This window comes from Pseudoselenomonas ruminantium, from assembly GCF_900142515.1.
Taxonomy (GTDB): domain Bacteria; phylum Bacillota; class Negativicutes; order Selenomonadales; family Selenomonadaceae; genus Selenomonas_A; species Selenomonas_A ruminantium_D.
This window is the reverse complement of record NZ_FRBC01000011.1, coordinates 1-92,636: the sequence shown is the minus strand read 5'-3', so window position 1 is coordinate 92,636 and position 92,636 is coordinate 1. Positions and strand designations below refer to the sequence as shown.

Below are 92,636 nucleotides of genomic sequence, written 5' to 3'. Positions count from 1 at the left end.
TGAATACAAAGCAAAAGAACGAGGTATAGCGGTCATCCTGACGGAAGAAAGCTATACGAGCGGTACATCATTCCTGGATGAAGAAGTCCCGGCAAAGGAAAACTATGACAAGACACGCAGGATACATCGCGGACTATTCCGGGCAAACGATGGCAGGCTCATAAATGCCGATGTCAATGGAGCTTTCCAGATAATGAGAAAAGTATTCCCGAATGTTTCGGCTGACGGGATAGAGGGCGTAGTGCTGCGTCCAGTTGTGGTAGTTGCTGCGTAGACCGCTTGCTTGGTTGAGGACTCGTCCGATACTCGGCTTGTCGAGAGCGGTTAACGAACAACAAAGTTTATAAAAATATTTAACATTATTTGTTAAGCTTGTTTATAAATACAGCATGGATGCTTTGCAGGAGGAGGAGTCTATGGATTTAAAGCATATCCATCATGTGGCCATCATTGGCAGTGATTATGAGCGGAGCAGGCATTTTTATGTGGATATCCTGGGATTCGCGGTAATTCGGGAACATTACCGTGAGGAGCAGCAGGATTGGAAGATTGACCTGCGTTTAGAAGGGGCTGAACTGGAGCTCTTTATCAAAGCGGACTGTCCGGCCCGCCCCGGCTGGCCGGGAAAAGAGGCTTACGGGCTCAGGCATCTGGCCTTGCGGGTGGATTCCGTAGAGGATACGGTGCGGGAATTGAATGATAAGGGCGTGGCCACGGAACCCATCAGGAGAGATACCTTTACGGGAGAGAAGATGACGTTCTTCCACGACCCTGATGGACTGCCTATAGAAATACACGAATGAAACGGAGAAAAATACATGGAAAAAAATAGCCCTATCTACCGAGATTATGTGGAGATCCTGAAACGGGAACTTGTACCGGCCATGGGCTGCACGGAACCTATTGCCATCGCCTATTGTGCCGCCAAGGCCAGGGCAGTGCTGGGGTGTCTGCCGGATAAGGTCATAGTAGCGGCCAGCGGCAATATCATCAAGAATGTCAAGAGCGTCATCGTCCCCAACACCGGCGGGCGCAAGGGCATTGAAGCGGCGGCGGCTATTGGCATTGTCGCTGGGGACGAGGAGGCCGGCCTTGAGGTCATTGCCCGTGCCAAAGAGGAAGACAAGGCAAAGCTGGCGGACTATCTGAGCCGGACGGCCATCAATGTGGAGCTGGCCCTGACGGAGAATGTTCTCGATATCCATGTGCAGGTCAGCAATGGGGAAGATACTGCCGAAGTACATATCGTCAACGAACATACTAATATCGTTCGGATTGTCCGCAACGGCGAAATCCTGCTGGCGAAGGAAATCGTAAATGTTGTGGATGATGGCAAGCCGGATTATGAATTCCTGACAATCAAAGATATCTACGATTTTGCCATGACTTGCGACCTGAATGATGTGCGGGAAATCCTCGACCGGCAGATCGCCTATAATACCGCCATTGCTGCCGAAGGGCTCAAAAACGATTACGGCGCCAATATCGGCAAGACCCTGCTCAAAGCCTATGGCCATGACGTGCGTATCCGCGCTCGGGCAAAAGCGGCTGCTGGTTCTGATGCCCGCATGGGGGGGTGCGAACTGCCGGTGGTCATCAATTCCGGTAGTGGCAATCAGGGCATGACGGTATCTTTGCCTGTCATTGAATACGCCGGGGAAGTGGGAGCTGATCGTGAAACACTTTACCGCGCCTTGCTGCTGTCCAATCTCGTCACGCTGCATGAAAAGGAGGGCATTGGCCGTCTGTCTGCTTATTGCGGTGCCATCAGTGCTGGTGTAGGTGCGGGCGCAGGCATAGCCTTTCTCTGCGGCGGGGATTACAAGATGATCGTTCACACTATCGTCAATGCATTGGCCATCACCTCCGGTATTGTCTGTGACGGGGCCAAGGCATCTTGTGCCGCTAAGATTGCCGCCGCTGTGGATGCAGGCATACTGGGCTTTGAGATGTATCGCAATGGCCAGCAGTTCTATGATGGCGAAGGGCTGGTCAGGAAGGGCGTGGAAAACACCATTCGCAATATCAGCCGTCTGGGGCGCATTGGCATGAAGGAAACAGATAAGGAAATCATCAGCATGATGATTGGAAAATGATTCCGCGTCTGGAGACAGAGGCAGTCCATAAAAATAACCCCCCGGGGAGCTTACGCATAGAGAGAATTTTCGTTACAATGAGTCTGTGATCATAATCATTTTAACGAGGAGGTATCATCTATGCACATTCCTGAAAATTATCTCAGTCCGTCCACCTGTGCCGTGCTGGGCGCTGCCATGCTGCCGGTCTGGCTGATGGCGGTGAAGAAGGTGCGGCAGGAAGTGCCGCCGGAAAAAATGCCCCTGCTGGGCATCGGGGCAGCCCTGTCCTTCCTGAGCATGATGTTCAATATTCCCCTGCCTGGGGGGACTACGGGGCATGCCGTCGGCGGCACCCTGCTGGCGGTGCTCTTCGGTCCCTGGTCAGCCTGTCTGGCCGTGAGTCTGGCTCTCTTTGTGCAAGCGCTGTTCTTTGGGGACGGAGGCATCCTTGCCTTTGGGGCCAACTGCTTCAATATGGCCTTTGCCATGCCTTTTGCCGGTTATGCGATTTACAAAGGGGTTCTGCGGGCCTTCCCGCAGCGGCAGCTGCTGGCTGCAGGCCTGGGCTCTTATGTGGGCATAAACCTGGCGGCGTTCTTTGCTGCCATTGAGTTTGGCATCCAGCCCCTGCTCTTCATGGATGGAGCCGGCCATGCCCTCTATGCGCCTTATCCGCTCTGGGTGTCCATTCCGGCCATGATGATTGGCCATCTGACTATCTTTGGTCTGGCAGAAGTCATCTTCACGACAGCAGTGCTGGGGTATCTGCAGAAAGCTGCGCCGCAGCTGGCCCAGGGCAAGGCTGAGAAAGCCAGCCCGGCGGTCTATGGGCTGCTGGCTTTGCTGATATGCGGCACGCCACTAGGGCTGCTGGCTACGGGAACCGCCTGGGGGGAATGGGATGCTGAGGAACTGGCAGAACAGGATTACCTGGGTTCGGCATTGGGCTATGTTCCGTCTGGCATGGAAGATGGCTTTTCTTTTGCGGCCCTGTTCCCGGATTATGCCATCGAGGGCATGCCGGAAATCTTTGGCTATATTCTTTCGGCCGTTATCGGCACGGCCCTGCTGGTGCTGCTGTTCAAGCTCGTCGCCAGCTTCATCGGGCACAAGACCAATTATGATGCGCCGGCTCATGAGAGCTGATATCTTGCGTGGGCGGCGTTGTTTGTGAGGCGATAAGATTGAATCTTCCCCTTTGGGCAAGAAATGAAGAAACATATACGCCGTCACGGGACCGGGATTATTTCATCTCCCGGTCTCTTTTGCGTGTCCTGACGGTGGTTTTGGCCTTGCGCCGACAGGGCAGGAGCAGGAGCTTCCTGACCGCACCGGGGATGCTGGCCTTTCTGGCGGTATTCCTCCTGCTGACGGTAATGGCTCGTACCCTGACCTTCCTCTCCTGCCAGCTGGCTCTGGAGCTCGTCATCCTCTGCCTGTTGCCGGGTAAAAGTGTGGGCAGGATTTTGGGCAGTGCTCTGCTGGCTGCGCTGTTTTCGGCCCTGTTGGTGTCTCCGGCGCTGCTGCTGGGCAGCGGGCTGCAGGTATTCCTGCTGCCAGCCAAAAGCCTGCTGACAGTTATGGCCGTGGGCATTGTCACGGAACTTCTGCCTTGGCATGAATTGACCGGAGCCCTGCGTTTTTTCCGCCTGCCGCAGGAACTGGTGTTTATCCTGGATACGACTCTGCGCAATATCCTGTTGCTGGGGCAGATGGCAGAACATCTGCTGACGGCACTGAAACTACGCTCGGTGGGGTACAACCGGCATAAGGCCAGGGCATTATCGGGCGTGCTCGGGGTGCTTTTCCTGCATGCCCAGCATCTGTCGATGCAGATGTATGAGGCCATGGTGTGCCGAGGCTTCACGGGGGAATATCCTCCAATGCAAAAGCTCCCGTCCTGGGGCGGGAGCCTGCTCTTATTGTTCGTACTCAGTGGTTTGGGCCTGTTGTTTGCCTGTCTGGAAGGCGGCATCCTCGGGCGTGTTTAGGGAGGATTGGGATGAAACAGATAGAATGCCATGATGTCTGCTATGCCTATGATGGCGAACCGGTGCTGCGTCATGTTGACCTGGCGGTGGCACAGGGGGAGGCGGTGGCCCTGACGGGGCCCAATGGTGCCGGCAAATCCACCCTGTTGCGTCTGCTGAATGGCTTGATTTTCCCGGAACGAGGCAGTTATTTTTTTGAAGGCTGGGAGATCACGAAAAAACTGATGGCGGAGCATAAGTATTCCAAGTATTTCCATCAGCGCCTGGGCTATGTCTGGCAGAATCCCGACGTGCAGCTCTTCTGCAGCAGCGTGGCGGAAGAATTGGCCTTTGGTCCTGCACAGATGGGACTTTCGGCGGCAGAAATCGATGAGCGTGTACAGGATGCCCTGGAGCTTTTCGGCCTGACGCGGCTGCGGGATCGGGCGCCGTACACCCTGTCCGGAGGTGAAAAGAAAAAAGCCGCCCTGGCATCCATCCTTACCATGAACCCGCAGGTATGGACTTTGGATGAACCCTTGGCGGCTCTCGATGAAAAGACGCAGGACTGGCTGGTGGAGTTCCTGCAGGCCTTGAAGGCTGCAGGCAAGACACTTATCTTTTCCACGCATGAAGACCGGCTGCTGAAGCAGTTAGCGGACAGGCAGCTGGTCTTGAACAGTCAGCATGAAATAAGTCTGTATGGATCAGAATCCTAAGCTGTCGTTGACAAGGATTACCTGAATGCGTCCTTTGTGCAGGGAATAGCGGGTAATCAAAAACTGGCAGCAGATGGTGTCGGGACTTTTGCAGTCAAAGCAGGCACCTGTTTTGGCGCAGGGCGTGCTGAGCCCGAAGCGCTGGGCATTGATGGGAGCCGCCACGTTGCGGGCCCGCTTCATGGCGCCGTCCAGATCGTCGCAGACTTTGTTGAGCCCCACGATGAAGAGTACTTTTTTCGGTCCCTGGGCAATGGCGGACACCCGGTTGGCGTTGCCGTCAATATTGACTAATATGCCATCTTGCGTCATGGCATTGGTGCTGGATAGAAATACGTCAGCATCATAGGCCATCAGCATGGCCTGGCGCTTGTCTTCCACTTTGTCCCGGTCGATGAAGTTGTAGTCACCTTTGACCAGAGCATCCGTCAAACCGATTTCATGGACGCTCATGGCACCGCCCATGGTTACGGTACTGCCCTGGGGAATGAGTTCCAAAGCCAGTTTCAGGGCTTCTTCCTTGTCCTTGGCATAGAAACCTTCCATATTGCGGGACTGCAGGCCTTTGATAACCGTCTGGGCCAGCAGCTCATTGCGCTTGCGGATATTTTCGTTCATTTAGCTCTCCTCCTGTTAGTGGTTAATAAACACATACATTTTAATTTCGCCATATTTTATGGTATTTCCTGCTTTGGGAAGGAAATCTTTGGGGGTTGTTGACAGGTCAGGTTATTTGCTTTAGCATGAAAACAGTTGTTTTACAAGGGGGACTTATTTCATGCAAATGCGGGGCAATATCTTGTTGTTGATTACAGCGTTCATCTGGGGCACGGCTTTCGTGGCCCAGCAGGTGGGCATGGAGGAGCTGGGGCCTTTTACTTATGCGGCTGCCCGCTTCTTTTTGGGAACGTTGTTTTTGACAGGGCTTTGGCTGCTGGGCAGAAAGCGGCGTGCGTTCCGGAAGCAGAGAGGAATATATCATTCCGGTTGGAAGATGGGACTGGTGGCAGGGGTGATGCTCTTTGTGGCCAGCTCGCTGCAGCAATATGCCCTGCAGTTTACCACCGTGGGAAAGACTTCCTTCATCACGGCACTCTATATTGTGCTGGTGCCGTTAGGGGCAGCTCTTTTCCGCCTGGCTAAGGTGTATCTGGTCAATTGGCTGGGCGCGGTATTGGCGTTGGGCGGGCTTTATCTATTGACCATTCAGGGGACGGTTACCCTCAACCTGGGAGATATATTGGTGGCCATCAGTGCTCTGGGCTGGACGTCACAGATTCTTTACATTGACCGCTTTGCTCCCCATGTGGATGTGCTGGAGCTTTCCCTGAGTCAGACTATCTGCTGTTTTGCTGCCAGTCTTTTAATGGCGCTGGGCACGGAAACGATGGCACTAGCGCCCGTCATCCATTCCTGGGTGTCGATTGCCTACGCTGGCGTGCTTTCAACCGGCGTAGCCTTCACCCTGCAGATTGTTGGACAGAAATACGCCGCTCCCAGTGAAGCGGCGGTAATCATGAGTTTTGAAGCGGTGTTCGGCGCTTTGGCCAGTTTCGTGATCTTGGGCGAACAGATGAGCACCGCCCAAATCTGTGGCTGCCTGCTGATGTTTTCCGGGGTTATTGTCAGCCAGCTGCGCACAATCATGCAGAAGAAAAATGTCCCGGCAAAATGAGCAGGGACATTTATTTCTATTGTGAGACAGCTGATGATGCTACCTGGCGGTAGAGGTTCATGATGTCTGCGTGGTTCTGCTGGATGTAATCCATAGCCTGCTGTTGCTGGTGGGGGGTAGCATCTTCTGCCAGATAGTCTTTGACTGCCTGTTCCTGGTCCTTGGCTTTTTGGTTGAGACTGCGGCAGCCGATGGTCAGGGCGGTGGACTTGAGCGCATGGATATTGATGCGGTAATTTTTCCAGTTGGCGGCAGCCAGATCATTATCCAGCTGGGCAATCTTGTCGGTGGACTGGTCATGGAACATGGTCAGCACTTTGTCGTAGATTGCCTGCATATTGTTGCAGTAGGTCAGTCCAATCTTGTGGTCAATCAGGGGAGGGGCTGGTGGTGTGTCCGCTGTGCTGGCTGGTTCTTTTGCTTCGACAGGTGCCGGCGCAGGGGATGAGGTCAGCAATGGCTGCAGGATAAGCTCCGGTGGCAGGTAGCGGTGCAGCATGGCGGTGAGGTCGTCACCGGTCATGGGTTTGCTCAGATAATTGTCAAAGCCCTCGCTGAGAAATTTTTCCCGGGAACCGGAGATCGCCGTCGCCGTCAGGGCAATAAAGCGGGTTGAACCGACATTGGGCAGCTGCTTTGCCTTATGCAGGGTTTCCACGCCATCCATGCCGGGCATCATGTAGTCCAGCAGCACCACATGGAAGCGTTGTTTTTGCAGGGCTTCCAGGGCTTCGTCGCCACTGTGGGCGATGACCGTCTGCACCTGGGTTTCCTTGAGCAGGCTGCCTGCTACAAAGCAATTCATGTCGTTGTCATCGACGATGAGCACTTGCGCATCCGGTGCGATAAAACCGGCCTGATGGCGAAGGTTGGTGTCAAGGTCCGGCTGGGCGTTGAGACTGAAAACGCCTACGGGGTCAAAGGAGTGAATCTCCTGCGGCAGCTTGATGGTAAATACACTGCCTTCTCCGTAAGTGCTGTCCACCTTGATGCTGCCCTTCATCATATTGAGCAGACGATGGGTGATGGCCAGTCCCAGGCCGGTTCCCTCAATCTGACAGTTGCGCTTGATGTCGAGTCGTTCAAATACATGGAACAGCCGTTCTTTATCCTCTTCGCGAATACCGATGCCGGTATCGGTGACAGCAGCCTGCAGATAGAGGGTGCTGTCCTTACGCTGGCCACTGATGTCCAGTGTAATTGAGCCTGAGGGTGTGTATTTGATGGCATTATTCAACAGATTGATGAGAATCTGCCGCAGGCGTCCCGTATCACCGTACAGGCCGTTGGGCAGATAAGGGTCAACGTGGATCTTGAAGGTCAGGTTTTTGGCCTGGGCGCGTACCCCAACCAAGGCACAGACTTCACGCAGTACCTGAGTCAGCTGATAGTCCGTAGGCACGATTTCCATGTGGCCGGATTCGATTTTGGAAAAATCCAGGATTTCATTGATAATGGTCAATAATGCCGCGGTGGCGGATTTGATGTTGCTGGCGTATTGCCGGACTTCTCCGGGCAGTTCCTGCCGCAGGATCATCTCGTTCATGCCGCTGATGGCATTCAGCGGGGTGCGGATTTCGTGACTCATATTGGCGAGAAACTGGCTTTTGGCCTGATTGGCAGTATCAGCGGCCAGTCTGGCCTGGCGCAGTTCCTCAGTTTCTGCTACACTGGTCTGGGCCATGAGCAGATAGATGCTCAGGCAGGCAAAGAGGACCAGCATCAGGGTGAATAGGAAGACCACGCGCTGGTAGATGCTGATGATCTGGCCGGCCACTGCAGACCAGGGCATATAGCCAATCAGGGAGAAATCGGTCTGGGGCAGATCGGCGCCGAAGACGAAAAATTTTCCCTCAGCGCCTTCGGTATAAACAGCGGCGGCCTTGTTCCGTTCCAAACGATGATGGACTTCCTGCATACCTTTCTGAATGGTATCATCGGCCCAGAATTTGGTATCTTCCGTGGTATAGTTTTCATAGGGAACGGCCAGTGTGCCATCATGGTATTGGATGATGACATGGGTGAAGGCATCGTAGTCAGAAAGGGCAAACAACTGGGGCAGCATGCTGATGGGATAGATCTGATAAAGCACATAGCGGACGTTGTCGCCATAGATGACCGGGGTGGCCAGCAATATGCCAATGTCAGGATTGTAGTCGATGACGGTATTGCCATGGAAGGCCAGCTGCAGGCGGGGGAACGAGGTGCTGGAAACAGAACGGCCCAGGGTATGGTGCTGGAAGTCAATGAGGCCGGCCTGTCCCTGAGGATTCTGCTGGGCAAGCATCTTCAGCATGTCCTCTTTGTCCTCCTCGTGTTCGGACAGATGCTTGGAGGCAGTCTGAAGTGGCGTCAGGAAGCGGCGGAAGCGTTCGCCGGCCAGCAGGGAAAGGTCCTCGGTCTGGCGGGCGACAGAATGTTCAGCAGCTTTGTTGAGCATATCCACAATCCGCTGCTGGATGAAGATTCCGGAAAGAAAGATCAAGAATAGCATCGTCAGGATGGTCAACAGCATTTTTTTGCGGTTATTCAAGAATCTCCACCCCCTTTACCAGCCAGTCCATATGCTGGAGCAGGCGGTCATCCCGGATGGATTCATCCGGCCGGCAGCGAAGTTTTCCCTGGCGGTCATAGATTTCCCCGGCAAAGACAAAGCGACCGCCCAGCATCTTTTCCTTTATTTGGGCCAGTCGTGCTTTTTCTTCCTCCGTGACAGCAGCAGAAAAATCACATAGTTCCACGAATCCTGCTTCCATGCCTACCCATTGTTTGTCCATGTAGTTGAGTTCCCCCTTGAGATAACGGCGGATGATGTCTTCATAGTAGCGGTCCCAGTTGCAGACCACGGAGGTTAGGACATGGTCAGAGCGCCAGCCATGCTTGCCTAAGTCCTCATAGTAACCAATATAGTCAATGCCCAGTTCCTCAGCCACATCTGCGGCAGCTGGTTCGTCCTGATGATAGGTGAGGACGTCAGCACCGGCTTCTTTGATGAGACGGCGGGCTTCCCACGCTTCCTTTTCCTCATCCTGCCAGTTGCCTGTCCACATGACGACAACCCGGGCTGCGGGATTGGTTTGCTGCACGCCGAGGGTGAAGGCGTTGATGCCACGGTTGACCTCGGAGTTTTTCATAGCGGCTACATAGCCGATGACATTGCTCTTAGTGTGCATGCCGGCCAGGGCGCCGGCCAGATACCGCCCCTGATACATGCGGATGAAATAGGAGGTCATGTTGCGGGCATGGCATTCAGCTGAGTTGGTGCCGAAGGCAATGTGGGGGTATTGGCGGACAAGTTTTTGCGCTTCCTGGGAATAGGAATAACTGGCCAGGAATATCATCCCCGCACCTTCGCTGACCAGTTCATTGACGGCCTTTGTGCAGGCGCCGTCACCGATGATGCGTTCTTTGGTGAGAAGCTCGATACCCATGGAATTGCAGGCCTTATGGATACCGCGGTATTGGGGGGCGTTCCAGCCCTCCTCGTCAATGCCGCCCAACAGCACGATGCCGGCTTTGGGATGCGGCTGATCAAAGGTGCTGCTGGAGAAGATCCAACAGGCGGCGGCCAGCACGATCAGGATGAAGCTGACGATGAGCCGCGTGGCCCATTGGGACAAGCTATGTTGTTGCCAAAAGTTCATACCACTAAACCGCCTTTCTGCCAAACAGTGAAGACTTCATGACCAAACAAGGTCAGAATTGGAATTTATTCAGGGAATTCTGCAGATTCTGAGCCAGTTTCGCCAAGGACTGGCTGGCCGTGGCGATTTCATCAGCGGCCGTGGATTGTTCATCAGAAGCAGTGGCTACATTTTCCATTTCGCCGGAAACCTTGCCGCTGTTGGAGGAAATCTGCTCGGATTTCTGCTTGATATTGCTGGCTTCGGCCGACACGCCCTGCATATCCTGCGTCATATTGCGGATGCGGATGGCTACATCCCCGGAGGCAACACGGATCTGCTCAAAGGTTTCCCGCAGTTCCTCCGCATAAATTTTCCTCCAATCAGACAACGTTTCAGACAAACACAGGCATGCATTCCATGATTAGTTTTCGCCATATGGATTTATTATTCCTGCCCCATCATGACGAATATCCGAACCGTATGGCCTGATGTCAGGCTAAAGGGCAAATACAAAAAAGGCTCTGGAAAATTTCCTGCAGAGCCTTTGGAGGCATGTTTATTCTTCTCGCAGGTGGTAATGAACATCCTCATCGATCATCTGCAGCATGATGTCAGTGAAGAGGGGATCCAACTGCGTTTCGCGGGCATTGAGTATTTCCTGCCGGACCACAGCCTGGGGCAGAACGTCCCGATAACTGCGTTTGGAGGTCATGGCATCGTAGGCATCCGCCACGGCGATGATGCGGACCTTTTCGGGAATGGCAGTGCCGGCGAGTCCGTCCGGATAACCTGTACCGTCATAGCGTTCGTGATGGCTGCGGGCGGCAGTCAAAAGTTCGGGCATCTCCTTGACGTGGGCGAGGATATCGCTGCCGATATTGGTATGTTGACACATGGCAGCATATTCCTCATCCGTGAGTTTTGTGTTTTTGTTGATCAGGCTGGAAGGGATGCCAATCTTGCCGATGTCGTGAAGCTGTGCCATATAGTAGACGGCGCGCTGGTATTCTTCGGACTTACCCGCCCGACGGGCAATTTCCCGGGCGTAATCCGCTACGCGGTGGGAATGGCCGTGGGTGTATTTGTCTTTGGCATCGATGGTATCGGCAAGTGTCTCTATCATTTCCTGGAATAGACGCTGGGTGGAGGCTAGCCGTTCCTGGGCAATGGCTGTCTGCCGGTCGATTTCCTGCTGCATGTGATGTTGCAGGGCCTTGAGTTCCAAGGTCCGCTCGATGCGGCGCAGGATCAAAGTGGGGATGAAAGGCTTGTGGACAAAATCAAAGGCACCGGCCTGAATGCCCTGCACCTCGGTTTCCTGATCCAGATCACCGGTCAGCATGATGACCGGTATGGCACAGGTTTTTTCATTCTGCTGTAAAGCTGCCAGCACTTCAAAGCCATCCATTTCCGGCATATTGATGTCGAGGAGTATGAGATCGGCAGGCTGCTCTGCGAGCAGGGCGAGTGCTTCAGGGCCGTTGGACATGGCAACGAAGTCATAATCGGTGCTGAGGATGGCTTCCAGAGTCATCCGGTTGATGGAATCGTCATCCACGGCTATTATGCGGCGTCGTTTGAACGGTGGAATATTCATGATGAGGCTGCTCCTCTTTCTTTTAAAGTTAATCTGAATTTAATAAAAACTTAACTTATTTCTAATTTTATCCTAAGACTTGATTTTTAGCAATGTTTTTACAAAAGTAGCCGAAATATATCGTAAGTGGTAAAATAGATAACAGAGAAACTATTGCGAATTTTAGTCAGGTATCATTATGATATTACTTTTTGAAAGTGAGGTCCGGGAATGGAGTATCTATTGGCATTAACGCTGGTTTTTCTGCAGTTCAGTGGCGTTTGGCTTCGTTATCTTCCGTTTGCCCAAATCGCTTCAGTTGTGCAGCAGCACAAATTGCAGCAGCTGACAGTTGGCTGGGGAATCATGGCTTTCTTTATCTATGCTGCAGTTATGGCGATGTATGATGGGGAGGTACTGCGGTTCAAGCTGCTGGTGGCCTTTGGCTGGGTGCCGTTTTTCCTGATTGCTTATTACTGCATTCCCCGTGGATTCGTGCAGCATTTGTTTGTGCTGAGCATGCAAAGCCTGTTCTCCATATTGCTGCATACCATCAGCGGCTTTGTGGTCAGCGCGGTCCTGCCGGTTGATTATGGTGAACGCATGCATATGCTGATGATCATCAGCTGTTATCTCGTCCTTTTCCTGCTGCTGCTCCCCTTGGAACGGCAGATATTCAGCAATCTGATTCCGGTCCAGCGTTTCTTTCAATACCGGCATTTGGGACTCTATATCGCCCTGATGCCGCTGGTGGTATTGTTTGCCTACGCACTGCCCATGCTGGATGGCCAGCTTTACCATAGTGTGCCTGAGCGTGTCGGCCGTTTGGCACTGCCAATCGCTTTCTTTCTGATTTTCCGGCTGGTGCTCACCTCTGCCTATCATATGTCTGAACATACGGCCGAAGTCAATCGCAACAATCTCTTGGCACAACAGCTGTATTCCCTGCGGGAGTATACACGTCTGACAGAAGAACGGCGGCAGACCTTGCGTGTCCTGAATCATGATATGCGCCATTACAACCAGTTGCTCAGCACCTTGTTGGACAGTGGGCGCATCAGTGAGGCCAAACAGCTGGTGGCTAAGCAGTCAGCGGAAAGCGAACAGGCAATGATACGGGAATTCTGCACCAATGACCTTGTCAATGCAACTTTGTCGATCTATCACTATCATCTGGGCAATCTGGAAATCCCTTTGCAGCAGAAGGTAAATTTGCCCAAGGAGATGGTGGGCATGGATACAGATGTGGCTATTGTCCTGTCCAATCTGTTGGAAAATGCCCTGCATGCCAGCATGAATCAGCCTGTCATGGATCGTGCCGTCAAGGTTTCAGCACAGTGCACAGATGGGCAATTTTCCCTGTCGGTGGCCAATCGTTTTCAAGGGGCTTTAACACTGGATAGCGATGGTTTTCCCTATAGTGACGAGTCCAATCATGGCACGGGGATGATTGCTTTGCGTTCCTTTATCCGCAAGTACGGTGCCCAATGTGATTTCCGCCAGCAGGATGGCTGGGTTACGGTAGGGCTGAAGTGGCAGGGGGAGGATTAGAAATTAAGAAGGGGTGTTGCCTAAGTGAATTCTCATTTGGGCAACACCCCTTCTATTATAGTGTACCTGCATGTGTGTATCCTGAACGGTCAGGTGTTTTTCAGTGTTTCATATGTATCTGTATGCAGGAATTCTCGTTCTATTACTTGACCATCCTGTTTCCAAAGGCGGTAAACGGAAGGGTGCTGGGAACTTCCTTCTGTGATGAGTGCAATGCTTTTTCCATTAAGATCCGAACGGGTGCCTAGAACGTAAATGGTAAGAGCATTACCTGTGTTAGAGACAGTAAGATAGACTGGATGAGGAAGAGGATTGCGGAATACAAAATCTATCAGCCCGTCTGCGACAGTGGCATCGCGGCCGGCAGGTACATAGCTGGAAGCAGCGAAATGACCTGTGCGTTCGATAGGGGTGAGCCCTGCCAACAGGACTGCATTATACAAAGTTGAACTTACCTGGCAGACACCACCGCCTACATCAATCGCATGTTCACCGTAGATGATGACACCAGCATTTTTGTATCCGGCATCCCGGGTACGGGGGCCGACAATGCTGTTGAAGGACAAGGTGGAGCCGCTGCGGATCAATGCTCCCTGCAGGTGACTGGCGGCCAGACCGATGTTATCTCCGCGATCACCTGGATAAAAACGTGTGGTATAGGAACCTAGAATGCCATCCATAGCGGCCAGGTCTGCATCTTGAATGAATGGTGGCTGTTTTTCAGGTGTAAGCTCTTTTTTTACGGTGATGTTCAATGATTTGAATTCAGGAGCCAGTTCTGCGGCAATAGGATCGATATCAAGCGTCAAGCCTGTGACGGCAGCAGTTTTTTTGATGCTGCCATCTGCCTGTAAAGTGGCAACACCGTTTACAGGCGGTGTATCAATGGCATTTTTTATCTGTAGCAGCTGGTTGGTGAGGAGCTGCTCGTCATAACTGGCGTCCATGGTGATTGTCTGGCCAAAAATAGCACAGCGCATCTGGCTGATCAGATTTTGCAGGGGAGTGCCTTCTCGGCCGATACGATAGGCAGCTTCGACGGCTTCATCCACGTTGCCGTGAAGATTGATATCTGCCGGGTCAATGTGAAACGTACGTTCTTCGTAGTTCAGCACGGCTGCTTTTCGTTGTAATTTACTGTTGGCCGTGTCAGAAAAAAACTTGCGGGCCTCATTTTTGTTCATGCCGGCGATGGTCGTGCCGTAGGCTTGAACGCCCATGATGATCTTGTCTTGATTAACGACGGATACAGAAATACTGCCAGCGATTGCAATAGTAAGAACCGTGCCCAGGGCAGTAAGAGTGACAATTTTTCCTAGCGTAGTGGTAGAAATATTCATAATAAAGAGACACTCCTTACGAAAAATTCAACTGCTCTTTCATTATACTTTTTTTTAGACCACAGTGCAATTTTCTTTTTGTGAGGAAAGCCTTGAAAGAATACATGATTTTTAGTAACATGAAGAAAAGAAGTTATCTCGCTTGTAGTAGATAGGAGTTTTTTGTGACTAAGGCAGTATTTTTTGACATTGACGGTACACTGATCAATATTCATCATAAAAAAACAAGCATGTCTCCAAGTGTAAAGAAGGCAATTCGCGAATTGAGGGCTGCGGGACATCGTACTTTCATTGCATCGGGCAGGCCTTGGGCGTATCTTAGTGATGAACTGGTCCAGGAGGGACTCTTTGATGGCTTTGTTTTGCTGAACGGAGCGATAGTCGTAATCGATGGGGAGATTATTTTCCGTCAGGATATGCCGGCAGATAAGATCCAGGCCATGGTCGCTTTGGCTGAGCAGAATGGCATCGAGTACATTTTGGAGAGTTATCCGCAGGTTTACTTACGGCCTGAATTTAAAGGGCTGGAAAATGTCTATCGCAATATCAATATTCATGTAGATCGTTTTGTAAGAGATTTTTCCTTAGAGGACATCGTGGCAGGAAAAGTGGAATTACTCTGTGATACTCCTGGGGCTGGCGGTGTATTTGAAAAATTGCTGTCCTGGCCGGGCGTGACTGGGCTTATAGATCCTACGCTGCGGAAGTACATGGAACTTTACGCCGCTGATGTGTCCAAGGCTACGGGCATTGAGCGGGCACTGGCCTATCTGAACATTCCGGTGGAGTCAAGCTATGCCTTTGGTGATGGCTTGAATGATCTGGAAATGATGAGCACTGTGGGGCATGCTTTGGTAATGGGAAATGCCGGACCGGAATTGAAAGCTCTGGCTGATCATGTATTGCCTACGGTAGATGAAGATGGTGTAGCAGAGGGGATTTACCGCTATATCCTGAAACGAATTTGAGGTGATTGGAATGAAAGGAAAATGGAAATTCCTGCTCGTGATGGTTTTGTCTGTATGTCTTCTGCTGACAGGTTGTGGTGGTAAGACGACAGATCAGGCCAGTGGCGGACAAAATGGCTCCATGACAGCTGAAGCTGTAAAGAATCTGACCGTGAAGATGCTTAATGTGGGGCAGGGCGATGCGATCTTGATAGAAACCCCTGAGCAGACGGTGCTCATTGATACCAGTGATCTGGATGAGCAGGAAAAGCTGCGCAATGAGCTGAAAAAGGCTGGTGTCAAGCGCATTGACAAGTTGATCCTCACGCATCCGCATGCGGACCATATTGGTGGTGTAGAGGGTGTCGTGTTGCAGGACTACGAAGTAGGTGAGGTTTTTGACAACGGAATGCCTTCCAAGTCAAAGGTCTATACACGTTACATGAAGCTGCTCAAACAGAAAAACATTAAGCGTCATGGTTTAGTGGCTGGTGATGAACTTGATTTTGGCGGCGGTGTGAAGTTTAAGGTCTATGCACCGGATAAGGCCGCAGTGGACAAGGGCAGCAAGACGACGGAACATCATGATCCAAACAATGAATCTGTGGTAGGCAGGCTTATCTTTGGCAACTTTTCTATGATGTTTACCGGAGATGCGGAGAAGGTCGAAGAAGAACCTATTGTGAAAGCCTATGGGAATGAGTTGAAGAGTGCGGTTCTCAAGGCAGGCCATCATGGCAGCAAGACTTCTTCTTCGGCGGAGTTCCTGCGGGCGGTAAATCCCGAAGCTGTGATGATTTCCTGTGGTGCCGGCAATGATTATGGGCATCCTCATGCGCAGACCATGAAAAAGTATCACTCAATGAAGCTGAAGATTTATGAGACTGATAAAAATGGTACCATTACATTAACAACAGATGGCAAGGGTTATAATATTGTGACGGAAATGGGGGACGTACAGTGATTTCTGCTTATATTGACCGATATGAAGGCGAATTGGCGGTACTGCTCTTAGGAGAAACCATGAAAAAGGTGAATTTTCCCCGGGAGTTTCTGCCTGCTGAAGTGGGGGAAGGCGATTATATTACGCTGGACATTGCCTTGGATAAAGAGGCTAATGAGCAGGCAGAGGCAGAGGCCCTGGAGCTTCTACGCGATTGATTTAGGAGGCAAGTTTGATGAATAACGTATTCCGCTGGGTAAGTTTAGTGGGCGTTTTGGTGGCTTTTTTTGTTGGTATATGGACACCTGGTGTAGTAGAAGCAGCTCGTGATAATCATAGCCATAAATTGAATTACTTTCAGACTAGTAAGGTAAAGATAGCGGGAAGGAACGCCTTGCGGATTGAGATCGGCATGACAGGGGATGAACCGGCGTATACTGTCAAGGAACTCCCTTATTTGCGCCAGCAGCTGGTTATAACCTTACCGCAAACTAAGCGTGGCAAGGTGAAGAATTTCATTGCCATGAAAAATGGTCTGGCAAATCAGGTCAGTATTGCTGAAGTAGGCAGGGATACACAAATCACGATTGATTGCACGCAGCCTGTAATCAAGGATAATTATAAAATATCGACTCTCCCCCGGGAAAAGCGGTTGAATAAGCCGGCTCGTATCGTGATAGAACTTATGGAACCCTATAAGGAGGCACCGCCTGCTGCTGCCGGATTGAACGGCAAGACAATCGTAGTGGATGCCGGGCATGGTGGCAGTGACAGTGGGGCTGTGGGACCTAATGGTGTAATGGAAAAAAACGTTACGTTGGCGGTGGCGAAAAAGGTGCAGAATATCCTGACCCAATCGGGTGCCAATGTACTTATGACCCGTACCACAGATGTAGATGTTTTTGCGCCTAATGCTACAGCTAAGCAAGAATTGCAGGCGCGTTGTGATGTGGCAAATCGGGACAGTCGTGCGGCGCTGTTCCTGTCTATCCATTGTAATGCATTTTCCAGTCCGGCAGCACATGGGATGGAAACCTATTATAATGCAGGCTCTGCTAAAGGCCAGAGATTTGCCACGTTGCTGAATGAGGAGCTGGCGAAAGCTGGAGGGCTGTTCAATCGCGGAGTCAAGACGGCTAATTATTATGTCTTGCGTCATACCACGATGCCTGCTTCATTGATTGAGCTGGGTTTTGTGACCAATTATAATGAAGAACAGCTTTTACGTAGCGATGCCTATCAGAATAAGATAGCTGCTGCGATTGTGCAGGGCATTGCACGTTATTTTAAATGAGGTGATATCATGAAGAAAATACGCGCTATTCTGTTGGCTTTGCTGGCAGTGACCGTGCTATGCGCAGCTGGCTGCAGTGAAGATAAGAAATTATCTTCAGATACAGGAGACAGTCCGGCTGTTACTGCTGAAAAGGGAAAGTTACCAAATTCGCTGCCTGAAAATGAGAAAGACAAAAAAAGCGAGAAATTAACGGTCAAAGTTTATTATCCTGACGAACAGGGTCTGAAGCTTCAGTCTGTGACGAAGACTGTGAAAGTTGGCGGTTCAGATAAATATACAGCTGCGCTGAAGGCCTTGTTGGATGGAACGAAAGAAAAAGGACTGGCAACTATCGTACCCAAGCAGGCAAAAATCAAAAGTGTAAAGGTGCAAGGCGATACGGCTTTTGTAGATTTTGATGATAATCTGGTCAAGAAATTTATTGGCGGTTCCACAGGTGAGGAAATGCTGGTGGGATCTATTGTCAACACGCTGACGGAATTCAGTGAGATCAAGAAAGTACAGCTCTTGGTGGAAGGAAAAAAGATTGAATCGATTTCCGGACATCTGGATTTGACAAAACCTGTAGAACGGATGGAAAATTTAATAAAATAAGCAATTGATTTTTTGACTTTTTTATAGAAGAACGCGGATAAACCCTTGTGTTTATTCGCGTTCTGTGGTATTATAGCGTAAGTATGGCATGCTTGCGGTTAAATGCGCAAAATCTTGTCCATGCTTTGATTTAGACAATACAGGAGGTCGTTTCAGACAATGAAAGTTACGGTTGAAAATGGTGAAAACCAGCAGGTTACTCTGACGGTTGAGGTTGAAGCTGCGGAAGTTTCCAAAGCAGTGGAAAAGGCTGTAAAGCGTCTCAGCAACCGTGTAAATATTCCGGGTTTCCGCAAGGGCAAGGCTCCGCGCAAGATCATCGAGCGCAACGTGGGTATGGATGCCATCATGCAGGAAGCTTTCGACATCGTCGGCCCCAAGGCATTTGCTGATGCTCTCGAAGAACAGAAGATTGAGCCGGTAAGCCGTCCGCAGATCGACATCGAAACCCTCGAAGATGGCAAGGATCTCGTATTCAAGGCTACGGTTACTCCGCGTCCGGAAGTCAAGCTGGGTGACTACAAGGGCCTGAAGGTTGAGAAGAACGTGGAAGCTGTTACCGACGAAGATGTGGAAAAGCAGCTCAAGACGTTCCAGGATCGTCAGGGCAAGATGGTTGACGCTCCGGAAGGTGCTGAAGTCAAAGACGGCGACTTCACGACGCTCGATTTCGAAGGTTTCGTAGACGGCGAAGCATTCGAAGGCGGCAAGGGCCAGGATTACCCGCTGCAGATTGGTTCCGGCAGCTTCATCCCGGGTTTCGAGGATCAGCTCATCGGTGCTAAGATCGGCGAAGAGAAGGAAGTCAACGTTACTTTCCCGGAAGAATACCATGCAAAGGAACTGGCTGGCAAGGCTGCTATGTTCAAGTGCACGATCCGCAGCATCAAGCAGAAAGAACTGCCGGCTATGGACGATGAACTGGCTAAGAAAGTCAGCAAGTTCGAAACGCTTGAAGAACTCAAGGCTGATATCCGCAAGAACCTGGAAGAAAACGCTGAGCGCAAGGCTGAAAACGACCAGAAGAGCGCTGCCATCGAAATGGCAACCAACAACATCACCGTTGATATTCCGGCAGTCATGATTGACAACCGTGTGGAAGGCATGATCCGTGAAATGGCTATGCGTCTCGAACAGCAGGGCATGAGCTTTGATGCTTACCTCCAGTACGCTGGCACGGACATCAACAAGATTCGCGAAGACTATCGTGAAACGGCTGAGAAGAACGTTCGTACGGATCTCATGCTGGAAGAAGTTGCTAAAGCTGAAGACATCAAGGTTGAGGCAAAAGACCTCGACGCTGAAGTTGCTGGCATGGCTGCCGCTTATGGTGCTACGCCGCAGCAGGTTCAGAAAATCATCAAGGAACAGGGACGCGTTGGCGATCTGGCTGCAACGGTACTGCGCAAGAAGACGGCTCAGTTCATCATCGACAGCATTGCCTAATCTTTCCCTGTATATGGGGGTATTCCAATGAATTATGTACCTATGGTAGTAGAGCAGTCTAACCGTGGTGAGCGGGCATACGATATCTATTCCCGCCTGCTCAAAGACCGGATTATCTTCCTGGGCGGTCAGATTGACGATAGTGTAGCCAATGTAGTCGTGGCGCAGATGCTCTTTTTGGAATCGGAAGATCCAGACAAGGATATCTACCTCTACATCAACAGCCCCGGTGGCGTTGTCACTGCTGGCTTGGCTATCTATGATACCATGCAGTATATCAAGCCGGACGTGTCCACCATCTGTATCGGACAGGCGGCCAGCATGGGGGCTGTGCTCCTGACGGCTGGTGCCAAGGGCAAGCGCTTTGCGCTGCCCAATGCCCGGGTAATGATTCATCAGCCTCTGGGGGGTGCCCAGGGGCAGTCCACGGACATTCAGATTCAGGCCCGTGAGATTCAGCGCATCCGTGAAACCATCAATGACATTTTTGTTTCCTCTACGGGAAAGACCGCGGAAGAAATCAATAATGACACGGAACGCGATAACTTCATGACCGCAGCCGAGGCCAAGGCTTATGGCATCGTGGATGAAGTGATTACCCGTCCCAAGAAGACGAAGAAAAACGACGCTAAAGATTGAGGGGTGGTGTCATGTTGAAGTTTGGGGATGAAAAAGGTCAGCTCAAATGCTCTTTTTGCGGCAAGACGCAGGAGCAGGTAAGAAAGCTGGTTGCAGGTCCCGGCGTCTATATCTGTGATGAATGCATTGAGCTCTGCAATGAGATCATTGAAGAAGAGTTCAGTGAGGAAGCAGAGGTAGAACTGAAGGACGTCCCAAAACCGAAGGACATCCGCGCGATCTTAGACCAGTATGTAATCGGACAGGATGACGCCAAGAAGAGCCTTGCTGTGGCTGTTTACAACCACTACAAGCGCATCAATATGGGGGCCACCAAAAGCGATGATGTGGAACTGCAGAAGTCCAATATCTTGATGGTTGGTCCCACAGGCAGTGGCAAGACATTGCTGGCGCAGACTCTGGCAAAGATAATCAATGTTCCTTTTGCCATTGCTGATGCCACAGCACTTACTGAAGCCGGGTATGTGGGTGAGGATGTGGAGAATATCCTTCTTAAACTCATTCAGGCTGCTGATTATGATGTGGAGAGGGCTGAACGGGGAATTGTTTATATTGATGAAATCGACAAGATTGCCCGTAAGTCGGAGAATCCATCCATTACCCGCGATGTATCTGGCGAAGGTGTGCAGCAGGCACTGCTGAAGATCCTGGAAGGTACAGTAGCTTCTGTTCCTCCGCAGGGAGGGCGTAAGCATCCGCATCAGGAACTTATTCAGATTGATACGACTAATATCCTCTTTATTTGTGGTGGTGCTTTTGATGGCATTGAGAAAGTTATCGAAAGCCGTGTTGGCCAGAAACAAATGGGATTTGGTGCGAATATCAAGTCCAAGAAGCAACAGCGTAATGTAGGGGAAATCCTGAAGAAGCTGTTACCAGAGGATTTGTTGAAGCATGGGCTCATCCCCGAGTTTATCGGTCGCGTACCAGTGGTAGTGACATTAGACTCTCTGGATGAAGATGCTTTGGTCAGTATCCTGACTCAACCGAAGAATGCCTTGGTCAAGCAGTATGCCAAGCTTTTGGAGCTGGATGGCGTGAAGCTTTCCTTTGAAGATGAGGCCCTGCGCATGATCGCCAAAGAGGCGTTGAAGCGCAAGACCGGTGCCCGTGGCTTGCGGTCGATCATCGAAAGCATCATGTGTAACGTGATGTATGACATTCCTTCCATTGAAGGTGTCACGGCTTGCCATGTGACCAAAGAGACGGTGAATAATAAAAAAGATCCTGTTTTGACCATCGACAAGAAGGCGCAAAATAGTGAAGCATCTGCCTGACTTATGGCAGGCGTAAGGCGAGGCGTTGCTGCGGCAGCGCCTTGTTTATATATTATTATTTTAGGAAAAAGGAGGGAGTCAAATGGCTGAATTGCGTACATTGCCATTGCTGCCCTTGCGGGGCATGGTTGTATTCCCTTATATGATGATTCATATCGATGTGGGCCGGAATCGCTCCATGGCAGCTATTGAGGAGGCTATGGTGGAGAACCGGGAGGTCATGCTCACGACTCAGACCGATGCGGAAGCCGAGGAATTCACCTTCGAGGAGCTCTATCCCGTAGGTGTGGTGGCTGAAATCCGCCAGGTCATCAAACTGCCCGGTGATACAGTCCGGGTATTGGTAGAAGGCAAGCGCCGGGCCCTGATTCATGAATTCCATGAACAGGATAATTTCGATGCTGTTGCGGTGGAAGAATTCACCGATAAGATCGACACGTCCATGAATATGGAAGCGCTGAATCGCGCTGTCGTGCATCAGTTTGAAGAATGGGTGCGCCTGTCCAAGAAAATTCCGCCCGAAACCTTGGTTTCCGTGGCAATCATTGACGATGCCGGCAGATTGGCCGACCTTATCGCCAGTCATCTTAATCTCAAGGTGGAAACCCGTCAGGAGCTGCTGGCGGCCATTGATGTCAAGGAGCGTTTGGAAAAACTCTATGGTGTGCTGACCCGTGAGATGGAAATCCTGCAGATGGAGCACAAGATTGGCAAGCAGGTGCGCAAGCAGATGGACAAGATCCAGAAGGATTACTATCTGCGGGAGCAGATCAAGGCCATCCGCCAGGAATTGGGTGACAGCAACAAGAGTGAGATTGATGAGGCACGCAAGAAGCTCAGCGAGGGAAATTATCCGGAGTTTGTGCAGAAGGCTGTGGAAAAGGAATTGAACCGGTTGGAAAGCTTCAGCAATATGCACGCTGAAGCCGGTGTCATCCGCAATTACATTGACTGCCTGCTGGAACTTCCCTGGAATGAGGAATCGGAAGATACTGTGGATATTGCTGCCGCCAAAAAGGTCCTGGATGAAGACCATTATGGACTGACCAAAGTGAAAGACAGGATCCTCGATTATCTGGCGGTGCATAAGCTGGCCAAGGATAAGAGCGCACCGATTCTCTGCCTTGTCGGGCCTCCCGGCGTGGGCAAGACCTCGCTGGCAACATCGGTAGCCCGTGCCACGGGCAGGGAGTTTGTAAGAGCTTCTTTAGGTGGTGTCCGGGATGAAGCGGAGATTCGTGGTCATCGCCGCACCTATGTGGGCGCTATGCCAGGGCGCATTATCGACGGCCTGCGCAAGGTAGGCAAGAAGAATCCTGTGTTCCTGCTCGATGAAATCGACAAGCTCTCCGGTGACTACCATGGTGATCCGTCGGCAGCTCTGCTTGAGGTTCTTGACCCGGCGCAGAATTCTACGTTCAGCGATCACTTTGTAGATCTGCCGTTCGACCTTTCCAAGGTATTCTGGATTGTCACGGCCAACAATCTGGGCAATATTCCCCGTCCCCTGCGGGATAGGATGGAAATCATCCAGTTGTCCAGCTATACCGAAGTGGAAAAGCTAGAGATTGCCAAGCGTTATCTGGTGGCGCGTCAGCGCACCCAGAATGGCCTGAAGGCCAAGGACATCAGTTTCGGTACCGGAGTACTGCAGAAAATCATCAGTGATTATACCCGGGAGTCTGGTGTCCGCGAGCTGGAACGGGAAATCGGCAGCGTCTGCCGCAAAGCCGCCCGCAAGATTGTGGAAGGTGAGGAAGCACCCGTCAAGGTCACGAAGAAAAATCTCACGGACTTTTTGGGCAAGGTGAAATTCCAGGATACCAAGGCCAACAAGAAGCCGCAGGTGGGTGTCGTTACTGGCATGGCCTGGACGGAAGTCGGTGGCACCATCCTGCCGACCGAAGTCACCGTGCTCAAGGGGAAGGGCAAGCTTATCCTGACCGGTCAGATCGGTGACGTGATGCAGGAATCGGCGCAGGCCGGCCTGACTTATGTGCGCAGCCGTTCGGACAAACTGAAACTTGCGGATGATTTCTACGAAAAAGAGGATATCCATATCCATTTGCCAGAGGGCGCTATTCCCAAGGATGGCCCATCGGCAGGCATCACCATGGCTACGGCCATGATTTCAGCTCTGACCGGCAAAAAGGTCAGGAGCGATGTGGCCATGACTGGAGAAATCACCCTGCGCGGCCATGTGCTGCCCATTGGCGGCCTCAAGGAAAAAGTGCTGGCCGCCTATCGGGAAGGTATGAAGACCATCGTCCTGCCGAAGGACAACGAAAAGGATATCGACGATATTCCCGAAGTTGTGCGGGAGAAGCTGGAATTCAAGCCTGTGGAATCCATGGATGAAGTATTGAAGATTGCGTTGCTGAAGTAAAATATGTAAAGCTGCCCCCTTTAGGGGGAAGTGGTGCGGGGCACCAGGGGGGAACTCTTGATAAGCTGGATGAATGCACTTATCCCTTCTGGTTGCTGTGTGGCCATCTCCCCTTGAAGGGGGTGGCATATTTTTGCAAGGAGATGAGAACATGAAAGACAGAGTCATTATAACCCAAGGAACCTATGTGGCTTCCGCCGTGAAAAAAGACCAGTACCCTGAAGGGAATCTGCCGGAAATCGTCTTTATTGGTCGTTCCAATGTGGGCAAGTCCTCCCTGATAAACTCCCTGACAAGAGTCAATAATCTGGCAAGAGTATCCTCACAGCCCGGCAAGACGCAGACCATCAACTTCTTTGAGGTGGGCGTGAAGATTGAGGAAGCCGAGGAGCGCAAGGCCTTTTACCTCGTTGACCTGCCTGGTTACGGCTATGCCAAGACGGGCAAGGAAAAACGCAAGATCTGGTCGAAGTTTATCGAAGAATACCTCTTGCATTCCCCACGGCTTTCCTTTGTCTGCCAGCTTATCGACAGCCGTCATGAGCCGATGGCATCTGACGTGGAAATGTTCAACTGGCTCGTGGACAACGGCCTGCCCGTACTGATCATTGCCACCAAGGTGGATAAGATCGGCAAGAATGAGCGCGCGAAGAATATCGCCGCCATCAAGCGTAAGCTGGGCATCAAGGAAATTTCCGTGCTGCCGTACTCTTCCTTAAAAAATGAAGGCCGTTCAGATTTACTTGACGTTATCGGGGATAGTCTGCTAGAATAATAGTAGAAAATATGAATCGGATTCATATTGCGCAAAATCAATGGGAATTGCGAAAGAATCTCGATGACGGAATAGGGGAGAGGGATTATGATGATGGCTTTGACGGATTTCGATAAATCCTTGTTGAATTTGCTGCAGGGGAGCCTGCCTGTATGCAGCCGTCCTTTTGCCAAGCTGGCAGAAGAGCTGGGGACCGATGAGCAGACGGTGCTGACGAGGGTTCAGGAGTTGAAAAAAGAAGGCTATCTGCGGCGTATCGGCACCTTCTTTGACTCCAATAATCTGGGCTACAAGGGCACATTGGTGGCGCTCAAGGTTGAGCCCTCCAAGATGCAGACTGTAGCTGAGGCCATCAATCACTATCCAGGTGCCACCCATAACTATGAGCGGGAGGGCCGCTACAATCTGTGGTTCACCCTGCTGACGCCGAATCTGGAAACAGAGGCGAAGATTCTCAGCGAAGTCCAGTCCTTGAATGGTGTGGAAGATATGCTGAATCTCAAGGCCAACAAGAAATACAAGATCAACGTGCAGTTTAAATTGCATTAAGGGGGCAGGACAGATGGCAGCAGAAGTTTTGAAAGAAATCAGTGAATTAGACAAGCGTATTGTCCGTGCCCTGCAGGGCGATTTCCCTTTGGTGGCTGAACCCTACAAGACACTGGCTGAACAGGTGGGAATAAGCGAAGAGCTTTTCCTGGAGAGGGTGAAGGCCATGCGGGACAGCAAGAAGATCCGCAAGATGGGCGCTGTGCTGCGTCACCGGGAGGTGGGCTTTACCTCTAATGTGCTGGTGGCCTGGGAAGTTCCTGCTGACCGTCTGGACGAGATTGCCAGACAGATGGCGGCCTGTCCGTCTGTATCCCATTGCTATGACCGCAATACAGCTCAGGATTGGCCGTATAATCTTTATACGATGGTGCATGGACATAGTCGGGAAGAGTGTGAACAGGTGGTAAAAGACTTGGGAAAGGCCAGCCATGTCAATAATCATGTCATGCTCTATTCTAAGCATGAGTGGAAGAAAACGGCCATGAAATATTTTTGCGAATAAGGGATTAATTGTACCCCGCCGCCTTTCTTGCTGGTTGACAGAAAAGGGCAGGCGGGGTACAATGTTAAAGTTATATTATATGAATTTTGCAAAGGGGCGTTTAACATGGCAGATAAAAAGGTCATGCTGACCGAAGATGGTTACAATAAACTCGTAGAAAAACTCAATTATTTGAAAAGCGTACGGCGCATAGAGATTGCAGAACGTTTGAAAGCTGCAATTGCTCTGGGTGACTTGTCCGAGAACTCCGAGTATGATGATGCAAAGAATGAGCAGGCATTCCTCGAAGGTGAGATTGCTGATCTGGAAGCCAAGATCCGTAACTCCGATATCATCAAAGCTGGCAGCGGTGATGTGGTACAGATGGGTTCCAAGGTTTCAGTAGTTGACCTGGAATTTGCTGAAGATGGTCCGGAAACGTTCATGATTGTAGGTTCGACTGAAGCAGATCCGGATGAAGGGAAGATTTCCAACGAGTCCCCGCTGGGACAGGCACTGCTGGGCCAGAAGCGCGGTGCTGTCGTTGACGTACACGCTCCGGCAGGTGTGATCAAGTACGAAATCAAGGATATTTTAAAGTAAGATAATATAGATAGGAGAATTTGCGTAAATGGCAGAAAATAAGCAGAATCAGCAGGCTCCTGTGGAAGACCTGAATGAGATGATGAAGGTTCGCCGCGAAAAGCTGGCAGCCTTCCAGGAGATGGGCGTGGCTCCCTTTGGCCATCGTTTTGATGTGACGGCTTATGCAGCGGATATCAAAAAAGAATATGACCATCTGGAAGGGGATGAAGAAGGCCCTGAAGTATTCATCGCCGGCCGCCTCATGGCTATCCGCGGCCATGGCAAGGCATCTTTCTGCACGCTGAATGACCGCACGGGCAACATTCAGGTGTACTTCAAGATTGACGTATTGGGCGAAGAGAAATACAAAGGCCAGTTCCGCCGCCTTGATATCGGTGATATCATCGGCATCCGCGGTGTGGTTTTCAAGACGCATCGCGGCGAAGTCACGGTGCGCGTAGAGGATTTCGACCTGCTCTCCAAGTCCCTGCGTCCGCTGCCGGAAAAATTCCATGGTCTGCAGGACGTGGATATTCGCTACCGTCAGCGCTATCTCGACCTCATCGTGAACCAGGATGTGCGTGAGACCTTCCGCCGCCGCACGAAGACCATCAACTCCATCCGCGAATACCTCGATGAGCGCGGCTATCTGGAAGTGGAGACGCCGGTTTTGTCCACCATTGCTGGTGGTGCAGCTGCCCGTCCGTTCATCACGCATCACAATACGCTGGACATCGATCTGTACCTGCGCATCGCTACGGAACTGAACCTCAAACGCTTGATCGTAGGCGGCCTTGACCGCGTGTATGAAATCGGCCGCATCTTCCGCAACGAAGGCATGGACGTGCGCCATAACCCGGAATTCACTTCCATCGAGTTCTATCAGGCTTTCGCTGATTACACGGACATGATGGACCTGACGGAAGGCATCGTGGTCAACGCTGCGCAGAAGGTACTGGGTACCTCTGTCATCAACTATCAGGGTGTGGAAATCGACCTGTCCAAGGTCAAGCGCATCAGCATGAATGATGCCGTCAAGGAAGCTACGGGCAAGGATTTCATGGCCTGTGAAACGGTGGAAGAAGCCCGCAAACTGGCTGATGAAATCGGTGTTCCCTACGAGGAGCGTCATGGTATTGGCGGTATCCTGAATCAGGCTTTCGAAGAAAAAGTTGAAGAAACCTTGATGCAGCCGACCTTCATCACGGGGCATCCCACGGAAATCTCTCCGCTGGCTAAGCGTAACGCTGACGATCCGCGCATTACGGACCGCTTCGAGTTCTTCATCTATGGCCGTGAGCTGGCTAATGGCTTTACCGAGCTCAATGACCCTATCGACCAGAAGGGCCGCTTCGAGGATCAGCTCAAGCAGCGTGAAGCTGGTGATGATGAAGCACATGGCATGGACGAAGATTTCGTCATGGCACTTGAATACGGCTTACCGCCAACGGGGGGCGTAGGCATCGGCATCGACCGTCTGGTCATGTTCCTGACGGATGCTGCTTCTATCCGCGACGTGCTTCTGTTCCCAACCATGAAGCCGCTGGCTGAACAGAATTAATAGAGAACAAAAATCCATGAACTTTCCTGAATGGGCTGGTTCATGGATTTTTTTTACAAATTCAAGAAAAATAAATTTTAACTATGGAAAAATTTATATGAATAGGTTATAATACTGCCTGTGAGTTATTTCACAGTTTTTATTGCATAAGAAGGAACAGGTGCAAACCGGCGCACATCCGGTTGCTGAAAAGAGAAGCTGGTAGAAGCCAGCGCGGTCCCGCCACTGTAAGGGGAGTGAATCTGCATAGTTAAGTCACTGAAGGTCTTAGCCTTTGGGAAGGCGCAGAGGAACGATGAACCGAGCCAGGAGAACTGCCTGTTTGACAATCACCGTAGCAGCTATTGGGATGCTGCTGAACCTGCGAGCGATGGGAAGGGGATTTCGTCATTTGTGATGAGAGCATCTTTTTGCGCTGCGGCGGGAAAGGTGCTTTTTCTTATGCAGCAGGTTTTAGGGAGGTTTTTGTTTATGAAAAATTGGCAGAAAATGTTAGCAGCAACGATTGCCTGTGGGGCAGCTTTTTCCGCAAGCTACGTACCGGCGGAAGCGGCTTATCAGCTGAATGAAGAGGTCAAGGCTCCAACCAAGGCGCTGAAACAGGCTGCGGAAATCGGTGTGCTCAAGAATGAGAATCCGGCTATGGCAAATCAGGCTGACAAGGATGCTATCGTGGTCATGACCTTTGGTACGACTTTCAAGGATACCCGGGAAAAGACCATTGACGCTACGGTGAAGGAAATTCAGGCTAAGCATCCGAATACGAAGGTAGTTACGGCTTATACCTCCCACATCATCATCAATCGTGTGAAGAAGAATGAAGGCATCACCTATCCGACTCCGGAAGAAGCTTTGGATCAGCTGAAAAAAGAAGGCTATACCCGCGTAGCGCTGGCATCCCTGGATGTTATTCCGGGCATGGAATACAACTACGATATCGGTGTATACCATAACTACAAAGATCAGTTCAAGAAAATGACGCTGGGTACGTCCCTGATGTACTGGCAGGGCCAGGAAGAACAGGCTGATGATGTGACGGAGACCATCAAGGCACTGTCCACTCAGTTCCCGAAACAGGGCAAGGATGATGCTATCCTGATCATGGCTCATGGTACGCCGCAGGTTTCCAATGCTTATTATTCCGTGATCCAGGCCAAGATTGATGAAATGGGTTTGAAGAATGTCTATATCTATACGGTAGAAGGCTGGCCAAACCTTGAAACGGTTATGCCGAAACTCAAAAAGAACGGTATCAAGCATGTAACGCTCATGCCCATGATGATGGTTGCTGGTGATCATGCTAACAATGATATGGCCGGTAAGGAAGAAGATTCTCATAAATCCATTTTGGAAAAGGCTGGTTACAAGGTTGATGCCTATATTCATGGCATCGGCGAAAACAAGGCCATCCGTGATCTCTATGTAAAGCGGGCTGAAGATGCCTGGAATGCATTAGAAAAATAAAATTTAATCATATTCATCAACATGACACACTAAAGCCGTCTGTCCTCCCTGTCAGAAAGGGGCAGGCGGCTTCCTCAATATTTGACAGAGAATAGTCAGCATAGTATGATAAGCTAAGATAACTTTTATGGAGGTTTGGATATATGAGTGGAATATTTTATGGTATCGGTGTAGGCCCTGGAGATCCGGAACTGTTGACGGTGAAGGCAATCAAAGCCATTGAGCAGGTGGATGTGCTGATTGCACCGAAGACGGAAAAGAAGGACGGCAGCGTGGCTCTGTCTGTAGCGAAGCCTTATCTGAAAAAAGACGTGGAAATCGTCTATCAGGTGTTCCCTATGGTCAAGGGATTCGCAGAAAACAGCACGGATGCTTGGGAAGCCAATAAGCAGGAGATCCTGGGACTCCTGAATGAAGGCAAGAATGTGGCGTTCCTGACCATCGGCGATCCCATGTTCTACAGTACCTATATCTATGTGTTCCGACTGTTGGAAACTGCCGGCGTAGAAATCAGGACCATTCCGGGGATTCCTGCCTTTGCGGCTATTGGCAGCCAGTTGGGGTATCCTATCGTAGAAGGGGACGATGTGCTTTCAATCATCCCGGCCACGGCTAGTCCTGAAAAGGTAGAAAAGGCCATGCAGGCTGCTGACAATGTGGTGCTGATGAAAGTTTACAAGAACTTCGAAGAAGTTGCGAATATGCTCGATGCGAATGAAATGGCAGAACAGGCTGTACTGGTCAGCCGTGCAGGTCTCGATGACGAAAAGATCATCTATGATGTATTGGCGCATAAGAAGGATAAACTCAACTACCTCTCTACGATTTTGACCCGTAAGAACTGATTAGGGGATGATGTTATGAAGCGTCGAATAGGTTTTTTCCTGATGCTTTTTTTTACAGTGGCTTTGCTGGCGGCAGGTTGTGGAAGCAACCATGCGGTCAGCAGGTTTGATGCTCAGAAAAGTTTTGTCACGGTGACGGATGATCTGGGACGTACAGTGGAACTCAATGAGAAGCCTGCTCGTATTGTCGTGACTTCGGCATCATTCCTGGAACCTTTGGAAGCCGTAGGCGGTGCGGAACTCGTGGTGGGACGCCCGGATTCTCAAACGAAGATGCCTGATTATGCCAAGGACCTGCCGAGTGTAGGCAAGGTCTATCAGATCGATACGGAAAAAATCATGGCTTGCCAGCCCAATCTGGTTATCATCAACAAAGGCATGAATGAAAAGTTGGTGGATACGTTGGAGGCCAATGGCATCAAGACCTTAGTGCTGGATATGAAGAGCTATGAAGATGTCAAGCGGGAAGTGGAAATACTGGCGCAGATCACCGGTGATCCGGATAAAGGCCAGCAGCTGGCAGCTGCTATGGATGAAAAGATTGCTGCTGTAAAAAACAAGATCCCGGCCGATAAACGGCGGACAGCAATCATCCATAGCACGAGTCAGGGGCTGACCGTGCAGTTGGATGGCAGCATTGCTGGTTCCATTGCCAAAATGCTGGGATGGGAAAATGTGGCCAGTGGTATGGAGCCTTTGGCTAAGAATCCCGATGCAGCGCCTTATAGCTTAGAGACATTGGTGGAAAAGAATCCTGAGGTTCTCTTTATCACTAGTATGGGAAAGATGGAGTCCATTAAGTCTGGTATGGATAAAACCTTACAGAGTCCTGCCTGGCAATCAGTTGCTGCTGTACGGAATGGAAACGTTTATTATCTGCCACAGGAACTCTTTTTGCTGAGTCCTGGCATCCATTATCCGGAAGCTGTAGCGCATATGGCTGCATGTCTTTATCCTGAGGTTTTTTATGATGCAGATGGAAAGTAAATCATCGGCAAAACGGCGGACGCTGCTAATGGTAGCGTTGGCCGCTTTTGCTTGTTTTGGAATTATATCAAGCCTGGCTAAAGGTTCTGTGGATATTCCCTGGACTGAAGCGATAGAAGTGTTTGGAGGCGATGCCTCGGGGGCCTATGGGCAGATCCTCTATAATATCCGTCTTCCGCGCACGATAGTGGCTTTACTGGTGGGCATGAACCTGGCTTTATCCGGAGCCATATTACAGGCGGTAATGCGCAATCCACTGGCTGATCCACATATCATCGGGGTATCATCTGGAGCAGGGATTTGTGGCATCATGGTCATGCTGGTTTTTCCCGCCTATGCTTATCTGATTACACCTGCCGCCTTTTTGGGGGCGATGGGAGCAGCTGTTCTCATCTATATTTTGGCCTGGAAGAATGGCATCAGTCCATTGCGTATCGTATTGGCTGGGGTAGCGGTATCTGCTTTCTTTGGTGCTGGCATATCGGCCTTGTTGATATTTTATAGTGATCGGGTACATAGTGCCCTGATGTGGATGGTGGGTGGCCTTTCTGCCCGCAGCTGGCCACAGGTGGAAATACTATGGCCTTATACCTTGGCAGGCACCCTTTTGGCTTTGGGCGGTGCCCGGCATTTGAATATCTTGCAATTAGGAGATGAGTTAGCCAAGGGGTTGGGGCTCAGAGTGGGGATGACGCGTATTTTGTTGTCTGCAATTGCAGCCCTGCTGGCAGCCAGTGCTGTTTCGGTGGTGGGGCTTTTGGGCTTTGTAGGGCTTATTGTCCCCCATACTGCAAGACTGCTTATTGGCTCGGATTATCGTTGGCTGCTTCCCGCTACAGCTTTGCTGGGGGCGGGAACGGTAACACTTTGTGATACGGTAGCCAGATTGGCTTTTGCACCCGTGGAATTACCTGTGGGCATTATCATGGCCGTTATCGGTGCTCCCTTTTTTCTTTTCTTGCTGAGGAGGGAGTTATGATGTCTATTGAAACGCGTGATTTGCAGTTTGCTGTCAATGGGCGGTGTATCTTGCAGGATATAACCCTGCGCTTTCCCGTTGCCAGGCGCACAGCGATTATTGGTCCTAATGGTGCGGGGAAATCCACTTTGCTGAAATCATTGGCAGCACTCAATACGGATTTTCAGGGGCAGGTTCTGCTGGATGGTAAGGATATTCGGAAGTTCTCGCGAAAGGCGCTGGCTCGTAAGCTGGCTATTTTGCCTCAAGGAACGATGGCACCTGCAGATATCAGTGTGCAAGATCTGGTGGAATATGGCCGGTTTCCCTATCGGAGTATGTTTAGCCGCGATCAGCAGCAGGATTTGCTGGCTGTAAGACAGGCCATGGATGCAGCCTGGGTAACTGATTTTGCGCAGAGACGGGTGGCAGATCTGTCTGGCGGTGAGCGTCAGCGGGTTTTTTTAGCCATGGTGCTGGCACAGCAGCCGGAGATTTTATTGCTGGATGAGCCGACTACCTATTTGGATATTGCCAATCAATTACAGGTTATGGATATCGTGAGTGAACTTCATCATAAGAAAAAGATCACTGTGATTATGGTACTCCATGATATCAATCATGCGCTGCAATATGCGGATGAAGTTGTCATTATGCAAAACGGCAGGATTCGGGCACAAGGCGATCCGCATACAATCCTGACAGTGGAGTGCTTGCGGGAGGTATTCAACGTGCATGCGGATGTGTTTCACAATGATGCTGGACGAAAAATACTTTTTCCGTTATCCAAGTGTTGATGGAATGCGTAAGGTCTGGTTTTGCTAAGCAGGAAATTTTCTGTCAATGACGAATTAATTTCACTGAGATGAGTTATCGTAGTGACAGGAAATGAGGCGCGGTTATGAAAATATCACAGAGCCTGTATAAAATAAGAGGTGGATTCACGCCCTTGCAGTTTAATCGGGCCGCGTTTATGGTTTTGTCGGCAGAGGATGTTTTGCGGCAGTATGAAACGCCGGAAATAACTTTTCGCAATGTAGTGGATCTTTCGAATGAGGAGATTGACGAACTTTTGGCTAAAGTTATGGAGGCAGAATTACGCCGGGGATTTAAATCGGATGCATCTTTGCCTTTGCGGTTGTCAGTCTTTCATACCAGCATGAATGAATATGCAGTCATCGTTACGGCACGGCCAGAGTTATTGACACGAATGGATGTGCGTAATATTTTCCGGCAGGTGATGAAGCTGCCGCTGCAGTCTGGCAGGACTGCTTCTGTAGCTGATCCGCAAATGAAAAATGCAGCTGAGGCGATTCGCGCCTATTGGCAAAAGTTATTTCAGCACCTTCCTGCTAAGCCACGTCTGCCTTATGCTCTCCAAAGGGAAATCAACCGTAATAACAGCAGTGAAATAGCAATCTATCCCATACGCATTGGTGGCAGTATTTTGTCTGATATCAGAGAAAAGGCAAAATCCAATCGGGTCATGATGATGGCAATCCTGCAGAGTGCATGGGCATTACAGTTACAGGTGGAAAATGATTGCCGGGATACGGTACTTTGCCTGCAGACAACCAATCGTTCCGCAACGGAGGGGGTTCAGCAGAGCTTATTGCCAGTGCGTCACATCAATACAGATCAGCAGGTAGTGCAGGATATTGTGGGGAAGGCCTTCCAGCAGTTTATCATCTCTCAGCCATATGCGGCTATAGGACGGGAAAGCTTGCAGCAAATCATGGATCAGCAGGGTGAGGACTACTTTGACAATATCTTGAATTTCTGTGGTTTTTTGACTGAGGAAGAAAAAACGTATACGGCAGTGAAAGGTCGTGCTGATGGCACTTTGGTGCAGGAAAATATTTTGGACAGCAGCGGCGTCCGGCTGGGGCTGCGATTTTGTTTAGGAGAAAACCAGCTGAATGTGTCGTTTGTGTATGGTTGTGGAACTTTTGGCCTTCTGCAGGTCAGCAAGATTGCCCAGGAATATGAGCTGGTATTACAGCAGATGCTGACGGACTGGTATTCAACTTATGGGAATTTTTGCAGTCATTTATATGAGCGGTTGCAGAATCTTCGTTTGGAACAGGCCGAAACGCCTGATTCCCGCATAATTTTGCAGGATGCTTTATCGAAATTGCATTTGCTGCAGGAATGCGACAAGGGCATTATCCAATTGTTTGTTGATGATGCCAAGCTTACGACTTATTTCGAAGGCGATCGCTTGTTGGAGAAAGATTGGGAAGGGCAATTGGCTTTTGTGGTCAAGGGAAAGTTGGCGCGTAGTATCGAGCAGGGGGATGGCTGGTTCAGGCCGTTGGACATTGCCAGAGAAAATACCTGGCTTAATGAAACGATATTGTTATCAGACAAGAAGACGAATCTGTCAGCAGAAGTGCTGACAGAGCGGGCCGTGGTTATGACAATTCCCTTACTGGCTCTGAACAAGCATCTGTTGCAATCGCCTGTTTTAGTAAATAATATCATTCGCCATTGCATCCGGCAGATGGAAAAATATCAACGTCTGTGGATACAGGCATAATGAGGAGAGAATTTTTTGATGGAACAATATAAATCGGTTTGTCCCTATGATTGTCCAGATTGCTGTGGCCTATTGGTCACGGTGGATAAGGGAAAGACGATTGAGGTGGCGGGAGATCCGTCACATGCATTTACCCGGGGGACGTTGTGCCCCAAAATGGCTCATTATGAGCGTACGGTCCATTCGTCTCGGCGCTTGCTTACACCTTTGAAGCGGGTGGGAGAAAAGGGAAAGGGGGATTTTGTGCCAATCAGCTGGCAGGAGGCGATTGATGAGATAGCTGCCCATTGGCGGGAAATCATTGGCAGCTATGGTGCAGAGGCCATCTTGCCCTATTCCTATGCCGGTACCATGGGAACGATACAATACAGTGCGGGTCATGCCTTATTCTATGCGTTGGGAGCTTCGAGCCTGGATCGTACCATCTGTGCACCAGCCAAGGCTCACGGCTATCGTTCGCTGATGGGGGGCACTTTGCCAACAGCGCCGCAGGAGGCCCAGCAGAGCGATTACATTATCCTTTGGAGCATCAGCATGCTGGCGACGGATATCCATTTCAAGCATGATGTGGACATTGCCCGCAAACGGGGGGCAAGAATTGTCTGCGTGGATACTTATGCAACGAAGACCGCGCAGTATGCCGATGAATTCATCTGTGTGAAGCCAGGTTCAGACGGTGCACTGGCGCTGGGAATGCTGCATGTTCTGGCACGGGAAAACTTGGTGGATGAAGAATTCATTGCCCGCTATGTGCAGGGCTGGCAGGAACTGAAAGTGGAAGTCCTGCCTGCCTATCCGCCGGAAAAAGCAGCAGAACTTACAGGCCTGTCTGCTGGGCAGATTGAAGATTTTGCCCGGTCATTCGCTGCAGCCAGGGCACCGTTTATCCGTCTGGGCAGCGGCCAGTCCCGTTATGGCAACGGTGCGATGACATCCCGGTTGATTACCTGTCTGCCAGCAGTAGTGGGAGCTTATGCCAAAGCAGGCGGTGGCATGCTGACTTCATCTTCAGGCAGTCATGCTTTTGATAAGGATATCATCCGCCGCCCAGATATGGAAAAGAACGGCATCCGTCATATCAATATGATCAAGCTGGGGGATGTGCTGACGGATAATACCTTGCAGCCGCCCGTCAAGAGTCTGTTTGTCTATTCCTCTAATCCGGCCTGCACAGCGCCGGATCAGAACAAAGTGTTGGCAGGACTCAGACGGGAAGACTTGTTTACCGTGGTGCATGAGCGTTTTATGACGGATACGGCGCTTTATGCTGATATCGTGCTGCCGGCTACCACTTCGCTGGAGCATGAGGATATCTACTATTCCTATGGTCAGTATGTGGTCCAGCGCGGAAAGCAGATCATACCGCCCGTTGGGGAAAGTCGGTCCAATTGGCAGGTGGCACAGTTATTGGCTGAGGCTATGGGAGTGGATGACGAATTTTTCCGCCAGAGTGAGACGGAGCTGGTGGAAAAGTTCATCGCCAGCACAGATAAGGCCTGGCCGCTGCCTGTGGACAAGGAAAAATTAGCCGAAGGAGAACCGGTGGAATTGCCTATGCCTGAGGCTTACAAGCTGAACTTCAAGACGCCTTCGGGGAAGATTGAGATCTTCAATCCGGCGCTGGAACGGCAGCTGCCGGATTATCTGCCGCCTCATCTGGCAGAGGATAAGGAAGAGTTTATCTTGATAAACAGTCCCGATCCCCGGATATTGGATAGTTCCTTCAACGAACGCGAAGAATTGACCAAAGGCAATATCATGGTATTGATGATGAACCCTGCAGATGGGCAGCGGCAGCATCTTCAGGATGGCGACGCAGTCATGGCAGAAAATACGCAGGGGCGGGCGGAGTTTACCGTCAGATTGTCCGAACGGGTACAAGTGGGGACTGTGGTCAGTGAGGGCGTCTGGTGGCGGGAACATACGGCCGCTGGCAACACCAATCTGCTGACGCATCAGCGGACAACGGATAAGGCGGAAGGCAGTACGTTCTATGATGTCAGAGTAAATCTAAGAAAAAAAGTCCAATAAAAAAATACAATAAATTGCTTACAAGGGTTGCATTTAAGTAACAAGCAGGCTATAATGTTAACAAAGCAGACGAGAGCTGCTCAAGGACAAACGAATACATTGCCTTTTTAAAATGCGTACTGCGATGCGCATAAGGGGACCCTGTCATATAGCTAGTAGTATAACTATAACCTGAAGTAAAGCGGGAGCTTTCTTATGCATACGCATAGGAAGCTCCTTTTTTTGATACTGGATTATCGATATGCGGGCAAATTTTGCAAAGACAATGGATTTCTCCCCTTGAAAGTTTATGCAACTTTAATGTATAATTATTATTGTCAACCTGTTAAGGAGTGAATGACTTGGAGAAAAACAATGTATCCCTGCGGGGAAAGAATGTTTTGGGCCTGGAGGATTTCAGCCCGGAAGAGATTCGCTTGGTGCTCGAAACCGCCAAGGAAATGAAGAACATCATTCATCGGGATATCAAGAAGGTTCCCACCCTGCGCGGCAAATCCATTGTCACCCTGTTCTACGAACCCAGCACCCGTACCCGTACATCCTTTGAGCTGGCGGGCAAATACCTCGGAGCTGATGTGGTCAACATCACGGCAGGTTCCAGCAGCATCGTCAAAGGCGAAAGCCTCAGAGATACGCTCTACACCATTGAGGCGATGGGCGTGGATGCCATCGTCATGCGCCATAAGGCAGAAGGTGCGGCTGAATATGCTTCCCGCGTAGTCAGCCCCGTAATCCTCAACGCTGGTGACGGCGCTCACGCTCATCCTTCACAGGGGCTCTTGAACCTCTTCACGATTCAGGAGCATAAAGGTCATCTGGAAGGCCTGAAGGTGGCCATTATCGGCGACGTGCTCCACAGCCGTGTAGCCCGCTCCGATATCTACGGCATGCGCAAGATGGGCATGGAAGTTCATATCGCCGGCCCCAAGACGCTGCTGCCCCGCTTCCTCTACGAAGAACCGGGCATCGTGGTGCATGAACGCATCGAAGACGCCATCGCCAATGCTGATGTCATCGAAGTGCTGCGCATCCAGCTGGAGCGCATGAAGGGCGGCCTGTTCCCGACGACGAGAGAATATGCCCGCATCTTCGGCCTCAACGATACGCGGCTGAAGCTGGCCAAGGATGATGTGCTGATCCTGCATCCGGGCCCCATGAACAAGGGCTGGGAAATCTCGCCCTTCACGGCTTATGGCAAGAATTCGGCCATTCAGGAAGAAGTACAGAATGGTGTGGCCGTGCGCATGGCGCTCTTTACCTTGGTGCTGACGGGAGGAAAACAGGCATGAAAATTTTGCTCAAAGGCGGACGCGTAATCAATCCGGAAAATAAATTCGATGAAGTGGCAGATGTACTGGTGGAAGATGGCAAGGTGGTCAAGATTGCAGCAGGCATCGAGGAAACGGCTGACAAAGTGCTGGATGTCAGCGGCAAGGTGGTAACTCCTGGCCTTATCGACCTCCACGTTCATCTGCGGGAACCGGGCCAGGAAGCCAAGGAAGACTTTGCTTCCGGTACCCAGGCGGCGGCAGCAGGCGGTTTTACCACCATCTGCACCATGCCCAACACCAAGCCGGCTGTGGATTCGGCAGCACTGGTGCGCAGCCTGAAGATGCGCGCTCAGGAAGTCGGTGTCGTCAATGTGGAAATCATCGGCGCCGTTACCAAGAATCAAGAAGGCAAGGAACTGGCGGAGATGGGGGATATGCTGGAAGCCGGGGCAGTGGCCTTCTCCGATGATGGTCATTTCGACCCCAGTGCCAAGGTCATGCTCAATGCCTTTGACTACCTCCACACCTTTGATAAGGTCATCATCAACCATGAGGAGGAGCCTACGCTGATTGAAGACGGCGTGATGAACGAAGGTCATCGCAGCGCCATGCTGGGCCTCAAGGGCCGTCCTACGGTTGCCGAGGACATCGCTGTGGCCCGGGACATCATGCTGGCTGAGTACGCTGGTTCCAAAGTCCATATCGCGCATATCAGTTCCGCCCGGGCGGTGGATATCGTGCGTCAGGCCAAGAAACGGGGCGTCAAGGTAACGGCAGAGGCCACGCCTCAGCATCTGACCATGACGGAAGAATGTGTCAACCTCTTTGACACCTCCACGAAAATCAATCCGCCCCTGCGGGCACAGAAAGACTGTGACGCGATTCTGGAAGGGCTGAAGGACGGCACCATCGATGCCATCGTCACGGATCACAGCCCACATGCGCAGGAAGAGAAGGACAGGGAGTATATCTATGCACCGAGTGGTTTCCCAGGCCTAGAAACTTCCTTGGGCGTTATGCTGACGGATTTGTATCATACGCAGAAACTGGATCTGCCGATGATTGTTTCCAAGATGAGCTATGAACCGGCTCAGGTTTTCGGTCTGGATGCAGGCAAGTTGAGCGTTGGTGCACAGGCAGATATCACGGTAATCGACCCGGAACTTGAGTGGACGGTTGACGAAAAAGAATTCTACACCAAGGGCAGCCACAGTCCCTTTGTGGGCCGCAAGCTCAAAGGCAAGGCAGTGCTGACCATGGTTAAGGGTAAAGTAGTTATGCAGGAAGGCAAAATCCTGGACTAACAGATATGAGGTGTTTTCATGAAGGGTAAATTAATCCTCGAAGACGGCAGCGTTTTTACGGGGCAGTTATTGAATGACAGCCGGGCCACCGGCGAAGTGGTGTTCAACACCAGCATGACGGGGTATCAGGAAAGCCTGACGGACCCCAGCTATTGCCGCCAGATTCTGACGCTGACCTATCCCATGGTAGGCAACTACGGCATTGCGGAGATTTTCATGCAGTCCCGCAAGGCTTTCGTGGGTGGTTTCGTAATCGGTGAGCTTTGCGAGCTGGGCAGCAACTGGCATTATGAAGAGAGTCTGGCGGAGTTCCTGACCAAACAGGATATTCCCTGCCTTTATGATGTGGATACCCGGGCCGTAACGCGCAAGATCCGCAACGCCGGTACCATGAAGGGGATTATCGTACCCGAGGATGCCAGCCAGGAAGAAATCGACAAGCTCATGGCTGTGCCTATCAAGAAGGAAGTGGTTATGGAAGTGACCACACCGGAAGCTTATACTATAGAGGCAGAAAAAGAAGATGCGCCGCTGGTGGTGGCCATGGACTTCGGCGTGAAGCAGAACATCCTGACTTCCCTCCATGACATCGGCTGCAAGCTGCAGGTAGTGCCGGCAGACACGAAGGCAGAAGATATTCTGGCCATGAATCCTGATGGCATTTTCCTTTCCAACGGTCCTGGTGATCCTGCCGATGTGCCGGAAATCGTGGCGGAAATCCAGAAGCTGATCGGCAAGAAACCCATCTTCGGTATCTGCCTGGGGCATCAGCTGCTGGCCAGAGCTTTGGGGGCTAAGACCTACAAGCTGAAGTTCGGCCATCGCGGCTCCAATCAGCCCGTCAAAGACCTGCGCACGGGCAAGGTGCAGATTTCTTCCCAGAACCACGGCTATGCGGTGGAGGAGGAGTCCTTGAAGGATCTGCCGCTGGAAGTCACGCATATCAATGTCAACGATGGCACGGTAGAGGGCATGCGTCACACGGAACTGCCCCTGTTCTCCGTGCAGTATCATCCGGAAGCCTCCCCGGGCCCGGACGACAACCTTTATTTATTCGATGAATTTTGGACCATGTTGAAGGGAGAATAAGATGCCAAAAAAGGAAAATCTCAAAAAAGTAATGGTAATTGGCTCGGGACCCATCATCATCGGTCAGGCAGCGGAATTTGACTACGCTGGTTCCCAGGCTTGCCGGGCACTCAAAGAAGAAGGTTTGGAAGTTGTTCTTGTAAACTCCAATCCGGCAACTATTATGACCGATACGCATATTGCCGACCGGGTGTATATTGAGCCGCTGACGCCGGAATTCTTGGAAGAAATCATTGCGAAGGAAAAACCGGATGGTCTGCTCGCAACTCTCGGTGGTCAGGCTGGTTTGAACCTGGCCGTACAGCTGGCTGAGCGCGGTGTGCTCGAAAAGTACGGTGTAGAGCTTTTGGGAACGCCACTGTCTGCTATCAAGCAGGCTGAGGATCGTGAACTCTTCAAGGAAACCATGGAAAAGCTCGGAGAACCCATTCCGGAAAGTACCATTGTGGAAGATGTGCCCAGTGCCGTGGCATTTGCTACGGAAATCGGCTATCCGGTGATCGTGCGTCCGGCTTACACTATGGGGGGGACCGGCGGCGGTATTGCCGAGAACGAAGAGGAACTCATCGACATCGTCATCAAGGGCCTCAACTACTCCCTGATTGGCCAGGTGCTCATCGAGCGCAGTGTGGCCGGCTGGAAGGAAATCGAGTACGAAGTCATGCGGGACGGCAATGACAACTGCATCACCGTCTGCAACATGGAAAACTTCGATCCGGTGGGCGTGCATACTGGTGATTCCATTGTCGTGGCACCATCCCAGACGCTCACGGATCATGAATATCAGATGCTCCGCAGCGCATCCTTGCGTATTATCCGCGAGCTGGGCATCGAGGGCGGCTGCAACGCCCAGTATGCGCTGGATCCCAACAGCAACCGCTATTATGTAATCGAAGTAAATCCCCGTGTGAGCCGCTCTTCGGCCTTGGCTTCCAAGGCTACGGGTTATCCTATTGCCAAGGTTTCCGCCAAGATTGCCATCGGTTACACGCTGGATGAAATCACCAACGCCGTTACCCAGAAGACCAAGGCCTGCTTCGAGCCTTCTCTGGACTACTGCGTGGTAAAATTCCCCCGCTGGCCCTTTGACAAGTTCGTCTATGCGGACAAGACGCTGGGAACCCAGATGAAGGCCACTGGCGAGGTCATGAGCATTGACCGCCACTTCGAAGGCGCCATCCTCAAGGCTGTGCGCTCACTGGAAATCGGCGTGCACCGTCTCTCCATGCCCAAGATGGCAGAGTGGGATGATGCCCGGGTGAAGAAGAATCTGTCCCGGGTCAATGACGAGCGCATCTTCGTGATTGCCGAAGCCCTGCGCCGGGGCATTGCCACGGTGGATGAAATCCACAACATTACCAAGGTGGATAAGTGGTTCATCAACAAACTCAACAATATCGCTCAGGTGGAAAACCAGCTGGCAAGTGATGCCTTGACGCCGAGCCTGATGCTGGCGGCCAAGAATGTGGGCCTGGCAGATGTATCCATTGCGGAAATCACTGGCAAGACGGCGGATGAAATCCGTACCACCCGCAAGAGCATGGGCGTTCTGCCTTGCTACAAGATGGTAGATACCTGCGCCGCTGAGTTTGAAGCAGCTACGCCGTACTACTATTCTACCTTCAAGGGACAGCAGGACGAGGTGGTTGTATCCAACAAACGCAAGGTCATCGTGCTGGGTTCCGGCCCCATCCGCATCGGTCAGGGCGTGGAATTTGACTACTGCTCTGTGCACTCGGTCTGGGCATTGAAGGAAATGGGCATTGAGGCCATCATCATCAACAACAACCCGGAAACCGTATCCACGGACTTCGATATTTCCGACAGACTCTACTTCGAGCCCTTGACCACGGAAGATGTGCTGAACATCATCGACAAGGAAAAGCCCGAAGGGGTTATCGTCCAGTTCGGCGGCCAGACCGCCATCAACCTGGCAGTTTCCCTGCAGAAGGCTGGCGTCAAGGTCTTCGGTACATCTGTTGATGATATCGATAGGGCAGAGGACCGTGAGCGCTTCGATGAAGTGCTGACCCAAACGCAGATTCCCCGTCCGCAGGGCATCAGCGTGACGAATCTCGAAGATGCCATCAGCGGGGCCGAGCGCATCGGCTATCCCGTCATGGTTCGTCCCTCCTACGTGCTGGGCGGCCGGGCCATGGAAATCGTCTACAACGAAGCGGAACTGCGTGACTACATGAGCCGAGCCGTCAAGGTTACCCCGGACCACCCGGTACTGGTGGACCGCTACATGCAGGGCACGGAAGTGGAAGTTGATGCCATCTCCGACGGTATCGATGTACTGATTCCTGGTATCATGGAACATGTGGAGCGGGCTGGCGTCCACTCTGGCGACAGTATCGCCGTGTATCCGGCTCAGACTCTGCCCTCCAAGGTGCTCTACACGATTATCGACTACACGAAGCGCTTGGCGGTGGCCCTGCATGTCAAAGGCCTGTTGAACATCCAGTTCGTAGTAGTCAATGATGAAGTATTCATTATCGAGGTGAACCCCCGCTCCAGCCGTACGGTGCCCTTCCTGTCCAAGGTAACGGATGTGAAGATGGTCAATCTGGCCACCCGCATCGCGCTGGGGGCATCCCTCAAGGAAGTCAGCGACCGTACTGGCCTTGTACCGCCGAAACCCTATGTGGCCGTTAAGGCACCGGTATTCTCCTTCGCCAAGATGACGGATGTGGATATCGCCCTCGGACCCGAAATGAAATCCACCGGCGAGGTCATGGGCATTGACTATCACTATGCAAGAGCCCTCTACAAGGCCATTGTGGGTTCCGGCATCAACGTGCCCACCAAGGGATGCGTCCTCTTCACGGTAGCCGATAAGGACAAAGAAGAGATGAAACAGCTGGCGAAGGCTTTCTCGGAACTGGACTTCAACATCGCTGCCACGGAAGGTACGGCAAAGGCCATCAAGTCCATGGGCATCGATGTGGAAGTAGTAGGCAAGGTGCATGAGCGCAGCTCCGACATCATCGAGAAAATCAAGACCGGCAAGATTCATATGGTCATCAATACCTTGACGCAGGGCAAGCATTCCCTGAAGGATGGTTTCAAGATTCGCCGGGCTACGGTAGAGCATGGCATTGCCTGCCTGACCTCTCTCGATACTGCCTGGGAAGTGATGCGGGTGCTGTCCTTCATGCGGGAGCGCCGTCTCGTGTACTCGCTGGCCATCCAGGATTATGTAGGTGGAGGTGACGACCTTGCCTAAGGCTTTGGTGGATGCCGAGGTTATCTTGAACCGGGAATTGGTGAGCGGGGTGTACTACCTGGAGGTAGAAGCCCCCAAAATTGCCCGGGAGGCAGAGCCGGGGCAGTTCGTGCAGCTGCAGATTCCCGACGGCGCCTTTACCCTGCGCCGTCCAGTGGGCATCGCCGCCCGCAATCTGCAGACAGGCACCGTGGCCTTTATCTACCGGACGGTGGGGAAGGGCACAGCGGCCTTGGCAAAGGTCAAGGCCGGGACGGTCATCAACGTATTGGGACCCTTGGGCCATGGCTTTGCCATGACGGCCAAACGCCCCTTGCTGGTGGGCGGCGGCATGGGCCTTTCCCCGCTGTTGTTCTACGCCTCCGCTATGGGGGGCAAGGCCGATATCCTGATGGGCGGCCGCTGTAAGCAGGAACTTTTCTGGGAGGAGCTTTATTCTCCTCTGGTGCAGGATGTCTTCTGCACTACCGATGACGGTTCCTATGGCCAGAAGGGCTTTACCACCATGGCTTTGCCGGAAATCCTGGCCAAGGGGGGGTATGACCTCGTTGTGGCCTGCGGCCCGGAAATCATGATGCAGGGCATCGCCAAGATTGCCCATAAGCAGGGAATTCCCTGCCAGGTTTCCTTGGAAAAGCGCATGGGCTGCGGCCTCGGGGCCTGCCTGTCCTGTTCCATCGATACCACGGATGGGAAGCGCAAGAAGGTCTGCAAGGATGGCCCGGTATTCTATGCCCAGGAGGTGTTTGACCTGTCATGAGCAGGAACATAAATATGCAGGACAAGCGTCTGTTTACGAGTATTGCCGGTATTCCCATGAATACACCGGTACTGACGGCGTCGGGCACCTTCGGCTTTGGCGAGGAATTTGCCGAATTCGTTGACTTGTCAAGACTTGGCGGTGTCATGGTCAAAGGCACCACCCTGAAGCCCCGCCGGGGCAACGAAGGCATCCGCATCACGGAAACGCCTGGCGGCATGCTCAACTGCATCGGTCTGGAAAATCCCGGCGTGGAGGTTTTCTTGCAGGAAACTTTGCCCCGCCTCGCGAAATACAATATGAATGTAATCGTGAATATCTCGGGCAGCACTGCGGAAGAATACGGTGTTCTGGCTGAAATGCTGGATGTGCCGGAGGTGGCGGCCATCGAACTCAATGTCTCCTGTCCCAACGTCAAGGAGGGGGGCATTGTCTTCGGTACCGACCCTAAGGCTGCGGCTGCGGTGGTCAAGGAGGCCAAGGCTCATACGAAGAAGCCGGTTATCCTGAAGCTTTCGCCTAACGTCACGGACATTGTCACCATGGCCAAAGCCGTAGAGGCCGCAGGAGCTGATATGATTTCGCTCATTAACACTCTGCTGGGCATGGAAATCAATATCCGCACGAAAAAGCCGACACTCGGCAACATCACCGGCGGCCTGTCCGGCCCCTGTGTGAAGCCCGTGGCCTTGCGCATGGTCTATCAGGTGGCAAAAGCCGTCAAGGTTCCGCTTATTGGCATGGGGGGCATCAGCTCCGCCGAGGATGCCATTGAGTTCCTGCTGGCGGGAGCCAGCGCAGTGGCGGTAGGTACGGCTAACTTCAGTGATCCCGCTGTAACCATGAAAATCTGCGATGGCATCAACGATTATCTGGCCCAGCAGCATATCGAGTCAGTCCGGGATATTATCGGTGCAGCACTTTAATTCAGATTTTTACAGTAGATACAGGAGGCCCAGGTTATGGCAGATGAACGCTTGATAGCAGCTCTTGATTTCCACATGATGGAAGATGTGAAGCGGCTGGTAACATCATTAGGAGACAGTGTGTCCTATTATAAGGTCGGCATGGAGCTCTTTTACAGTGTGGGCGCTCAGGTGGTAACCTGGCTCAAAGAGCAGGGAAAAGATGTTTTCCTTGATCTCAAACTTCACGATATACCCAATACGGCGGCGGGCGGTATCTGCTCGCTGATGCGGCTGGGAGCGACCATGCTCAATGTGCATGCCAGCGGCGGCTATACCATGATGAAGACCACCGTGGACAGGATGCATGTGGAAGCTGAGAAGCTGGGGATTGCGTGTCCAAAACTCATTGCGGTTACAGTGCTGACCAGCATCAATCAGGAAGATTGGGAAGGCCTCGGACAGGCCATGCAGATCAAGGGAGCTGTTGTGCGCTATGCCAAGCTGGCCAAGAAAGCCGGCTTGGATGGTGTAGTGGCTTCTGCGCAGGAAGCTGCCCTTATAAGGGAAGCCTGTGGCGATGATTTTCTGATTGTCACGCCGGGAATCCGGCCTGCGGGCAGTGATGTCAACGATCAAAGCCGTATCGCGACACCGGCAAGTGCCCTCAAAGATGGGTCCACCCATCTGGTGATTGGCCGTCCTATCTATGCCTCGGCTGATCCGAAGGCTGCCGCTTTGAAGATTATTGAAGAAATGGAGAAAGTAAAATAAAGATGACGGAACAGGAAGTAAAAGAATTACTGATTGAAACGGGTGCAATCATGGATGGTCATTTCCTTCTGACCTCCGGCCTGCACAGCCCCCATTATGTGGAAAAGTTCAATGTGCTTCAGCAGCCGAAATACACAGAAAAACTCTGCCAGGCCATGGCCGAGAAATTCAAGGATGCGAATATCGAGACAGTCGTCGGTCCTATGACCGGTGGTATCCTGCTGGCCCATGAAACGGGCAAGGCACTGGGCACCCGGGCTATCTTCACCGAACGCGTAGATGGCAAGATGACCTTCCGCCGTGGCTTCAGCCTCCATGAAGGGGAGCGTTGCCTGATTGTGGAAGACATCGTGACTACGGGCGGCTCCATCAAGGAAGTCATCGAAGTGGTCAAGGCTCACGGCGGCATTCCCGTAGCGGTCAGCATGCTCGTTGACCGCAGTGGCGGCAAGGCCAGCTTCGGCGATGTTCCCTGCACGGCTTTGCTGCACATGGATGTGGAAACCTACAAGCCTGAAGAATGCCCGCTGTGCAAACAGGGGATTCCCATGACAAAACGTGGGAGTACAGGAAAGGCAAAGGTATAACTTTTCATACATGAAAGAAGCTGTGGATGAAATGCTTTCGCATTTCGTCCACAGCTTCTTTTGGGATTGATATTATTTTGACGGGTAGACGCCAATGGTTATTTTGTTAAGGATGGGGATGTGTTCACCTATCTTTCGGCAGATAACAGCTGCTGCAATAGAGAATATGAGTGTGGCGGCATAAAAGCTGATTGCCACTGGGGCGGTTATAAGATGCCCCGTGTTTTGCAGCCACAGGCCGATGTAGGTGATGAAAAGGGGATGTGATAGGTAGGCGAAATATGAGTGCTTACCTAGAAGGTGTAACAACGGACTGAGGACGGCAGGGTACTTTTGGTACGTAAAAATGGCAAAGAAGAAGAAGCTGGCGGCTACCGTATATAAAATTCCCCATGGGCAGAGCTGATGAGCGGTGTTGATCGCTTCCAATGCGGTGTAACCGCTCAGAAAGATCTTCTCATAGTAGTAAGTCATCAAACCACCCAACGTGAAGAAAAAGCAGGCGGTCAATCCGTGGAGGTGCTTTTTCATAAAATCCATAAATTGGGCCGTGTGGCTGGCGAGATATCCGCCCAGCAGAAAAATAAAGAAGTAATGCAATACCCAATAATTAAGGCGATACATGAGGAACGGTTTTAAGATATCATCATCTGGTAAACTGTATACATAAAGATTAAACGAGGTGCTGAAGCTGGACCAGTAGTCAAAAGCAATCTGCAGAGCCAGCATCATGCAGAGACGAGGTATGGTCAAATGGCGGACCAGCTTGATCCACAAGGGCATCAGCAAGTAGAACCACAGAAGGATTACCATAAAGTAGAGTTGATATTTAGCATTACCAAAGAATAGTATGGACAGCAAGTGCATAGGGTCAGGGAAGCCTACACCGTAGAGAAGGCCGTCATGGAACAGATAGAGCAGGGACCAGGCTAGATAAGGAATCAACACGGTTTTTAATCGTCTCTGGGTAAATTTCCCAAAATCAAAAGGTGCATGGAGATCCAGATTGTAAAACAGTCCGAAGGCGGAGATGAAAAAGAAAATCGGAACACTGAAACGGGTAAATGTTTCAAAGAGAGCTACCAAATGGATATTAGCGGCAGGATTCATAATATATTGAGAACCGATATGGATGCCGATAACCCCCATCATGGAAATGCCACGGATGTATTCGATAGCAGCAAGTCTTGGCTTGCGGGGCGTGGTGGCTGTTTGCATAAAAAACACCTCGATAAAAAATTAGTACTTACCTATGATAGCAAAAAAAAACTTATAGTGCCATAGTTGTTAACATGAAAAAAGGATTTTTCTATTGCGCTAACGAATTATTTAGCTGACAGTTCGATGGATTGTCTGTCAGCAAAGGGGGCTTTGAACAGTTTTGGCAGAATGGGCGCTTATTTTTGCCGATGAGGGCAGGCCCTGTGGTTCCTTGGCAAGAGAAGATCTGGATGCTACTGAAGGAAAAAACATGCTTGCATTATGGAAGTATATGAGATGGCAGCAGGAAATTTCCTTCATAGAGCGAATTTTACTGATAAGGTAGTATTTGTAACTTGGAAGGAGTAATTTATTATGGAAATTAAAAAAGAGCAAAATGGTGCATCTCTGACGTTGGCCTTAACGGGACGATTGGATGCTGTTTCTGCGCCAGATTTAGATAAGGTCGTGCAAAATGAGCTGGGGGGCATTACAGAGCTGACTTTTGATTTTACTGAATTGGTATATGTGGCTTCTGCTGGGTTGCGCGTTTTGTTATTGGCGCAGAAGCGAATGAAAAAACAAGGTATGATGAAACTGATTCATGTTAGTCCGGATGTTAAGGATGTCTTGGAGATGACGGGCTTTATTGATTTCCTGACCATTGAAGAATGATGTCGAAAAATGACAATAGGGGATTGAATGGGTATGGAAACGACAAAAATCATGATCAACAGCAATGGAAAAGGCATGGAAACGGCCTTGGATGAGGTAGAATATTTCAGCCGGGAAATGGGATTTGATGAGCGCAGTGTCCGGCGCACTCGTCTGTTGGCTGAGGAAACCATGAGCATGGTACGGGCTGTTGTTGAAGAGTTTGTAGCTAAGTTCTGGATGGAAAGTCAGGATGATTGTAACTGTATTTTGCATTTGCTAGCGACGTCGCCTATGAATTATCAAAAGAAGCAGGAGTTGATTGCAACATCATCCAGGCAGCGGAATGAGGCATCTGTAGGTATTATGGGGAAGATTCAGGATTTTATTGAAGATAGTATCTATAGTATGGAAAATGATAGTCAGGTGTTGGCAGGGAATCCTGAGATTATGAGCCTCGGAGGAGTGACGTTGGCTATAGATGGCTATATGTGGACTCTGGATAAATACCGTGAAGATTTGGGACAGGCTGCTGATGGGGAAGATGCGGATATAGAAGCTGCTTTGGATGAATTGGAAAAATCGATTGTAGCCAATATCGCCGATGATATTCGTGTGTATGTAAAGGGAAATAACATTGAGATGATAATCCGAAAAAATTTTCCTTCAAGCTGCTGAGAGAAAGACCTTGCCCCAGGCAAGGTCTTTCTTGTATAATTGTTCCGTAAACATTCATGCGGAGGTGCAACATGAATAAACGAAGAATTGTAATTGGTGGACTGATGGGAATCTTACTGGCCATTGGCGGAGCTGTGATGCTCTTGAATGGTGGAGTGTCTCCGGCAGGTCAGCAGATTACAGAAACTACTGTAGCTAGCAGGAATGAGGATACTTCCAAGATAAATAAGCTTCCCCAGCCAATAGAGGAAAAAAAAGTAGTAAGACAGGCGGTTAAACCGATACAGGACGTTTTTGTCTATAGCTTCGAAGGCGAAAAGGTTTTTATTGTTGCAGGATCCGTTACAGTGGATAAAAAAGCTCATAAATGGCAAGTCAGGATAAAAAATGTAAATTCTCAGGGTGAATCGTATGGTGAACAAGTCGTTTCCTTCAAGCAGGATGGGGCACAGATACTTACCAAAAATGCTGATGGACAGTGGCGTGATATCGATGAAATGGATCGTTCGCTCTTTAAGAAGGTGATTGATATTTCTGGGGCTTTTTGAGAGATGTTGAAGTTTTTTTGAAAAAATGTAATTTTACTGTTGACAAGCAGGTAGGTTATCCGTATAATAATATATGTCGCTGAACGACAGCGGCAAAAAAGTAAAGACGGCCCGGTAGTTTAGTTGGTTAGAATGCCGCCCTGTCACGGCGGAGGTCAGGGGTTCAAGTCCCCTTCGGGTCGCCACTTGCGGAAATAGCTCAGTTGGTAGAGCACCACCTTGCCAAGGTGGGGGTCGCGAGTTCGAGTCTCGTTTTCCGCTCCATTTTATGGCGACATAGCCAAGTGGTAAGGCCGAGGACTGCAAATCCTCTATCCTCAGTTCGATTCTGAGTGTCGCCTCCATAATGAAAGCAAGCCTTCTCCTGCTCGATGGGAGAAGGCTTTTCTGTATTGAAGTCAGTGGCTAAATATTGTAAAATATAAATTATGTTATATTCGGGGAGGCTCAAATCATGGCAATGGAAGATAAAGACTTGATTGAAGAAAAAATTGGCAGCGAAGATATTTTTGATGGCACGCTCCTGCATGTGAAACGGGATACAGTCAAATTGCCAAGCGGCAGTGAAGCCACACGGGAGTGGATCAAGCATCCTGGTGCTTCGGCTGTGATTCCTTTGACGGAAGATGGTCAGGTGATCCTGGTAAAACAGTATCGCTATCCTATTGGCCGCATCACGCTGGAAATTCCGGCGGGCAAGCTCGATGCACCGGATGAAGATCCGCTTTATTGTGCAACCCGGGAACTGTCAGAGGAAACCGGTTATGAAGCGGATTGCATCACGAAATTGACAACGGTTGCCACAACGGTTGGCTTTTCTAATGAATATATCCATATCTATGCCGCTGAAGGCTTGAAGGCTGGCAAGCAGCATACGGATGAGGATGAGTTTATCAATGTGGTGAAGATGCCGCTGGAGAAGGCCGTGGAATTGGTGCTGAATGGTGAGATTTATGATGCTAAATCGGTAACGGCCATTTTGATGCTGGAACGCAGCCGGAGGGAGAAATAAATGTTTGATTTCAATCCAATGATGATTATTGCAGGTCTGCCAGGCCTGATTATCGCTATGGTGATTCATGAGTATGCCCATGCTCAGGTGGCAGTCTGGTTAGGCGATTTCACACCGCGGCTCATGGGGCGGCTGACGCTGAACCCCAAAGCGCATATCGATCCGATCGGTATGCTGATGCTGTTTCTCGTGCATTTTGGTTGGGCTAAGCCTGTGCAGATCAATCCTCGTAACTTTAAAAATCCCCAGCGGGATGATATTTTGGTATCGCTGGCTGGTCCTATGGCGAATTTCGTCACGGCTTTTCTGGCCTTGGTGGTACTGGTGGTGTTTGATCGCATGGGCGGCGATATGACGGCTGGTGTCTATATGGTTTTCCGGTTGATCATCGAGTATAATATCGGCTTTGGTATCTTCAATCTGATTCCATTGCCGCCGCTGGATGGTTCACATGTGCTCATGCAGCTGCTGCCGCGGGATATGGCCTATAAACTGGCCGGTTTGGAGCGTTATAGTTTCCTTATCCTGATCGTATTATTGATGACACCGGTGCTCAGCATGATCTTGATTCCCTGCCGCAATCTGATTTGGCAGATTTTCCGTTTGCTATTGAGCCCCTTTATCTGATTTATTGATGGAAGATTATAAGATTAAACTTGATGCTTTTGAAGGCCCCATGGACCTTTTGATGCATCTGATTGAGAAGAACAAGATTGATATCTATGATATCCCCATTGCGGAGCTGACACGGCAGTATTTGGATTACCTGGATAGATTCCGGGAGTTCAATATGGAGATTGCCAGCTCCTTTCTGGTGATGGCGGCGACATTATTGCAAATAAAATCCCGCATGATGCTCCCGAAAGCCCCGAAGGAAGAGGGAGAACCGGAGGAAGATCCCCGCTTTGAACTGGTTCAGCGAATTCTGGAATACCGCAAGTTCAAGCAGGTGAGCCAGGTATTAGGGGATATGGCTGGCGTGCAAGAACGTTTTGTGGCCCGCGAGCCCATGGATCTGCCGGTACATCATCTGCCGCCGGGGAATCTGTCGCTGGATTTGTTGGTGGATGCTTTCCGCACGGTATTGTCCGTGAAGGAGGAGCTCACCATCCCGAAGGCGTTGGTGGAACCGGAGGAATACAGCATAAAGGGCAAGATGGAAGACATCATCCTGCTTTTAGGGCGCAGTCGGGGCAAACTGTTGTTTTCAGAGGCATTCCAGTCAGGAACGCGCAGTGAACTGATTGTGACTTTTCTGGCGCTGCTGGAACTGATGAAACTCCGGACGGTTACAGTCAGGCAGCAGCGTTCTTTTGCGGAAATCTATATCTGTGTCCGGGAGGAGGAAGTTCATGCCTGAGAAAGAACGGGCAGAAATATCAGCAACAGGACTGGTGGAGGCGGTGCTGTTTGCGGCAGGCAATCCCATGAGCGTGAAGGAAATCGCCCATATCATGGAGCTGGGCGTGATAGAAACCCAGAATATATTGACCCGCCTGCAGGCAGAACTGGATGAACGGCATAGCGGTCTCACCCTGCGGCAGGTAGCGGGGGGCTATCAACTTGCCACCCGGCCCGAGGCTTATATGACGGTGGAACGGCTCAGCCAGGTCGTGGACCGGAAGATTTCGGCACCGACTATGGAAACCCTGTCCATTGTGGCCTTCAAACAGCCAATCACGAAGGCGGAGATTGAAAATATCCGTGGTGTACGCGTGGAGCGTGCCCTGCAGAAACTATTGGAATTAGAGCTTATTGCCGAAGTGGGCCGCAAGCCTGTATTGGGGCGGCCGATACTTTATGGTACGACGGATACCTTCCTGCGTTGCTTTGGGATAAACACCCTGGCAGATCTGCCGGAGCTGCCCAGTACAGAAGAGGCTGTGGCAGCGCTGGACAATGATCAGATGGAACTCTTTCAGGAGATGCAGCATTTGCAGGAAGCGGAGAAACAAGATACGGAGGAAATGGAATGATTGAATTACTAGCCCCGGCGGGCAGCCGTGAAGCGCTGATTGCCGCTGTGGAAAGCGGGGCCAATGCGGTCTATATGGCCGGCACGCAGTTTGGCGCCCGTGCTTATGCCAATAATTTTGATGAGGATGGCCTGCGTGAGGCCATCCGTTTTGCGCATTTGCGGGATGTGCTGATCAATGTCACCGTCAATACCATTGTCGATGACGAAGAAATCCCGGCACTTAAAGAGTATCTCCTGTTTTTGCGGGATGCAGGCGCGGATGCAGTCCTGGTACAGGACTTGGGCGTAGCCCGCATTGCCCGGGAGATTGTGCCCGATATGCCGCTGCATGCCAGTACCCAGATGACCGTGCACAGTCTGGAAGGTGTACTGGCCCTGCAGGAAATGGGCTTTACCCGCGTGGTGCTGTCCCGAGAACTGTCCTTGAGAGAGATTGCTCATATCTGTGCGAACTGTGATGTAGAAATCGAAGTATTCATGCATGGTGCCCTTTGTGTCTGCTATTCGGGGCAGTGCCTTATGAGCAGCATGATCGGCGGTCGCAGCGGCAACCGGGGGCGTTGTGCCCAGCCCTGCCGTCTGCCCTATACATTGGTGGATGAAAATGGTCATGATGTGCTGGGGGATAAGGCAGGTAATTATCTGCTCTCGCCCCGCGACCTCAATACCATTGATGTGATTCCTGACCTGATCAAGGCCGGCGTGGCTTCTTTGAAAATCGAGGGCCGTATGAAGCGTCCGGAATATGTGGCAACAGTTGTGGGAACATATCGGGCGGCAATTGACCTGTATCTGGCTGGTCAGGATTATACGATTGACCAGTCAGCCCGTGACAATCTGGCGCAGATTTTCAACCGTGACTTTACCACGGCTTATCTCGTGAATCGTCCCGGCAAAAAGATGATGAGTGACCGCCGCCCCAATAACCGGGGCCTGCTGATTGGCCGGGTTACCGCCTATGACTGGGATAAGCGGCTCGTGACGGTGAAACTTTCCGGTAAATTGGCGTTGGGCGATCAGGTCGATTTCTGGGTGAAGGTTGGTGGCCGGGTGACGGCGACCATCAGCGAGATGTCAGATGTCAAAGGGAAGCCGCTGACTTTGGCGGACAGCGGTGATACGGTACGTTTTGCCATTCCCACAGCTGTCCGTGACCATGACCGGGTATTCAAGGTCTATGATGCTCAGTTGATGGAAAGGGCCAAGGAAAAATATGCCAGCGGTGCGCCTGTGCGGCGTATTCCCATTACGGCTGAAGTCAGGGCGGCGATTGGCGAGCCTTTGACTGTCATCCTGCGGGATAATGCCGGGCATATTGGGCAGGGCAAGACGGACTTCATCGGTGAAGCAGCGAAGAAACGCCCCTTGTCGGAAGAGGTTATCCACAAGCAGGTTGACCGTTTGGGAACCAGTGTTTATGAACTCATGGAACTGCAGACGGAAATCAGCGGTGAAGTCATGGTCCCCATGAGTGAGATCAATGAAGCCCGGCGGCAGGCCGTGGAAATGTTGGATGCTCAGCGACTGGCCCATTATCCGCTGCGGGTGGAAAATCCGCAGCCCTTCAAGGCAGAAACTGCGGTGCAGGCTCTCGCGATGCCCCGTTTGATGGTGGCCGTGGACAATCTGGAAAAGATGCGTGCAGCCATTGCCGGCGGTGCGGATGGCATCATCTTTGGCGGCGAATCCTACGAGCATGAAGCCTTGACCGTAATGGATTATGAGAAGGCTTGGCATCTGGCGCAAAAAGCGCGGGTACGCATTGACTTCAATCTGCCGCGCATCATGCGGGATGATTTCCAGCCTTTCTTTGAAAAGATCCTCATAGCGGCGAAGAAATTCCCACCTGCAGCCATTCATGTCCATAATATTGCACAGCTGCATCTGGTCAAGCGCCTGACAGATTTTGCAATCCATGCGGATTACAGCCTGATTTCTTATAACAAGAGCACACTGGCGTTCCTCAGGGATTATGGTGTGATGTCGGCTACGCTGTCACCGGAACTCAAATGGCAACAGATGGAAGCGCTGGCAAAGGAAAGCGACATACCTTTGAGCACCATCGTGCATGGCCGGTTGGAATTGATGGTTTCGGAATACTGCGTGACGGGCAGCTTCTTAGGCAATGCAGGCGAAGGCTCCTGCAGCCATCCCTGCACCAGCGGCAGATTTGCACTGAAGGACCGCAAGGAGGCACTGTTCCCCCTGCGCATGGATCAGTTCTGCCATATGCATGTGCTGAACAGCAAGACGCTGTCCATGCTGCCTCATGCCATGAAGTTCAAGGGCGCAGGTATCGGGACTCTGCAGATTGAGGCCAAGGCCATGGAGTGCCGGGAGATTGAGTCAATCGTGAAGGCTTATGTTCAGGCGATGAAATGGCCTGCTGCTATTGATGAGGTACAGGAAGCTATCCTGAAACAGCAGGAGGGTACGGATATCACTCGTGGCCATTTTTTCCGCGGTGTGATGTAACCTTTATAGAGAAAGGAATGACCCCCTGTGAAGGGGGTCATTCCTTTGCAAAATAGATTCGTTGTATTTCTGCGATGGTGGCGCTGATATTCGTGGGGCGCACATGAACACCATACCCTACGAACAGTGGGGGTGTAGCAAAGCGGGGCATGATTTTACAATAGACCTGACTTTGCAGATGGTAGAAAAAAATATTGTAACTTTCTACCCTTCCATTGTGGAAACGATGGGTCAGATAATGTGTACCAATCTGTAGAAAACGCGACATGGTTGCAATAGTGAGTTCGTCTTCGATCATTCCTGGTGGTGGTATGATATTCAGCTCCCAAAAGCCAATACGGGGAATGGTGGAGATATTGAATTCTACGCCATTTTCCCGCGTGATAGTCTCGCCGGTAAATTCTTCTATATGAATCGACAGAGGAGTCTCCAGTTTAGGAAAAGCAATGATCTGCATGTGGGGATGGCGTATGGTGCCTCCGGATAGGGGACCGTAGTTTTTGAAAAAGGCAACATCATCATACTGGCCGGATGTCAGCATTTTCTGCCAATGGTAAAGGCCAAAACGGAGCAGTCTTTGCATATGAGACGGAGAATATGTTGGAATATCGCTGTTGCAAACATCATTTTCAATTAGGACATATTGTTTGGTGCCAGACAGGACATTGTATTTATTGCGCAAGAGAATGATGGGGCCATCGGCAGCGATAATGTCTGTTAGATCCTCAGGATGACAGAACGGACAATAATTATCAGGATGGCGTATCGTCTCAGGCTTTTGTCTGCCAATCTGCATATCAAAATCGATGATATTATAGGGTATTGTCATGATAGTTCCTCCGTGAAGCTGATGTTAAATCCTAGTTTAGCACAGAGATTTTAGAAAAACAATGAGTGATGAAGCAGATGAAAAAAATTGCAAAACTTTAAGAATCGTTTCGTGATTTTAGCAGGATATTCTTGCCTGGTTGTCGTATAAAAAACATAGATGTAGTAAGGTGTATAGGAAGTACATAAAGGAGATGAGGGAATGGGCGGATTGTTAGACCGGTTCAATGTCAAGCAGAAGATAATGATATCAGTATCGGTACTCTTTATCTTTGTTATGGCAGTGCTGGGATTTGTGCTGGATAGGATCATAACCAACAGCCAGATGGCCAATTTTGAGGAAGAGGCGGATTTGCAATCCACACAGGTGGATAATGCGATGGATCTTTTCCTTAATGGCTTGCGGGATGGCCTGGTGAATATGGCCAATGACCCGACGCTCAGAGCGGGCGGCGATATTACCCGCTATATGGATGAGGCTGTAACGGCTACGGCAGCTTCTGATGGCAATATTGCCATGGATCCGCAGGCAAAAGGCGGTTTTGAGCTGGCAGCTTATCAGGTTTTCCAGCGCTTCGGTGAATCACATAAGGCCGCAGTATCGGTAATCAGTTATGGTACCACGGATGGCGGCTATCTGCAGTATCCGGCTGTGAAGCGCAAGAAGGGCTATGATTCCCGTCAGCGTGACTGGTTCAAGGAAAGCATGGCCGATGTGAATAAGGTTCGCATCACCAAGCCGTTCAAGACTTCCAAGGGAACGCCAACCGTTGGTATCTTTGCCACGGTCAAGAGCATGACTGGCCAGCCTTTGGGTGTTTTGGGACTCAATATCGATTTACCGGTAGTTACGGATATGATTTCTGAGATCAAGATAGGTGAGACCGGTTATATCATGATGCTTGATGCGGATGGTGTGATCATTGCTGACCCCAAGCATCCGGATAAGGATTTCAAGAAACTGCCGGATGCAGAATTGGGCGATCTGTCCAATCTGGATACGACCAAAAGCCTCAAAGGCTTGCGGGAAGTGGAACTGGATGGCACGAAGAAAATGGTCAATACCTACGTTTCGGAAAAGACCGGTTATCGTTATCTGATCATTGTTGACCGTGCGCAGCTCATGGAAAATGTCAATCATATGCGCATGATACTGGGCGGCGTATTGGTAGTGGCTCTGATCCTGATCTTTATCGCTACTTATGCGATTTCCAATCTTATCGTATCGCCTTTGCGTGGGCTGCAGGATTCGGCAGAACGTCTGGCCGATGGCGATTTGCGCGACAGTGATCTGTCTGTGGAATCGGATGATGAGATTGGCAGTCTGGCACAATCTTTCCATAAGATGACCCGGGAACTTACTACACTTCTGAAACAGATCAAGGGCAGTGCCGACGAAGTATCGAATGCTTCCGGTCAGATGTCCAGCGGTGTGGAGCAGGTGGCAGAGACCATCACCCATGTGGCTGAACAGGTTGGTGATATCGCGGAAGCCACGAGCCATCAGAGTGATACCATCAACAATGTGGTGGGCAATATCCGGCAGATGGCTGAGCATGTCAATGGCATCGCGGATAAGTCTGCAAACATCAGCAAGACTTCTGGTATGGCCGGTGAGGCGGCTAAAGAAGGCGTGGCCGCTATTGAAGCAGCGGTTGACCAGATGAAGGTTGCCCATAAGACGGTGGTGGAATCGGCGAAGAATGTCGATGAACTGGGCAAGAGTTCTGAGCAGATTGGTGAAATCATCAGCACGATCCAGAGCATTGCCGAGCAGACGAACCTGCTGGCCCTCAATGCAGCTATCGAAGCAGCCCGGGCTGGTGAACAGGGACGTGGTTTCTCCGTAGTAGCAGATGAAGTCCGCAAACTGGCAGAACAGTCCTCCGAAGCCGCTACGGAAATCGCACAGATGATCAGCGGTGTACAGCAGGTGACCAAGCGTGCGGTGGAATCCATGAACGTAGGTACCGAGCAGGTCAGCACCAGCGGCCGTACGGTTGTCGAAGCCGGGGAAAAATTCCGTCAGATCGCTTCCCATATCGAGGAAGTGGATAATCTGGTCAAGGATGCGGCCCATAGCGCTTCAAGGGTAGCGGAAGACAGCGTAAGCGTACTGCGGGATGCTGAAGATGTGGATGAGACTACCAAGCAGATTACCCAGAATATTGCATCCATCTCGGCAGCAACCGAAGAACAGTCCGCTTCGATGGAAGAATTGGCAGCGTCCAGTCACAGATTGGCTAATATGGCAGAGGAACTTCAGAAGGAAAGTGCGAGATTCAAGTTCTGAGTTTCCTGGAGTATAGAAAAAGTGCAGTGAATCAGATTCACTGCACTTTTTCGTATGTGATGGATCAGTCTTTGTCTACGCCCCAAGCATGAATGCCATGCTCGTCGGGCAGGATTGCCGGGTCAAAGACCGGCTCGAGGCCTTGTTTTTTCTGTTCCAGGTAACTGGTGAAAGTCACATGCACATATTTATATAAGCGGGAAATCGCATAGAGATTGGTCAGGGCCAGAAGTCCCATAAAGAGGTCGGCTAGATTCCAGACCAAAGAAAGTTCAGCCATGCTGCCGAAAACGACCATGAAGATAACCAAAGCACGGAAGATAAAAAGCGCCGTTTTGCTTTTTGCTTCAAAAAAGGCAATGTTGATTTCACCATAGTAATAATTGCCGACGATGGAGCTGAAAGCGAACATGAGAATCATAAAGGAAACTGCTGCTGGAGCAGAGGCGCCGAATATGCTGCTGAGTGATGCCTGAGCCAGAGCGATACCGGTAAGGTCACCGCCAATCGTATACTGGCCTGTCAGGAGTACAATAAAGGCTGTGGCTGTGCATACAAGCCAGGTATCTACATAAACACCGAAAGCCTGGATGAGTCCCTGCTTCACGGGGTGACTGACATCAGCAGTGGCCGCTGCATTCGGGACGGAACCTTCACCGGCTTCGTTAGAGAAAAGGCCGCGTTTGACGCCTGTAAGAAGTACAGAACCAAGTCCGCCGCCTACGGCAGCTTGTGGGTTGAAGGCATCATGGAAAATAAGGGCAAACATGTCCGGAACTTTGTCGATATTGATCACTGTGATGAGGAGAGCTACAAGGATGTAAAGACCGGCCATGATCGGTACGAGGAATTCTGTGACCTGAGCGATACGCTGAACGCCTCCGCAGATGACCAAACCGGTGAAGAAAGCCAGCACACCAGCCGTAACGTATTGGGGAATGGCAAAGGCCGTGGCAGCAGATAACGCAATGGTATTGGCCTGCACAGAATTGTAGATCAGGCCAAAAGTCACTGCCAGCAACACTGCAAAGAGCTTGGCCACGCCAGACTGATGCAGAGCGTTTTTGATGTAATAAGCCGGACCGCCATGGAATGAGCCGTCAGGACGCTGAATCTTGTAGATCTGTGCCAGAGTGCTTTCCACAAAACCCGTGGCGCTGCCGATAAAGGCGATGATCCACATCCAGAATATTGCACCGGGACCGCCGGTTACGATGGCGATGGCTACGCCAGCGATATTGCCGACACCGACGCGGGAGGCAGTGCTGACACAGAATGCCTGAAAGGAACTGATAGCACGGCCGTCCGTCTTCTTGCCCACGCCTTCCGTCAGGAGCTTGATCATTTCTGGTAACATACTCAACTGCACGCATCTTGTGGACAGTGTGAAATAGATACCACACCCAATCAGGATGACAATCAGCACGTAAGACCATAATACGGTGTTGATGCTATCCACTATAGAATTTAACAATACCATAAAAAACCCTCTTTCTGTAAAATAATAAACGCCTTTTGCAATCAACCAACCAAAAATATACAGCAAAGCTGTAAATCTTGCTGGGGGCAAAAGGCGTCGTTGCCTGAATTATGATGTTCTCAACATAGGACATTATAACGAAATGCTCTGCGATTTGTCAAGAATTTGAGCGACAATAAAAATATTGCAATTCTGAATCTTTATGCTATACTGAAGATAGACAGATGTACCAAATGGTACCTTGCCTGTTGAGGAAAGGGATTTCGTCGAGTTTCAAAGGAGGATTGGAAATGGTCAACAGCATCACGAATCAGCAGCTCTTATCCTATCAAAAGAGTTTTTCAGCGAGAAAGAACGAGGAAAATGGCAAGCTGAGACAAAAGGAAGAAAAAGATCCACTGGCGCAGTATGGGGCGGATACAAAAGTAGAACTCTCAGATGAGGCAAGGGCGGCCTATGCCAATCAGGTTAAAGGTGTGAAGGCCTTTGCAGAAGAAAGCAATAGCGGTACAGAGAAGAAAGCACCAGAATTATCCAGTCGGGCCCAGGACTTACTGGGGAAATTACAGGAGAAGTATGGTGACAAATATGATTTTTTCGTCGTAGATGATGAAGAAGCCTTGCAAAATTTCCAGGGGCAGGGCAGCAAAGGCTATTCTGTGGTATTCACCAAGGATGAATTGGAACATATGGCCAATGATGAAGAATATGCTCAAAAGGTTATGGACACCGTTGATTCTATTGTGGATAAAGCGAAGGAAATGGAAGAAAAAGGTGAATTGGGGGAAGGGGTAAGACTCAAAAGTGTGATGATATCTGTAGAGGATGATGGCAATATGCGGCTTTTTGCCCAAATCGAAAAAATGGGCGAGGAACAGCAGGAACGCTTGGAAAAGGCCAAGGAAAAACATGCTGAAGAAAAACAGGTTGCTGAGGACAAAGCAGACGAAAAAGGTAGTTCACAAATAAAATCTGCGATAGTAGAGGCGTTCAATGCAGAAGAGCTGTGGGCGAAGATTCAGGAAATTGATTGGACTAAAATAAATGACAAGCAGGAAAAAGACGAATAAATTTACAGGATCAGGACAGGTCGATTTGGAAAGCAACGTCTGCTGGGGCGTTGCTTTTTGTCTGTGTGGATTTTCATGAATAAATATGGTAGGAATTTAAGCAGAAATATGGTATCATATAAGCTAGTGAAACATATCAGGGGGGATTCTCATGGTAAGTGAAGAAACTATGATGTTCAAAATGGGCGGCGAGGAAAACAAGGCCGAGACGATTATCCGTCAGGCTACTGCTGCCATGGTGGAGAAAGGCTATAATCCCGTCAATCAGCTGGTAGGGTATCTGCTTTCCGGTGATCCGGCTTATGTAACCAGCTACAAGGAAGCCCGGAGCCTTATCCGCAAGCTGGAACGCGATGAATTGTTGGAGGAACTGGTACGTTCCTATTTGGAGAAGCTTAAATGAAACGTTATATGTCGCTGGATATTGGCGACCGCACGGTAGGTATTGCCGTAAGTGATTTATTGGGGCTCACCGCCCAGGGCGTAGAAACCATCCGCCGGGGAGAACTGGAAGCAGATCTCAATCGTCTGGATGAACTGATCGCCCAGTACGAAGTGGATGAGCTCGTGTCCGGCTATCCCAAGAATATGAATGGTACGGAGGGCGAGCGCTGCCAGATCGTCAAGGATTTCATGGCAGAAGTCAGCAAGCGTCATCCGGATCTGCCCGTACATTTCTGGGATGAACGGCTATCGACGGTAGCGGCAACCCGCTCCCTGATTGAGGCAGATGTGTCCCGCAAGAAGCGGCGCAAGGTCATTGACAAGATGGCAGCGGTATTTATCCTGCAAGGCTGGCTTGACAGTCTTCATTGAGATAGGATAAAATAAATTATTGAAAAAAATGTAAGAGGTGAAGAAAATGGCACATAAAGAAGATATGCAGGATGAAGAAGGCGTAGTTGTTGTCATGACCGATGAGGAAGGCAACGAATACTATTACGAGGAAGAGATGATCATCCCCGTAGGCGAAGAGAGATATGCCCTGCTGATTGGCATCCACAACGAGGAAGATGGTCATGATCATTGCGGTTGTGGCTGTGGCTGCGAAGATGAAGAAGAGGATGTCATCATCGCGAAGATCGTCAAGGGCGCCGATGGCGAAGACGAGTATGTGGAGCCCACCGATGAGGAATTCGAGGCGGTACAGAAAGCCTACGATGCTCTGGTTGAAGAATCGGAACAAGAGTAAATAGGTAGAAGCTGCCATTCAGTTTACGGATGGCAGTTTTTTGTTTTGCCAAAAAATATGATGGGGAGATGTTGGTGTGGGGGATTTGCTTTCCAAGATCGGGGAGTTCAAGGACAAACTGGGAAAATGGCTGAATGGTGAAGATGTAACATTGGGCAATATTCAGGATGGGCTGAAAAGCAGCCAGTCATGGCTGGAATCCTTGACATGGAAACATTGGGCGGCGGCAGCAGCCGCTTTCATAGTGGCGATTGCACTGCTGACGGCTTTGTTTTTAGGCATGGATGATAAGGCTGTACCGAAGAATCTGGATCCAAACCAGACGATTTTCGTATCAGTAAAGAAGGGCATGAGCGCCAGCGATATCGGCGATGAACTTGTCAAGCATGGCGTCATCACCAACAAACGGACATTTTGGCTGAAGGTCAAGAAAAGCGATGCTGCGGACAAATTCAAGTCCGGGACCTATGCCTTCAAGCCAAATACGCCTCCGGAAGAAATCATTGCCAAATTGGTAGCCGGGGAAACGACGCAGGTGAAGTTCACGATTCCCGAGGGGTTTGGTGTAAAGGAAATCGCCAAGCGGCTCAGTGATGAAGGCCTGGTGGATGAAGATGAATTCCTGCGCAAGGCCAGGGATTATGCGCCTTACAGTTATATCAAGCGAGATAAGGATATCCGCTATGCCTGCGAAGGGTTTCTGTTCCCGGATACCTATGTGCTGCATGAAGAACCGTCTGTGGATGGCATCATGAAGATGATGGCCGAAGATCTGGATACCCGTCTGACGCCGAAAATGCGGCAGCGGGCAGCGGAGCTGGATCTGTCCATCCATGAGCTGATTACCATGGCTTCGCTGGTGGAAAAAGAGGCAATGTATGCTGAGGATCGGCCTATTATCGCGCAGGTGTTCTTCAAACGGCTCAAGCTCGGCATGCCCCTGCAGACCGATACTACGATACAGTATCTTCTCGATGAGCCCAAGGAAGATGTGAGCATCAAGGATACGAAGATTGAGTCTCCCTATAATACCTATCAGATAAAGGGACTGCCTCCGGGACCGGTGGCCAGCCCCGGCATGGCGGCCATCGAGGCCGTGCTTTATCCGGCTGATACGGATTATCTCTATTTCGTGGCGGATCGTCAGGGTCATAATCATTATTCAAATACCTATGTTGAACATCAGCAGATTGTAGAACAGGTGCGATAATATTGGAAACTTTATTACGGGAGATGGAGGCTTTTGCTGGCCTTCATCATGTCCCCATCATCAATGAACGCGGGCGGCAGGCATTCCTGCAAGTGGTGCGGGAAGCCCGGCCGCATCGTGTATTGGAAATCGGTACGGCTATTGGCTATTCCAGCCTGCTGATGGCCATGAATGGCGCAGAAGATATTGAAATCACGACATTGGAGCTGAGTGACGAACGGATAAGGACGGCACAAGGCTATATTGACCGGTCAGCTTATGCTGGCCGGATTCGCATTATCGGCGGTGATGCAGCGGAAAATCTGACAAAACTGCAGCTGACCGGTCAAAAATTTGACTTCGTCTTCATTGACGCGGCCAAGGGGCAATATGTGGATTATTTCCACAAAATACAGCCCATGCTGGCTGATAAGGTCACGATACTGGCGGACAATGTCTTGTTCCGTGGCTATGTCAAGGGTGATGTGCCTACACCACGCCGCTTCAAGACTATTGTGAAGCGGTTGCGGGAATATATCGGGCTGGTCAGCCAGCCTCCCTTTGTAACGGAAATATTGGAAAACGGCGATGGACTCGCCGTAACGAGGAGAGTTTTATAAATGCTTAAGAAACCTGAACTCCTTGCGCCGGCAGGGAATTTGGAAAAGATGAAGATGGCGGTGCTTTACGGCGCTGATGCGGTTTATCTGGGCGGCAAAGCCTTTGGCCTGAGGGCCTTTGGTGGCAATTTCACCTATGAGGAACTGAAGGAAGCGGTAGGTTTTGCCCATGCCCGCGGGAAGAAAGTCTATGTGACGGTCAATATCTTCCCGCATAACAGTGATATCGAAAAATTGCCGGAATATCTGCGCTATCTGCAGGAAATTCAGGTAGATGCCTTGTTGGTGGCGGATTTGGGCGTGTTTTCCCTGTGCCGCAAGTTGATTCCCGATATGGAACTGCATATCAGCACGCAGGCTAACAATACCAATTGGGCAACGGTCAATGCCTGGAAGGAAATGGGGGCTAAGCGCGTGGTGCTGGCTCGTGAGATGAGCCTCAACGAAATCCGGGAAATCCGGGAAAAATGTGATATAGACCTGGAAATGTTCATGCATGGTGCCATGTGTATTTCCTACTCGGGGCGCTGCCTGCTGTCCAATTATTTCACAGGCCGTGATTCCAACCGTGGCAGCTGTGCCCAGTCCTGCCGCTGGAAATATGCGCTGGTGGAGGAAACCAGGCCAGGCAAGTATTTTCCCATCGAGGAAGACGAGCGGGGCACTTATATCATGAATTCCAAGGATATGTGCCTGATGCCCCATATCCGGGATGTCATTGAAAGCGGTGTGGACAGTCTCAAGATTGAGGGCCGCATGAAGAGCGTCCACTATGCCGCCAGCGTGACCAAGGCTTATCGTCTGGCTATTGACAGCTACTTTGCTGATCCGGAGAATTTTGAAGTCAGGCAGGAATGGATGGATGAGCTGGAGAAGGTTTCCCATCGGGCATATACGACAGGTTTCTACTATCATCAGCCGGATGCTGATGACCAGATCTACGGCAAGACATCCTATGACCAGACCTCAGATTTTGTGGGGTTGGTGCGCTCCTATGATGCCGCTACAGGCTATGCTGTGGTGGAACAGCGCAATAATATGAAATTGGGGCAGGAACTCGAAGTGTTCCAGCCGACAGGGCCGCTTTACCGACAGAAAATTACCTCGATGATCGACAATGAGACCAATGAGGAGATCTCTGTGGCACCCCATCCCCAGCAGATTATCCGCATGAAGATGGAACAGCCGGTGGAACCCTATACGATTTTGCGGCGTGATATTGTAAATAAATAGACTTTGTTTACAAATGTTAATAAAAATAGTACAATATAACCTGTAATTTGTAATATCGCAACTTGAAGGAGGTAATTATCATGGCAGATTTGGTTCGTTATTTCGGCACGGCCACGGGAACGGTACAGGGTGTGGGCTTCCGCATGTTTGTGCAGCAGAATGCTTCGGAACTTGGCATCACGGGCTGGGTGAAGAATATGGACGATGGCACGGTGACCATGGAAGTGCAGGGCACCCAGGAGGCTGTTGACCGGCTGGAAGAGGTTATCCGTCAAGGCAATTACTTCATCAAGGTGCAGAGCTTCGGGCTGGAAGTCCGGGATGTTATCGCCATGGAACGGCGTTTTGATATTCGCTATTGAGGAGGCTGTTCATGCATAAGGTTTTGGTTTTAAATGGTCCGAATCTCAATCTGCTGGGAACCCGGGAGCCGGAGATTTACGGCAGCACTACGCTCAAAGACATCGAGGAGATGCTGCAGAAGCGGGGGGCTGAAGCGGGTATCGAGGTGGACTGCTTCCAGTCCAATCATGAAGGGGTGCTGGTGGATAAGATTCAGGCGGCCCGCGGTGTGTATGATTACATCATCTTCAATGCGGCAGCTTTCACTCACTACAGCATTGCCTTGCGGGATGCCATTGCCGCGGTGGAGGTACCTTTGATTGAGGTGCATATCTCCAATATCCACAAACGTGAGGAGTTCCGGCATGATTCCGTGCTGGCGCCCGTGGCTGTCGGACAGATATGCGGATTAGGGGTTGAGAGCTATTTGGCAGCTCTTGAGGCCATTATCTACAAGTTAAAGAGTTGATGTACTTTTCTTTGCCACAAAGAAAGGTATCAAAAGAAATTGTGGCCTGAAATCCCGTCCGGGGATTTACGGTCACTGGCGCCCATCCTTGGGCGCCAGGATTTTTTCGTTAAAGTAGGAGATGAAGCATTTTTATGCAGAAAAATCGTTTGGAAGCTTTACGGGCTTTGCTTAGTGAGAAAGATTTGGATGCGGTAATCATCACGAAATATGTGAACCTGCATTATTTCAGTGGGTTCCGTGGTGATGATACTACCCTGGTTATCGGCAAGAATGATGCGATGCTGATTACGGACAGCCGTTATACGGAGCAGGCGGGGCAGCAGGCGCCGCTCTTTGAGATCGTGGAGCAGAAGGATGGATTGCTCTCCAAGACGGCGGAGTGCGTGAAGAAGATCGGCGCCAAGAAAGTCGGTTTTGAAGGCAATGACCTTATCTATGATTATTTCACCAGATTGGGTGAGCTGCTGGATGGCTGCGAGTTCAAGACGCCGCTGAAGCTGGATACTTTGCGCCAGATCAAAGATGAGGAAGAAATCGCTAATATCCGCAAGGCTTGTGCGATTGTGGACATTGCCTTTGCGGATATGCTCACCTATATCCGTCCGGGCATGACGGAGGTACAGGCAGCAGCACATCTGGAGAACTGCATGCGGGAAAATGGTTCGGAAGGACCGTCTTTCACAACCATCATGGCTTCCGGTGTGCGTGGCAGCCTGCCGCATGGTATCGCTACGGACAAGGTCATCAATGAGGGCGAGTTCCTGACCATGGACTTTGGCGCCTTCTATGGTGGCTATGCTTCAGATATCACCCGCACCATCTGCATTGGCAAGGCTGATGAGAAGCAGCGCAGGATTTATAAGGCTGTGCTGGAATCCCAGCTGCTGGGCCTGAATAAAATCAAGCCGGGTGTGTCCGGCAAGTCCGTTCATGAAGCCGTGCGGGCTAATCTGGCCAAGTATGACCTGGCGCAGTATTTCGGCCATGGTCTCGGCCATAGCTTAGGTCTGGAAATCCATGAAGAACCGCGCCTGTCGCCGAAGAGCACCTGCGAGGCATTGCAGCCGGGGATGCTGGTGACGGATGAACCGGGCGTATATCTGCCGGGCTGGGGCGGCTTGCGTATCGAAGATACCGTGCTGGTAACGGAAACGGGCTGTGAACCTTTGACCAAGGCGCCGAAAGAATTGATTGAGATCAGAGTACGTTGATAGCGGGGGTTTTTATGAGGTTTGCTAAGTTTTTCGTTGCGTTTGCAGCAATGGTGGTCTTGTGCATGCCCATGGCCTTGGCAGCAGAGGCACCTGTTTTATCGGTGGATGGACGTGGCAGTGCTGCTATAACTCCTGATCAGGCTGTTATAACGGTAGGAGTGACTACTCACGCACGTAATGCCAATCAGGCACAGGCAGAAAATGCGCAAAAATCGGCAGCAATAACCCAGGCTTTGCAAAGGATGGGAGTAGCTGCTAATGATATTAAGAGCCAGAATTTTTCCTTTGCTCCTGATTACCATATGGATGAAAAAAGACGTAATGAAATCAGTGGCTATACGGCCAATCACTCCCTGCAGGTTAATGTCCGGGATGTGGCCAAGATTGGAAAAATCATTGATGCAGCGTTGAATGCTGGTGCAAATGAGGTCACTTCTTTGCGTTTTTCTGTCAGCAATCAGAATAAAGTTCGTCAGGAAGCCTTAGAACAGGCGATTGCTGATGCCCGCAATAAGGCAGATATCATCGCCCGTGGTTTGGGCCGGCAGATTGTGGGCATCAAGTCGGTATCAGAAAGTACCGGCTATATCGAAGCGCGTTCTTATAGTGGCAATATGATGATGGCTGCGAAGGCTGCTGATACCAATATAGAGCCAGGGACGATTTCTCTGGATGCTTCAGTACATATTGATTTTCTTTTATCAGACCATTGATTTCCATAGTTATATGATAATGGGCACAGCTACGCAATAGTAGCTGTGCCCATTATGTTTTACAGGGATTCGTGGATCTCTGTGAAATAGATAACGGTAACGGTATCTTCCATCAGGATACGGCGTTTGTAGATTTTCTCAAAATCCGCCACCAGTTCCTCTTGGGAGTTTATTTCCGGATTTTGATGACCTAAATCATTGGACGTCAGGGTCCCCATGGTCTTAACCCGTACCTTGTCGAGATAAGCCGGATAGAGTTTGAGCTTTGGCTCACCTTTTACGCCGGTGGTAATCCAGACAACAGAGCCTTCGGGATACAGCTGGCTGACATCTCCTAAGCGTACCGTACAATTCTTGGTGCGCTCCATCAGCATTTTCTTATGCTTGGCAGCTTGAAAATTCAAGGCCATCATAAAGCAACATCTCCTATCTGTTTATGTATAATAATTACTTGTTTTTTATTATAGCATGGATTGTTATCTTTTGACAGCTTTTACTTGTAAAGTTGTATAGCAGGAGTTTTTTTTCTTTTTAGCGAATATACGAAATAAAGGAGTGTCGCACCTTCATTTTCAATCATCTTTGTGCCGTCAGCGACAGCGGTGGAATGGAGTTTAATATGGATGGACAGCGTCTGCGGGACTTTTTAGCTGAGAAGCCCAAACAGTGTAAGGTATTAGTGGCGGGAGATATCATGCTGGATAAGTATTACTACGGTGAAGTGACCCGTATATCCGGTGAAGCTCCCGTTCCCATCACGCGGGTGAAATCATCATCGGAAAAACTGGGGGGCGGCGCCAATATTGCATATAGTTTGGCTGTATTAGGGTGCCAGGTCAGCATCACCGGTTTTGTAGGTAAGGATACACATTGTGAAAGTCTGGTGGAAAAGTTTCAGCATTACGGTATTGATGCCACTGGACTTATCTATACGAGTCGGCCGACTACGACAAAAGTGCGTGTCATGAGCGACAACCAGCAGATGTTCCGCGTGGATTTTGAGGCAGATCAGGCCATTGACTTGCAGGATATGGCGCGCTTCGAACAGTATATTGGTGAAAAACTCAGTGAGAGTTTGGACTGTGTCATTATTTCGGACCATGCCAATGGCGCTTGCACTGATGCATCCTGCAATTGGATCATTGAGAAATGCCACAATCATGGTGTGCCGGTGGTAGTGGATATGAGTACCTCTTCCTGGGTGAATTATCGGAATGCGGATTACATCGTATCGAATTTAAAGCGTATCAATCAGCAGCTCCTGCAACCGATTGAAAATGAAGATGCCGCAGTGGAGAAGGCATGTCACTATCTGATGCGTAAATTCCATATCAAGAATATCATCGCCACCCGTTCGCAGAAGGGCATGGCTTTGGTGCAGGAAAATGAGACGATACATATTCCAACCAAAGCGCAGGAACTTTTTGATGTATTGGGGGCTACTGATGCGGTAACGGCTGTGTTTGGCCTGACTTTGGCGGGCGGTTTGCCGCCAGCTTTGGGCGCATACCTTGCTAATCTGGCAGCCAGCCGGGTTGTGGCCAGGTTGGGAACCTATGCCGTTACGCGTGAGGAACTTGAGAGCTTGCTGATACAGTGATATAATATTGCAGGATAATAAATTGCAAAACAGGAGTGATTTTGTGAAGATCAATGACCATATTCATGGATTTAAAGTAATAAATTGCAGCGAAAGCAAGGAAACAAGTTCTATTGCCTGGACATTTGAACACGAAAAAAGCGGGGCCCGTCTCTTTTTTTTGCAGAATGATGATGATAATAAAGTATTTTCCATCAGCTTTCGCACACCGCCATTTGATGACACAGGCGTTGCGCATATTGTGGAGCATTCGACTCTTTGCGGCAGCCGCAAGTATCCGTTGAAAGAACCGTTTGTGGAGCTGGTGAAGGGATCTTTGAATACCTTCCTCAATGCCATGACTTATCCGGATAAGACCATGTATCCTGTGGCTAGCCGCAATGATAAGGACTTTCAGAATCTGATGGATGTATACCTTGATGCGGTGTTCTACCCTGCTATGCTGGAGAATCCGCAGATCCTGATGCAGGAAGGATGGCATTATGAAATTGAAAAAGCTGATGATCCTTTGATTTATAGCGGTGTTGTCTATAATGAAATGAAGGGGGCGCTGTCCTCTCCGGATGATTTATTGGAAAATCACATTATGGCAACTCTTTATCCGGATACTACATATGGGTATGAATCTGGTGGAGATCCGGAAGCTATTCCCCAGCTGACTTATGAGATGTTCAAGGATTTTCATCAGCGCTATTATCATCCCAGCAACAGCTATATCTATCTTTATGGTGATATGGATATTGAGGAAAAGCTGGCCTATTTGGATCAGGAATACCTGTCAGATTTTGAAAGAATCTCCTTGGATTCGCACATTGAAAGACAGGAAAAGTTTACCAGTTTGCAGCGCAAGGAGCTGCAATATCCTGTGAGTTCGGATGAAGAGACTGCGGACAAGACGTTCCTTTCTCTTAACTGGGTGACAGGCGAATCGCTGAACCCTGTAGACATGATGGGATTGGAAATCCTGGAACATGCATTGCTGCGGACGCCGGCGGCACCTTTGCGCAAAGCCTTGTTGGATGCCCAGTTGGGCAAGGATGTGGATTCTTCTTTTGAAGATGACATATTACAGCCGTTCTTCAGCATTATCATCAACAATTCTGAATCTGAAAAGGCAGATGAGTTTTATCGCATTGTGCTGGAAACATTGCAGAGATTGGCTGATGAGGGAATTGATCGTACCCTTTTGGAAGCATCCATCAATCTGCTGGAATTCCGCTTGCGGGAGTCGGATTTCGGCTCTGCGCCCAAGGGGCTTATTTATGGCATCCGTATCATGAAGACCTGGCTCTATGATGGCTTACCGGAGACAGTATTGGGGTATGAAAGCACACTGAAGGCCATGAAGGAAGGTCTGGATAACGGCTATTTTGAAGATCTGATCCGCCGGTACTTCCTAGCCAACAAGCATGCTGCCTTGATTACGATGGCACCTTCCTCGAAAATGGCAGCAGAGCGGGAGGCAAAACAGACTGAGATCCTGGCCGCTCATAAAGCTGAACTGAGCAAGGAAGAAATAGCTCAGCTGATTGAGGAAAACAAAGCATTGAAAGCGCGGCAGCAGAGTGAGGATACGGAAGAAGCACTAAGGACGATTCCGCTGCTGAAGCTTAGTGATATCCGCCGCAAGGCCTATGAATTGCCTTTAGAGGAAAAAGATCTGGATGGCACGAAAATCTTGTTCAGTGATGTTGAAACCAGTGGCATTACCTATGTCAGTATGCTCTTTGATGCCCAGGTCGTGCCGCAGGAAGATCTCCCGTATGCATTTTTGTTGAGTGAGTTGCTCGGCAATGTGGATACGGAAGTGAGCACTTATGCAGAGCTGGCTAATCGCAAGAATCTGCATACTGGTGGCATCACCTATGATATGGTTACTTATACGAAAAAGAATGAGCCGGATTCCAGCGTACCGAAGTTTAAAGTCAAGGCTAAGGTCTTGCGGGAAAAGATGCCACAGTTGCTGGAGTTGCTGCAGGAAATCCTCATGACCAGCCGGTTCCAGGATGAAAAGCGGATGCGGGAGCTTTTGGAACAGGAGCAGGCAACTATCGAATTGAATCTGCAGCGTTCTGCGCATCAGGTCGTCAGTGCTCGTCTGGCCGGTTATCTGACGCCGGCAGGGCGTTATGCAGATGAGGGAGGATTGGCTTTTTATCCTTTCATTAAAGGCGTGTTGGCGGATTTCCCCGGTAATTTGCCGGCTATCAGCGCAAAACTCAGCGAGCTGGCACGGAAAATCTTTAACCGCCGCAATTTGATTGTCAGTGTGACAGATAATGCTGCAGCTTATGATGGTTTTGCTGCAGATTTCAGCCGCTTCCAGCAGGGATTAGGGACTGAAACCTACCCCGCTCAGGAATATCATTGGGATTTGCGTGCTTTGAACGAGGGGCTTACCTCATCCAGCCGGGTGCAGTATGTAGGCAAAGGAGCCAACTTCCTGAAACTTGGTTATGGTTTTACAGGAACCATGCATGTATTAGAAACCATTTTGCGTTATGATTATTTCTGGACCAAAATCCGCGTGCAAGGTGGGGCTTATGGTGCGTTTACCAGTTTCAATCGTAATGGTATGATGTATTTTGGCTCCTATCGCGATCCAAACCTTACGGAGACATTGGCTGTATTTGATGGTACCGCTGATTACATTGCTGGATTTGCTGCTTCAGAACGGGAAATGGATAAGTATATCATTGGCACCATGAGTGGTATTGATACGCCGCTTACGCCACAGATGAAAGGCAGCGCGGCGGCCACTTGCTGGCTCAGGGGGATTACAGAAGCAGATCGCCAACAGGCTAGGGATGAAATCCTGGATACGCGTCAGGCGGATGTCCAAAAATTGGCTGCAATGGTGAAAGATTGCATGGCTGAAAATGTTCTGTGTGTATTTGGAGGACAGGAAAAGATCAATGCGCATAAAGAGATATTCGGTGAAGTACGTCCGGCGCTTTGATGGAACGTGTTCATCGGCAGATACCGCATCTGGGTCACGGTATGTTTGAAAGGAAAAAACTGGTAAATTTTTCCTGAAAATAAATGCATAAATTTCCAGAACGTGTTATACTAAAGAGGCTTTCCAAAAGGAGAGCCTTTTATTTTTGACTTTTTATGTTTTATCGAGGGAGATTTTATTTTGAAATTCTGGCAAAAGCTTGTAGCAGTCTTTATCGGAGTCTGTATGTTGGCTGTGCAGCTGCCGGTATCAGCAGGTGAAAGTGATGCCCCGGATATCACGGCAGAAGCAGCTATTATCATCGAAACCTCTACTGGGCGGGTTATTTGGGAAAAGAATGCAGATGAACGTCTTTATCCTGCTAGTATGACCAAGATGATGACGGGAATACTGGCACTGGAGCAGCTGAATATGCGTTCGGAGATCATGATGTCGCGTGAGGCCGCCTATACGGAATCTTCGTCGTTGGGGGTGTTGGCTGGTGAGCGCATCCGGACGGATGAACTGCTCAATGGTATGTTGCTGGAATCGGATAATGGTGCGGCAGTGGCACTTGGAGAGGCCATGGCTGGCAGTGTTACGGCTTTTGCTGGAGTCATGAATGGTAAAGCCGCTGAATTGGATATGAAGGATACGCATTTTGTCAATCCAAATGGGCTGACGGAAAAGGGGCATTATTCTACCGCACGGGATATGGCGAAACTGGCACGATATGCGATGGAGAACAAGGCTTTTCGTGAGATTGTTTGTCAACCGCAGCGCACGATTCATTGGACATCTCCCCATACGAAAATCTTCCATGCACATAATACCAATAAACTGCTGGAAAAATATGAGGGCATGACGGGAATCAAAACTGGTTGGACACAGGCAGCCGGCGGATGTCTGGCTGTAGGGGCAAAACGTGATGGTGTGGAATTGATCGTGGTGCTGATGAAGACCCCCACACCGGATGATCGCTTCAGTGATGCAAAGAAATTGCTGGACTATGGTTTTGAACATGTAAGAATGGTCAAGGGCATTTCCCAGGAGAAAGGGTACCGAAAGGTTTGGGTGACCAATGGACAGCAGGCTTCCACTAAGCTCTATCCTGCCCGGGATATTAATTATCCTTTGATAAATGGTGAGGATAAGAGCAAGTATTCGATACGGTATGAAGTGCCTAAGATTGTGGAAGCGCCTTTGAAGGCCGGAACACCGGTGGGAAAAATCGTGGTCAGCTACAATGGCAAGGACGTAGAGCATGTAGACATGCTGGCGGATGATGTAAGCAGTGGTTTCAGCATTGGCTCCTGGCTGGTTAAGATGTTTTCCTGGGCTATAAGATTAGTATGATAAGAAAAAACAAGCTCTTCGGGGATTTTGAACCCCCCGGGGGGCTTAATTTTTTTCTTTGAAGATAGTAAACTATGGAGAGAGAAATGGGAAAGGCTTGAGGAGTTTTATTATGAGAACCAGTATGATACAGCAAGAAAATTTTGTTTATGATCAGGATGCAGCATTGAATCATCTGATTGAGACCTATTGGGACGAACGCAGCAGTGACTTCAGCAGGCTGCGGCTGAAGGAATTGGCCGGCCCTTGTGCTGCGGCCTGGCGCGGTTATCTGGCTGAAAAGCTGAACACAGCAGAGTCCCTGAAGATTCTGGATGTGGGAACGGGCGCGGGCTTCTTTGCTATTCTGTTGGGAAGTTTGGGACACCGGGTTACGGGGATTGATATGTCTGCAGATATGTTGCATCAGGCTAAACAGAATGTGTTGGCAGCAGGGTATCGGGCAGAATTCCATAAGATGAATGCACAGGAGTTGGATTTTGCTGATGACGTTTTCGATGTGGTCATCAGCCGCAATCTGACCTGGACGCTGCCGGATGCCACGCAGGCTTATCGTGAGTGGCGGCGCGTGCTGAAACCAGGCGGCAGGCTCTTGAATTTTGATTCGGATTATGGGCTGATGACCTTCTCACGCAAGGATGATCAGGCGGATGTCCATGCCAATATCCGTCAGGAATTGGTGACGGAATGCAATGATATAAAAGATGAGCTGCGTATCAGCAGCCATCGCCGTCCTGGCTGGGATGAAGAGTTCCTGCGCAGTCTGGGCATGCAGGTGACGATTGAAGCAGATATTGCGTCACGGGTTCGCGTAGATGCGGCCATGAAATTCGATGCACTTCCTTTATTCAGTATCGTAGCGAGCAAATAACACATATACGAATGACCGCCTCTCAGGGTTCAGAGAGGCGGTCCTTTGCATCATCGTATTTATTCGTTGGCGGTTTCTGTGATCTCTGCGGGCGGATTCTGGGTAATCATGATTTTATCAATGCGTGCTCCATCCATATCCACGACTTCGAAGGTGAAATCCTGCCAATCGATGCGTTCCCCGGCTTTGGGGATATAACCGAAGTAGGAGGTCAGGAAACCGCCCATGGTCTGGTAATGGTCATGATCTTCGTCAGGCAGTTCCTCAATGGAGAAGCGCTCTTTGAAGTCATCGATATCGTAGAGACCGTCCACGAGCCAGCTGTTTTCATCCCGGGGGGTGAGCTGGGCCGTGTCCTCTTCATGGGCCGCGAAGGATTCACCGGCAATCTCCTGCAGGATATCATCCATGGTCAAAAAACCAATCACGCCGCCGTATTCATCCAGTACCATGGCTTCATGGATGCCTGTGGAATGGAACTGTTTGAGCACTCGGAAAGTTTCCATGGAACGGGGGATGAAGAGGGGCTTGCGGATATACTGGGAAAGATCCAGCACCTCATGGGCCAAAGTGGCATTGAGTAGATCCTTGGCGTAGAGCACACCGCAGAAATCATCGAGACTGTCCCGGCCTACGGGGAAAATATCCTGCGGCGTTTCCCGAATCAGCCGCATGTTTTCCCAGAGGGAGTCAGACAGATCCAGCCAGAGCATCTGGGTACGGGGCGTCATCAGAGCATAGGCGGTCTGGTCACTCAGATGGAAAATCCGGTCCACCATGGCCTGCTCTGTTTTTTCAAAGGTGCCATCTTCGGTGCCCTGTTCAATCAGATCCTTGACTTCATCCTCGGTAACAGTATCGGCAGATGAAGGGTTGATGCCGAAAATCAGCAGGATCATATTGGCTGAACCGGACAGCAGGGAAACGAAAGGCCGATTGATCTGGGCCAGTGTCCGCATGATGCCATGATATTTCAGGAGCATCTTTTCCGGATTGTGCAGGGCTGTTTTCTTGGGCAGGAATTCTCCCAGCAACAGGGAGATATAGGTAATCAGCAGGATACTGATTACCAGTGCCAAAGAATCCGCCTGCGGAAGGGGCAGCAATGCTGCAATCATAGGCGCAAGCAATACACCTGTGCAGACACCAATCAGGATACTGCTCATGGTGATGCCGATCTGGGACAGCGACAACATGCGGTCGGACTGCTCCAGGAGCTCCAGTGCTTTTCCTGCGGCGACATCGCCATCCTCCTGTATTTTTTCCAGTTTGCTCTTATGGCTTTCGGTAAGGGCAGTTTCCATCAGTGAGAAGAAACCCAGGGTGAAGAGAAAAATAAACATTAAGGCCAGTAATAGGCCCGCGTCAGAACTATCCAACGTAAAGTCACATCCTTAAAACTATAGTATTAGATAATATTTTAGCATAGCCAGAGAGAAAAACCAATCATAAAGTTATTTCTTCGTGATATTTGCTAAATTTCGCAAAAATCGTTATAATAGAGAATAATAAGGAATGAATCATGGTTTTCCAAAATGAACCAGGAGGCGGTATTTATGAGCACTATCCTTTCCTACAAGGGGAAAACACCTGTTATGGGCAAAGATGTCTTCATGGCACCATCGGCTACGGTGGTGGGTGATGTGGAAATCGGTGAAGGCACGAGCTTGTGGTTCAACGCCGTGGTGCGTGGTGATTTCCAGAAACTCACCATTGGCAAAAACTGTAACATTCAGGATAATTGCACCATCCATGTGATGGCAGATGAGCCTACGGAAATCGGTGATAATGTCATTATCGGTCATAATGCTGTGGTGCATGCAAAGAAAATCGGCAGTAATTGCCTGATTGGCATGGGTTCTATTATCCTTGGTTATACGGAAATCGGAGATAATGTGGTGATCGGTGCGGGTACGCAGCTGACGCAGCACAAGAAGATACCATCCAATTCTTTGGTTTATGGCAATCCGGCCCAGATCATCCGGGCCCTGCGAGAAGATGAAATCGAGGCTCTGCAGGTTTCGGCGGATAATTACCGGCAGGTAGCGGAAATCTACCAGATGGAACTGGACAAACTCAATAATAAATAAGCAAGGGGTTAAGATTAGACATGGAAAAAACATTGGTACTCATCAAACCGGACGCATTTGCCCTGCATTACAGTGGTGATATCATCAAGCGGTATGAGGCAGAAGGCTTCCGCATTGTGGCCATGAAGATGCTCAAGATGGATGAAAGACTGGCTTCTATCCATTATGCTGAACATATCGGTCGTCCGTATTATGGCGATCTGGTCGGCTTTATGACATCGGCACCGCTGATTGCCTTGGTGCTTGAAGGCGAGAATGCCATCGCCCGCATCCGCGAGCTGCATGGCAAGACCAATCCGGCAGAAGCTGCCGAGGGCACGATTCGCAAGCTCTACGCTACTAACGGCCGCCGCAATGCGGTACACGCATCCGACAGTCCGGAAAGTGCCGAAAGGGAAATCCATATTTTCTTCAATGAAACGGAAATCCTCGATGGCGAGTATCATGTGATGGAATGATTGGCAAGAATGGGGTCCGCAGATGCGATTTATCTGCGGACTTCTTTTACTTTCTGCCCATAAACTTGTATTTTCGTTTGAAATTTCCCCGTCAGTTGTGATATCATTAACAGTAACGGAATAAAGGGGGAGTGCGATTTTGCTGGTACTCACGCGGAAAGCACAGGAAGAAATCATGATCGGCGATAATATTGTGGTAAGTATCGTCAAGGTCAGCGGAGGAAAAATCAAATTAGGCATCACCGCACCGCCAGAGATTTCCATAAAACGCGAAGAAGATCCACAGAAATTTGAACGGCAGGCACGGGCGCGCGCAATACAAGAAGTGCATAGTGCGGCCATCAAAGTTGCTGGTCAGAATTTTAGCAAGCAAGCGGCGCAAACCGCTGTAATATGAGGAGGAATTTTTCTTTATGAAAAGCGCAAAACCTATCTACACCATTGGTCATCGCAACCCGGATACAGACTCGATCTGCTCCGCCATCGGTTATGCTCATCTGAAGCAGGCTTTGGGAGAGAATGTTGTTCCTGCCAGAGCTGGCAAAGTCAATGCTGAAACCAAGTATGCTCTGGAGCATTTCCAGGTAGAGCAGCCGCTGCTGCTGGCAGACCTGTATCCCCGGGTGAAAGATGTGATGCTGGATTCGCAGATCGTAGTGCGTCAGCATGATACGTTGCGCCGTCTGGGTGAGGTTATGCGCGAACATGACCTGCGTTCCGTGCCGGTTACGGACAGTAAGGGGGTCATGGTCGGCATTGTGACGGTTTCGGATCTGGCTAAGCGTTATTTCCAGGAACTGGGTATGCAGAATCTGGCCGATATGCGTGTGCGCTATCGTGATGTGATTGCCGCTACCGACAGCAAGGTGCTGGTTTCCGGTGAAGAAGGCGACTTCATCAAGGGCAATGTGCGCATTGCTGCTGGCTCCATCAGCATGATTCAGAACATCATCAGCGAAAATGATGTGGTGCTCGTGGGTGACCGCCATGATGAAACCCTTATCGATATCGTGAATCAGGGGATTTCCTGCCTGATCGTGACGGGCAATGGCCGTGTTTCTGCTGATGTTATCGAAGCTGCGGAAGCTAAGGGCATGTTCGTCCTGTCCACGCCGTATGATACGTATACGGTAGCCCGTCTGATCAATCAGTGCGTGCCCATCCGCCGCATCATGCATGAGAATCCGGTTTGCTTCAAACCGCTGGATATGCTCTCCGATATCAAGGGGACCATGGATGAGACCAACTACCGCAACTATCCGGTGGTGGAAAATGGCAAGCTCGTGGGTATCGTGAGTCGTGACAACCTCATGGTTCCGGAGCGTGAGCAGGTTATCCTTGTGGACCACAATGAACGCGGTCAGGCTGTAGAGGGTATTGAAGAAGCCAAGATCGTAGAGATTGTAGACCATCATCGTCTCGGCGGTATCCAGACCAGTGAGCCGATTTTCACGCATGCTGAGCCCGTTGGCTGCACGGCAACTATCGTGGCTAATATGCACTGGCAGAAGGATGTCGATATCCCCGCGTCCATCGCAGGCCTGCTGCTGTCGGCAATCATCTCTGATACGGTGCTCTTCAAATCCCCGACCTGCACGGATTACGACAAGAAGACGGCCTATCGTCTGGCTGAAATCGCAGGCGTGGACATCAACGAATATGGCATGGAAATGCTCAAGGCTGGTTCTGGCATTGGCGATATGACGCCGGCTGAGATTGCCAAGAATGACCTCAAGGAATTCCAGATTGGCGATTACCGCATCATTGTGAGCCAGATTTCCGTAATGGATACCAAGGAGGTCATGGATCTGGAGCCGCAGCTGATTGAGGCCATGCAGAAAATCTGCGACCATGACGGCTTTGATATGAGCCTCGTGATGGTTACGGATATCCTCGAAGAGGCAACTTACCTGCTCTTCACAGGTTCCCCGAAGACGCTGATTGGTGAAGCCTTCAAGAAGGATGCCAGCGGCACCCATGTATATCTGTCCGGCGTCATGAGCCGCAAGAAGCAGATCATTCCGCCTCTTTCCGAAGCGGTTAAATGCATCAGCAAATAATTTGCAGTGTGATAAGATAAGCACCGCCCCTCACAGTAGTTTGGGGCGGGCTTTCTGTCTTATGTAAGGACAGGGAAAAAGAGAATCAAAGAATTTTGGAGGTTATTTTGGATATTTTTGCAGGACTGAATCCCGCCCAGAAACAGGCGGTTGAGCATACGGATGGACCACTTCTCATTATGGCTGGCGCAGGTTCCGGCAAGACCAAGGTGTTGACATGCAAGATTGCCAATCTGCTGGCGCAGGGCGTGTCTCCCTGGAGCATTCTGGCCATTACCTTCACCAATAAGGCTGCAACCGAGATGCGGGAACGCGTTGACCGCATGATTGGCGAGGGAGCCAAAGATGTGTGGCTTTCTACCTTCCATTCTTTCTGTGCCAAATTCCTGCGACGGGAAGTCGAAGCCACGGGGATGTACAAGCGTAATTTCGTCATCTATGACAGCAGCGACAGCCAGGTAGTCATCAAGGAATGCCTGAAGGAACTGAACCTGGATCCCAAGCAGTATGCGCCTGGTGCTGTGCAGAACGCTATTTCTAATGGCAAGAACCAGCTTATGGGCCCCAAGGCTTTTGAACGGGATGCCGATAATTTCTTTCAGAAGAAAGTGGCAGAAATCTACGCTCTGTACGCTAAGAAGCTGCGGGCCAACAATGCTATGGACTTTGATGATCTGTTGATGGTATCTGTGCTGCTGCTGGAAGAACACGAAGAAATCCGCGTCAAGTATCAGAACCGTTTCAAGTATATACTGGTGGATGAGTATCAGGATACCAATGGTGCGCAATACCAGCTGACGAAAATCCTTGCAGCTAAGCATCACAATCTCTGCGTCGTAGGTGATGCCGACCAGTCCATCTATGGTTGGCGTGGCGCGGACATTCGCAATATCATGGACTTTGAGCAGGATTATCCCGAAGCTCGTACCATCAAGCTCGAACAGAACTATCGTTCCACCAAGAACATCCTGGCAGCGGCCAATGCGGTGATTGAGCACAATATCAACCGCAAGAAGAAAGACCTCTGGACGGAAAATGCCACGGGTGAGAAGCTGACTATTTATGAAGCTCGGGATGAACGGGATGAAGCTCAGTTTATCGCGACTACTGTGTCTAAGCAGAAGACTTTGTTCAATGCGTCCTATGGCGATATGGCCATCCTCTACCGCACGAATGCGCAGTCCCGTGTCATCGAGGAAATGTTCATGCGCAAAGGCATCCCTTATACCATGGTGGGCGGACTGAAATTCTATGACCGCAAGGAAATCAAGGATATCCTTGCGTATCTACGGGTAATCTATAATCCGCTGGATACGGTAAGCCTGCTGCGCATCATCAATGTGCCCAAGCGGGGGATTGGCGCCAGCACCATTGCCAAGCTCACGGAATATGCAGAATTCAACGGTCTGACGCTTTTTGATGTGATGTCCAATCTCGATGCGGTGGAAGGGCTGACGACCAGAGCCAAGAGACCGTTGGAGCTCTTTGCAGCCTTCATCTTTCAGTTCATGGGCTATCAGAGCAATCTGCGTCTGGATGATTTGATTGAAAAAGTGTTGGAAGAATCCGGTTACCTCAAGGAATTGCAGGATGAGAAGAAGCCGGAGAACGAAAGTCGTATCGAGAATCTCAAGGAATTCATCGGTGTGGCCAGGGATTTCCAGAAGACGGAGGCCAATCCCACGCTGGAAAACTTCCTGTCTACGTTGTCTCTGGTATCGGATATTGACAATGCCGAACTGGAAGATGACCGCATCACGTTGATGACGCTGCATTCTGCCAAGGGACTGGAATTCCCCACGGTATTCATGGTTGGTATGGAAGAGGGCCTGTTCCCGCATTCCCGCACCTTGATGGATGAAAATGAGATTGAGGAGGAGCGCCGTACGTGCTATGTGGGCATCACCCGCGCCCAGCGCAAGCTCTATCTGACCTGTGCCCAGCAGCGCACGATTTACGGAAAGACCAGTGCCTCCACGCCGTCGCGGTTCCTGGATGAGATTCCTGAGGAATATACGGAGCGACTGGTGCCCCGTGTCAATGCCTATGGTTTTGCCAATGCCAACCACTATGGTGCCCAGCAGCGCAGTGGTACCATGACGTTCCGCCCCGCTGCCAGTCAGATGGGCAACGGCGCGAATTTCTCCGACAAAGCGAAGTCGGCTCTGGAAGTCATGAATTCCCTGCAGAAGCGCAATATCAATGTCCAGCCCAAGACCGGCGTGATCCGTCCCGATACATCCGTGCAGTGGAAAGTCGGGGATAAGGCCCAGCATGGCAAATGGGGAGTAGGCACCGTGGTTTCTGTCAAGGGTGAGGGCGAAGAAGTCGAACTCAAGATTGCATTTCCGGGACAGGGAGTTAAGGGGCTTATGCAGAAGTATGCTCCGATTAGCAAGGTATAACTTGCATTAGAAGACGTCGGGCGAAGGAAAAGGATTTTCCTTCGCTTGGACGGCTGGTCAAACGCTATGGAAAGTTCATTGAGACCTTGTTTTCGTGTATAATCATCAACTTATTGATAATACAGTATTGGTAGATCATCATGATATATAAAAATGGACGCATGGTTAATGGGATGGGTATGGATTTATTATATGTATATTTATAAAGGATGAGAAACGTGAATAAACAAGAATATAATGCATTGATTGCTAAAATAGATTATCATATGGATCTTTATTATAATCAAGATAGAACAGAAATAAGTGATTATGATTATGATAAATTGATGTCTCAATTGAAGAAAATAGAAAAAGAACATCCAGAATGGATTACTGCTGATTCACCAACGCAAAAAATAGGCGGGGTCCCTAAACGTGAGGCTGGCATAAAAGTAACACATGATGTCCCCATGCTTTCTATAGAGGATGTTTTTACCAAGGATGACGTTGTAAAATGGGTAGATAAAATTCATAATACGATTCCGGATTGTTTGTTTTCAGTGGAAACAAAGATTGATGGGTTAAGCATGACATTAAGATATGAAAAAGATTCTAATGGGAAGCTTAAACTGGTATTGGCTGAAACAAGAGGGGATGGATTCATTGGTGAAGATGTGACTGCCAATGCAATGGTCATTCCTGATGTAAAAAAAATCATAGATTTACCATATGATTCAATTCAGTTGCGCGGTGAAGTATATATGGCTCATGAAGATTTTGAGGCATTTAATCAGCAACAAGAAGCTTTGGGTAAGAAAATGGCGGCAAATCCTCGTAATTTAGCAGCAGGTACATTGCGCCAATTGGATACTTCCATAACGAAAGAGCGCAGATTGAAAATGTTTATATTTAATGTTCAAGTTGGGCCAAATGAACTGACGGATAGTCATGTTGCTGGTTTAGATCTGTTATCAAAACATGGCGTACCGGTTGTATATCATCGTCTTTGCAAAACGAGTGAAGAAATCATAGAAGCGATAGATGCTATTGGTGGAATGAGAGAAGATTTACCCTATGACATTGATGGCGCTGTGGTTAAGATTGATAATATGTCCCTGCGAGAGCAATTTCCTTCAAGCAGCAAATATGCAAGTGGCCATATCGCATATAAGTATCCGCCTGAAGAAAAGATTGTTGAGATTGATAATATAATCGTAGATGTTGGCCGGACGGGGAAACTGACTTTTACAGCGGAGTTTCATGATCCAGAAACATTGAAGCCTGTAAAATTGTGTGGGACGAATGTATCTAAAGCAACCTTACATAATCAGGACTATATTGCGGATATGCATATTGGGATCGGTGGAAGATATAAACTTTTCAAAAGTGGTGAAATTATTCCTAAATTAAATGGATGTGTCAGAGAACCGCGTGAGGTTTATAGTGCACCTGCAACATGTCCTAAATGTGGTCACGCCTTGATAAGAGAAGAGGATAGTGCAGATATTCGTTGTTTGAATACATCTTGCCCAGCTCAGATAAGTAGGACTTTAAGTTATTTTACATCGATAAATGCAATGAATATTATTGGCTTAGGTGAAAAGAATATAGACGGATTAATCGATAGTGGATATATTCATTCATTTGTGGATCTTTATAAATTGCATGATTTCAGAGATGAATTGATTGAGAAAAAGGTAATAGGCAAAGAAAAAAATACGGATAAAGTCCTTGCTGCTATAGAGGCATCTAAAACCAATAATCCAGTACAGTTGTTGACAGGACTGGGCATAAGGAATGTAGGAAGGAATACAGCAAAAGCTTTATTGGATCACTATGATTCGATTACAGATCTTTTATCGGTGTCGATTGATGAGCTGACGAATATTAACGATATTGGAGAAACAACCGCACAATATATCTATGATTTCTTTCATGATGCAGAGAATGTGGCCCTGGTTCAAGAATTAAAAGAGTGTGGCCTTAATATGGATGTGGAACACGATTTTGGTATGATGAATAAATTGGATGGATTGAAATTTGTGGTTACAGGAACCCTGCCAACTCTGGATCGTAAAGAAGCTATAGCGCTGATAGAAAAAAATGGTGGAAAATGTGTCGGCTCAGTGAGTCGAAAGACGGATTTCTTGTTGGCAGGGGAAAATGCTGGCAGCAAATTAGATAAGGCTGTTTCCTTGAATATCAGAATCATAGACGAGGGTGAGCTGTTCCGGATGATAAAATAGGATTTCGTGGATGTGACGCCGGAAGTAGATAAGTAATCTGTCTTGACACGTGCATTTTTAGCTGATATATTATGGAATTGATTGTTCAATATCATTGTGTTGGTTGGAGGAAGCAAGACCTGATGGAATTTATCGAACGTGTGAAAAAGATAAACAATGCCTGGGAACCAGAACTTTGTCGTCACTCTGTGGATAGGGATGAACGGGTGTGTATGGACATATATCATACAGGAGCTTTGGTGCCAGAACGGCATAAGATGACAATGGAACGGGCCACTGAATATATCAGCGGCATGGCTGCCGTCATGGATATCAAGAGCATGCTCCGGGATATTGATCATATTACCATCCGCAGCCTCAAGGATAGTCGTATGATTTACCGCCTGACTACGCGTTTTGGATATGCCGAGGAAGAGTTCAAGGCGGTGTGAGTGCTTTTTTCATAGTAGCATTGACAATAAAGAAAATTTATGTTAATATACATATTGTAAACGAAAGACCAATAGAATATAGGTTGGGTCAGGTGTCTTAGACTTAATAGGGAAGTCGGTAAAAGCCGGCGCGGTCCCGCCACTGTAACAGGGAGTTTGTCTGCATAGTTACGTCACTGGAGATTTTTCTTTGGGAAGGCGCAGATAAATGTTGATCTGGAGCCAGGAGAACTGCCTGATTAACAATCGCCGTTTGACCTGCGAGTGATGGGGATGGAGATTTATCGGTACTGAAAAGTTCTTGGAGCCTGAGTTAGTGTGGGTATTTTTGAGTAGCGTAAATAAGCTCTTCCCTGCGCGGGAGGAGCTATTATTTTGCCTATTTTGCTTTTGTCGAAAAGTTTTTCCTGTTAGGGGACTAACAGGAAGAAATGCTCATACATTTCATTCAGTTCTATGGATTGGCTGTGCTTGTCACAGCGGCTCCGATAAGCTTATCGGAGCTTATTTTTTTCCATTTACATAGTATATTTTCTACGAGGGGAGTCTTTGGACACCATGGAAGCACTTTGTATCGGATTAGCACTTTTAGGGCTTATGTATTTTGCCTACCGTGGATGGTCGATCATTTTGATTGCACCGTTTTTTGCAGGGCTGGCAGCATTAGCCAGCATGTTTGATATCCTGCCTGTCTATAGTGAGCTTTACATGACCAGATTGGCAGAATATGTGAAAACGTATTATCCTGTTTTTCTTTTTGGCGCAGTTTTCGCTAAGCTGATGGAAAAAGGGGGCTTAGCCTCTGCCATAGCAGGCAAGATTGTGGATGTCCTAGGGGAGAAAAGGGCAATTTTGGCAGTATTGATGGGATGTGGTGCTCTAACGTATGGCGGCCTGTCTGTATTTGTTGTTGCTTTTGTTATGTATCCCTTTGGTGCGGTGGTGTTTAAGAAAGCGGATATTCCCAAAAGGCTTTTGCCCGCTGCCTTATGGGTGGGGATTTTCTCGTTTGCTATGGTATCTCTTCCTGGAACTCCGCAAATTCAGAATATTATTCCGTCATCTTATTTTCAGACAAGTACTTGGGCTGCTCCAGGAATTGGCCTTTTTGCTTCACTTTTATTCCTGCTGATAGGCTGGGGCTGGATTGGCCGCCGGGCAAAACTGTTACAGGGCAGAGGTGAAGGATATGGCGATCATGGCAGTGATGGCCGCAAGAAGCGCAACCCCAAAATCAATATCCCTTGGTATTGGGCGATGGTACCACTTTTGATGGTCATTGTTATCAATGTGATTCTGTCTAATCCTTTCGGATGGGAATGGGGCTTTCACTGGAATGAAGAGAGTCTGACAGCCTTTGTCCCGTTGAAGCTGACGTTATTGGCCTCTCATGTGGGAAAAGTATCAGCTATATGGTCCATCAGTGTTGCGCTGATTCTCAGTAGCATTGTAGCAGCGTATATTGGCCGTCACCGTTTGAAGGTAACGGATGGGATCCTGCCAACGGTGAATTATGCGGCATTGTCTTCGGGTTCGGCTGCTCTGAATGTGGCATCTGGTTATGCTTTTGGCTGTGTCATCACGGCTATGCCGGGATTTGCCCCTGTGACGGAATGGCTGGTGGGGATTGCTGCCAGCTTTGGGCCGCTGCTTTCGGCAGTCATTACCACCAATATCATGTGCGGCATTACTGGATCGGCTTCTGGCGGTCTGACGATAGCTCTGTCTGCACTGGGGGATCAATGGGCAGCGATGGCCATTGCTGCTGGGATTCCCTTGGAAGTCTTGCATCGTATTGTAGCAGTGGCCTCTGTGGGTATCGATCCAGTACCGCATTGTGGTGCTTTGGTAACGTTATTGGCAATTTGTGGGCTCACACATAATGAATCTTATTTTGATATTGCCGTTATCATGGGTATGAAGTTTTTGGTGCCGTTTTTGTGCATTTTATTTTATATGTTGACAGGAATCTGTTGATTACATACGATTACAGCAACTATTTTCTAACGTTCCCCTTTTACAGAAGTGATTCTTTGTGATAAAATGGGAACGTTAGATTTTTAAATTACGGCAGAGTTTTCATTCTGCTGCAAAAATATACCTAATGGGGGTAGATTTGTTTGAAGTATATGAGTGGTAATGAACTGCGCGAAGCATATTTGCAGTTCTTTGCAGAAAAGAAAGGGCATTTACGCCTGCCCAGTTTCTCCTTGATTCCGCAGGATGATCCCACCCTGCTCTTGATTGGCGCAGGTATGGCACCGCTGAAGCCGTTCTTCACGGGCAAGATGAAGCCGCCCCGTACTCGCGTGACCACGAGCCAGCGCTGCGTGCGTACCGGTGATATCGAAAATGTCGGCCGCACCGCCCGCCACCAGACCTTCTTTGAAATGCTGGGCAACTTCTCCTTTGGCGATTACTTCAAGGGCGAAGCTATTCCCTGGGCTTGGGAGTTCCTGACGGAAGTGGTGGAATTGCCGAAGGAAAAACTCTGGGTTACGGTTTATCCTGATGATGACGAAGCCATCGAAATCTGGAAATCCCAGCCGGGCTTCCCGCAGGATCATATCGTCAAGATGGAAGACAATTTCTGGGAAATCGGCCCTGGCCCCTGCGGTCCGGACTCCGAAATCTACATCGACCTGGGTGAGGAACGCGGCTGCGGCAGCCCGGATTGCGCTGTAGGCTGTGACTGCGACCGTTATCTGGAAATCTGGAACCTCGTGTTCACGCAGTACGACAAGCAGGAAGATGGTTCCTACAAGAACCTGGCCCATAAGAACATCGATACGGGCTGCGGTCTGGAGCGTCTTGCTTCCGTTGTGCAGGAAAAGAAGACCAACTTCGAGACGGATCTGCTGTTCCCAATCATCGAATACGCTGCTGGCGTTGCTGGCGTGACTTATGGCGAAGATGCTGAAAAGGATATCTCCCTGAAGGTTATCGCTGACCATGCCCGCTCCATGGCCATCATGATCATGGATGGCATCCTGCCCTCCAACGAAGGCCGCGGCTATGTGCTGCGCCGTATCCTGCGCCGTGCCATCCGTCATGGCCGCATGCTGGGCATCAAGGACAAGTTCCTCGAAGGTGCTGTCAACGCTGCCGTGGAAATCTATCGCGGTGCCAAGGACTTTGAAGAACTCGTCAACAAGGCTGATTATATCAAGAAGGTCATCAGCCTCGAAGAAGACCGTTTTGCTGCTACCCTCAATCAGGGTATGGAACTTCTGGGCGCTGAGATCGAAAAGGTCAAGGCTGCCGGCAAGACTGCTCTGGATGGTGAAGTTACGTTCCGTCTCTATGATACTTTCGGTTTCCCGTGGGAACTCACGGAAGAAATCCTTCATGAAAACGGTTTGGAGCTGGATAAGGAAGGCTTCGACAAGGCTATGGATGAGCAGCGCACCCGCGCCCGCAATGCCCGTGCCGAAAACACCCGCGTGGCTGTACCTGACCTGTCTTCCATCGATGTCAGCAAGCTGACTGTGGACGAAAAGGCTACGGTTGCCAAAGTTGTCGCAATCTGGCAGGATGGCAAGCTGGTGGATGAAATCACCGACGGCCAGGAAGCAGGCGTTATCCTTACGACTACGCCGTTCTATGCAGAAGGTGGCGGACAGGTCGGTGACGAGGGTATCCTGACTTCCGAGTTGGGACATATCAGCGTCAGCAACGCCAAGAAGCTGCCGGATGGCACGGTTTACCATGTGGCCTATGTGGAAGAAGGTCAGCTCAAGGTTGGCGATGAAGTACAGATTGCTGTCAACAAGGCACAAAAACTGGCTTCCGCCCGCAACCATACGGCTACTCATCTGCTGCAGGCTGCCCTCAAGAGGGTGGTCGGCGACCAGATCAGCCAGGCTGGTTCCTCTGTTACGCCGGAACGCCTGCGCTTCGACTTCACCAACTTTGAACCGGTGACGGCTCAGCAGCTGGCCGATGTGGAAGAACTGGTAAACAATGAGATCCTCAAGGGCCAGGATGTGGAAATTTCCCATATGAGCCTCGAAGAAGCCAAAGAAGCCGGTGCCATGGCTCTGTTCTCCGAAAAATACGGGGATGTGGTGCGCGTGGTCAAGGTTCCCGAGTTCTCCATGGAACTCTGCGGTGGCTCTCATGTGGCTAACGTTGGCCAGATCGGCATGTTCAAGATTGTCAGTGAAAGCGGTGTAGCTTCCGGCGTGCGCCGTATCGAGGCCATCACAGGCAAGGCTGCTCTTGACTATGCAAACGGCAAGATGGCTGTTCTCGCCGAGGCAGCTGCCAAACTCAAGACCAAGGAAGAGGATGTACCGGCTCAGATTGAGAAGGTACAGGGCGAAATGAAGGCCATGCAGAAGCAGCTGGACGAAGTGGCTGCTATGCGTGACAAGGCTGATGCGGCAAAACTCATCGCTGGTCTGCAGGAAGTGAACGGTGTCAATGTTGTCTGCGGTAAGACCAATGCCGGCAGCATGGACGAGCTCCGTGAAGTGGCCGATATGACCAGCTCCAAGCTGGATACTCCGAGTGTTGTGGTATTGGCCTGCGCTAATGCTGGAAAGGTGAACCTGGTGGTCAAGGCTACGAAGGAAGCCAATGCCAAGGGCATCCATGCCGGCAAAATCATCAAGGAAGCTGCAGCTGTTGTTGGCGGTGGCGGCGGCGGCCGTCCCGACATGGCTCAGGCTGGCGGCAAGAATGCCGAAGCACTGCCGCAGGCATTTGATAAGGCTGTGGAAGTCATTAAAGCTCAGTTGAGCTGAGATAAAAATTGAAGAGCTGCCCCCTTCAGGGGGAAGTGGTGCATAGCACCGAAGGGGGTAACTCTCGAACAGACTGGGATACAGAACTGTGAAAGAGTTACCCCCTCTGTCCTAACGGATACTTCATACCTGAAGGGGGCGTCTATGAAGTCAGGTGATATTTTGGAAGTAGATATTACAGAGAAAGCCAAGAATTTCATCCGTTTTGGTCTGCTGGGCCTGATAGCCTTAGCAGCCCTGGCTGGCGGCGGGTTGTATTTCTATCAGCACAGCCAGCGCAGCTTTACGGTCAGTGATGCGTTGGTGGCCGGCAATGAGTCTGTCATCAGTGCCAAGGGTGAAGGCAAGATTACAGAAGTGCTGGTGCAGGATGGCGATTATGTGGAAGAAGGCGCTGTGATTGCCCGCGTGGAATCGAAGATCACGCCGGAGGATATTGCCCAATTGGAGCAGAATGTCCAGCTGGCCCAGCAAAGTTATGCTCAGCTGCAAAAGGGAACCACGGTAGCACAGCCGCAAGTTCCGTCAGTTGCAGCAGTTGACAGCGGTGCCCAACAGCGGGCTGCTGATGCCTATGCCCGAATGCAGCGGATGAACGAGTTGTTCAATATGGGAGCTATCAGTGCAGCAAAGCGGGATGAAGCAGCTGCAGCTTATGCCGCCGCCAAGGCTGCGGCCAGTTCGGCACCTGCTACAGCTCCTGCTCCTGCCCAGACCACGGTGATTCCCACCAACCCGGAAGTGTTGAAGCAGGCTGAGCTGCAGGTCAAGCAGGCTGAGGCTGCGCTTGCCAATGCCAAGAGTGACCAGCAGGTCAAGGAGATTGTGGCCACTGCTGCCGGCGTGGTGAGCCTGGCAGATGGTATTGCTGTTGACAGTGAGTTGAAAATCGATCAGGAAGTGGCCAGGATCCAGGCCAGCAGCGATGCCTGGCTTGAAGCCCAGCTGACTGAAAGCCAGGCGGCTAAAGTACGTCTGGGCGAGTTTGTCAATTATGAAATTGACGGTCATAAACTTCAGGGAACGGTACAGGAGATTACGACACCAGAGCCTGAAGAGTCCGATTCTGACCAGTCTGATTCCTTGACGACGGTCAAGATATCATTGCCTGCAGATCCGTCTTTTGTCATCAAATCGGGCATGCAGGGGAAAATAACGTTTCCACTGAGTGATTGAAGCAAGTGATGGAAAACACGCAAGCGAGCGGCAGTTCCTTGATGGGGACTGCCGCTCGTTTGGTGCATTCAGCAATTATTTTTGGGGGCTTGACAGGAATAATGGATTTTTTGACAAATTATATAAAAAAGTGTCAGCTTTAAAAACTGACGGATAAGGGGAGTGGGGATTATGGAGAGAATGGGATTTTGGGCGAAAAATGATTTATCTGTGTTATTCCTGTTGTCCATTTTCATGAATGGCTTCGAGACGGGCGGCTATCAGGCGTCGCTGCTTTATGTGGGGCAGGAGTTTGACCTGTCGATTGGTCAGCAGGGATTGCTGGCTGCGGTAGAGCTTTTTGCGACCATGATCGCACCATTGCTCCTCGGCGCTTTGGCCGATAAGATTGGCAAGCAGATCATGCTGGTGATATTCACAGCTTGCCGGGTAATATCGGCGGGGGTTATCCTGCTGGCTACCAATTCTTTGATTTTTGCTGTAGGCATCTTTATTCTTGGCTTTGCCTGCAGCATCGTACAGTATGTAGCCATTGCCGGGATGCAGGATGCCTATCCGCTTACGCGCAATCGCCGTATGGGCTATATTACTGCTATGTTTGCGCTGGGGGCTGTCATTGCGCCGCTGGTTGTCGGCTTTTCGCTGGAAACGCCTTGGGGCTGGAGGGCTTTCTTTGCCTTGAGTGCACTTATCTTTCTTGCCCTTACGGTTGGTCTGGCCAAAACGAGCTTTGCCCCCCGTGAAGAGGCATCGCCTGCTGAACTGGCCAAGGCTGAAGGCGGTATATATTACAAGGGCACAGCCTTGCTGTGCATCATCATGTTCATCTATGTAGGCGTGGAAAATGGTCTGTGCTTTTTCCTGAACAGTTTCATGCAGGATACCATGAACTCTTCACGCGGCTATCTGGCCTTATCGCTTTTCTGGCTGGCCATGATCCCGTCGCGTTTCCTCTGTGGTTTTCTGGCGGATTATCGCAGCCGCCTTATTTATATCGCACCTTTGGGTGCAGCTTTGACGCTGGCACTCTTGGCCGTGCTGACACAGGAATGGTTGGCTTTCGTCGTGGTGTTTGTATGTGGCTTTTTCTGTGGCGGTGTTTATCCCAATGTGCTGACTTATGTAGCGGATTTCGCCGGCGGACGTACGGCTACGGTTACAGCGGCCATCACAGTGGCAACGGGGGTGGGGGCAACAGTCATATCCGCATCCTTCGGCTACCTGCATGAGCATGTTGGCTTTTCCGGAGCTTTTTTGGTTCTGGCAGCACTTCTGGGGGTAGATATTTTCGTAGCAGCGATGGTGCCACGTTTGCGGCGCGAACAAATAAAATGCTAAAGAAACAGCAAAAGCTCTGAGAGACGCAAAATCCCTCAGAGTTTTTTAATCATGCTGGCCAATAAACTTTTCCATCCAAATCATATTGTACCAGCGGCCAAACTTGCGGCCACACTTATGAAAGGTACCCACTTTGGTAAAACCTAAATGGGCGTGGAAGTTTTCGCTGTTGTGGGTAAGGTATTCATCTTCTGTGAGGGGATCGCCTATGCAGGCGTAGAGATTGATTATCCCCATAGAAGATAGTGCTTTTTCAAGAGCTGTATAGAGTTTGCGGCCTGTTCCCTGGCCGCATTCGTTGGGGGAGAGATAAATGGTAAGTTCAACGGAATGGTCGTAGGCTGCGCGATCTTTGAATGTACTTGCATAGGCATAACCAACAATATGTTCATCTCTGATCGCTGCCAGATAAGGATACTTGGTAAGTGTTTTGGTGATTCGGGCCTGAAATTCAGATAGGGAAGGAACGTCAATTTCAAAGGTAATGGCGGTCTTTTCTACGTAGTAGCTGTAGATAGCCAGGATATCAGCGGCATCTTCTGGCGTGGCAGGACGGATCGTTATGTTTTTCATGATAAAAACCTCGTAATAGATGTGGTATGATTATATTTTTTAACCTAGTACGCCAGAAGTCCTCCACCTCTTAGGTGGGGGATGAAGGCGGGTCTGGCGAATTTACGTAAGTAATTGAGCCATACGATACTTTGTGACTTTTTTGTGATAAAATATTGGTAGGAAGGCGGTGATTATAGTGAATAAGGCATACCGATACAGGCTCTACCCAACAACTGAACAGAAGATTATGTTTGCCAAGACCTTCGGCTGTGCCAGATTCATCTATAACAAAATGCTTGGAGACCGCCTTGACCATTACAAGGAAACTGGCAAGAAGCTGAACAATACCCCTGCACAGTACAAGGAAGAATTCCCATGGCTGAAAGAGGTTGACAGCCTTGCTCTTGCCAATGCCCAGATGAACCTGAACAAG

At 50.0% G+C, this 92,636-nt stretch carries 86 protein-coding genes, 3 tRNA genes and 2 riboswitches; of the genes, 77 read left to right on the top strand and 12 right to left on the bottom strand.

Annotation, left to right across the window (positions count from 1 at the left end; translation table 11 throughout):
* From BUB68_RS07275 to BUB68_RS07250, 6 genes are all read left to right on the top strand, one after another.
* On the top strand, window positions 1–274 hold a 274-nt coding region (locus BUB68_RS07275), incomplete at its 5' end, for a zinc ribbon domain-containing protein (RefSeq protein ID WP_143188106.1).
* A gap of 142 nt (window positions 275–416) precedes the next feature.
* Window positions 417–803, top strand: coding sequence for an SMU1112c/YaeR family gloxylase I-like metalloprotein (gene gloA2, locus BUB68_RS07270; protein WP_073089577.1), 387 nt, complete (start codon window positions 417–419; stop codon window positions 801–803).
* A gap of 15 nt (window positions 804–818) precedes the next feature.
* Complete coding sequence (locus BUB68_RS07265) at window positions 819–2,096, top strand: L-cysteine desulfidase family protein (protein ID WP_073089575.1); 1,278 nt, start codon at window positions 819–821, stop codon at window positions 2,094–2,096.
* Window positions 2,097–2,216: 120 nt separating this feature from the next.
* Window positions 2,217–3,224 (top strand): cobalt transporter CbiM, encoded by a 1,008-nt coding sequence (cbiM, locus tag BUB68_RS07260; RefSeq protein WP_073089573.1) that lies wholly within the window; start codon window positions 2,217–2,219, stop codon window positions 3,222–3,224.
* A gap of 38 nt (window positions 3,225–3,262) precedes the next feature.
* Window positions 3,263–4,069 carry an energy-coupling factor transporter transmembrane component T gene (locus BUB68_RS07255; protein ID WP_073089571.1) on the top strand — a complete coding sequence of 269 codons (807 nt, stop codon included), beginning with the start codon at window positions 3,263–3,265 and terminating at the stop codon, window positions 4,067–4,069.
* Between the two features lie 11 nt (window positions 4,070–4,080).
* Window positions 4,081–4,767 carry an energy-coupling factor ABC transporter ATP-binding protein gene (locus BUB68_RS07250; RefSeq protein WP_073089569.1) on the top strand — a complete coding sequence of 229 codons (687 nt, stop codon included), beginning with the start codon at window positions 4,081–4,083 and terminating at the stop codon, window positions 4,765–4,767.
* Here the strand turns inward: BUB68_RS07250 and BUB68_RS07245 are convergent.
* On the bottom strand, window positions 4,756–5,385 hold the full coding sequence (locus BUB68_RS07245; RefSeq protein WP_073089567.1) for a lactate utilization protein: 630 nt from the start codon (window positions 5,383–5,385) through the stop codon (window positions 4,756–4,758). The two genes, BUB68_RS07250 and BUB68_RS07245, sit on opposite strands and share 12 nt — an antisense overlap.
* 160 nt (window positions 5,386–5,545) lie before the next feature.
* Between BUB68_RS07245 and BUB68_RS07240 the strand changes: the two genes are divergently transcribed.
* Entirely contained in the window at window positions 5,546–6,442 is an 897-nt protein-coding gene (locus BUB68_RS07240; RefSeq protein ID WP_073089564.1) for a DMT family transporter, read from the top strand.
* A gap of 16 nt (window positions 6,443–6,458) precedes the next feature.
* On the opposite strand, the gene BUB68_RS07235 is transcribed toward BUB68_RS07240, so the two are convergent.
* From BUB68_RS07235 to BUB68_RS07220, 4 genes are all read right to left on the bottom strand, one after another.
* Window positions 6,459–8,975, bottom strand: a complete 2,517-nt coding sequence (locus BUB68_RS07235) for an ATP-binding protein (RefSeq protein ID WP_073089562.1) — start codon at window positions 8,973–8,975, stop codon at window positions 6,459–6,461.
* Window positions 8,968–10,086, bottom strand: coding sequence for a BMP family ABC transporter substrate-binding protein (locus tag BUB68_RS07230; protein ID WP_073089559.1), 1,119 nt, complete (start codon window positions 10,084–10,086; stop codon window positions 8,968–8,970). Before BUB68_RS07230 ends, BUB68_RS07235 begins: the two co-directional genes overlap by 8 nt.
* 52 nt (window positions 10,087–10,138) lie before the next feature.
* On the bottom strand, window positions 10,139–10,468 hold the full coding sequence (locus tag BUB68_RS07225) for a hypothetical protein (RefSeq protein ID WP_073089557.1): 330 nt from the start codon (window positions 10,466–10,468) through the stop codon (window positions 10,139–10,141).
* Between the two features lie 156 nt (window positions 10,469–10,624).
* Window positions 10,625–11,665 carry an HD-GYP domain-containing protein gene (locus BUB68_RS07220; protein WP_073089555.1) on the bottom strand — a complete coding sequence of 347 codons (1,041 nt, stop codon included), beginning with the start codon at window positions 11,663–11,665 and terminating at the stop codon, window positions 10,625–10,627.
* Window positions 11,666–11,875: 210 nt separating this feature from the next.
* On the opposite strand from BUB68_RS07220, the gene BUB68_RS07215 reads away from it, so the two are divergent.
* Window positions 11,876–13,195 carry a GHKL domain-containing protein gene (locus tag BUB68_RS07215; RefSeq protein WP_073089553.1) on the top strand — a complete coding sequence of 440 codons (1,320 nt, stop codon included), beginning with the start codon at window positions 11,876–11,878 and terminating at the stop codon, window positions 13,193–13,195.
* A gap of 89 nt (window positions 13,196–13,284) precedes the next feature.
* On the opposite strand, the gene BUB68_RS07210 is transcribed toward BUB68_RS07215, so the two are convergent.
* Window positions 13,285–14,535 (bottom strand): VanW family protein, encoded by a 1,251-nt coding sequence (locus BUB68_RS07210; protein WP_073089551.1) that lies wholly within the window; start codon window positions 14,533–14,535, stop codon window positions 13,285–13,287.
* A gap of 164 nt (window positions 14,536–14,699) precedes the next feature.
* Here BUB68_RS07210 and BUB68_RS07205 point away from each other — a divergent pair, with 164 nt between their 5' ends.
* The 29 genes from BUB68_RS07205 (at window position 14,700) to pyrE (ending at window position 46,761) form a co-directional block, all read left to right on the top strand.
* On the top strand, window positions 14,700–15,503 hold the full coding sequence (locus tag BUB68_RS07205) for a Cof-type HAD-IIB family hydrolase (protein ID WP_073089549.1): 804 nt from the start codon (window positions 14,700–14,702) through the stop codon (window positions 15,501–15,503).
* A 10-nt stretch (window positions 15,504–15,513) separates the two neighbouring features.
* Window positions 15,514–16,446 (top strand): ComEC/Rec2 family competence protein, encoded by a 933-nt coding sequence (locus tag BUB68_RS07200; RefSeq protein ID WP_073089546.1) that lies wholly within the window; start codon window positions 15,514–15,516, stop codon window positions 16,444–16,446.
* Window positions 16,443–16,643, top strand: coding sequence for a DUF3006 domain-containing protein (locus tag BUB68_RS07195; RefSeq protein WP_073089544.1), 201 nt, complete (start codon window positions 16,443–16,445; stop codon window positions 16,641–16,643). Before BUB68_RS07200 ends, BUB68_RS07195 begins: the two co-directional genes overlap by 4 nt.
* Before the next feature lie 17 nt (window positions 16,644–16,660).
* Complete coding sequence (locus BUB68_RS07190; protein ID WP_073089542.1) at window positions 16,661–17,719, top strand: N-acetylmuramoyl-L-alanine amidase family protein; 1,059 nt, start codon at window positions 16,661–16,663, stop codon at window positions 17,717–17,719.
* 9 nt (window positions 17,720–17,728) lie between these two features.
* On the top strand, window positions 17,729–18,316 hold the full coding sequence (locus BUB68_RS07185) for a GerMN domain-containing protein (protein ID WP_073089540.1): 588 nt from the start codon (window positions 17,729–17,731) through the stop codon (window positions 18,314–18,316).
* Between the two features lie 159 nt (window positions 18,317–18,475).
* Complete coding sequence (gene tig / locus BUB68_RS07180; protein ID WP_073089538.1) at window positions 18,476–19,762, top strand: trigger factor; 1,287 nt, start codon at window positions 18,476–18,478, stop codon at window positions 19,760–19,762.
* A gap of 27 nt (window positions 19,763–19,789) precedes the next feature.
* Window positions 19,790–20,401, top strand: coding sequence for an ATP-dependent Clp endopeptidase proteolytic subunit ClpP (gene clpP, locus BUB68_RS07175; protein ID WP_014424688.1), 612 nt, complete (start codon window positions 19,790–19,792; stop codon window positions 20,399–20,401).
* A gap of 11 nt (window positions 20,402–20,412) precedes the next feature.
* Window positions 20,413–21,678: an ATP-dependent Clp protease ATP-binding subunit ClpX gene (gene clpX, locus BUB68_RS07170; RefSeq protein ID WP_073089535.1), complete on the top strand. Its 1,266-nt coding sequence runs from the start codon at window positions 20,413–20,415 to the stop codon at window positions 21,676–21,678.
* 82 nt (window positions 21,679–21,760) lie between these two features.
* Window positions 21,761–24,064, top strand: coding sequence for an endopeptidase La (gene lon, locus BUB68_RS07165; RefSeq protein WP_073089533.1), 2,304 nt, complete (start codon window positions 21,761–21,763; stop codon window positions 24,062–24,064).
* 151 nt (window positions 24,065–24,215) lie between these two features.
* Window positions 24,216–24,839 carry a ribosome biogenesis GTP-binding protein YihA/YsxC gene (gene yihA / locus BUB68_RS07160; protein WP_073089530.1) on the top strand — a complete coding sequence of 208 codons (624 nt, stop codon included), beginning with the start codon at window positions 24,216–24,218 and terminating at the stop codon, window positions 24,837–24,839.
* A gap of 90 nt (window positions 24,840–24,929) precedes the next feature.
* The gene (ahbA, locus tag BUB68_RS07155) at window positions 24,930–25,388 is read left to right on the top strand and encodes a siroheme decarboxylase subunit alpha (RefSeq protein WP_073089586.1); all 459 of its coding nucleotides are present in this window, start codon (window positions 24,930–24,932) and stop codon (window positions 25,386–25,388) included.
* A gap of 13 nt (window positions 25,389–25,401) precedes the next feature.
* On the top strand, window positions 25,402–25,893 hold the full coding sequence (gene ahbB / locus BUB68_RS07150) for a siroheme decarboxylase subunit beta (protein ID WP_073089528.1): 492 nt from the start codon (window positions 25,402–25,404) through the stop codon (window positions 25,891–25,893).
* A gap of 105 nt (window positions 25,894–25,998) precedes the next feature.
* Window positions 25,999–26,475, top strand: coding sequence for a transcription elongation factor GreA (gene greA, locus BUB68_RS07145; RefSeq protein WP_073089526.1), 477 nt, complete (start codon window positions 25,999–26,001; stop codon window positions 26,473–26,475).
* Between the two features lie 28 nt (window positions 26,476–26,503).
* Window positions 26,504–28,018, top strand: coding sequence for a lysine--tRNA ligase (gene lysS / locus BUB68_RS07140; RefSeq protein ID WP_073089524.1), 1,515 nt, complete (start codon window positions 26,504–26,506; stop codon window positions 28,016–28,018).
* A gap of 141 nt (window positions 28,019–28,159) precedes the next feature.
* A riboswitch (cobalamin riboswitch) is annotated at window positions 28,160–28,354 on the top strand.
* Between the two features lie 135 nt (window positions 28,355–28,489).
* The gene (locus BUB68_RS07135; RefSeq protein ID WP_073089522.1) at window positions 28,490–29,482 is read left to right on the top strand and encodes a sirohydrochlorin cobaltochelatase; all 993 of its coding nucleotides are present in this window, start codon (window positions 28,490–28,492) and stop codon (window positions 29,480–29,482) included.
* Between the two features lie 143 nt (window positions 29,483–29,625).
* Window positions 29,626–30,327, top strand: coding sequence for a precorrin-2 C(20)-methyltransferase (gene cobI, locus BUB68_RS07130; RefSeq protein WP_073089520.1), 702 nt, complete (start codon window positions 29,626–29,628; stop codon window positions 30,325–30,327).
* Window positions 30,328–30,342: 15 nt separating this feature from the next.
* A complete protein-coding gene (locus tag BUB68_RS07125; RefSeq protein WP_073089518.1) occupies window positions 30,343–31,314 on the top strand; it encodes an ABC transporter substrate-binding protein in 972 nt (323 codons plus the stop codon).
* A gap of 28 nt (window positions 31,315–31,342) precedes the next feature.
* Entirely contained in the window at window positions 31,343–32,293 is a 951-nt protein-coding gene (locus BUB68_RS07120) for a FecCD family ABC transporter permease (RefSeq protein WP_371914851.1), read from the top strand.
* Window positions 32,293–33,069 carry an ABC transporter ATP-binding protein gene (locus BUB68_RS07115; protein WP_073089515.1) on the top strand — a complete coding sequence of 259 codons (777 nt, stop codon included), beginning with the start codon at window positions 32,293–32,295 and terminating at the stop codon, window positions 33,067–33,069. The genes BUB68_RS07120 and BUB68_RS07115 overlap by 1 nt, the downstream gene beginning before the upstream one ends.
* 104 nt (window positions 33,070–33,173) lie before the next feature.
* Window positions 33,174–34,811, top strand: coding sequence for a condensation domain-containing protein (locus BUB68_RS07110; protein ID WP_073089513.1), 1,638 nt, complete (start codon window positions 33,174–33,176; stop codon window positions 34,809–34,811).
* 18 nt (window positions 34,812–34,829) lie between these two features.
* Window positions 34,830–36,842 carry a molybdopterin-dependent oxidoreductase gene (locus BUB68_RS07105; protein ID WP_073089511.1) on the top strand — a complete coding sequence of 671 codons (2,013 nt, stop codon included), beginning with the start codon at window positions 34,830–34,832 and terminating at the stop codon, window positions 36,840–36,842.
* A gap of 341 nt (window positions 36,843–37,183) precedes the next feature.
* On the top strand, window positions 37,184–38,131 hold the full coding sequence (locus BUB68_RS07100; protein ID WP_073089509.1) for an aspartate carbamoyltransferase catalytic subunit: 948 nt from the start codon (window positions 37,184–37,186) through the stop codon (window positions 38,129–38,131).
* Window positions 38,128–39,417 carry a dihydroorotase gene (locus BUB68_RS07095; protein ID WP_073089507.1) on the top strand — a complete coding sequence of 430 codons (1,290 nt, stop codon included), beginning with the start codon at window positions 38,128–38,130 and terminating at the stop codon, window positions 39,415–39,417. The genes BUB68_RS07100 and BUB68_RS07095 overlap by 4 nt, the downstream gene beginning before the upstream one ends.
* An 18-nt stretch (window positions 39,418–39,435) precedes the next feature.
* Window positions 39,436–40,506: a glutamine-hydrolyzing carbamoyl-phosphate synthase small subunit gene (gene carA / locus BUB68_RS07090; RefSeq protein ID WP_073089505.1), complete on the top strand. Its 1,071-nt coding sequence runs from the start codon at window positions 39,436–39,438 to the stop codon at window positions 40,504–40,506.
* 1 nt (window position 40,507) lies between these two features.
* Entirely contained in the window at window positions 40,508–43,735 is a 3,228-nt protein-coding gene (carB, locus tag BUB68_RS07085; RefSeq protein ID WP_073089503.1) for a carbamoyl-phosphate synthase large subunit, read from the top strand.
* A complete protein-coding gene (locus BUB68_RS07080) occupies window positions 43,728–44,495 on the top strand; it encodes a dihydroorotate dehydrogenase electron transfer subunit (protein WP_073089501.1) in 768 nt (255 codons plus the stop codon). The genes carB and BUB68_RS07080 overlap by 8 nt, the downstream gene beginning before the upstream one ends.
* A complete protein-coding gene (locus tag BUB68_RS07075) occupies window positions 44,492–45,421 on the top strand; it encodes a dihydroorotate dehydrogenase (protein ID WP_073089499.1) in 930 nt (309 codons plus the stop codon). The genes BUB68_RS07080 and BUB68_RS07075 overlap by 4 nt, the downstream gene beginning before the upstream one ends.
* 36 nt (window positions 45,422–45,457) lie before the next feature.
* On the top strand, window positions 45,458–46,174 hold the full coding sequence (gene pyrF, locus BUB68_RS07070) for an orotidine-5'-phosphate decarboxylase (protein WP_073089497.1): 717 nt from the start codon (window positions 45,458–45,460) through the stop codon (window positions 46,172–46,174).
* Between the two features lie 2 nt (window positions 46,175–46,176).
* Window positions 46,177–46,761, top strand: a complete 585-nt coding sequence (gene pyrE, locus BUB68_RS07065) for an orotate phosphoribosyltransferase (RefSeq protein WP_073089495.1) — start codon at window positions 46,177–46,179, stop codon at window positions 46,759–46,761.
* Between the two features lie 72 nt (window positions 46,762–46,833).
* Here pyrE and BUB68_RS07060 read toward each other — a convergent pair whose 3' ends face one another.
* A complete protein-coding gene (locus BUB68_RS07060) occupies window positions 46,834–47,979 on the bottom strand; it encodes an acyltransferase (RefSeq protein ID WP_073089493.1) in 1,146 nt (381 codons plus the stop codon).
* A 163-nt stretch (window positions 47,980–48,142) separates the two neighbouring features.
* Here BUB68_RS07060 and BUB68_RS15225 point away from each other — a divergent pair, with 163 nt between their 5' ends.
* From BUB68_RS15225 to BUB68_RS07005, 12 genes are all read left to right on the top strand, one after another.
* Complete coding sequence (locus BUB68_RS15225) at window positions 48,143–48,307, top strand: hypothetical protein (RefSeq protein WP_178139480.1); 165 nt, start codon at window positions 48,143–48,145, stop codon at window positions 48,305–48,307.
* Between the two features lie 29 nt (window positions 48,308–48,336).
* The gene (locus tag BUB68_RS07055) at window positions 48,337–48,636 is read left to right on the top strand and encodes an STAS domain-containing protein (protein WP_073089491.1); all 300 of its coding nucleotides are present in this window, start codon (window positions 48,337–48,339) and stop codon (window positions 48,634–48,636) included.
* 33 nt (window positions 48,637–48,669) lie between these two features.
* On the top strand, window positions 48,670–49,293 hold the full coding sequence (locus BUB68_RS15220) for a hypothetical protein (protein ID WP_073089489.1): 624 nt from the start codon (window positions 48,670–48,672) through the stop codon (window positions 49,291–49,293).
* Window positions 49,294–49,364: 71 nt separating this feature from the next.
* Entirely contained in the window at window positions 49,365–49,841 is a 477-nt protein-coding gene (locus tag BUB68_RS07045) for a hypothetical protein (protein WP_073089487.1), read from the top strand.
* 108 nt (window positions 49,842–49,949) lie between these two features.
* Window positions 49,950–50,026 (top strand) — tRNA-Asp (locus tag BUB68_RS07040).
* Between the two features lie 3 nt (window positions 50,027–50,029).
* A tRNA-Gly gene (locus tag BUB68_RS07035) sits at window positions 50,030–50,105 on the top strand.
* Between the two features lie 6 nt (window positions 50,106–50,111).
* Window positions 50,112–50,185, top strand: a tRNA-Cys gene (locus BUB68_RS07030).
* A 110-nt stretch (window positions 50,186–50,295) separates the two neighbouring features.
* Window positions 50,296–50,853 (top strand): NUDIX domain-containing protein, encoded by a 558-nt coding sequence (locus BUB68_RS07025; RefSeq protein ID WP_073089485.1) that lies wholly within the window; start codon window positions 50,296–50,298, stop codon window positions 50,851–50,853.
* Window positions 50,854–51,480: a site-2 protease family protein gene (locus tag BUB68_RS07020; RefSeq protein WP_073089483.1), complete on the top strand. Its 627-nt coding sequence runs from the start codon at window positions 50,854–50,856 to the stop codon at window positions 51,478–51,480.
* 7 nt (window positions 51,481–51,487) lie between these two features.
* Window positions 51,488–52,213, top strand: coding sequence for a segregation and condensation protein A (locus BUB68_RS07015; protein WP_073089481.1), 726 nt, complete (start codon window positions 51,488–51,490; stop codon window positions 52,211–52,213).
* Window positions 52,206–52,829: an SMC-Scp complex subunit ScpB gene (scpB, locus tag BUB68_RS07010; RefSeq protein WP_014424626.1), complete on the top strand. Its 624-nt coding sequence runs from the start codon at window positions 52,206–52,208 to the stop codon at window positions 52,827–52,829. Before BUB68_RS07015 ends, scpB begins: the two co-directional genes overlap by 8 nt.
* Window positions 52,826–55,306 carry a U32 family peptidase gene (locus BUB68_RS07005; protein ID WP_073089478.1) on the top strand — a complete coding sequence of 827 codons (2,481 nt, stop codon included), beginning with the start codon at window positions 52,826–52,828 and terminating at the stop codon, window positions 55,304–55,306. The genes scpB and BUB68_RS07005 overlap by 4 nt, the downstream gene beginning before the upstream one ends.
* Before the next feature lie 37 nt (window positions 55,307–55,343).
* Here the strand turns inward: BUB68_RS07005 and BUB68_RS07000 are convergent, their stop codons facing one another.
* On the bottom strand, window positions 55,344–56,135 hold the full coding sequence (locus tag BUB68_RS07000; RefSeq protein ID WP_073089476.1) for a DUF4931 domain-containing protein: 792 nt from the start codon (window positions 56,133–56,135) through the stop codon (window positions 55,344–55,346).
* Window positions 56,136–56,336: 201 nt separating this feature from the next.
* Between BUB68_RS07000 and BUB68_RS06995 the strand changes: the two genes are divergently transcribed.
* Window positions 56,337–58,427 (top strand): methyl-accepting chemotaxis protein, encoded by a 2,091-nt coding sequence (locus BUB68_RS06995; protein WP_073089474.1) that lies wholly within the window; start codon window positions 56,337–56,339, stop codon window positions 58,425–58,427.
* A gap of 64 nt (window positions 58,428–58,491) precedes the next feature.
* On the opposite strand, the gene BUB68_RS06990 is transcribed toward BUB68_RS06995, so the two are convergent.
* Window positions 58,492–59,907: an alanine/glycine:cation symporter family protein gene (locus BUB68_RS06990; protein ID WP_073089472.1), complete on the bottom strand. Its 1,416-nt coding sequence runs from the start codon at window positions 59,905–59,907 to the stop codon at window positions 58,492–58,494.
* A 290-nt stretch (window positions 59,908–60,197) separates the two neighbouring features.
* Here BUB68_RS06990 and BUB68_RS06985 point away from each other — a divergent pair, with 290 nt between their 5' ends.
* The 11 genes from BUB68_RS06985 (at window position 60,198) to BUB68_RS06935 (ending at window position 67,952) form a co-directional block, all read left to right on the top strand.
* Entirely contained in the window at window positions 60,198–60,977 is a 780-nt protein-coding gene (locus BUB68_RS06985; protein ID WP_073089469.1) for a DUF6033 family protein, read from the top strand.
* A gap of 151 nt (window positions 60,978–61,128) precedes the next feature.
* Window positions 61,129–61,380, top strand: coding sequence for an IreB family regulatory phosphoprotein (locus BUB68_RS06980; RefSeq protein ID WP_073089467.1), 252 nt, complete (start codon window positions 61,129–61,131; stop codon window positions 61,378–61,380).
* Window positions 61,377–61,793: a Holliday junction resolvase RuvX gene (gene ruvX / locus BUB68_RS06975; protein ID WP_014424680.1), complete on the top strand. Its 417-nt coding sequence runs from the start codon at window positions 61,377–61,379 to the stop codon at window positions 61,791–61,793. Before BUB68_RS06980 ends, ruvX begins: the two co-directional genes overlap by 4 nt.
* 46 nt (window positions 61,794–61,839) lie before the next feature.
* Window positions 61,840–62,169: a DUF1292 domain-containing protein gene (locus tag BUB68_RS06970; RefSeq protein WP_073089464.1), complete on the top strand. Its 330-nt coding sequence runs from the start codon at window positions 61,840–61,842 to the stop codon at window positions 62,167–62,169.
* A 76-nt stretch (window positions 62,170–62,245) separates the two neighbouring features.
* On the top strand, window positions 62,246–63,379 hold the full coding sequence (mltG, locus tag BUB68_RS06965) for an endolytic transglycosylase MltG (protein ID WP_073089462.1): 1,134 nt from the start codon (window positions 62,246–62,248) through the stop codon (window positions 63,377–63,379).
* Window positions 63,380–63,381: 2 nt separating this feature from the next.
* Complete coding sequence (locus tag BUB68_RS06960; RefSeq protein WP_073089459.1) at window positions 63,382–63,978, top strand: O-methyltransferase; 597 nt, start codon at window positions 63,382–63,384, stop codon at window positions 63,976–63,978.
* A complete protein-coding gene (locus BUB68_RS06955) occupies window positions 63,979–65,211 on the top strand; it encodes a peptidase U32 family protein (RefSeq protein WP_073089456.1) in 1,233 nt (410 codons plus the stop codon).
* 80 nt (window positions 65,212–65,291) lie between these two features.
* The gene (locus BUB68_RS06950) at window positions 65,292–65,573 is read left to right on the top strand and encodes an acylphosphatase (RefSeq protein WP_073089454.1); all 282 of its coding nucleotides are present in this window, start codon (window positions 65,292–65,294) and stop codon (window positions 65,571–65,573) included.
* 11 nt (window positions 65,574–65,584) lie between these two features.
* Window positions 65,585–66,022 carry a type II 3-dehydroquinate dehydratase gene (gene aroQ, locus BUB68_RS06945; RefSeq protein WP_073089452.1) on the top strand — a complete coding sequence of 146 codons (438 nt, stop codon included), beginning with the start codon at window positions 65,585–65,587 and terminating at the stop codon, window positions 66,020–66,022.
* A 134-nt stretch (window positions 66,023–66,156) separates the two neighbouring features.
* The gene (locus tag BUB68_RS06940; RefSeq protein WP_073089449.1) at window positions 66,157–67,236 is read left to right on the top strand and encodes a M24 family metallopeptidase; all 1,080 of its coding nucleotides are present in this window, start codon (window positions 66,157–66,159) and stop codon (window positions 67,234–67,236) included.
* A 14-nt stretch (window positions 67,237–67,250) separates the two neighbouring features.
* Entirely contained in the window at window positions 67,251–67,952 is a 702-nt protein-coding gene (locus BUB68_RS06935) for an SIMPL domain-containing protein (RefSeq protein WP_073089447.1), read from the top strand.
* Between the two features lie 59 nt (window positions 67,953–68,011).
* Here the strand turns inward: BUB68_RS06935 and BUB68_RS06930 are convergent, their stop codons facing one another.
* Window positions 68,012–68,365 (bottom strand): ASCH domain-containing protein, encoded by a 354-nt coding sequence (locus BUB68_RS06930; RefSeq protein WP_073089444.1) that lies wholly within the window; start codon window positions 68,363–68,365, stop codon window positions 68,012–68,014.
* A 206-nt stretch (window positions 68,366–68,571) separates the two neighbouring features.
* On the opposite strand from BUB68_RS06930, the gene BUB68_RS06925 reads away from it, so the two are divergent.
* The 4 genes from BUB68_RS06925 (at window position 68,572) to BUB68_RS06910 (ending at window position 74,717) form a co-directional block, all read left to right on the top strand.
* Window positions 68,572–69,552: a bifunctional heptose 7-phosphate kinase/heptose 1-phosphate adenyltransferase gene (locus tag BUB68_RS06925; RefSeq protein ID WP_073089441.1), complete on the top strand. Its 981-nt coding sequence runs from the start codon at window positions 68,572–68,574 to the stop codon at window positions 69,550–69,552.
* A gap of 43 nt (window positions 69,553–69,595) precedes the next feature.
* A complete protein-coding gene (locus BUB68_RS06920; RefSeq protein WP_073089439.1) occupies window positions 69,596–72,511 on the top strand; it encodes an insulinase family protein in 2,916 nt (971 codons plus the stop codon).
* 180 nt (window positions 72,512–72,691) lie between these two features.
* The gene (locus BUB68_RS06915; RefSeq protein WP_081371896.1) at window positions 72,692–73,846 is read left to right on the top strand and encodes a D-alanyl-D-alanine carboxypeptidase family protein; all 1,155 of its coding nucleotides are present in this window, start codon (window positions 72,692–72,694) and stop codon (window positions 73,844–73,846) included.
* A 112-nt stretch (window positions 73,847–73,958) separates the two neighbouring features.
* Window positions 73,959–74,717, top strand: a complete 759-nt coding sequence (locus BUB68_RS06910; protein WP_073089436.1) for a class I SAM-dependent methyltransferase — start codon at window positions 73,959–73,961, stop codon at window positions 74,715–74,717.
* 59 nt (window positions 74,718–74,776) lie between these two features.
* Here BUB68_RS06910 and BUB68_RS06905 read toward each other — a convergent pair whose 3' ends face one another.
* Entirely contained in the window at window positions 74,777–76,096 is a 1,320-nt protein-coding gene (locus tag BUB68_RS06905) for a hemolysin family protein (RefSeq protein ID WP_073089434.1), read from the bottom strand.
* A 177-nt stretch (window positions 76,097–76,273) separates the two neighbouring features.
* Between BUB68_RS06905 and BUB68_RS06900 the strand changes: the two genes are divergently transcribed.
* From BUB68_RS06900 to BUB68_RS06850, 11 genes are all read left to right on the top strand, one after another.
* Window positions 76,274–76,807, top strand: a complete 534-nt coding sequence (locus BUB68_RS06900) for a gamma carbonic anhydrase family protein (RefSeq protein ID WP_073089432.1) — start codon at window positions 76,274–76,276, stop codon at window positions 76,805–76,807.
* 20 nt (window positions 76,808–76,827) lie between these two features.
* Complete coding sequence (ndk, locus tag BUB68_RS06895) at window positions 76,828–77,265, top strand: nucleoside-diphosphate kinase (protein ID WP_073089429.1); 438 nt, start codon at window positions 76,828–76,830, stop codon at window positions 77,263–77,265.
* A gap of 139 nt (window positions 77,266–77,404) precedes the next feature.
* Window positions 77,405–77,662 carry a carbon storage regulator gene (locus tag BUB68_RS06890; protein ID WP_073089427.1) on the top strand — a complete coding sequence of 86 codons (258 nt, stop codon included), beginning with the start codon at window positions 77,405–77,407 and terminating at the stop codon, window positions 77,660–77,662.
* A 16-nt stretch (window positions 77,663–77,678) separates the two neighbouring features.
* A complete protein-coding gene (locus BUB68_RS06885; RefSeq protein ID WP_073089425.1) occupies window positions 77,679–79,325 on the top strand; it encodes a putative manganese-dependent inorganic diphosphatase in 1,647 nt (548 codons plus the stop codon).
* 107 nt (window positions 79,326–79,432) lie between these two features.
* Window positions 79,433–81,730, top strand: coding sequence for a DNA helicase PcrA (gene pcrA / locus BUB68_RS06880; RefSeq protein ID WP_073089423.1), 2,298 nt, complete (start codon window positions 79,433–79,435; stop codon window positions 81,728–81,730).
* Between the two features lie 218 nt (window positions 81,731–81,948).
* Window positions 81,949–83,955, top strand: coding sequence for an NAD-dependent DNA ligase LigA (ligA, locus tag BUB68_RS06875; protein ID WP_371914850.1), 2,007 nt, complete (start codon window positions 81,949–81,951; stop codon window positions 83,953–83,955).
* 122 nt (window positions 83,956–84,077) lie between these two features.
* Window positions 84,078–84,386: a hypothetical protein gene (locus tag BUB68_RS06870; RefSeq protein ID WP_073089419.1), complete on the top strand. Its 309-nt coding sequence runs from the start codon at window positions 84,078–84,080 to the stop codon at window positions 84,384–84,386.
* Window positions 84,387–84,459: 73 nt separating this feature from the next.
* A riboswitch (cobalamin riboswitch) is annotated at window positions 84,460–84,639 on the top strand.
* Between the two features lie 305 nt (window positions 84,640–84,944).
* A complete protein-coding gene (locus BUB68_RS06865; RefSeq protein ID WP_073089579.1) occupies window positions 84,945–86,363 on the top strand; it encodes a GntP family permease in 1,419 nt (472 codons plus the stop codon).
* A gap of 143 nt (window positions 86,364–86,506) precedes the next feature.
* Window positions 86,507–89,134 carry an alanine--tRNA ligase gene (gene alaS / locus BUB68_RS06860; protein WP_073089417.1) on the top strand — a complete coding sequence of 876 codons (2,628 nt, stop codon included), beginning with the start codon at window positions 86,507–86,509 and terminating at the stop codon, window positions 89,132–89,134.
* Between the two features lie 144 nt (window positions 89,135–89,278).
* Window positions 89,279–90,310 carry an HlyD family secretion protein gene (locus tag BUB68_RS06855; RefSeq protein ID WP_073089415.1) on the top strand — a complete coding sequence of 344 codons (1,032 nt, stop codon included), beginning with the start codon at window positions 89,279–89,281 and terminating at the stop codon, window positions 90,308–90,310.
* Window positions 90,311–90,481: 171 nt separating this feature from the next.
* A complete protein-coding gene (locus BUB68_RS06850) occupies window positions 90,482–91,648 on the top strand; it encodes an MFS transporter (protein ID WP_073089413.1) in 1,167 nt (388 codons plus the stop codon).
* A gap of 45 nt (window positions 91,649–91,693) precedes the next feature.
* Here the strand turns inward: BUB68_RS06850 and BUB68_RS06845 are convergent, their stop codons facing one another.
* Window positions 91,694–92,221 carry a GNAT family N-acetyltransferase gene (locus BUB68_RS06845; RefSeq protein ID WP_073089410.1) on the bottom strand — a complete coding sequence of 176 codons (528 nt, stop codon included), beginning with the start codon at window positions 92,219–92,221 and terminating at the stop codon, window positions 91,694–91,696.
* 178 nt (window positions 92,222–92,399) lie between these two features.
* Here BUB68_RS06845 and BUB68_RS06840 point away from each other — a divergent pair.
* On the top strand, window positions 92,400–92,636 hold a 237-nt coding region (locus BUB68_RS06840; RefSeq protein ID WP_256625812.1), incomplete at its 3' end, for a helix-turn-helix domain-containing protein.

Coding starts and splice junctions, on each gene's coding strand:
- ruvX (WP_014424680.1), top strand. CDS start 61,377: ATGAAACGTTATATGTCGCTGGATATTGGCGACCGCACGGTAGGTATT.
- BUB68_RS06850 (WP_073089413.1), top strand. CDS start 90,482: ATGGAGAGAATGGGATTTTGGGCGAAAAATGATTTATCTGTGTTATTC.
- cobI (WP_073089520.1), top strand. CDS start 29,626: ATGAGTGGAATATTTTATGGTATCGGTGTAGGCCCTGGAGATCCGGAA.
- BUB68_RS07245 (WP_073089567.1), bottom strand. CDS start 5,385: ATGAACGAAAATATCCGCAAGCGCAATGAGCTGCTGGCCCAGACGGTT.
- ndk (WP_073089429.1), top strand. CDS start 76,828: ATGGAAAAAACATTGGTACTCATCAAACCGGACGCATTTGCCCTGCAT.
- BUB68_RS15220 (WP_073089489.1), top strand. CDS start 48,670: ATGGAAACGACAAAAATCATGATCAACAGCAATGGAAAAGGCATGGAA.
- BUB68_RS06985 (WP_073089469.1), top strand. CDS start 60,198: ATGGTCAACAGCATCACGAATCAGCAGCTCTTATCCTATCAAAAGAGT.
- BUB68_RS06910 (WP_073089436.1), top strand. CDS start 73,959: ATGAGAACCAGTATGATACAGCAAGAAAATTTTGTTTATGATCAGGAT.
- carB (WP_073089503.1), top strand. CDS start 40,508: ATGCCAAAAAAGGAAAATCTCAAAAAAGTAATGGTAATTGGCTCGGGA.
- BUB68_RS06940 (WP_073089449.1), top strand. CDS start 66,157: ATGCAGAAAAATCGTTTGGAAGCTTTACGGGCTTTGCTTAGTGAGAAA.
- BUB68_RS07265 (WP_073089575.1), top strand. CDS start 819: ATGGAAAAAAATAGCCCTATCTACCGAGATTATGTGGAGATCCTGAAA.
- BUB68_RS06885 (WP_073089425.1), top strand. CDS start 77,679: ATGAAAAGCGCAAAACCTATCTACACCATTGGTCATCGCAACCCGGAT.
- BUB68_RS07000 (WP_073089476.1), bottom strand. CDS start 56,135: ATGACAATACCCTATAATATCATCGATTTTGATATGCAGATTGGCAGA.
- BUB68_RS06995 (WP_073089474.1), top strand. CDS start 56,337: ATGGGCGGATTGTTAGACCGGTTCAATGTCAAGCAGAAGATAATGATA.
- BUB68_RS07005 (WP_073089478.1), top strand. CDS start 52,826: ATGATTGAATTACTAGCCCCGGCGGGCAGCCGTGAAGCGCTGATTGCC.
- carA (WP_073089505.1), top strand. CDS start 39,436: ATGAAGGGTAAATTAATCCTCGAAGACGGCAGCGTTTTTACGGGGCAG.
- lon (WP_073089533.1), top strand. CDS start 21,761: ATGGCTGAATTGCGTACATTGCCATTGCTGCCCTTGCGGGGCATGGTT.
- BUB68_RS07240 (WP_073089564.1), top strand. CDS start 5,546: ATGCAAATGCGGGGCAATATCTTGTTGTTGATTACAGCGTTCATCTGG.
- BUB68_RS07110 (WP_073089513.1), top strand. CDS start 33,174: ATGAAAATATCACAGAGCCTGTATAAAATAAGAGGTGGATTCACGCCC.
- BUB68_RS07095 (WP_073089507.1), top strand. CDS start 38,128: ATGAAAATTTTGCTCAAAGGCGGACGCGTAATCAATCCGGAAAATAAA.
- lysS (WP_073089524.1), top strand. CDS start 26,504: ATGGCAGAAAATAAGCAGAATCAGCAGGCTCCTGTGGAAGACCTGAAT.
- BUB68_RS06865 (WP_073089579.1), top strand. CDS start 84,945: ATGGAAGCACTTTGTATCGGATTAGCACTTTTAGGGCTTATGTATTTT.
- scpB (WP_014424626.1), top strand. CDS start 52,206: ATGCCTGAGAAAGAACGGGCAGAAATATCAGCAACAGGACTGGTGGAG.
- BUB68_RS06900 (WP_073089432.1), top strand. CDS start 76,274: ATGAGCACTATCCTTTCCTACAAGGGGAAAACACCTGTTATGGGCAAA.
- BUB68_RS07135 (WP_073089522.1), top strand. CDS start 28,490: ATGAAAAATTGGCAGAAAATGTTAGCAGCAACGATTGCCTGTGGGGCA.
- BUB68_RS07060 (WP_073089493.1), bottom strand. CDS start 47,979: ATGCAAACAGCCACCACGCCCCGCAAGCCAAGACTTGCTGCTATCGAA.
- BUB68_RS07200 (WP_073089546.1), top strand. CDS start 15,514: ATGAAAGGAAAATGGAAATTCCTGCTCGTGATGGTTTTGTCTGTATGT.
- BUB68_RS06855 (WP_073089415.1), top strand. CDS start 89,279: ATGAAGTCAGGTGATATTTTGGAAGTAGATATTACAGAGAAAGCCAAG.
- BUB68_RS06950 (WP_073089454.1), top strand. CDS start 65,292: ATGGCAGATTTGGTTCGTTATTTCGGCACGGCCACGGGAACGGTACAG.
- cbiM (WP_073089573.1), top strand. CDS start 2,217: ATGCACATTCCTGAAAATTATCTCAGTCCGTCCACCTGTGCCGTGCTG.
- BUB68_RS07105 (WP_073089511.1), top strand. CDS start 34,830: ATGGAACAATATAAATCGGTTTGTCCCTATGATTGTCCAGATTGCTGT.
- BUB68_RS07215 (WP_073089553.1), top strand. CDS start 11,876: ATGGAGTATCTATTGGCATTAACGCTGGTTTTTCTGCAGTTCAGTGGC.
- BUB68_RS07045 (WP_073089487.1), top strand. CDS start 49,365: ATGAATAAACGAAGAATTGTAATTGGTGGACTGATGGGAATCTTACTG.
- yihA (WP_073089530.1), top strand. CDS start 24,216: ATGAAAGACAGAGTCATTATAACCCAAGGAACCTATGTGGCTTCCGCC.
- BUB68_RS06845 (WP_073089410.1), bottom strand. CDS start 92,221: ATGAAAAACATAACGATCCGTCCTGCCACGCCAGAAGATGCCGCTGAT.
- gloA2 (WP_073089577.1), top strand. CDS start 417: ATGGATTTAAAGCATATCCATCATGTGGCCATCATTGGCAGTGATTAT.
- BUB68_RS07190 (WP_073089542.1), top strand. CDS start 16,661: ATGAATAACGTATTCCGCTGGGTAAGTTTAGTGGGCGTTTTGGTGGCT.
- BUB68_RS06870 (WP_073089419.1), top strand. CDS start 84,078: ATGGAATTTATCGAACGTGTGAAAAAGATAAACAATGCCTGGGAACCA.
- BUB68_RS07025 (WP_073089485.1), top strand. CDS start 50,296: ATGGCAATGGAAGATAAAGACTTGATTGAAGAAAAAATTGGCAGCGAA.
- BUB68_RS07015 (WP_073089481.1), top strand. CDS start 51,488: ATGGAAGATTATAAGATTAAACTTGATGCTTTTGAAGGCCCCATGGAC.
- ahbB (WP_073089528.1), top strand. CDS start 25,402: ATGGCAGCAGAAGTTTTGAAAGAAATCAGTGAATTAGACAAGCGTATT.
- aroQ (WP_073089452.1), top strand. CDS start 65,585: ATGCATAAGGTTTTGGTTTTAAATGGTCCGAATCTCAATCTGCTGGGA.
- BUB68_RS06970 (WP_073089464.1), top strand. CDS start 61,840: ATGGCACATAAAGAAGATATGCAGGATGAAGAAGGCGTAGTTGTTGTC.
- BUB68_RS07075 (WP_073089499.1), top strand. CDS start 44,492: ATGAGCAGGAACATAAATATGCAGGACAAGCGTCTGTTTACGAGTATT.
- BUB68_RS06935 (WP_073089447.1), top strand. CDS start 67,251: ATGAGGTTTGCTAAGTTTTTCGTTGCGTTTGCAGCAATGGTGGTCTTG.
- BUB68_RS06955 (WP_073089456.1), top strand. CDS start 63,979: ATGCTTAAGAAACCTGAACTCCTTGCGCCGGCAGGGAATTTGGAAAAG.
- BUB68_RS07020 (WP_073089483.1), top strand. CDS start 50,854: ATGTTTGATTTCAATCCAATGATGATTATTGCAGGTCTGCCAGGCCTG.
- tig (WP_073089538.1), top strand. CDS start 18,476: ATGAAAGTTACGGTTGAAAATGGTGAAAACCAGCAGGTTACTCTGACG.
- pyrE (WP_073089495.1), top strand. CDS start 46,177: ATGACGGAACAGGAAGTAAAAGAATTACTGATTGAAACGGGTGCAATC.
- BUB68_RS07210 (WP_073089551.1), bottom strand. CDS start 14,535: ATGAATATTTCTACCACTACGCTAGGAAAAATTGTCACTCTTACTGCC.
- greA (WP_073089526.1), top strand. CDS start 25,999: ATGGCAGATAAAAAGGTCATGCTGACCGAAGATGGTTACAATAAACTC.
- BUB68_RS06930 (WP_073089444.1), bottom strand. CDS start 68,365: ATGATGGCCTTGAATTTTCAAGCTGCCAAGCATAAGAAAATGCTGATG.
- BUB68_RS07125 (WP_073089518.1), top strand. CDS start 30,343: ATGAAGCGTCGAATAGGTTTTTTCCTGATGCTTTTTTTTACAGTGGCT.
- clpX (WP_073089535.1), top strand. CDS start 20,413: ATGTTGAAGTTTGGGGATGAAAAAGGTCAGCTCAAATGCTCTTTTTGC.
- BUB68_RS07120 (WP_371914851.1), top strand. CDS start 31,343: ATGGTAGCGTTGGCCGCTTTTGCTTGTTTTGGAATTATATCAAGCCTG.
- BUB68_RS07115 (WP_073089515.1), top strand. CDS start 32,293: ATGTCTATTGAAACGCGTGATTTGCAGTTTGCTGTCAATGGGCGGTGT.
- BUB68_RS07185 (WP_073089540.1), top strand. CDS start 17,729: ATGAAGAAAATACGCGCTATTCTGTTGGCTTTGCTGGCAGTGACCGTG.
- BUB68_RS07250 (WP_073089569.1), top strand. CDS start 4,081: ATGAAACAGATAGAATGCCATGATGTCTGCTATGCCTATGATGGCGAA.
- pyrF (WP_073089497.1), top strand. CDS start 45,458: ATGGCAGATGAACGCTTGATAGCAGCTCTTGATTTCCACATGATGGAA.
- clpP (WP_014424688.1), top strand. CDS start 19,790: ATGAATTATGTACCTATGGTAGTAGAGCAGTCTAACCGTGGTGAGCGG.
- BUB68_RS06990 (WP_073089472.1), bottom strand. CDS start 59,907: ATGGTATTGTTAAATTCTATAGTGGATAGCATCAACACCGTATTATGG.
- BUB68_RS07220 (WP_073089555.1), bottom strand. CDS start 11,665: ATGAATATTCCACCGTTCAAACGACGCCGCATAATAGCCGTGGATGAC.
- BUB68_RS06980 (WP_073089467.1), top strand. CDS start 61,129: ATGGTAAGTGAAGAAACTATGATGTTCAAAATGGGCGGCGAGGAAAAC.
- BUB68_RS07055 (WP_073089491.1), top strand. CDS start 48,337: ATGGAAATTAAAAAAGAGCAAAATGGTGCATCTCTGACGTTGGCCTTA.
- BUB68_RS07230 (WP_073089559.1), bottom strand. CDS start 10,086: ATGAACTTTTGGCAACAACATAGCTTGTCCCAATGGGCCACGCGGCTC.
- BUB68_RS06925 (WP_073089441.1), top strand. CDS start 68,572: ATGGATGGACAGCGTCTGCGGGACTTTTTAGCTGAGAAGCCCAAACAG.
- ahbA (WP_073089586.1), top strand. CDS start 24,930: ATGATGGCTTTGACGGATTTCGATAAATCCTTGTTGAATTTGCTGCAG.